Below are 115343 nucleotides of genomic sequence, written 5' to 3'. Positions count from 1 at the left end.
ACTCCCCAGGTGGAATGAAAACGCCATCGCCGGCATTTACCGTGACAACTCGCGTACCGAAGTCGATCTCAATTGTACCGTGAACGACGTATGCGATATGGCCTTTTCGGCACCAGTCCGCCTCAACAAAGTCCTCCGAGAATTCAATGAGTCGAATTTGGTGATTGCCGCGAACTACCTGTTTTACCCTCACACCGACTTCCGAAGATTTCCACGGTATCGCGGTAAAGTCGACAAGATTGCCATCCTCCTCTCTTACTGCATGATCTTCTCTTGTCGTTGGATTTGCCTTAGACGAGTTTTCGAGGTTCCTGGAATTCATTCACACGTCTTCGTTGAGTTGTTGTTGTTGATATGCGTCAACGTCTGGTCCGCCTGGTCGTTTGAGAATCGTATCCAACCAAGCCTGACATTCGAAAGTCGCCATCCTTCATGATAAATGATTGCACCTGGAACGACATTCCGCCGAGAGAAGTGACCCGCTCACCCGACCTCGGTGAAACAATGAGCTGCGTCTCGCTCCCGGAGGAATTCCGATGACACAAACGGCAGGCAGGTCGAAAATGATCAGCCTCGTAAATGGCGACAATGTCAAGTTGCCTCTCACTTCACGGCGTTGAACGCCTCGTGGTAGGACACAGTACCCGCAGCAGATTTGGTTCCAAATGAAACCGCAAGGAAGTACTCCGGTGGCATGTCGGGCAGAACAAGATCCGGATCCACCTTGAAACCGAAACGGCTGTAGAACTGTGGATATCCCAGGACAACGCAGCCACTGGCACCCTGTTTGCGCAACTCGGCCAGCGCCTGCTCCATTAGTCGCGAGCCAATCCCCTGACGCTGTCGTTCCGGCGAAACCGAGACGGGGCCGAGGCCAAACCAATCATCGCTGCCGTCAGAAATCGTAACCGGAGAAACGGCCACATGCCCGACGATTTCGGCGATCTCTTGCGCCACCATCGATACGGTTAGTTTTCCTGCTTCGCGCAATGCGTTTACGATGAAGTGTTCCGTGTGGCTGGTGTGCAGAGCATCGCGGAAGGCAGCCGCAGTCACAGCCTCAATCGCCTGGAGATCGGCAGATGTTTCGCTCCGAATCCTGATCTTCATGACCTTAGACTCCTGGTGTTGGCCGCGGAAAACAAAAGCACCGTGACCATCGATTTCAAAAACACGAATTTCGTTGGCATAACTTCACTCCAAATGGTTTTGTCGATTCCTGACACTCTGTTATTCCGCTCAGTGGGGTAGCGGTGATGAATTTGGGCTGAAGCTGAATCATTGCCCAAACGCCAATTGAGAGGGCGATCGCAAACAAATTGACACCGTAATAAGTCGGCCCAATGGGAATCGAAGATCCAAAGCCCGTGGTTTGGGAAAAAAGAAAACAACTGACAGGCCGGAAGGCAGACTCAGCGCCGCTCTCGGATTGCAGCAGCCAGAACCCGGCAAAATTTGCCAATGAGTAACTCAGCGTTGGTCCCTGAATTCGCAGTACCTGAAACAGCTGCAAAACGAGAGTGAGTCTCAGTCCGACGTGTGGCTTCTTCCACAGCAGCCATGCGGCAGCGACATTGCAGGCATAAAAGACAATCAACGCAGTCGATGCTCCGTTCAGTTGATTGGGCAACGCATGCCGAAGCACCCACAGGCCCTGCAAGCCGCCGATTGCTATGATAATGGCAGGCAGGATGCGAAACCAACTGATCATCTGTGATGGAATGCTGGGCATTTGTAGCCTGTCGTTCAAGGGGCGACATTACGCAAGTCGCGTACCATCAGAAATGTGGCAGCGGAGATTGCGTAGTGGGTGCGTGCGGTTGGTGAGTTGATGGAGTCGAAAGTGGATCGCAATTGATCCATATCGCCGATCTCAATCCAATGACGAGAGAGCGAGATCAATGCGTTCATCGCTTCGTCTGTTTCACCGACCTGGTTGATGTACTGAACGGCGATGTTGCGGTCAGCGTATTTGAAAAGTGCGATTGCGACCATGCCGCGATCGTCGCCGGAACCTTGACCAGTGCCAATTCGATCCGCCGTCTTCAACCCCGCTTCCACTTGTCCGTTCTCGATCTGACTCACCGCGATATCAGCAGCCGCTCGCGATGCGATCAGGGGCGTCCTAATCGTTTCGAAATCCTGTATTGCTGCGTCGATACGTTTTAGCTTTAACAAGACTTGTATTCGAAGGTTCTGCAGTTCCCATTTGACAAGGGCGGAACTTTCGGGCAGCCGATCAATCACGGAATTGGCGAGCGCAAGATGCCGGGCCGCTTCGTCGTTCTTACCTTCGTCAGCCAGCATCGTTGCGATCCGCAAATTTGTAACACGGATTTGGGCGATTGCCGCCGCGTCACCGTAGGTGCCAAACTTCGACGATTGATCGGGAAGCGGATTCTTCTCAATCATTTTGATCGCTTCTTCGATCGCTCGTTCCAGCGTTTCGAACGATTTTTTTTGTAAGGATCGCATCATCAGTGGTTGAAATGCCGCCAGCTTTTCTCCCCGATTCTGCGCATGATCAAACGCCTTTTGCAATTGTTCAATCGGTGGAAGCTCAGGTTGCTTCGTGGTGGCTGGCAACGTCTTTTGTCTTGTCTCCGCGATGCGAAGTATATTTTCCATTGCTGAGTTGTTGAAACTACCTTCGTTGCCTTTGAGTGTCTCTCCGGCTTCGGCCACCATCAAATCGGTGCTCTGGTCTGCATTGACCGCTGCCTGCGTTGTCGCTGCTAACGCATATAATTTCAGTTGCGGATTCGTAACACGTTTCGCTGCATTAAACGCATCGTCAACCTGCCCCAGCCGAGCATGAGCATGAGACAATTTGTCGGCTGCATGGCTGATGGCTGACTCGGTCGTGATCCTTCTGGAAGACTCAACCGCTTTCGCCATCCATCGTTCAGCCTCCACCTGATCCGCGTCGGCCGACACCGAGAATGCTGAAAGGCAGGCCAGCGATAGTATCATCGATACGAGTGATGGTGAGTTCATGATGAGTCGCCTCTGTTTCTCGTATAATAAGCCAGCATCGCGGGCGCCCCGTGCGTCAGTTTCAGTTCACGACATGCATTGTACCCCCGCTCGCTTCACTTTTTCGATTTCAGGCAACGTCAGCTTGAAATTGCCTGGTGTCCGTTGTGTCGAGCCGTGTTGACGTCGGCACCATATTTTAACAGCAAAGCGACTGCGTCAGCTTGGTCACCGCTACAGGCTCGTTGCAACGCGGTATAGTCGGCTTTGAAGTTGACATCCGCGCCAAGCTCGATCAACTTCGCGATGGTTTCAATATGCTCCTGCTCTGCGGCACAAGCCAGCGGAGTTAAGGCTTAGTAATAGTCTCGTTCGATATTGGGTTTGTGCTTCATTAACTCGCCAGCCACGTCCACCCGGTCATGAAACGATGCCAAGTCCAACAATTTCAACTCGGCGATTTGCTCGGCCGGCATCTCCAGCGTCTCCCGCTTAACCTCAGCAAGGTTGCCATGGACAACCGCAAGCTGAGCGGGACTAAGCTTGAGATTCTATCGTGCGCGAAGCAGTTCAATCACTGCGACGTTCGGGCTCTGGAGGATTTCAAGCTCTAGGCTCTTTCGATCCGCTTCACGACGGACTTCACCAGCGACCTGACTGTTTCTATGTTTCTATGTCACCCTTTCCGATGGCCTTGCGCATGGCGCTCAACTTATCTGCATATTTCTCAAATTCAGCGTCTGGAATACTGAGCGTATGCTCGGATTGTTTTTCTGCTTAGATATTCACCGAGATTCGAGGAAGTACTCCGGCCCGTTCGGCAACACCTTCAGCGGAGGCACCTTGGGAAACCGCGCGTCAAGAAGTTCGTTGCCTCTCGAACTCGATCCACGTAAACTTGAGCCATGCTAAGTCAGGGAAAACATCGGGCATTCCTATATAGCGTGCGCACGTCTCTGTTCGTGCTTACCGTGTTGTGCATCTCGCATGGATGGGTTCGCTGGCAAGTCAAACTGGTCCGACGGCAGGGCATTCCAGCACCGTCGTGGCGCCAGGTATGGCCTTCGGTCATGTTGGCTCTGATGGGGCTATTATCCTCATCGGTTCTTTCTGCTGACGATGCGATCAATCGAATTGCAGGTGCCTGGAACAAGCATTACGCCACCTTCGCCCAGAGCGACCAATACCACTACCGGTGCGCACTGACTCAACGACGAAAGAAAGCTGAACTGACCTGGAATCAAGTTCAACTTCCTGAGTCGACCCAGTTTGTCGTGGAAGAGTTTCACCTGGGACCGGCGACACGAATGGACTTGGCTTCTGGCGGCGACTTCGCTGCCATCGAAGAATCGGGATGGATTCAGATTTTTGATGGACGAGCGGGATACGTGATCCAGGACGTTGCCAGAAAGGATGTCACCATCTATTCAGCAAACCGAGACGTCGACGAAGTACTCCGGGCCACGGAACCGACGACCGATCCGCTCGCCGATGTACTGGGTCTGGCAACGTCGCGTGCCGGATCGTCATTTGGTTTGGGTATCGGCCAGCCGAGCGGCGACTTTGATGTTTCCAAGGCCCTGGTCAACGGACGTTTTCGGATCGTGTCCGCAGATGACCAGGAAGTCGAATTGACGGATGCAGATGGCGAGCGGTTCACGCTGAGCGTGCCGCATCGCTACGCACTCGTTCGCCGCGAATGGATTTGGGATTCCGAAACCGCGACCCGGGGTTCGCTCGTGAACCGCCAGTGGCGACAGTTTCCTGACGGAACTTGGTATCCAGAGATTTCAGAGTTCAGCTGTTTCGAGTCGACGGAGGACGGTTCCGCGGATGACTTGTTCACAATCCAATATCGCTTCGAAGCGTTGCCGGCCACGGTCCCGTCCGATTTCCAAATCCAAGCCGACCGCGCCGGCATGGACATTTCTTACTATGGACGCGCGGGCGACTTCCGATGGCGACGGTTGAAGGCGGGCGAGTCGTTTAACCTGACGCAATTAGCTCACGACAAACTTTCGATTCGCTGGGATGTATGGGACCAACCGCCTGTTTCGGTTTTTGAGAAAGCGAATCTTGCACCACTCGCGATCTTAGCGGTCTTCCTTGTTGTTCGATGGCTGTTTAGGCGGTCGGTAAACGCTGGCGGATCTTGGCTAGCGACCATGGTTTGGCTGTCGCTGTTGCAGGTTGCCATCTTTGTTGTCCTGGCACATGGCTCGATGTGGCTTTACCGAGGCAGCACGATCCACGACCGGACACTAGCCTCCTATTCGTGGACACACAACTCGCTGAGCGATCTTGGACGGGAGTATCGATACGACGATGGCGACAACTATCCCGCGAACATCGTTTTCCTTTGGGCACTCACCTTCGCGGGCACAGGAACGATTCTTTATGCCTGCTCGGTGCCGTATCTCTTTCAACGCCGGGCGTCGACAAAACTAGCGATACTGGCATCGCTCTGTGGCATTGTTGCCGGCTGGAGCTACATCCGAATCGGCTGGGCGCCGATCGATGTCGACTACAACGAACACACTTTTTACGTGCATGTCGGCTTCGCTGCGTTTGGGTTCATGAGTTTGCTGTACGCCGCCGCCCTGTTGCTTGAAGCTGACTATGCCAGCCACTACGGCTGGAGCCTGCTGGCATTTTGCTCGTTGCTGGGAGTCTATCTTGCGTTGTGGCAGTTCGATGGCATTGGCCCGCTACCTGACAATCTGTTGCGACAGGCGACCGCGCAAAAGATGGTCGTTTATTCCCAGGTCGTCTGCTTGGCGTTTCAAGCAGCAGGAGGGCTTCACTGGCTGAAACGACGCAAAGTCACGGATTCGAGCGTTGAAATTTTGCGTGGTCGATAGTCGACACGAAACCTGCTCACCGGCGGGTTCGCCGCCTCAATCTGTCCTCGCCGTGGAAAGTCGAGCATGATTTACCAGAAGAAAATTCAGTCAGACGGCACCCAGTGAAAATTGATCTCGGCTTCACACCGATCAACTGACCGCAAGGAACTGGACGCCTCGCCGCCCTTACTCAGCGAGAACTCGCGCCGAAAAGTGTAGAATCTTGAGCCAGACAACTGGGCTCGTTATTGCGTTGGTGATCTGGAGCTGAGTTTTCGAATATGTCGATCGCAGAACAGGTGGAACGATGAAGGTCTTTCAATGGGCGCTATTGGTTTTATTGCTCGGTAGCGGATGCAGTCGCGAGGCGAATCAGGGAAAACCTGGGAATGCCGTCGGAAACGTTGATGGGCAATCGGAGCAGGATACATCGTTTGCGGATGTCCGCAGGGCGTTCAAGACTCGCCTTGTGCTCCAGGAGAAAACGAATGAAGCGGTGCCAATACCGCCTCCGCAATTATTCGATGTTGTGCATTTTGATTCAGCCGTGGGAAAACTCGCCGCATATCTTAGCCGGCCGCGGGAGGGCGGTGCCAAACAGCCTGCGATCATTTGGGTATTCGGTGGCTTCGACAACAGCATCGGAGAGACCGCGTGGGAGGAGTCCACGCCTGAGGACGATCAATCGGCCAGCGCCTTTCGAGAGGCGGGCATCGTGACGATGTATCCCTCGTTTCGAGGAGGCAACGAGAATCCCGGTTTTAGAGAGTGTTGTTATGGGGAGGTCAACGACGTAATCGCCGCCGCGGAATATCTTTCAAAGCAAGACTTTGTCGATCCCAACCGAATCTACTTGGGCGGGCATAGCACGGGCGGGACACTGGTCATTCTGGCCGCGGCCGCCAGTGATCGATTTCGCGCCGTGTTTTCCTTTGGGGCGATCGACGAAATCATTGGCTACTCAAGCGAACCGATCCCCTTCGATTACAAAGATAAACAGGAATTGAAAATGCGATCTCCCATACATTGGTTGAGCTCGATCAAAAATCCGACGTTTGTATTCGAAGGCGCATCCTCGGGCAGTAATCTCTACGCACTTTATCAATTGAAGCGTGCGTCCAAAAATCCGTTGGTTCAGTTTCATCCCGTCAAAGGGAAGGATCACTTCAGCGTGCTGGCTCCCGTGACCAAGTTGATTGCCGAGAAAATCGCTCTCGACACCGGCCCCCAATGCTCAGTCGAGTTCTCCGGCGGCGAGATTGCAAAGCATGCTAAAGAGTAGCCAGCATCGCTATTTCAGCATCTTTGAGTTTTCGCAACGGTAGAAACATTGGATTTACGTTCGTCCTCTCGACGGTTTCTACTCACGTTCTAGGATTGCACGTCGCTCGCCCAATTCATCGTAGTAGTACGCTAGTTTTCCTGGAACGCACGAGAGCAGTGCGCCAAATCCCGCCGCCTCGATGTCGGTCATCGCTTCCAGCAGTGGCAGCGTTTTGCCGTCCACGGAATCCGCCGAGCCGAAAACGTAAACGTCAGCGCGACAGCCTTTGCTGCAGAGCAGCTTTGCGATTTCGAACTTACGCATGGTTGAGCGTGGGTCGCGTGGCAACCAGGTCACGAATCGTTCGTCAAAGTCACGGCAGTGATTCAGCCGATTGCAACACTGTCCGCGTCGCCGCATGTCGCCTGCACTAAGTAGAAATCGATAACGCTCGCGGATATCCTTCAAGACAAACGCGGCGATTAGTCGTTCTTCATGTTCATTCATGGCAGATTGTGGAGTCGGCATGGTGGGATGGTCAGTCATCGTATGCCACTGACTCTCTCAGACGGTGATCGTAACGATTCTGCGTTTGGGTAGTGGTGGCCAAGCCCCGATCGTGAATCCATTTTCGCACACATTACTTTATTTGACCGGAAAGAGTTGGGCATCAGTCTGCTCCACAACAAATAAGATCGCTTTCCCACACGCCCCATTGGCTTTGTGTTTCGTGGGTTCGCCGGATGGAATGCACAAACCGTCACCGGCACGATATCTCACGACTCGGCCGCAATAATCGATTTCGAGTGTTCCTTCGACCACATATCCGACGTGACCAGAGACGCACCAGTCGACCTCTACAAAATTGTCGCTGAACACGATCAGACGAATGCGATGATCGCCTCGACTTAACTGCTTGACGCGGAACACTGGGGCGGCAATTTCCTAACGTGCGTGCGGCTTGCGCGTTGCTCAGGCCGTCAATGACGGTCAGCTCAAAAGCCTTCCAGGTGTCTGGACAGACGTCGGCGCGAACCACCTCAGCCGCCCGCAAATACAACTCGCGTCGATACTCCAGGGCAATCATCAATTCGGTCGCATCTTCACGCTGCGGAAGCTCGGCTAACAATTCGTCGATCGATAGCAAGCCTGCTGCTTGGTCTGGCGGACGGCGTGTGACAGCATTAAGAATCGCGTTACGCGCTATGCGACGCAGCCAATGTCGAAACCGAGTTCCCTCATGTGCCTTTTCCCAACGCTGAACCGCCGAAGCGACCGCCAGCAATACCTCTTGACCTAAATCCTGTGCATCGGCTTCCTGCATTCGGTGTGCGACGGCGATCCGATAAATCACGGGGTGGTAAATTTCTACAAACTGTTCCCACGCCAGCCGAGTGTTCGGATCTCTGACCTGAAAAATCAGACTTTGTCGCGTTTCGGGGAATGAAGTCATCGGACACTCAGCATCAAGAAAAAAATGCATCTCGATTGCGACAAGCAGGTCAGACGCAAACAGGTTCGCACCTGAAAACTTCGCCCGGCTCGAACCAGACTACGTTGCCACTCAGGGGCTATGATCGCTAACAGAATTCGCTCGAGAACAAATGCTCTGAGATGCCATCGTTGCTGCCTGCCGCCAGCGAGTTGGTCCAGCAATTTATCGCAACTATTTCTCAAACTCTCGACAGAATTCAGGATTTGAGGCGGACGGTTTGCATAAGTAACCCAGGAGGGCTTTGCGTTTCTTGTCTTCGCAAACAACTCAAGCGAAGTCGCAAAAATGTGGTCACCGTCGTGACCACTTCTCCTAAGTAACCCTGAGAAGACTGTCGTTAGGCATTTCGCAACATCCTGTCCGACTCGCAGGTCAAATATTCTCGTTGCGTTTTCTTCAAGGAATCCTGGGACGAAATGGCGGTGTAGCAATTTGGTGTGCGCAATGATGTCGCGAAACGGTTTAAGTGACTAATAGGGGCGAGTGTGTTTTTGGAATCGATTTTTGGCCAAATCAATTCGCGACCGCCAAACTTTCCACGAAATCGGAAAGGCAGTTTCGACTTTTGGACGTCAAAGTTGGAAGGTCTAGAGGTAGAGGAACGGTGTTTGCCCGTTCAAGATCGCAGCCTTATCACGCGCGAACTTCTCTCGTAGTCGCTGCCGATTCGTGTCGAATCTGCAGCGGTCAGAAATAGAGCGGCGTTGTCGCGTTGACTGGATTGATTTCAGGCAATGTTCGCAGAACGGCGCGCAGTCGTCTTCAAGAACGGCATAGGTAAAGGGTAGAGGACGAGATTTCGCAGCAAGTTTTCATCGTCGCGTTGCCGTACGAGACCTTCTCGATGATCCCGTCTGATGTCCGGTTTCGAAACTATTTTCATCCAGATTCCGTGATCTCGCTGTTTTTTCCGGTAGGTCTATAGGTAGGGGGCGACCGTTTCTTCATGATTCAAGGCCACATTTTATTTTGCAAAGTTCTGATTTTTCCAACGCCAATTTTCGTAACACCAGAGAATTTCAAATGCAGTAACGAAGCAGCACGATTAGGCCCGTGTTTGCCGCTGTTTTTCGACCGGCGGCTGTCGCACGAGCCCACAAACAATCGGCCAACTCGCGTCGAAGCGTTAACGGGGCCGCGTTCACGCTCGGATCGCTTGAGCGTTTTGCCGCGACCGATTTTAGCGTGTTTTGCCGTGCCAAACCGTCATCGCGATCCACCCAACTGCAATGAAAGTCCAAGCGGAAATTTTTGTTTGACAAGCCTCCTTCAATTCCCATAATCCTGCTCGCTCGACCACCGAGCCACTCAGCCAACCAACCAGCGACCAACTCAGCCAACGAGCTCCTCGCCCGCCCGCGATTCGTCGCGGCGAGCTTCTTTTGAATCTGCCGTTCGTCCCCGCATCGGGTGACTCCGCAGATTTTGGTCCCTCTCTTTCTTGGCTTCGCCGCCTGCCCATCAACCGGCAACCGCTGCGAAGCCGTTCCGCGTGCAAACAGGAAATTCATGTCACAGCCCCCGCTGCTATTGACCGTCGGTGAGATCGCCCGGCGACTCGACACCAAGGTCCACCGCATCGAATACATCATTCGATCAAGACGCATCGAAGCGACCGGCTGGGCCGGCCACGCTCGGGTGTTCTCGCAGGCCAGCTTCGATCACATCGCCAGCGAACTGAGTCGCATGGATGCGGAACGCAATCGTCAATCTTCAACTCGGGTTTAGGGACGAATACGAACATGCAAGTCACTGAACCTCAAACGATTGAATCGGCCGGCACTGCCGAGTATCCGATACAGAATATCCCGCCTTCGCTGCTATCGGTGCCGCAATGGGTGTGCTGGAGATCCGTCATTCGTGACAATCGACCGACCAAGGAACCAATCGATCCGCGAAACGGTCGGTTGGCGAAGACCAATGATCCATCCACATGGTCAGACTTCGAGAAAGCCTGGGATCGCTTTGAGTCGTCGCACGGAACCAACGGCATCGGACTCAACGGCATCGGTTTCGTTTTCACCGCCGATGACCCATTCGCCGGCGTGGACATCGACGACTGTTTAGCCGAATCTGGCGAATACACCTGGGGTGCCGATATCGTTTCAAACTTCGACACCTACGCCGAGGTTTCGCCGTCGGGGACCGGTGTGAAGTTGTTCCTTTGTGGAGCCAAACCATCGTTTGCGCAATGTCGAAAGGAGGGGTTCGGGCCGCTGATGATTGGCAAGGTCGAAGTCTACGATCAAGGCCGGTTCTTCACCGTCACCGGGAAACGATTGAGCGGCTCGCCGGCCGACGTGCAAGACTGCCAGGGAAGCCTTGACGAGCTTTGCGAGCAGCTATGGCCGCCATCACAGAGCGAAACGAATGAACGATCGGGGCCGCAAGACGCCGCGTTCGATGACTGCCTGGCGGCGTTGCTCAAGTTAACGATCAATGATCACAACGACGGCTCGCATCGACTCTATGTTTCGTGCTGCCGGTGCGTCGAACACGACCTTTCGGACGAAGCAGCCATACGGTGCATCCGGCAATACACGGCGGTTCGCCCGTTTCCGAAGGAGTGGAGCGATGCCGAGATCGCAAAACGGCTACGCGATGCGGAGAAGACATGCCGACGGGGTGAGGCGTTGGGCACCCAAGACTCGGCTAAGAGTCGCACGCCCTATTCCCGGTTCACTCCGCAGATCAAGCCAGTAGGCGATTTGCTGAACGAATTTCCGGTTCTCCGCGAGCCGATCATCGACGGTTTGCTACGAGTCGGCGAAACGATGAACGTCATCGCACCGCCCAAGCTTGGCAAATCGTGGTTGGTTATGGATTTGGCGATGGCGGTGGCTACGGGGCGAATATGGTTGGACACCTACCAGACGCATCAGGGAAACGTGCTGCTTCTTGATAACGAACTGCACTCCGAAACCTCCGCCAGCCGGATTCCTCGCGTCGCTTCGGCTCGCGGGATTCAGGTTGAATCGCTGAACGATTCGATGTTCATCGACAACCTGCGTGGCCGGCTTCCCGACATCAATTCGCTTGACCTTTACTTTGACGGATTCACACCTGGCTTCTTCAAGATGGTCATCCTGGATGCGTTCTATCGTTTCATGCCAAAGGACACCGACGAAAATAGCAACGGCAACGTGACGGATCTGTACAACGCACTCGATCGCTATGCCGCCAAACTGCAGTGCTCATTCGTCCTAGTTCATCACGCCAGCAAAGGCAACCAATCTGTAAAGTCCGTCACCGACGTTGGCGCCGGTGCTGGCAGTCAGTCGCGGGCGACCGACACACACTTGGTCCTTCGACATCACAAAGAGGCGGATTGCGTGGTCGTCGATGCGGCGGTCAGGTCTTGGCCACCGATTGAGCCGAGATGCCTGCGTTGGTTGTTTCCGGTTTGGTATCTCGACGACAACCTCGATCCAACCGACCTCAAACCCGAACGCGGCGGACGGAAGCCGAAAGACCCGCCGGAGCCGCGTCGCGTCTGGACAGTTGAGTCGTTCGTGAGAGCGTTTGTAACAGAGGAACCGCAAACGCTTTCACAGGTCGAAAAAAAGGCTGCGGCAGATGGCGAGATGTCAAAACGCGAGGCCCGCGAACTGCGACAGGCTGCTGAGGATGAAGGTTTGATCTATCGCTGGACGTTCGGCGCGGCCCGCAAAGCGAAGGTTGCCACGGTCCCAAAGCCGGCGTCCGAGAGCGACTGGTGACCGAATCGTGTGTGTGCACACGCACCATCAAACGCATGCGCACAAACACAAAATGTCCGTCTGTGCGTGTGCGCGCACCCCCCTACAACCCCCAGGGGCGGTGCAAGCACGCCCGCCCCTGTGTGTGATCGGCCGCGCGTGCGCACACACACAGAACATCGAACGGGTCCTCCGGCGGGGAGGCGCTCAGGTCAGTCCCCACGAACCAGCCGCCTTACTTACCTCAGTTTGTTTTCTGGAACAAGTTGTCCGACTTTTGGAGAAAAGCATGAAGAATGATCATTTTGAATTGGCACGTTGCCTCGTCGCCGAGATTGAAGTATTCGGGGAACTGGCGACCGCTAAGTTTCCAATCCGCACCAGCTGGCTTAACGGAATGGAACACCACGGCATCCCATTCGAGCCGACCTATTGGGCCACTCGCAAAAACTCGCGAAAGAGGATGCGGCTGGGGCGGACAACGAAAAAACTGGTCGAACTACGGCACCTACAACGCCTAACCCTGCACCGTAAGGGGCGCACCAGTCATGTCGTGCCAACGGCCGATTTTCTGGCCGAAACCATCACGCAGCTTGATGTCGAAGCCTCTCGCAACGATTTCTTTGCTGGCTTGTTCAAAACCCGTTGGGGCCGCGACATGATCGAACCGATCCGCGAACAGCTCAAACCCAACTCGCACGGCCAAGTCTGATCCGCTGTAACAACCCAACAACAAACCAACCGAATCAACGCCCCTGCCTTTGGAATCTTCGCACCCACGCCGACGAACGCCGGCCAGTCTCTTTCCCCCGAGTTTGGATGCTCACGAAAGTCGAATCATCATCGCCCTCACCCCAGTCCCGCCAACTCCAAATCGCCACATGTTTGGCCGACGCGATCATCAACCTGCGAGCGTTGTCGGGAACGTCCCGGCCAATCTCTGAGACTTCTTCCGAAAGTTGCCAACGTTCGGTTGACTCTTCTGCGAACTCAGTGCTCAGTGTCACGACGCCAAACGTCTCGGCGTCCGAAACACCCAATCGAGGAGTCACCCATGAAGCTTAATGTCGCGAAGGAAGTCGCGCGGTTACAGAAAATGACCTGCGGCGAACTGCGAGATCAATTCGCCGAAGTTACCGGCGAAACAACCAACGCCAAAAACCGCAAGTGGCTGATACGCCGCATCGTTTGGCGGATGCAGGCGAGCATCGAAGGCGGATTGTCACGCCAGGCGATAGCTCGCCTTCGTGAATTGGCCGAAGGAGCCGATTTGCGAGTGACCGCACCGGCAGCCCGCCGGCTGTCTGCCGAGGCGGCGAAACATACCCGAGTGTTCCCGACCGGAGTGCAAACATCTGCGAAACCGCTGCCCGGCACGCTGATCACACGTGTTTACAAAAACCGAGAGATTCGAGTCCGAGTGACGAACACCGGATTTGAGTTTGAAGGCGAACTGTTTCGATCACTTTCGGCCGTTGCCAAACACGTTACCGGTTCGCACTGGAGCGGCAACAAATTTTTCAATCTCAACTGTAAAGAGGCTGGCCAATGAGGAAGTCCCAACAATCCAAACCTGAAAAGCTCGTCCGCTGTGCGATCTATACCCGCAAGAGTACCGAAGAGGGGCTCGAACAGGATTACAGTTCACTGGACGCCCAGCGTGACGCCGCGGAAGCGTACGTGGCCTCTCAAAAGCACGAAGGCTGGGAAGTCGTCGCCCAGTCCTACAACGATGGCGGCTTCACCGGCAGCAACATGGAACGGCCAGCGCTGAGAGAATTGCTGGCCGACATCGAAGCAGACAATATCGACTGCGTGATCGTCTACAAAGTCGATCGTCTCAGCCGATCACTGCTCGATTTCACCCGCATCATCGAGACGTTCGACTCACATAGTGTTTCGTTTGTCAGCGTGACGCAGCAGTTCAACACATCGACCTCGATGGGCCGGCTCGTCCTGAACGTCCTCCTCTCGTTCGCCCAGTTCGAACGAGAGATGATTAGCGAGCGGATCCGCGACAAAGTGGCCGCCTCGCGCCGGCGTGGCAAATGGTCCGGCGGAATGCCATTATTGGGATACACGGTCGAGAACACGAAGTTGGTGGTCGACGAGGTCGAAGCGGACCGCGTTCGCCAAATCTATGCCTTGTATGTCGAACATCGCTCACTATTGCCGGTCGTTAAAGAACTGAAGCAACGCGGATGGACGTCCAAACAATGGGTCACCAAGAAAGGCGATCAACGTGGCGGTCGAGCGTTCACGAGAAACTCACTCTACAAGATGCTGACCAACGTCACCTACATCGGAAAAACTCGATACAAGGACGAAACGCACGAAGGCGAGCACGACGGCATTGTGCCGCTGGACCTGTTTCGCCGTGTGCAAAATCAACTTAAGGCGAACGGGCAATCCGGCGGCACAGGGGTTCGGAACAAGCACAACGCGTTGCTGAAGGGTTTGATCTGGTGCCAATCTTGCGGTCGCCCGATGACACACTCTTACAGTTGCAAAGGCAGCAAACGATATCGCTACTATGTTTGCGGCACCGCGATGCAAAAAGGCTGGGCAGAATGCCCGGCTCCATCGGTGCCCGCCGGTGAGATTGAACGGTTCGTCGTACAACAGATTCAATCGATCGGCACCGATGAAGAACTGCTCGATCAAACGATCGGTCAAATCGAATCCCGGTCCAAGCAGCAACAGGAAGCTCTCGAGTCCGAACGTAAAGGGTTGGAGCGACAGCTTCGCAATGACCATGAAAAGCTGCGGGCGATTGCCGCCAACGCGACCAATAACAGACGCGTTGCGGGACTGCCCGAACTGCAATCGCGAATCGACGTGGCCAGTGACCGCTTGAATGCGATCGAGTCGGAACGTCAATCGCTGCAGAATCAATCCATCGACAACGCGGACGTGCGGCAGCTGTTGGCCGGCTTTGAAGAGCTCTGGGACACCATCCAACCCCGCGAGCAGGTTCGCCTAACATCGCTGTTGGTTGACCGAGTGGACTTTGACGGCGTCGCTGGCAACGTCGCGATCACATTCCACGACACAGGCATGCAGAGCCTGACGGCCGGCACCGTGGAGGCATTGGCATGAACAAAAAGCTAACCATCAACCGTTCCTTCCATGTCAAGATACGTCGCAACGGCAGCAAGAGTCTTGAAGATGGCAAGGAACCGTCCGTGCCAGAAGGCCGCATCCCACGAATCACTCGATTGTTGGCGCTGGCCCATCGTTGCTATGACTTGGTTCGCGACGGGGTGATCCTCAACCAATCCGAGCTTGCGCACTACGGCCAAATCTCAACCACGCGAATGTCGCAAATTATGTGGCTCGACAATCTAGCCCCAGACATTCAAGAACAGATTCTCGACTTACCACGAACGATCCAGGGCCGCGATGCGATCCTTGAACGCGAAGTGCGGCCGATCGCTAAGACACACGACTGGGGCGACCAGAGAAAGATGTGGGTGGATCTTCTGCATCGGTCACAAGCATCGCCGCCGACCGATTTGATCTGATTCCGAAATCTAACTGTGCCGAACCAATTCCCTCCAACGCCGCCACGTTCGCCACACGCCGCGGCGTTTGCTTGTTCGGACGCCGTGCCGACCAATTCCAACGGACGCGACACACGCCAATTGTCGGCCAGGTCGGGCAGCGAAACAAAAATGCAAAAAGGTTGTATTTGGCAGGAGGAATCGACTTGCTGCGTCCTCCGATTCATGCTCAATATATGTCGTCCCAAACCGTTTTGCACCACCTCAAACGGATCCCCAAACATGACACAACGCAAAGCCCACGAGATCAAACCTGGCGACCGAATCGGCGGCGTCGAAGTGTTCGACAGCCTTCGCCCCACCTTCGGCGGTTATTACATCCCAATGGTCGACGGAACGAGGATTGAGGTCGCGTCACCCGACACGCTCATCACCACCGATTAACAGTAACTCCATTTCCCTTTTTCAAATACGAAGATAAAGTCATGAAGATTGGCGAATTGATCGAACTGCTCGCAGAGTACCAAGACGAACATGGCGAAGACTGTGAAGTGCGTTTGATGACGCAAGAAAACTGGCCTTTTGAAAACCGGATTGCCGGCGTGACCAGCGGTGCGGAAATGAACGAAGCGAGCGAGGACGACCCCAGCGAGTACTTCGACGACCAAGACGTGGCCGACGACGCGATGGTTTACATCGTCGAAGGAGGCCAGATTTGCTACGGCAGCAAACGAGCTTGGGAGACCGCCCGCAGCTGCTAGCCATGCGCTTTCTGAATACCGTTGCGGCGCCGCAACACGCGGCGTCTATCGGCCAAGTTGGAGATGTCGCAAAACATGCAAAAAGTTCAGGAATTGATTCTCGGACTTGGTTGATGCGCCGGCGAATTGATGGCCTCATGTGTTCATCGTATCGCAGCGAACGCAAACAATACCCTTTCCACCGGAGACCCAACCATGGCCATGACCGAGACCCAAAAGACCCGCGCCAGCGAACTTCGCACCGCTATGCTAACACTCGACCCGGAGGCCTACCAAGAGATTCGGCGGTCGTACTACAAGATCGCCGAGGAGCTTCGCCCCTTGGTCGACGCCCTTGAAAAGGCCGACGTCGACCACGGCGGTCCGGCTGGCCCGCTCTTGGAAGAACATTACATCTTTTGCGAGATGCTCGACCAACTAAAAAAAAGTGTCCTTGGCGCGGTGGTGTAAACCCGCCAAGCCCATCCCAATTGCCGGCTTCAGCACGCCCGACGTTGGTAGCGTCCGGGCGTTTTGCCGTCAGTGCGGCTCAATCCTGCCACACCCCACCAAACGCGTCACGCTGCCCGACAACGGGCCACGGCTTTTTTCGAACGGATCAATTTCGTAGTGGAAAACTCAACATGATGACACAGCTCAAACCAGGCGATCGCATCCGTCTGACTTCGATGACTGACGATCCCGATCCAATTCCGACTGGCACCACCGGAACTGTCACGGGCCTGCACCTGCAAAATGGCTGGACGCAAGTCGATGTCGACTGGGAAAACGGTCGGTCGCTGATGCTTTCGATTCCACCGGACGTCGCTGAACGTGTCGGCGCCGTTCAACTGAACGGCAAAAGCTGTTAACCCCGAGCGGCGTTTTTCGCGTCCGGTCCGCAGGAGCCGAAGCAATCGGCGAATGAACTTAGAGGGTGCCAAGATTGCGAGAGCGCGATAGTCTCGACCTGATCTGCCAATTTTTGGCTGTCACGCAGCCCCTTCGGCAACCCATCGATATCACCAGGTGACTCTCTCTGTCACCGAAAGCCTGTAAAAAACGTACGTTTTTTTCGGAAAAAGCGTTGGTGGCCAGTGAAGAACCCTAAACGAACTAGCGTGGCAGCATGAGTTCGCAGATTGAAAAGAGTACAGCGGAAGCAACGGTCTTCGTGAAGCCTCTCTTTGTGCTTCGTATCGTAACACGATGTCTGCGAAACATATGCATCGGTTTCAGGGGCGATGATCAGGAAGAGTCCCGCCAGACGTCGAAATTCGGTAGCTTCCAGGAGTGATTCCAAAGTGCTGTCTGAAACTGCGGCACAGGCTGTGTGCGGTTTGAAACCCGGTTTGCTCAGCGATCTCCGTGACGTTATCCGGTGCAATCGGTTTCCCGCAGCAGTGACATGGCGTGTTGCAAACGCACGCGCCGCAGCTCTGCCATGGGAGTGCGGACAAAGTGCTCGCGAAAGGCTTTTTACGACCCGCTCCGCGAGATGTCAACATGCGCCGTCACATCGACCATCCGTATCGGCTCATGCGCGTGGTCGTGAATACACCGTAGGCCCGCGGCGACTGCGGAGTGCTCAACCGCTAGACCATCAGAACTACAGCGACGGACAATCCCGATGGGAGCTATGTATATGGGACTCAAGGGCGGTCGTTCACCAGACAACAAACGGGATGGCGAGGCAGCGCCAGGGCCACACCGGCGCCTCGTAGAAATGTTCGTCGCTTCAAGGGTAATTGCGTTGTTTGTTCTCGATGGATTTCTGGTTCAAAGGAGCCATGATAACAGCGGCAAGGGTTGGCCGCTGCAAAGCAGAAACGGCCGGTTTTCCCTATCGTAAAGCTCTGCCTGAGGGTCGATGTCCATCTCCTCGTAAACGATGCTTCCTTCCTCTACTTGAGTGGCGAAAAGTCCAGTGGTTTTAAGAAGATGCGATCTGGCGGCTTGGCCAGAAACTTGCCGTCTTTTTGAGACTCCCTGGCCACACTTTGCCATGCGGGATCGCTGAGAAACGACTTCCAGTTGGCGTCCGCTTGTTCGCGGCTTTCATGGTGAATCAGGTAGATCAATGTGTTTTGGCTCTCGGGCAGATCGAACGGCGTCCAATAGCCGATGTTCTTCATCCCGTGTTTGCCAAACAGCGTGGTGGTGTGGTCGCGAAAGCGATCATTGAGCGCGCCCAGTTTGCCTTCGTTGCACGTGTACGTCCGCAATTCATACACACCGCCGGCCTGCTGGATCGCATTGGCAACCTTTGCCGAATAGTCGGTCTCGGTCATGAAAATGCTGGTCGGCTTCTCCGCCAGGAGGCCACTAAACTCGGGCATGTCCAACACTTTTTGCCACTCGCGGTCGTTCGTGAAGTGAATCCAGTTCGCGTAGGCTTCATACCGTGAGGGGTGCTTCAGCACATAAACGATACGCCGTTTCTGTCGGGGCGTGCCGTCCGTGGGCACCCAATAGCCCAGTGCTTTCATGTTGTGTCTGGCAAAGATGCGATCGGTATATTCACGAAAGCGAGTGATGAGATGTGCAAGCCGGCGTTCGTTGGCTTCGTAAATCCGTAGTTCGTAAACCGGACCTTTCGTCAGGCGTTCATCCGGAACGGACTCACGCCGCTTTTCGGTCGCATCGAGTCCCGCGCGCAAACCCAGGGCGACATCCAACGGCGCTTTGCAAATCCAGGCCATGTCGTCGGAAATCCGGTTGCTGGCGTCGTGTCCTCCAACGAACAGTTGATCGTCTCCAAACGGGGAAAGGCAAAACGCTCGCGGGGATACCAGCGCGAGCTTTCCAGGCGCATAGGCGTTGTTGACTTCATGCACCGTGTAGCTCTGGTCGGCTTTGCGGATCGCGTAGAGCGCGCCGCCATATAACCGGCTGCCGGGCCAAAGCAGATGATTTTTGCCGGCGAGATTCCCTTGAAAACCAAGCAGGTGTACCAGTTCTCCCGTCTTCGGGTGGCGAACTGGATACATCATGTTGTGCGCGCCCAACGTGTAGGTCACTTCGGCATCCAGGTGCTTCCTCATCAGGTCCATCATGCTGGCTTCGTCGTGCGTGGTGTACCCGCCCTTGCCGTCGGGATCGAGCCGTTTCACCTGGCTGGTCGAGCGTCCGCCCGGAGCCCAAAGAAACAGAACCGACTCGCCGGGGCCGTTGGGATTCTTGATGGTTGTCAGTCCGCGAATGCCGCCGACATCGGTATCGACGTCGTCAGCCAAACGCAATAGTTCGGTGTAGCTGGGACGCGGACCGTCGTTGCGGCGAAAGATGGCATCGTCTACGGAGAACAACAGCGAGCCATTGGCTTGAACGATGCCAAGCGGACGTGTCTTGACGCTGCCAACTTCCGAAAACGGATACTCCAGAATCGTTTCCCAGCGAATCTTGCCTGGCGCCTCAGGGGCGTAGACCCCAGAAACCACACCCGGATTGCCCAACAATAGAATAAGCCGCTCCACACCTGTCACCTTGTCCCGATAGACTTCCATGTCGCGCGGAACCCAACGGATGCCGCCTGCATTCGCTCCATGACGCACGATGGTGTGATTCCACTCTCCCTTCTCATCATCGCGCACCCAGGCGGAAACCGCACCGCCACGTTCAAAGGTCGCGCCCGCCGCCATGACCAGCAGGTTGACGGGCTCAGGCAACCGCTTGCCGTCTGCGCCATAAGTGAACGTCACCGACTTGAGGATGTTGCCCTTCATGTAGCGCAGGTCGTAACCGTTCGACTTGCCCATCTCCAGATCGACTTGCCAGGTCCCGCCGGACGAATCGAGACGAAGCACCTGGGCCGATTGCTCTTCGGGGTCTGGAGGGATGACCCAATGGGCATCCATCCAATACCCGTTGGCCGCGTACAGTTTCCCACGATGCGACACGATGTGCATGATCTCGCTGCCGCCCGCATAGGCACCGTTTTCATCCCGGTAGCCGGCGTCGTAGCTCAGCGACCAGCGAGCTGGTTCGCCTGCAAGAGAAACCGCAGTGGCCAGGAAGATCGTAAGTACGGCAAGACATTGACCGGAAAATGGGGGCAGGAAGATCGGAGCAGAGTACTTTCCTGCCGCCATCTTCCTGCCATATCGGTGTTGAAACTTCATTGCTCTGCAAATCCTCTCTATTTATCCACCAGTCGCAGTTTGACGTGCGCTGCTGAGTCCCGTTCATCGAAACCATAGGACGGATATTGGGAAGCCGTCGACATTCGGCTACTGTCTGGCTGGGACTCGGAGGCAATGACGCGTTTCGTTTCCGACCAGGGTGCAATCGTAATCCTTAGTGGACAGTCAGTGACGCGAATCGACTTGGCGATGTCGTCTCCACTCTGCGACCGTTCGTACCGAATCGTCGGCCAATGGGTTTTTTCTTCGCCAGGCATCCGAATCGGCAGGCGGACTTCCATCCATTCCCAGTTGATGGGCATCGTGTCATGCACGGTGAGTGTGTTGTTGGGAATTGAGTACTCAAGACCCGCAAGACCTTCCAGGTACAACAGCAGTTTACCGGCGTTAAAGTTTGAATACTGGTCGCCGAACAATTTGCCGCTGCGAGTGTAGGCTTCTGGCGCGACCGGAATGTTCCAGTCGGAATGAAAGTTGTAGTTTTGCAGATGATTCAGCGTCAGCCGCCAGGCCGGATCGCCCAGTCGCTGGCGAAACATGCCGTCGAGCGTGAAGTACGCGGTGTCCGGTGTGTAGCCGAATGCGTGGTCGACATCCGACGCAAAGGTTTTCATGGACTGACGGGACATGGCGAGTGGGAACAAGTCACCGTCGCCATAAAACCCCTTGTCTCTGTTCAGCGCCCAGGACGGGGTCATTTCCAAAGCGTTTTTTCGCGGAAAATGCTTTGAACGCATGTGCCAAAATCCGGTCGTCATCAACATGCCGTCGTTGCTACCGCCGAAGAAATCTTCGTGTCCGTTCGCCTGCCACCGCTGATGGAACCAAGTTCTAATTTGTTCGTCGCTACGTGGAAGCAGTCGCTGCCAGTGGTCGACATCCTCGTCGTGGCCGGTCAGACGGGCCATCTTCGTCAGCGATTCGGCCACGTCAAAGTGATTTGAGAAGAAGGGGGCGATGGCGTGGCGGAAGACCTCGCGGAAGTAGTCCTCGTAACACTCACGAAGAAACTCGACGTCGCCTGTGTGCTGGTAGATCTGCCAAGCACCGAGGACATGCTCTGATAGCTCATTGCCGTACACACCCGAATGCCACGTCGTCCCTTTGTTGTCGGCGAGCGAAATCACGCCTTCGGGTGACTTGCGATAGTGCCCGGCCTTGAAGAGATGCTTCCATGTCAGCACGTTGCCATAAGCATAATGTGCCTTGTTGCCGGTCCACGCTCCTACTCTTATCTGAAATGTTGCGTCGTAACGGTGCATGCCGAGGAAATTATTGACGGCCGTCTGCGTATGCGGCTCCATCTCCCAGCCCCGCTGCACGTCAATGTAATACATCAGGTACAGCGACCACAGGTAGTAGTAGATGTCTTCAAACTTTCGATCCGAACAACGGAACCACGGGATATCTTCGTTGAGCTGTCGATTCATCTCGCGCGTCTTCGCGAGCATCATTCTAGATGCGTGCTTGTAGCGATACTCGTCAAGAGTTTCGGTTGGGGAGTGCCGAAAGTTTTGACGACTTCCGCTACCGGTTTCGGTTTCGGTTTCCGAAGATGGTCGAAAGACTTGACGACTTTCGCTACCCAGCACAGCCATCGCGTTCTGGATTGCCTGTTGCCCGTCATCATGCATTGCCCAGACGAGTACGACGCCCGTCGAATCGCAGGGCACATCGAACTCATAATGCCACTCACGGTACTCGCCCTTGCTGAACCGATGGTTACTGGCGAAATCGCGTGAAGCAGTGAGAACCGTGCTCATTCCCTCATACATGATCGGGCCGGTGTGCTCGGATCGATCGTTTTCTGGTTGGCACTTCGTCGTGCCGCCTTCGACGATGTGGATGGCGTTGTGGTCCGAGTCGTATTGGATCGTCGCTGTGCTCGTGAGACTATTCCGGCCAAAAAAACTCTGACCGTTGAACCGCAGTGTGACGGGTTGCGATGCGGTAATCAACGTGCAGGCAGCATCGTTATCAGCGATGAATTTCTCCTCTCGCACTTGGACGCCGTCAACTTCGTATTCACAGATCATCCGATCAGGCCGCCAGAACATCTTCGTCGGAATGGGATGGCGATGAATCTTTTCGCCGATCAAGACGCTGCCATAGAGCACCCGCGTATCCTTGTAGAACTCCCAGCCCGAGAAGTCGTTGCCGAGACCCGTGTCGTCATGCCCTTTGCCGTGGCTGCGGACCAATCCGACGCCGCGGCTGCGCAAGTCATGATGGAACAGATGAGTCAAGCCAAGCGTTTCGTGTTCTTTCAGCTCCCAACTCGCATGAAACCCGCCGACATAGTACGTAACGTTTCCGGCGAGGAATCCGTGTTTCTTCCCCTGAACCTCCTGCTGCAATCGCAGGCAGTAGTCGGAAAACGGCGGAGCTTCTGCGAGTGTGATATTCGTGCAGACCAGCCAAGCCAATGCTACGGCGATCCGGGAAAACTGAGAAGTAATCATGGAAGTTGGACCGTGGAGCAGAATCGTATCTCAACGTCGCCGTTTGCGTTTGCCGCAATCGGCGTCAAAGGATATTCCGCCACACGGCATTTTCCCTAAGACGGTGACGGCAAGGAGAGGCCGAAGCCGGGTTGACTGGAGGGGTGGAGTTGAGCGTCGATGGCGCTGTTTTCACCGAAGTCGACATCGTAACCTTGAGTGGTGACGCCTTCGACGGTGGGAGGAAGTAGGGTAGGCAGTGTCCACCCTACTGGAACTCCCAGCGTTTGACCGACTTCTTTGTTTTCGCATCAAGGTAGTCGATGGATTGGATGTCCACCGGCCCATTTTCTAATGGAAGATACAGACGAATGATCTGCGTCGTTTTCTCAATCGGCAAATCGATCGACAGATTTTGCCACTCAGAGCCTGCAGGAAGAATGAAATTCACGACCTGTCCCTGTGCAGGAAAATCCTCCTGAGCCGCCAGCTTCCAGTGCACCTTTCCTGCGCCTCCAGTCTTACTCCGAGCCCGTAAGCGCAGAGTCAACGGCAGCCGCGTTTTGATCTGAGCCGTGCCGAGGAAAGGATTTCGTTTTCCCGTCTCCATCGTCACTACCAAGGCTCCGTTCTTCAGCTCGACCGTGCACATCTTCGGTACGAGCCCGGCATCAAGAGCCCGAGCCGCCCTTGCGACCTTCGGTGAATAAGCTGGATTCGGTTTGAGGACCAGCGCACCCGTGTCGGCGATGAATCCGTCGATCAACGCATCGAGTTCCTTCACCTTGTCCGGCATGGCTGCGGCCAAGTTATTCGTCTCACCGATATCTTTGGTCAGGTTGTAAAGCTCTCGCACCTCGGGGTAATCTCGATGCGGCTCGAAGCGCCGGATCAGTTTCCACTCACCTTTCCGCACGGACACCGCTGGGACGATATGAGGAAACCAGGTGAAGTAGGCCTCACGATTGAGACGGCTGGTTTGCTTCAACACCGGTAGAAACGACAGTCCGTCGACGATGTGATGGACTGGTAACTCGATGTCCACCGCGTCGAGCACGGTGGGATAAAGGTCAATGGCTCCGACAACCGTATTATCGGTTGTGCCCGGTTTGATCTTACCCGGCCAACGCACCATCAACGGCACACGTTGGCCGCCCTCGTAAATGCGCGCTTTGCCTTCGCGCAAGGGTGCGTTATTGGTGGGGCCTTCACCTCCGGCCCACTTCCGCCACTCCCGAATCGCCGCCATCCTCGGGTGGTTCTTACTCAGGTTGGCAATCTTACGGTCGTCTTCCCGATTGCTATGCACATTGCCGCCATTGTCCGAATAGAAAATGAACAGCGTGTTCTCGGTCAGTCCCAGTTCATCTAACTTGGCCATCACCCGACCAAGGCTTTCATCCACACTCTTGAGCATCGACGCCATGATCGGATTGTCTTGTTCACCCCGCATATCTTTCTTCTTCGCAAACTCGGCCGTGTATTCCTCTTTGTGCCCCCACGGCCCATGCACACCGTACTGCCAGAGGTTCAGGTAGAAGGGTTCGTTCTGATGTGTCTCGATGAATTTCAACGCCTCATCCGTCAGACGATCCGTGATGTATTCCCCGTCTGGCCCATCGGTGATGTTGCCCACATGATGCTGCCCAGTCGGGCGTCCTTCGGGCGAAACGCCGTAGGGTGAAAAATAGCTCGGCGGCCCTGGATCTGGCGCGCATGCCCAAGTCGTTTCGAAACCGTTCTGGTCGGGTCGATTCTCGGGCATCAAACCAAGGTGCCATTTGCCAAAGTGCCCAGTCCGATAGCCTGCGTCCCGCAATACCTCGGCCAATGTCACGATCGCCGGATCGATGAAGTTCTTGCTGTTTGCAAAGATGAACTGCGAGGCTGGTGATGTCTTCTCGGGATAGGGCGAAGCATCTGGTGCCGCCGGCGGTTGATGGCCACTTGCCGAGGTGACGCGATGACGTGCTGAGTGTTGCCCCGAGAGAATTGAGCACCGCGTTGGGGAGCACAGTGGCACGGCATAGGCATCGGTGAATCGCATCGCCTGTCTCGCCAATCGTTCCATATTCGGCGTCTCGTAGTACTGCGAACCATAAGCAGAGCTATCCATCCAGCCCATGTCATCGACGACAAAGAGCACGACGTTAGGTTGATCCTTAGCCGCAGCAGGAACATTCCCAACCAATAACAACGCAGTCACGGCGATCCAAATCAATTTCATTACAGTACTCATCGTCGTTGAAGTAGGGTGGACACGCCTCAGTTCAGTTCGCGTCGGATGACTTGAGAGAGTCGATGTAGACTTTGGAAGCGGCTTCGAGCTGGTCAAGGTTTGGAGGAGCTTGATGCTCATAGTCTTTGATGGCCTTGCCTGCGTCAACGACAGCTCTGTTGCGAGCCTGAAACTCGGGATCGCTGTTCAGCGATTTGCGTTTTGCATTCCGCTTTTCGACGGCGGCGTCCACGCTTTCGAAGGCTTCGGGGAAGCGGGCTTCGAGGGCGGCCTGAAGTCGGGCCGTTTCGGCGATCAAGGTAGCGAGTTGCTTGTCACCGGCGGCTTCGAGCTTGGCGCGGACCAAACCCAGTTCCGACGGGAACCGGTTTCTGTTGACTCCATCCTCCTTCAGACGCGCAAGTTCGGGCTTTTGGGAGAGGATGTAATCGTCCTCCGCGCGACTCGCTTTGTGGACCCGAGTTTCCATGATCTTGAAGTCGGGGTCGGTCTCCTTGATGTGCTGTTTCTTCTTGGCGATGAGTTTGCCGAGTTGCTTATGGGTGACGAAGGCTTCCGCGTAGTCTGCGTGCAGATCAGCCTGGAGGTTTTCGTGTCTGGCCACGAGGTCCCGGTAGGCCTGATCCTCCAGAGTGAGGCGGGACTTGAGGTTCATGTAGGCAAGCTTGTAACGCTCCGCCGGGTCGCGGCTGACAGGATCGCGGTTGGCCTGTGCCTTCGCGAGCTTTTTTCGCGTCTCGTTCCAGTCTTCGCGCTGGCCGCTGGCCGCCCAGACGCGGACGTTGTCGATCGAGGCACCTGGGAGATCAAACTGGAAGGCGAAGTACTGGCGAGTGCGATCAATGATCGGATGTTTGCCGAGTACGAACTCGCTGTTGCTCAGGTGCGCAACGATTTCGTCGCCCCAGTATTCGACCGTCATGGTCTGCCACTGGTCGGGACGAGGCCCGCGGACGCATTCGCCAAGTTGGGCGGGAACAAGCCCTGCATCACGATCGACGGGCGTGTTAACCTGAAAGTGGTTGGGGTGGATTTGGGTGACGCTGTTGTAGTGTCCGCCGCTGCCAGTCACGAGTCGCAGGTCGGTCGTTTGGCCGGAAAGTTTGAAGTCGAATTGAATGACCGTGTTGTGGAAGGAAGGATTTTTCAGGAAGACTCGTTTGGTTTCCGTCGGATCGACATCCGTCCGCAACAACGCGCCGTCACGAAGCGCGAACTCGGCTTTGAAGAACCAGCGATCGCTGGTGGTCTCGGGGTCGAAGCTTTCAGAGAACAGGAGCTCCCCTGGAATGCACATCAAAGCGTCGGGCAAGGCTGGAGTCTCGGCATCTGCTGCTGTGGACAGCGCCGTGAGGCAGAGTAGAGAGACGCCGAGACTTAAACTCAGTTTGTTGGTTCGCATATTAGCTTCAAGCGTTTTCATTCTTGAGTGTCTATTGGCCTTGAGGTTGACCGGGGACTGGAAGAGCGGCATTCCACGGTTTCTCATCATGTTCCGTTCGGATACCTGAATGTGAGATTTTCTATGCTGCCGGCAAAGTGGTTCGGAGTGCTGTAGTTCCCGACGGGCTGAACCAGGTCTGCACCAATTTGAATGGAGTCGCCGGGCTCGTGGCGGAGGATTCCTGGATCCGCCTTGCCGGCAAGTTTTCCATCTACCTTAAGAAACACGGATCCGCCTGAGCTCCAGTTTGCTTCAAAACTGGCGGCACCAGTGATCGCGGCCGGAGACCTGACCACTGTGCGTTTCTTGCTGACACACGTAGCAAAGCACAAATGGCCCTTATCGAGGTAGACACTATAGCCGGATCGATTGTCACCATGAGCAAGGACAACTCCCGACGGAGCACTTGGCCGAATGGTGCCTTTGATTTGAAGCGAGCGACCGCCTACTACTTTCGGCACTCGAAACGCGGGCAGGTCGAGCCATGACCTCCCGTCCAACTGGAGTGAAACAGTGTTTCCCTGGACGCCGTGATTTACAAAACGAAGGAACTGGTTACTGGCGAGAATCGCAATCGTCGGAACAGGCGCGGTGAGTGGAGCCTCGTGATCGAATGCAAAACCCAGGTCGTTACACCACGCCGAGATTAGGGCGGCCATTGCGGCGGCGCGCTTTGGTTGTATGGAAACAAGGTTGGTGGTCTCGCTCTCATCTGCTTCGAGGTCAAAGAGTTGGGCTTCGCTGCCATCAGGATTGACCAGAAATTTCCAGCGACCATCCCGCATCGCGAACGTGGGGCTCTGGTGTTCCGGTTTGCCGCCTTTGAGGATGGCGTGGGGATGTCCGTACTGCCAGAAAACGGGTTGGGAGCGACGGGATGCGTTACCCAGCAGAACCCCGCTTCGGTCCACACCATCAAGATCCGTCTCGACTGGAACTCCGGCGATTCGACAGATGGTCGGAGAGAGATCAATTGCGGCCACGACGCTGCTGTTATCTTCAATACCGGCTGAAATCGTTCCGGTCCAGCGTGCAATAAAGGGCATGCGGATGCCGCCTTCGAATAACGACCATTTCCTTCCACGGTAAGGACCGGTGAAGCCAGCCGGTGGGCCTGTCAGATATTTCTTTGGCCAGTCAGTGGGGCCGTTGTCGCTTGTGAAGAGAATCAGCGTCTTCTTTCCGAGGTTCAGTTCGTCGATGGTCGCGACGAGTCGACCGATTTGCTTGTCCATCTCTTCGAGCACGGCAAAAAAATCGCGAACATAAGGATCATCGGAAACACTTTTGAATTTATCAGCACTGCCGGGACGCGGCACGTGCGCGTCGTGAACGTCGTTGGGGAACAGTCGAACGTAGAATGGCTCGTCACGGTGCCGCCGAACGAAATCGATCGTGCGATCTGTCTGGATCTGCATCCTTTCCCAGCGGCTGCACGGAATGACCTTTCCATGCCCGAGAGCCCGGGCGCGCTCAACGCCCTTCGGATTGGAAATGATTCGATCGCCCAGGCCCTCGAAGGAAACCAGGGATTCGTCGAAGCCATACGCCTGAGGTAAGGGGGCGTCGTCCACGTCACGACCGCCTCCCATGTGCCACTTGCCGAAATGAGCGGTTGAGTAGCCGGCTGCTTTCAGCTTCTTTGCAGTCGTCGGAGCGGACGGGTCGAGGTAGTCAGCCATGCCGCGATTTGCATTTCCGGCGCGCGTATTGAGGAACGAGTGGATCTTCCAGCGGCCCTGATATTGACCGGTGGTTAGCGCAACGCGCGAGGCAGAACAGATTGGCGAGTTGACGTAGAAGTTGGTCAACTTGATGCCTTCGGCAGCGAGCTTGTCGATGTGCGGCGTTTTGATCAGCGGATTTCCAAAGCAGCCCGGATCCGCGAAGCCCAAATCATCGATGAAAATGACGACGAAGTTCGGTTTCTCACCGTTCGACTCTTCCGCAAAAGCCGATCCGATACCCAGCGACATCGCGACAAGTAAGAATGCCGTAAGGGCTAGACGACGCGAATCGAAATGGTACTCGATGATTTTCATGTGGACGATTGGTCGCACCCAATGGTTGGTTAATTGAGTCGGGATGCCGCTATAGTTCAGCCAGACAGTTTAAGTGTTGAGCGAATGGGCATGAAGCTGATCCGCGACAATTCCCCTCGATCTTCAAGTATGATGCTTGCTCACTATTCCGTGCGTCACTTTCTGCGATGTCAGCTTAAAACAGGTTCTGTGACCGGGCAATTGATTCTGAATCATGAAAACGCATTCCATTGAGATTCGCAAATACAACGTTCTCCTCTCGATGCTAGCGTCGTGTTGTCTCTGTGCGAGTGCGATGTCGGCTGAGAGTCGGCCAAACATTTTGCTCATTCTGGCCGATGATGTCGGCCGGGAGGTGCTCGAGTGCTATGGCGGCTCGTCGTACGAGACTCCAAACCTCAATCAACTTGCTGCCAGTGGCGCGATGCTTGAGCACTGCTACGCCATGCCGGTCTGTCATCCCACTCGCGTCACCCTCATGACCGGTCAGTATCCACGTCACCTCGGCAATCCGAAATGGGGTAGCTTTCCGAAGCATGCTGAGAGCCGCACGTTTGCGAACGTTGCGAAGAACGCCGGCTATGCGACGGCCGTTGCAGGAAAATGGCAGTTGTGCCTGATGAAAGACGACACTGGACAACCGCGAAGAATGGGCTTCGACGAGTGGTCATTGTTTGGATGGCACGAAGGACCGCGATACCACGAACCAATGATCTACGAGAACGGAGTCTTGCGAACCGACACGGCAGGCAAGTACGGTCCGGATCTTTACATTGACTTTTTGGTCGACTTCATGAGGCGAAACCACGAACGGAACAAGCCGTTTCTAGCGTATTACTCGATGGCGCTGTGTCACGATGTTACGAATGACCTCAAGGCACCAGTTCCACACGGACCGCGAGGCCGCTACGACAATCATGCCGAGATGGTAGAGCAAATGGATCTGCAGGTTGGCCGACTGATGAGGTTCCTCAAGTCTTCGGGACTCGACGACAACACACTCATTCTTTTCACTGCAGATAATGGAACCGCCGCCAAATCAAAGCTCTCCGCAAAAGGTAAACGGAACGAGTTTGTCTACGAGAAGGTCGTCTCGCAGTTCAAGGGCCAGTCCGTTCCCGGCGGAAAAGGAAGGCTGACTGACTGGGGCACGCGAGTTCCAACGCTGGCCGTGTGGAAAGGGGTGATCACCCCAGGTCAATCATGGAATGACTTAGTGGATTTCAGCGACCTCCTACCGACACTAGCAGACTTGCTCGGAGGAGCGCTACCTGCGGATGCCAAACTCGACGGCCACAGTTTCGCCGCTCTGTTACGTGGGGAAGGTCACTCGACGCGAGGGTGGGCCTATGCCGAACACAGAGGCAGATTCTTCGTCAAAACCCAAGATCGAAAGCTGTACAGTACAGGCGAGTTCTACAACACGGAGGCCGATCCATTTGAGAAGTCCCCGCTTGAACCAACGGCACTGTCGACCGAAGCGACCTCTGACTGGAATTTATTGAAACAAGCCGTTAAGGACTTGCAAACGACCAATGCCCCGATTGCTCAGTAGCGGAAATCGTCAAGACTTTCGGACGATCAGCTTTACGAAGCTCTTGGCGAGTTCCACTACGGTGATGTGTCTGCTCTATTTCGGCAATCGGATCGACTTTCCCTTCGACGGCGAAAGCTCCAGGCTCTTGAATTGAATCACCCAGGATGACCTGCAAATGGCCCGAAGCGTGTCTAATCATTCTTGTTCCATTTCCATTTGCTGCGATCCATGTTTGGATTGGGCATTGGCATCCTTGCTCCGGTTGACGACCACCATGATTCGAGGTCGGCCATCAGCTCTTCCGCCACTTGGGGCATGTCATTCGCGAGGTTCTGGGTTTCGCCTGGGTCTTGCTTGAGATCGTATAACTCCGTTCTGCTGCCGAGGATGAATCTCCCGTAAAGAGCGCCTGCCCCGCCCGGCACACAGCCAGTGGGATCAAGGTAGTCTCCGAAGTAGTGAATGAGTTTATAGTTTCCTTTGCGAACCATAGAGCAAGGTGTCTTTGCGTAGCCAACCACATACTCTGGATGATGAGAAAAAATGGCATCGCGTGCAAAAGAGCCTGTTTGCTTGAGTAGCGGAACGAGACTTACGCCATCCAGAATTTGATCCTTCCTCGGCTGGGCTCCCGCCAGGTCCATGAATGTAGGGAACAGGTCGACCACGTGCACCGGGGCAGTGCAAGTGCTTCCAGCTTTCACTTTGGTCGGCCAGCGAACAATGAACGGCACCCTGACTCCCCCCTCATAAAGCTGCCCTTTTCCACCGCGAAGCGGATCATTCTTCCAGACCCGGGTGAGGCCCCCATTGTCGGACAGGAAAAGCAAGAGCGTGTTTTCTGCGATGCCCAATTCGTCCAACTTGTCAGTGATCCGTCCGATCGAACTGTCGAGATATTCGATCATGGCAACGTAGTCGGCGGTGACCCGTTCTGAAAACAGACCTCGAGGATTGCTGCTTCGCTTGAACCCGCGGTCAACCGCCCGTTGAACACTGGATGGCGGAACCTCCAGCGGCATGTGTGGCGAACGATGGGCAGCGTACGCGATGAATGGGCCATCACGGTTCTCTTCAATAAACTCGATGATGTCGTCCGTGATAGCGCTGACATTTTTATCATTTCGATTTGGCGTCGCCGTCCCGGCCCATTGCAAGCCATAGTCATGTAAGTACTCCATTCCACGATTTTTATTCTTCAATGCGGAATTCGTATTGAGAGGCCCTCCAAGGTGCAGCTTCCCGCTCATGCCGGTTTTGTAGCCGGCGTCCCGCAGCATCTCAAACAGGGTGTAAACTTCAGGTTCGAGAGCCTTGGGGCGGCCCGGGGAAATCATAGGCGCATAGCCGGGTGAACTAGTCTCAACCGATGTCAGCCCGGTTCGCGCACCATACTGTCCGGAAAATATCGCCGCCCTGGTCGGGAGGCATTGCGACAAGGCATAGGCATCCGTGAACCGCATTCCTTCTGCTGCCAGTTGGTCAAGGCAAGGTGTCTGTGCGAGTTCGGAGCCATAGCATCCAAGGCCATTCCAGCCGAGGTCATCAGCCATGATGATGACAATGTTGGGCGGTCTTTCTTCGGATTGTCCACGAAGCGGAAGCACGCTTAAGAAGGCTATCAGAAAAACGATGGAGGGTTTCATGAGTTACTCTTTTCCGTTCCAATCCTGCCCTTAAGCCTAATTTCTGTCTCTAGCCATGCGTCGGAACTTTCTCCGGGCAACTCGTGCTCGTCAAGAGCGAAGGGAGTTTGCGTGAGACGCTCCAAGACTCTTGGCGAACTCCGCTACTCAAGTCAAATTCGGGCTTTCAGTTTTGACTTCCCGACAGATCAACGTATCGTCGATAAACTGCATCCAGGTCGGACGTTGGTCCGTGTAGCAGTATTCCATACTGCAATCTCAAGCCTGCATCTCCTGAAACTTCGATACGGCTCTTGGGGCCCTTCTTCATCGCCTGGCGGCCGAAAGGATTTGCTGCGATCACGCCGTAGTTTCGCGCGTGCATCCAACTCTCGCGAAAGTTATCCGGGTGACACAGTATTGTCATGCCAATTCTCTCGTCGCCAATCGTTCCGCTATAGTCACACCACTTTGATGGCTGGCTCCAAACTTGCTTGGCTCCGCGGCGACCTTCAGAGTCACTGATCTGACCGCTCTTCAGCTCTGCAATCTCAGTGGCAACGCGAATTCCCAATCCCATTTCTTCCTGATCGCCAAAATAGAAACGATTGCCTTCGGGGGATGAGAACGTCGAATCCCATTGCAGTAGATAGCCTTCTTCCAAAACTCGGATCACGCAACGGAAGTCCTCCACACACACCACCCGTCCATCTGCTCGTTGATACGCTTTACGTTGTGAGAACGATCCAAACCTCGGGCCACCCGTTGGTGATTCGGTGAAGCCTTCATGCACCACGCGACCTTTGTTGCGCCAGAAGTCTTCACCGTCCAGATCACCGAAAGCCAGCCAAATTCCCGGATGCATATCGGCGTGATCCTGGCGGTCACCTTTTCCGGGTGGAAAGTTTCGAGTGACCTGTGTGCCACTGGGCGATTTGACGTGAGCAAAGTAGGGCCTGGGAATCTCTGAGTCTTCGTACACGTAGGTGGCAATCGGTTTGTCATCAATTTGGATCAAGACTTCGCCATCGCCCTGCTGAAAGACGACTCGATCCGCACGATTAGCTGGATCTTGAGCCGGCGCCGGCGACGAAGCGAGAATGGTGATAACGCCAATACAGAAAACTGATGTTCGCATGAATTGTCTACTGAGCTGGGGATGCAATGGAACTCGTCGAAAGAGTCGATCTGTCAGGTTAAAACGAAAGTCTTGACGACTTCGCTACAGGTGCGTGTTACACCCCGCCAGGAATGGCCCAGTGACCGCCATCGCGGTAGTCTCTTGAGAGCAACCGGTTGGCGACTTCGTCATTAGTGATCGTCTCTGATGCCGGATCGATTCGCAGGGAACGTCCGGTGCGAACAGATATATTTGCCAAGTGAATCAGTGAGACGGAGTCATGACCGGTGGCGATGTCCGCTGCGGGCTTTCGGTTCTCGGTGATGGCCTGGAGGAAGTCGACTTGGTGGTTCCTTGGCAGCCCCAGCGACTGATTGCTGAAACGATCCACGGAGAGAGTAGCACGTTTATTTGAATCATCCCACAATTCGAGTTTGCCCCGTTTGCTAACGAACAGCATTCCTTTGGTCCCGTAAAACTCGACGCCCGTGTCACAATTGTGTGGATAGTTCTTCGACCAGATTCGCATCTCAAACATCAGTTGCTTTCGCCCGCCGACGCTACCATCGCCGGGCCATTGGAAAGCACAAGTGGCTGTGTCTGGGAACTGCTGATCGTCGTCGAAGTAGTATTTGCCGCCAATCGCGGAGGCCGATGAAGGGAGTCCGTCCACCCCTAATCCCCAGCGAGCGATGTCGATTTCGTGCGCTCCATCGTTGCCGATATCGCCAGTGCCAAAGTTATGCCACCAGTGCCAGTCGTAGTGGAATCGATTCGCTTGATACGGCATAAACTCGGCCGGCCCCACCCACATGTCATAATCAACACCGGCTGGTGGTGATGTTGGCTCTGCACGACCGATGTTTTCGCGTCGTTGGACGTTCCAAGCCTTTGCCATGAGCACATTGCCAATTACACCTTCGCGGAGCATCTGGATCGCCCCAACCGCGAGCGGATTGTTCCTGCTCTGAGTGCCATGCTGAACGACGACCTGGTTGCGTCGCGCAGCTTCGACCAGCAACCGGCCTTCAAGGAAATTGTGACTACATGGTTTCTCGACGTAGACGTGCTTGCCTGCTTCACACCCCATGATTGCCGCTGGCGCGTGCCAGTGGTCGGGCGTGGCAACAACGATCGCGTCGACAGACTTGTCGTCCAGCACTCTTCGCAGATCACTGGTGGTGTGTTTTGCGCCGGTATCCTTTTGAAGGTCCTTCGCTCGATTCTCGTCTGGATCACAGGCCCAGGAGATTCGCGCTGCGTCATCAAAAGTTCGGCGCAGATTTTTCGATCTTCCACCGCAGCCGATGAATCCCACGATCGGCTGCTGACCACGAGCCGCTGCCTGAGCGACGTTGGTGTAAGCCATGGCCGACAAGCTGATTGCAGTGCTCGCGCGGATGAACCGTCGACGTGATGTTTTAGACATGATTGGAGTCCTCGAGTTTCTTTGATTCTGCACAGCTCATTTATCTCGTAATGAAGACGCAAGCGAAGTCATGGTGATGAGACGATCCAAACAAACGCACCAATGATTCCTCCAACAAACAGCCAGATTGTCATAAACCCGATGGTCGACGTCCGCGACGGCATCGGTATCTCCAACCCGCCCGCCCTGATCAGCATTGGGCGATCAACCGCCTGCGTTGTTGTCGGTAACGTGCAAGGCTGCAGCACCTCCTCGCCAGGTTGGACGGGAGTGCGACTGAGTTGGTAGAAGCGATTCAATTTATCTGGGCTCACGGGGCGCGTAAACAAGCTGACCACGATTCCGACAGCGGAAGCGGCCAGACTGTAAAAGAGGATTTGCCACGGCAGATAGACAACAATCTTGTCGCCCTCGGCCCACAGCAATCGAAGCGATTGGCTGCCTGGTATTCGACCCAACCCATTGATGAACCATGGTTGCGTCGAAACCCACCACGCGAAAAATCCGGTGACGGTTGTGGCCCAGGCACCCGCAACCGTCATCCGCCGCCAAAACAGACCGATCCAAAAGACTAACCCCATCATCGGGGCAATCATGAACCAGATCTCCAACGCCTTGACGACGCTTGGCACCCAGAATGCGAAAGCGACTCCACCCGCGACTACCAGAATCGAAGCGAGTCGACCGACCCAAATACAGTGCTTATCGGATACTTCTGTTCGAAGCGGCTTGTAAATGTTTTCTGTGAACAATGCGGCGCTGCTAATCATGAAGGAATCGCATGAACTCATCACTCCGGCCAACAACGCGGCCAAGAACAAGCCGAGTAGTCCTGGCGCCAAGCCAGGCAGAAAGGTGTATGCCACTTCGCCGTAGATGCCATCAGCCGTGCGTTTGAGCGATTCTGTGTCGAGTTGCGAGGGGGCGTTTCCGTTTTGGATGTACCACGCAACAGCTGCGATTGCCGTGATCGACCAAGCCGCTGTACACAGTCGTTTGATTAGATTTCCGCCCACGATGCCGACTCGACCTTCCCATTCGGTCTTACCAGCCGCGCAAACGCCCATGATGAACGGTTGAGCGACAATGCCCACCAAAGCCTGGAACGACATCATGATGATAAAGAACCATGAGATCTTGCCAGGTGCGACCAGTGAAAGCATTGCATCGTTGCTGATCGTTTCCCGCACGCCACTCATGCCGCCGACTTCCCACAAGATGAACGGCAACAGCATAAAGGAGAATGCAATGGTCAGAATGCCCTGAATGTAGTCCGTCACAATCGCTGCGCCTAAACCACCGGCTGCACCATAGACAACGAACATCAGAGTCACCGCAATGATCGCAACATCAGCATCGATCAGGCCCCCCGTTCCTGCATCCACCAGAGCACCAGCGCCTTTGAGCATCAGGCCGATCTTGATGCACATGCTGGCGATTCCGACGATGGCGAAGAGGACCGCTACGCTCCGGTCGTAGCGCAATTCGTAAACGTCAGCAGTGGTAATTGCACGAAACCGCCTAAAGATTGGTGCAATGAGCCAATAGAATGGCGTGACGAACAGCCAAAGCCATTGATACCAGATTCCACTTAGACCAGTGCGAAACGTGGCCGAAGAAACCGTCACTGCCTGGTCGGAGGCTGTCCCCGTTCCGAAGGCGTGCATCATCATCATGCCTTTGCCAAACTTGCGAGGCATGAAGAAATCATCAAGCCCAGTGATGCGCCGGCCCATCCATATGCCCATGATGGTGATGCCTATCAAATAGAGCACGACCACCAATCCGTCGATCGGATGCAGGCCTGCAGTAGCAGCGACAGGCAATGTCACTCCCGACAGCATCTATGAATCCTCCGCGTCGTTTGGATGTCGAAACGCTTCAATCACCGCGCTGTTGTCCGCGTCACCGAACCCCAGCTCCGCGGCGTGTTCAAGAATCGTTTGATGAATTCGACTCAGTGGTGTATTTGCTCCCGCTCGCTCGGCTTCAGCAAGGATCAGACGCACGTCCTTGAGGTGCTGAGAGAGTCTGGCCTGAATCCCATAGTCTCCTTCCACCATCCGCCTTCCCTTGATTTCCATCACACGTGATGCGGCCGGTGTCTGTTTCAGAATCTCCAGGACTTGATTGGGATCAAATCCGAGCGATTCCGCGAACACCAATCCTTCCGCCAGAACCGCGCGATGCAGGCCCAGGACCAGATTGTGAACCAACTTAAATCGTGAAGCTGTACCAACTGGTCCAAACCAAAAGTGCTTTGATGTGATTGCCGCCAGCAACGGTTTCACGCTTTCCACAACCTCGGCGTCCCCACCTAACAACAAAGCAGCCTCCCCCGCGGTGACCTGAGCACTCGATCCGGCTACCGTCGCCTCAAGATAAGACACTCCAAGCTCCGCAAGCGATTGGCCGACAGCAATCATCTGCTGCGGATCGCCAGTCGTTGTATCAACAACAATCTGGCTCGGCTCGAAGTCGGTGCGAAGCTGCCGGACCAAAGAAAGGACTACGTCACTGGTTGGCAAAGAAAGAATCAGCACATCGCAATTCTGAACCACTTCCGCCGCGCTATCGCAGGCGATGCCACCGCACTGGCTCAAGGCCTGCAGTTGTTCCTCGTTGGTGTCGAACCCGTGGACTCCGCGTCCATCCTTCATCAATCGGTTCGCAAGCGCAGAGCCCAATAAACCGACGCCAATTAGTCCAACAGAGTTTGTGTTCATGGCTCTTTGCAGTAACGACCGGACGAATTCGTTTGTAGCGTGTGAATAGTCCTTCACGATGAGGTTGCATCGCTGTTATTCCGTGTTATAACATAGTCAGTGGTGACCGCAACCGACCGCCGGAAAAGGGATGCAATGGAACCGTCTCTCGCCGAGAAGGCTTACACGCATATTCGAGGTAAACTTGCCGATGGCGAGCTTGCGCCGGGAAAACAGCTCGTGAATCGCGCCCTTGCAGACGAGATTGGCGTTAGCGTCATTCCCGTTCGCGAGGCGATCAATCGGCTGACTTCTGAAGGACTTGTCGAGCATGTTCCCGGTGCCGGCGCATTCGTTCGAAAGGTGGATCGCGAGCAGCTCAATCACCTTTATGTCCTGCGGGATGCGCTGGAAAGTTGCGCGGCGGGTGAAGCGGCACGCAACATTACGCCCTATCAATTGGAGGAGCTGGAATCGCTTCTTGAAGAAGCGTGGGAATTCTCACGTCAGGTCGCTTCAAACGCAAAGAAGTTCGCCACGAAGCGGCAGATGAACTTGTGGCTGGACAATGAACAACGGTTTCACGAGTTACTGGTCGAGTCCGCCCAAAACCCGCTCCTGGCACGAGTTGTTCACGAGCACCGAGCGATTGGCCAGGTGTTCGACGCTCAGCGCGACGATCCTCGGCTGCTCCCGGCTGAAGTCGCGGAGTACACCTGCGCTGGAAGGAGTGATCTGATCGAGGCTCTTCGCGCACGAGACCATGGACGCGCGCGTCAGCTCACGAGCGAGCAAATTCAGCGAGGCCGCAAACAGGTGATGGATCACCTTCGGAGAAAAGGGTGAAACCATGAATCGACTATTTGGGGAACTCGTCAAGAGGTTCGGTGGATGTCAGATGAGTCGGTCGAAAGTCTTGACCATTTGCATGGCTTTCGCCTGCTTCGCAGATGCAACGGTTGCCCAGACTCCAGTTTCTACTGAGCCGGAGCGTCCGAACATTCTGTTCATTGCGATTGATGATCTGCGCCCAGCATTGGGTTGCTACGGGGATCCTCTCGCCAAGTCGCCTAACATCGATCAGTTCGCAAAGTCCGCCAGACGATTCAATCGGGCGTATGTACAGCAGGCGGTCTGCGGGCCTTCGCGAACGTCTCTTTTGACCGGACTGTTGCCGGACCACACTCGGGTCTGGCACAACCGCAATCGGTTCCGGGAAACACATCCGGATCATGTGACGCTGCCGCAGCTATTCAAGCAAGACGGCTATCGTACACTCGGTTTCGGAAAGATCTTCAGCGGCAATGAGAAGGAGCTTGACCCGGTTTCGTGGTCGGAACCTGAAACCCTGAAACGCAAAGGGTGGAAGAACTATGTGCTACCGCACAACCAGGGCAAGGAAAAGAAGCAGGCAGCTTACGAAGTCGCTGACGTTGCAGATGACGCCTATCCCGATGGCAAACTAGCCGATGTGGCCGTCAAGACCCTTGAGAATCTAAAGAAAGACGGCGGGCCGTTCTTCCTGGCGGTTGGATTCTTCAAGCCGCATTTGCCCTTCAACGCGCCAAAAAAGTACTGGGATCTGCATGACCGAGCGGCGTTTGAACTGCCGGAGGGTATACGCGAGCCAGTTCGGCTTTCTCCCAAAATCGCCCTGCATTCTCATCGTGAACTGGGCGGTTACAAGGGCGTGCCGAAGGACGAAGATCTGGACGTCGAACAAAGTCGACAACTGCGGCACGGTTACTACGCGTGCGTGAGCTATGTCGATGCACAAGTTGGCAAAGTACTGGGTGCATTGAAGCGGCTTGGGCTCGAACAAAATACGATTGTTGTCATCTGGGGAGACCACGGGTTCGCTTTGGGTGAAACCAACCGGTGGTGCAAGGCGACGAACTTTGAACTTGATACCCGCGTGCCGTTGTTGATTCGTACACCGAATCTTGCCCAACCAGGTTCTGCCACAGACTCATTAGTGGAGATGGTCGACCTGTATCCGACCCTGGCTGCTGTAGCTGGACTGGGTGCGCCGGCGGATCTCGACGGCCGCAGTTTCTCGCCGATACTCAAAGATCCGCAGGCACCAGGCCGCGACACGGTTTTGAGCCAGTTCAATCGGCCCTGGACGAGTACGACACCCGAGGTGATGGGCTACTCAATCCGAACTGAGAATGCACGCTATACCCGATGGATCGATTGGCAGTCGCGCGAGACGATCGCAGAAGAACTCTACGATTATTCTGGGCCACAAAACGCCACGCTACATGCCGGGCACCTGATCGAACAGCAGAACATTGCAGCGAGTCACCCTGACTTGCTCCAACGCATGAACGATCAGATGGACGGTCTGCTCGCGTCACGACGAAAGGTGGCGAGGGAATGATGAACCATCCGCATCGGTTTGGTATCCGCGAGAATTCTCTCCGGGTTGCCTCCTGCTTCATCGCTTGCTGCGTGTTGGTTGGTGCAGCTCAAGCAACCGAGCCCTTCTTCGAGAAGTCGGTACTTTTCGAGGAGCAGACCGACGGATTCGTGCTCTATCGAATACCAGGCATTGTGGTGACGGCCAAGGGTACGGTCTTGGCATACTGTGAAGCCAGGAAGTTCAGCATCGCGGATCGTGGGGAGATCGAAGTTCATCTTCGGCGAAGCAACGATGGCGGCAAGACATTTGCTCCACCCGTGCAAGTTGCTCACTTGGGACCTCGCCTACCCAGGAATCCAGTGCTTCCTCCGGGAAAGGAAGCGAAGGACATGGGCGGACCGAATGAGCAAACGGTTAACAATCCAGTCGCCATTGCCACACGCTCAGGACGGGTGCATCTGATCTATTGTGTTGAGTACATGCGATGCTTCTCGATTCACAGTGACGACGATGGGCAAACGTGGTCGTCTCCAATCGAAATCACGTCAGCTCTTAACTCGTTCCGTGAACACATCGACTGGCAGGCGATTGCGACCGGGCCTGGGCATGGGATCGAGTTGTCGAATGGTCGACTGATTGTTCCGGTTTGGATATCCGATTATCGATTGTCCGGTAGAACCGGCAAGGCAGCGGCGACCATATATAGTGACGACGGCGGTACGACGTGGCATGCGGGCAACCCAGCCATTCCGACAGGTGGCGAAGCGAACGTTGTGGAACGATCCGATGGCAGTGTGATGCTGACGGCGAGAAACGGGGATTCACGTAATCGTCGCCTGGTCGCCTTCAGTTCGGACGGCTACAGCGACTGGTCCGCGCCTCGGATCGCGGATGAACTCAAAGAACCGGGATGCATGGCGGGCGTGACGAAGCACTCGATTGACCAGGATGCGCCCTACAAGCTCTTGTTCTCGAACGCGCAGACGACGAAACGCAAGCACTCGGCAAGGCGCAACCTGACGATTCATCTGAGTCGCGACGACGGAATCACTTGGCCGATCCAGCGTACGATCGAACCCGGCCCGAGCGCCTACTCCGATCTCGCTGTTTTGCCCAACGGAACAATTCTCTGCTTCTACGAATCGGGCGTTGCTAAGCCCAAGATCGAGCGAACAAGAGACTGGGCCTACGCCAACCTCTCATTGGCTCGCTTCAATCTCGCATGGGTGAAGGGGAAACCATGATAAAGAAGTTGCGTATGTATTTCCTCTTGGCGATTGCGACGGTCGTCTCCGCCGGGATCACGCGTGCCGAGCATCCGAATGTTCTCCTCATCGTGTCCGAGGACAACGGGCCGGAGCTGGGTTGCTACGGCGATCGGTTTGCGAGAACTCCGCATCTCGATCAACTGGCAGAGGATGGCATTCTTTTTCGTCAGGCCTTTGTGCCTCAGGCAGGTTGCAGCCAGTCTCGAGCTAGCTTTCTGACCGGACTCCATCCGCATCAGCATGGCCAGTTCGGTCTGGCGACCTGGGGCTTTCGGATGTACCGAGCGGACACTCCCAACTTGCCACGCTGCCTAAAGGAGGCTGGCTATCGGACCGGCATCATTGGCAAGCTGCATATCCACCCGGAATCCGCGTTTCCGTTCGACATGCATGAAATCACAAGTGCAAACTTTCAACGGACGCAGCTGAGTGACTATGCAAGGTACGCGAAGGAGTTCATTGAAGCGGGCGAGGGACCGTTCTTCCTGAGCGTGAACTATCCTGACGCACACAAACCGTGGATCGCACAGGTTGATGGACTGCCCAAGAATCCGCAGACCAAAGATGACGTGCAGGTGATGGATTACATGGGCATCGACTCCCCTGAGTTTCGCGAGATGGTGGCCGATCATTACAACTGCATGAGTCGACTCGATTCGCTTGTGGGTGATCTGCTGCACGTTCTTGATCAATCAGGAAAAGCCGATAACACCATCGTCATCTACATCGGTGATCACGGGGCAGACATGCTTCGCGGCAAGCGGACGTGCTACGAAGGCGGATTGCGCATTCCGATGTTGATGCGCTGGCCGGGTCACATTGCCCCTCAGGTTCGGGATGAATTGGTTTCGACACTGGACCTGATGCCGACATTGCTTGACGCATCAGGAGCCGACGAAGTTCCGGGGCTACCGGGAGCGAAGCTTCAGCCCTTGTTTCAGTCGGGCTCGGCCAACTGGAGGACCCACTATTTCGCCGAGTATCACACACACGCAGCGGCGCCCAATTACTTTCCGCAGCGAAGCGTTCGCAGCGAGCGCTACAAACTTATCGAAAGCCTGCTGCCCGATACGATTCACCCCGACTACGACATCACGATTGAGAAGCTGCAAGCCAGCAACCGCGGGCAGAATGACGGCGGCAATTTGGACCTCAACGCGGTTATCGCTGCCTCCCGTCCAGAAGTCAAAGCAGCGTATGCGTTGATGCGCCAGCCGCCGCGTTATCAGCTGTATGACTTGCAGGAGGACCCTTACGAGTTCCGCAATCTCGCCGAAGACCCTGGTCACGCGAAGGTACTTGCGGACTTGCAGGAACGACTCGATCGGTGGCGTCGCGAAACCAACGATCCGCTACTTGATCCAAAGAAGCTCCGCAGGCTGACAAAGGAAGTTCGCTCAGTGAAGAAGAAGTCCGCGGGTAAGAAGTACACGTGGAAATACCCGGACTACCTATTGGACTGAGTCCACAGCGAATGCCCCATGAAAAAGTACGTTCTCCTTCTTCGCGCTACGATTGTCGCTGCTTTGCTATACGGCTCCGCCTGTGTGGACGACGTGTCCGCTCAACAAACCAGCACACCAACTGTGAAATGGACCGTCCGCGATGCGCCAGACTTCCGCTACCAGTTTCTAGAAAAGGTGAAAACGACGACGCTACTGCACGCAACGCCCGAGACGGGAACGTTCAACCTTCACGGGTACCTCACACACTTCAAAGGAGTCCTGTTTGCGTGCTGGGATAGCCAGGCACGTGACGAGAACACTTCGGGGCAGCATGGTGTCTACCGGCACTCGACCGACAATGGAAAGACATGGTCCGACCCGAAGACTCTGTTTCCTCCGCTTGCCGACAACGTCCCGGCCTCGGTCGCAAAAGAACCCAGGCCGTTTCAAACCTCTCAGGGCTTCGCCGAGATTGAAGGTCGTCTCTACGCAGTGACCTGTGTCGATCGAGCCGTGAAAAAGAAAGTCTATCGTTTCAATGAAGTCTCACGGATCCGGATCGGATTGCTGGCCCGTGAGGTGCGAGACGACAAGACCTTGGGGCCGGTTTTCTGGCTATCGGACTCAGCCCCCGATCCGGAACCCGGTTATCCCGCTATCCCTGCTGGCGACCGGACGCTCGTCGCCAAAATCAACGCCTGGTTCAAAGAGCCGGCCAAATTGCCACAACTACTCTTCAAACCCAGGCAGTGGCCGGACTCCGATGACGAACACCGGATGACAGAGCCGACGCCTCCGTGGCGTCTGCACGACGGAACCTGGGTGAGACTCTATCGAGATCAAGGGACCATTCATGGAAAGAGCAAGGCCGAGATTGAAGCCTCTCGGCCACGACGCCACTACGCAGCTTTCTCCTTTGATGACGGCAAGACATGGACAGCCCCCACACGGACGAATTTTCCCGATACCGGCGCTCGCGCCAATTCCGGACGACTACCCGGTGGCCAGTACTACGTCATCAACAATCCCCTGCCGATGTCGAGCAGGCAGGGAGGCCGCAGCATGCTGGCCATCTCGTTGTCCGGCGACGGTCTGAGTTTCGATCGCATGGCGGTCATCAAGTTCATCGCTCCAGCGCAGCGTTATGAGGGTAAAGCAAAACGGGCAAATGGATACCAGTATCCGCACTCGGTCGTCGTCGGAAAGTACTTGTGGGTGATCTATTCGGTCAACAAAGAAGATATCGAAGTCGCCCGTATTCCCATTGCCGAACTTGAATCCATCTAGCGCCACAGGAAGAACAATGCATCAGCAAGGGTTACTCTTGAAGGGACTCCTCTCGACTGCAGCGGCAGTCGTGATGCTCGGCGCGCTGTTATCGGGAAGTGCGTTTGCCGCGCAGCCGAATGTTCTGATGATCGTCGTCGACGACATGAACGATTGGGTCGGCTGCCTGGATGGACATCCGGATGTGAAGACTCCCAACATCGATCGGCTGGCAGCACGTGGCATGCTGTTTTCCAACGCCCATTGTGCCGCGCCAGTATGCAATCCGTCGCGAGTCGCCACGCTGACTGGAAGGCGCCCCGGCAGTACCGGCATCTACGACAACAGTGCAAAGTGGCACGAAGCGATCCCGAATATCACGTCGATTCCGCAGCACTTCAAGGCAAATGGATTTCACGTGGTGGGAGGCGGCAAGGTGAATCACCACATGCCCGGCTTCAACCGGGTTGACGACTGGCACAGCTATTTTGATCAGGTCTTCGATGGTCATTACCAGGACCGATTGCATCGCGGCCTGGATGTCAGCAACTTCCGCTTCCCGGATGGTTTTCCGCTCAACAGACTGCCAAGTGTGAAGGCGCAAAACAAGCCGCCGAAGAATCCGCGAGAATTTGATTGGGGACCACTCGACAAGAAAGATCTCGAAACGGGGGACGGCCAGCTCGTGCAGTGGGCAGTTGATTTCCTGAAGCAGACGCCTGACAAGCCGTTCTTTCTGGCCGCGGGCATCTATCGACCTCATTTGCCGTTCTACGCCCCTCGAAAGTACTTTGACCTCTATCCACTCGAGTCCATTCATCTTCCCGAAATCAAGGACGATGACCTCGATGATCTGCCGGCGATGGGGCTGGAGTTCGCAGCTCAGCGACGTGAAGACTACGAACTGGTGATGAAGTCCGGAAAGTACCGCGAACTGCTACAGGCATATCTGGCCAGCATCTCATTTGCGGACGCCATGATCGGACGCGTGCTCGACGCGTTAGACGAAAGCGGACACGCGGACGACACGGTCATCGTGTTGTGGTCCGATCACGGCTGGCATCTCGGCGAAAAACAACATCTGCACAAGTTCACGCTTTGGGAGCGATCAACACGCATCCCATTCGTGGTGGTGGCCCCTGATGTGACGCAACCGGGTTCCGTCTGTGAGCAGCCGGTAGGGATGCTTGATCTGTTTCCCACACTCAATGAGCTGTGTGAACTTCCGCAAGTGGATGGACTGAGCGGACAGAGCATCGCGGCCTTGCTGACGGATCCGAACCGTGCGTGGGAGCGTCCTGCGTTGACATCGCACGGACGAGGAAACCACGCATTGCGGTCTCAGCGATGGCGCTACATTCGCTACGCCGATGGCGGCGAAGAGTTGTACGACCACGCGAATGATCCCAATGAATGGACGAACCTTGCATCCCGACCAGGGTTTGCGGAGATCAAGACTGAACTTGCACGATGGCTGCCCGAGACGGACGCCAAACCAAAGAAGCGAAAGAAGAAATGAGTGTGACTACTAGAGGCCGTCAGAAAACCGATCCGAGTTGCTTCGCAAGCACGGCATCTGCTGCGTCTACGATTCGCAGCATCGGTCTTAGGACTGGTTCTAAGAAAGCAAAGTCACAAGCGAATCTTAGGTTCACTTGCCTGCTCTTGTTATTGATTTCATGGCCCGTCGTATGTTCCGGATCCAATTCGCCCCAGGCATCTGGCGAGACGTTGGCGACCTGGGGTTTGAATCTTCCCGACCGACCGGTTTCGCGCCGCATCAGTCAACGAAGCGAATTCAAGGGTAAGCGAACGTTCGGCAAGTTAATCGGTCCAGGGTGCATTCGTCGCGTTTGGGTCACCGGGAATTTCATCAGTCGAAAGGACATTCTTCGAGTTTACTTCGACGGCGAAACGATCCCGTCCGTCGAGGCCCCGTTGCCCGATTTTTTCGGCCTCATGCACAATTTGACCCAACCGGGCAAGAACTATCAGATCAATACCCCTTTTCTCGCTGTAAAGCCCAAACTAGGGATGACGTGTTCCATTCCGATGCCCTTCGCCAGGAGTGCACGATTTGAGATTGAATCACCGGAGGGCTGTATCGTTTATTTGATGGTCGACTGGCACGAGTACCCCGACCAGCAATTGACCGAGAAGATGCGATTTCGAGCACGCTGGCGTCGTGAGGCTCCGGTAAAGGATTTTGCGGACGACTATATCATCGCTGATGCGGATGGCCCGGGTAGACTGATTGGGTTTGTTTACGCTGTTGATATGCTGGAAAGTCGGCACAAGATGAGATGGAGTCATGGTGGCGCGGACAATATCTATATCGATGGCATGGGGGACCAACCGTCGTTTCTGCGCGGCATAGGCGGTGAAGACGTATTCGGAGCATCTCATGGAGGAGGCGATTACGTGGCGCAATCGTCCCTGTATTCGGATATGCCGTACTACATTCAAAAAGATGCGACCGGTGATCGCCAGAAACTGGTGGGCTATCGCTTTTTTGCCCACGACGCGATCCACTTTTACGAATCATTGCATCTTCGGTTTGGAGCGCGAGCGCACGATGTTTCCTCGACCGTGTATTGGTATTCCGAGAAGCCCGTTAGGCCGTATTTCAAGATGCCGCCGGTCAAACAGCGTTTGCCGCAAACCAAAATCCTCAGAGGTGAATACGACATTCCCTTGCCGGATTGCGGGTCCTGGTGGTTGGCGGGGCCATTCGGGAAAGTAGAGCACTTGCCCAAAAGCGATGGAAGGTTTGACCCCCAAAAACCGTTCATCGACCGCCCCTGGAATAAACGCAGTTCCATCCGAGGGTTCGTTGAGTTTAATCACGTTTTACGTCCCAAAGCATCCAACGCCAATTCTCCTACGTTAGACGGATGGGCGGTTGCAGTAAGCAAACTGCAAGCTCCGAAGGAAATGACCGTTGATGTCCGACTGGCCTGGGATGATCACTTGATCCTCAAAATCAACGACGATCCACCGATTGACCTCGGCTCTCAGCCCTACATCCGCGCCAGAAGTGTGAAAGTCAAGCTTCGTAAAGGCACGAACGAAGTGCAGGTGTGGTTGACCAACCGAGTTGGTGTGACTCGCGGTGCGTGGAATTTTGCGTTTCGTGCGACGACACCAGAGGGCATCATCGTTCACCCGAAAGCCGAATAACCTGAAGACGCTTGCCCGAATCACTCCTGTTCCCATTGGAGAAGCTCTAAAAGAGGAACAGGAACGCGTACGGCGGATGTTGGAAGCACAAGAAAAGAAGCCATTATATCGATTTTCCCCTCTTTCATTCAGAAAAGAGAATAGCCATGTCAAACCAGGTTCAGCTTGTTCGTCGGGCGGTCGCATCCGTGATCGCTTGCAGTCTGCTGCCCGGTTTCACCGCGGCCATCCATGCTCAGACAGTGGACCCTCAATCCGTGTTGGGCGACACCACAATGCCGTCCCCGGAAGATGGTTCGCAAAGGTTCCCTTATGGAATTACGGGGAAGACGCCTCCTTCCCTGATCAAAATCAACTTCGAAGGACAAAAGCCTTACCACAAGCACCGCATCAATCTCAGGCTCTTTCAAGGCTGCCCCCAGGTGGAAATTTCCGAGGGCGGCAGACTCTGGGCAACATGGTTTGGCTCCAACGTTCAGGCCGAACGAGCTCCGTTCCACAATGACCAGTTCTCGGTCATATCGACCTCGGCAGACGATGGCAGGACCTGGAAAGAAGTCTTCGTCTTCGACCCGAGCGAACTCCTCGGCGGGGGCGCTTCCGACCCGATGCTGTGGAAGGATCCCAGGGGTAATATTCGCTTCATCGGCCTCAGAAACATCGATTTCAAAGGCCGGGACGAATTCGCCTCCTCCGCGTGGGAATTCACCATGCTCGATCCGGAGAACGAACACACCGCCTGGACCGCGCCGCGCCTGCTTGGAAACAAGAACATCTCCGTCATGAAGCCGCTCATTTTTCCGGACGGCACGATCATGCGCTCGATGGACGACTTCAAGCTTGTCGGCAAGCCCGACAAGGTGAGAATTCGCTTTCTGAAAGAAGACACTAACGGCAAGCCGATCTTTGTTTCCGCTTTGCCCGTGGATGACGACGCGGTTTTTGCCGAGCAGATGCCGATCATCCGAAAAGACGGCAGCCTCTTCACTTTTTACCGGGCCAAAAAGGGACAGAAATTCGCCGAATCCTTCGACGGCGGCAAGACCTGGAAGCTGGGCGGCTACTACCCGATGCAGTTCTCGATCAACACAAAGTGCATCCTCAAAACACTCCCTTCGGGACGAGTCCTCCTGGTCGCAAACGACGTCCAGATGAAAGAGAAAGACGGCAAGAGAACGTTCTACTATACCGACGAGAATGGAAAAGAACGCGTGCTTGAAAAGTACAAGACAGCGCGCACCCGCATGACGGCCTACTTGAGTGACGACGACGGCAAGACATTCCCACACAAACTGCTTTTGTGCGATGACGGACAAATCAGTTATCCGTCGGCCGCGCTGGGGAAAAACGGGGCAATCTACATCGTCTACGACCAGGGACGCGGCACGATAGGCCAGCACACCATCTTTCTGTCGAAGATGACGGAAGAGGATATCCTTGCGGGCAAACTCGTCAACGGCGTTAGCTTCTTGAACAAAATCGTAAGCCGCCCCAGCGACCAAGGCGGCGGGCGCCGCGAGGGCGACACAATCTAAGGAACGGGGGAGAAGCAGTCGCGGAACTCGTCAAGACTTTCGTCGACGCGCACACCTGCCGAAAGTCTTGACGACTTCCGCTACCGCTTAATCGAGAACCAGAATCTGTCATGTTCAACTATCTACGATCGTTCCTCGTGCCTAACGAAAGTCTTGACGACTTCCGCTACGGATTGCTCATTGCCTTGCTTCTGGCGCCTGGAATTGCGCCCGGCAACGAACCCGATTACACGGGCGACGTGACAGACGTCCGCACAATCCGACGAGTCGAGCAGCATTCACAGGCATGGCGCGTTTGGCAGCCGTTCATCATTCAGGGAGACAAGAAGAATCAGCTCCTCGTCGCATTCGGAGCAATGAGAAATGGCAAGAAGGACATGGGTGATATCTTTGCCACACTTTCCAGAGACGACGGCGATACATGGGAGGAACCCGTCGCTGTTTTTGATCACACGCAACGACAGGGCGCGATTCAGTTCGCCTATGCCAATCCGGTGCTGTATCGCGTGCCGGGACAAGCTGTGATCTGGTGCTTCGCGATGCGGTGCTCGATTGCCCAACGCAACAGCGAGGAATCGCAGCTTGCGGCCGCGTTCACGGCTGATGGCGGGCGATCGTGGACACCGGTTGAACTCGCCATGCATTACACCGGGCCACTGATTCTGAATGCCTCGCCGGTGAAGACAAAGATCGACGGCAAGACACGCTTCCTGCTCCCCGCACACCGAAACACTTTGGCCGCTGATCCACGCGGCTCACGCGACCACTTTGTCCTCAGCAGCACCAGTCTGCTGGAGTGGAAATTGGAAGCCTTCATTCCACAACCGACCGACTCCAGGGTGTTCCTTCACGAGGGCAACATCGCTCCCGGCGACAACAAGGGCGAACTGAAAATCGTGATGCGGACGGCCAACTACGACGAAACGGACCTGACAACAGATCCGCCACGAGCGTATTCCAGCGTCAGCACCGACGGAGGCCAAACATGGTCCGAAGCTCGCCCCGAGCCCGAACTACACAACGCCAAATCGAAGGGGTACTTCGGTCGCTCAGAAGATGGCACACATCTCTACGTCTACAACGACGGCCCGGCACAACGTGACAAGGCACCTGGTTTTCCCAACGGCGGGCGCACGTCACTGCGATACAAGACCAAGCCACCGGGCGACAACTGGAGTGAGGAAAAAACGTTCTATCACGCCGGCATCAAGAATTCCTATCCAACACTGTGCGAAGTCGCACCGGGTGACTTTCGCTGCGTTTGGGACAGCGGAACGGCTGACACGACGCGAACACACATTCATTTTGGCAAGCTGAAGATCACGCCATGACGCCCTCCGAGTTGCGAGAATGTCTGCATGAGGGACGGAAGGTCTTTGGCACGCTGATTGTGTCGCCATCACCACGCTGGCCTGAAGTTGTCGCGAAATGCGGCCTGGACTTCGTGTTTATCGACACCGAGCACATCGCTCTGGATCGAGCTCAATTGAGCTGGATGTGCCAGACCTACAACGCGCTCGGCATTCCGCCGATCGTCCGAATTCCGTCACCGGATCCACATACCGCCACGATGGTGCTTGACGGTGGTGCCGCGGGAATCATCTCGCCATACGTCGAATCCGTTCAGCAAGTCGAGGCACTGCGAGGTGCCGTTAAATTGCGGCCCATCAGAGGCCAAATGCAGCAGGCAATGCTGGCAGGCGAAACCGTCGGTCCAGAGCTGGAACACTACATACGCGAGCGTGCATCGAAGCGACTTCTGATCGTCAATATCGAAAGCACGCCAGCAATCGAAGCTCTCGATGGCATTCTGCAAGTTCCCGATCTCGACGGAGTGTTGATCGGGCCTCACGATCTCTCCTGCAGCCTCGGCATTCCTGAGCAGTACGACCACCCGGACTTTCTTAACGCGTGTGAAACGATCTTCAACAAGGCGCGCAAGGCCAGCGTGGGTGCGGGCATTCACTTCTGGGGTGAAGTGCAGCAGCAGAATCGTCTGCTGAAACTCGGGGCGAACATGCTGATCCACAGTGCGGACATCAGCCTCTTTCAAAAACACTTGCAATTAGAGTTGGCTGCCATCAAAACGGCAGCCGGGCTTACAAGAGAAGACACTGCAATCTCCGCTCCCGTTATCTAATAGATGCTGCAGGAATCATCGCGATGAATCGAATCGTTCTACTATTTGTTTCACTAATGATCGTCATGGCGACTTCGTCCCGGGCGGACGCGGAGCATCACAACATCGTTTTGTTTCTGATCGATGACCTCGGTTGGATGGATCTGGGGTGCCAGGGAAGCACTTACTACAAGACGCCCCACATCGACGAGCTGGCCGCCGAAGGCGTTCGATTCACCGACGCTTATGCCGCGTGCGCTGTTTGTTCCCCAACACGAGCCTCGATTCTCACGGGCAAGTATCCAGCCCGATTGCTGTTGACCGATTGGTTGCCGTCAGGACGTTGGGATCCGAACGCAAGACTGATCGAAGGGCGTAAGATTCGCGGACTGCCCGTCGAAGAATTCACGTTGGCAGAGGCTCTACGCGACGTTGGCTATCAGACGATCCACATCGGCAAATGGCATCTCGGTAGCGAACCTTTCTGTCTTCCCGAGCATCACGGATTCGACATCAACATCGCCGGCAACGCCCACGGCGCACCCGGGCAGTACTTTTTTCCGTATCAAGGCAACTGGTCGATTCCGACAACACCGCACCGAGCTAAATGGAACGTGTTGCCCGATGGCCAGGCCGGTGAGTACCTAACCGACCGGCTCACGGACGAAGCCGTCGGACTGATCGAGCAGTCTGGTGAGAAGCCGTTCTTTCTTTACTTCCCGCACTATGGAGTGCATTCACCACTCCAGGCACCGGAGAAACTCACGAAGAAGTACGAGCGAGTTCCCAAGGCGAAGCGTCAGGGCAAACCAGTGTACGCGGCGATGGTCGAGAGTATCGATGACAGCGTCGGCCGAGTGTTGAATGCACTGCGAGCTTCGGGGAAAGACGACAACACCGTTATTATCTTCACCTCCGACAACGGTGGCTTCTACAAAGCCACAAGCAATGCGCCGCTGCGAGCCAACAAAGGTTCCTATTACGAAGGCGGCATTCGCGTTCCCTTGATCATCAAATGGCCGGGTGTTTCACACGCTGGCAGAGTGATTCACGAAGCGGTCATCAGCAACGACCTCTATCCGACTTGTCTGTCTGCCGCCGGAGTCGAACTGAATCCGAACCAGCACATGGATGGAGTCAACTTGAAGCCGTTGCTCAGTGCAACGGAGGATCTTCCACGCGAATCGCTGTTTTGGCATTTCCCCCACTACAACAAGCATCCCTCCAGCCATCCTTCGAGCGTCATTCGCAAAGGAGACTGGAAGCTGATCGAGTCATTCGATCCTGCCACGGTCGAACTCTACAACTTGGGCCAAGATCTTGGAGAAACGACCAACCTCGCCCAATCAGAGCCAGCTCGACGCAATGAGCTCTTGCAGGAACTTGATGCCTGGCGTGTCGCTGTGGGAGCGGAACGAATGAAACCGAATCCTGATGCTGCCTCCAAGGACAATCGCGAAGACACGACTGCGCGGTGACAATGGCATGTATCAGAATCCATCGCGGTACAAGGAAGAGTCCCTTGTCTATTGTTCTGATCGGGGCTGTGTCGAACGGCTCATGTGCTCGCGGTTTGCGCGTGAAGACATAGCAAAAGGAACTGACAGAGGTACGAAGATACAAAGCAAAGGCCGAACTCATCGTGACTTTGTGGCCTCGTGCGAAGTCCAAAACGCGACACTCATCGAGCCTGACGACCGGAGATCCCTGACGTTGACGAAGTCAAGAAAGAACGTCCTGCCTATCCAGCGGGAGACACCATGATTCGAATCTATCCACTCCTCTGCTGTGTTCTATGCATGCCTGCGATTCACGCCTCTGCGGAAGAGCCGCTGTCGGTTCCCGACGGAGCTGGGCAGTTGGAAACAGCACCAGTGCTTGTCCGAGGTGGTGTCGATGAAGATGGTCGAGAGTACTACGTCAACGGGCAACCCGCGAAGAATGGCAAGCTCATCCTTACGGCGAGCAACGGTTTCTTCACGCCGGGCGTTTGTCGGGCATCCGGGGAGTCTTCACTGCCGAAGACGGGTGACGACGGGCTCATCGCTCCCAATTACGCGATTTTGTCGAACTGGAAGAAGACCGACGGGACGATTCGTTGGCATCTTTGGCTGGCCAGGCCGGGGCAGGTTCGACTCAACGTGCATCTGAGTGTGGTCGAGAAAGCGGCTGGATCTAAACTGAGCGTCTCATTTGGTGGTGTCACTCAAAAAGTGAAGACGGTCGCCTCTCGCCCCAACCAGCCAGAGCCGTGGAATCTGGCGTTTGAAGTTGATGAACCCGGTGAGCACACATTCGAGATGGCGGCCCTGACGATCGCCAACTCACAGACAGGAGTGGGCGAACTCCATCGCGTCGACGTGCATGGACCTGCCGTGGAGGACTCACAGTTGCTGAGGGCACGATGGCGACCCGCGGCAGTACATGGCGGGTATGCCTCAACGAAGATCGACCAAAGCCGCATGTGGGTGATGGCCACGCGGAGCACGTCGAATTCCAGCAGTTACTCACCGATCACAACGCCGTTTGGTTACTACGGGACTTCGTTCGATGCCAGCGGTCGCTCGGTCGGCGGATTCAACTTTTCGATGTGGGCGGCCAGACGGGGAGGTGAAGCACCTCCTCTGAAGCAGATGCCGCACCTGCTAGCAGCGGGCTCGCCCAGCGCGGAATTCAGCGGCTTTGGGCACGAGGGTTCGGGAGTGAAGCTCCGAGGCTGGACGCCGATGCCCGACAGGCCCGTAGTCTGCGTGCAGGCGTTGCGCGTCGAGAACGACGGAGACTATCAAACCTACTATGGCTACTTTTGGGACCATCCCACGAAGCAGTGGAAGCTCTACGCCGTTGGCCGCAAGTGGGGCAGCGGCAAGCCCATCAGGCACCTGCAACCCGGTTCCTTCTGTGAAGTCCCCGGTCCGCCGAACGTTCAGCGTACCGGTGATGTGCCTCGGGAAGTCCGTCGCCTCGGTTGGTTCCGCGATGAGTCGTCCGGACGTTGGGAGCCGATGGATCGTTTTCTTTGCAGAGGAAAGGGTGTGCTGAACAAGTCCTGGTTTTTGAGCGGCGACGGTGAATTCGTGATGCGAACAGGCGGAATGCGGTATTACGCGTTCAATAGTCCGCCGGTCGCACAGACGACCATGCCTTTGCCAGAGTATCTCAGCCCGGAAGCGACCGAGCAGCTCCAGCGATTGCCCGCAGAGTTTGGTGAGGTCGATGCTGTGGAAGTGACGGACACAACCGTTAACCTGGACATCGTCATGAAGCGTGCCGGCACCAGCGCGCGAGCCGACATCTATTATGGGGAGAAGGATTGTCTCACCTTTGCGAAACGCGAGCTACATGCGACCGAACGCGGCTCAGCAGTCAGCAGATCCACGCAGGCTGAAGATCGCAGCTGGTCGAAGCAGGTTTCGATCGCTTCGTTGAAAGACGGCAAAAACCGCATCACGATCACAGGTCTGAAGCCAGGCACGACCTGGTTCTACCGGATCCTCGTGACGAACGACGAGGGCAAGCTGTGGACATTCGAAACTCACAACTGCAGAACCAGCGACACCGCTGTTTCTGGATCATGACTACAGAGAACACAGTGATGTCCGAACGCCCGCGACATTGACCGGCGACACGCAAACTTTCGCCTAGGCCTTGGCGATTTACAATCTGAGACTTCCTGGCGTTAGACTACTTTCATCGTATCACGGCAAGAGCCACGGAATCCAATCCCGGTAGGTATCGAAATATGTTCCGATGCAGCGTAATGCTCATGGCGCTGTCCACCTGTGCCTGGGCGCATTCAGCCACCCTTTCGGGTCTGGTCATGGATGGGAGCAACGGCGTTCCTCTCGAAGGTGCAACCGTCACACTGAAAAACGCCGGACTTTCTGTGACGACTGACGTGGAGGGGCGCTATCGATTCGATGGGGCTTCAGCGGATGAGGTTACATTCAGCAAAGTTGGTTATGACTCCATTTCGCGAAACATCGAGTCGAATGGCGGAACTGCAAATGTTGTACTTACTCTTGCGGGGAAGGTGACCTACGTCTGTACGACAGCGGACGCGAAAGGCAGATGGCAAATCGCCCGGACTGTGTATGATCCTGAGACCAAGACATCGGATATCACCTACCTGACCGACACCACGCAGTGGAACTTCAAGCCCAATTTCAGTCCTGACGGCAGCAAGATCACATTCTTCAGGCGCTATGCGGCCGGCGGGCCGTGTTGCGATACTTGGCTATCTTCCATTTGTGTAATGAATGCCGACGGCAGCGGCCTCCACGAAATCATCGCCGGTGAAGAGAGCTTCAACACTGAACCCTACTGGACACGTGACGGGTCGGAGCGGGTTAGCTTTAACCGAATGAATGTGAAAAATCGCGGGCCTCACTGGAACAGTTTTGATGGGCAGCCTGGTGCGGAGCGCAGGATAGCCCCTTGGGGCTGGGTCAACCCACACTTGGCAGATGGACGCGTCTTTATTCAACGCGGTGGACAGAGCTTTCTTGCCACGCCGACCGATGGTGGCAAAGCTAACTACGTCAAGGTCCAGCGCTCTGACGACAAGTTCATTCACAAGATCGCACTATCCCGAGACGAAACGATGATCGCCTATCAGAAATGGGTCGACTCAAGCCACAACATGTACAAAGGCGGAGTGATGGTCTATGCGAAGTTTGATGCCTCTGTGCCTTCCATTACCGACGAAGTGGTCTTCGATGAATTAGATCCGTCCACCCAGGCTTGGTATGTTTCAATCTCAACCGACAACAGGTTTCTGCTCTTCGCAAAGGACGGAGCGATCATGCAGCATGATGTGGCAGAGGGAACGGTGATGAAGGTGTCGGCGGATTCAGATCCTTACAAGGCGTATCCTACTTACACGACATTTTCAAAGTGAGTAAGGTCCCTTCATTCCGGCGACGTCAATTCCAGGTCACGATTGCAAGCCATGGGCTCGTGAAGTCAGAACGTTCATTGCTCGATGCACCAGTTCAGAGTCGCTCGACGCAATACAGATGTTTTGCACCTCGGAGAAACAATTGCCCATCGGCCAAGGCCGGCGACGCGTCGAAGCGATCGTCAAGTTGATTCGATGCGAGGACTGTGAAATCGGCGGATCGCTCCAGCACCAACGTCGTTCCGTTACGACCAGTGATGTAGACGCGTCCTGAGGCGCCAACCGGCGATGCGTAGATGTTGGAAAGCTGACCGATCCGCTCGGGGCCGAAAACGGTCTCACCCGTTTTGGAGTCCACGCAGGTGAGAATCGACTGGTTCGATTGGTTGTAGAAGAGCAAGCCATCATAAAGAAGTGGCGATGGGATGTAGGGTGTGCCGCGGTCCCGCTTCCAGAGGATCTTTTCGCTACCAGTGATATCTCCTGTTTCAGTGAGGGGAATTGCCATCGCGGCGTATCCCTGGTAACCGCTCATGCAAATCACGTAATCACCATCGATGACTGGACACGGGGTAACGTTGCCGGTCAGTCCGCCGCATTGCCAGATAATCTCGCCTGAATTGAGATCGTAGCTGCGGACAGCACCCGAGGCCGCGGTGATCACTTGTGTCTTCCCGCTATGCTCGATCACTCTCGGTGTTGCCCAGGCGTTGTCTTCATCTCGCTCGCGTTGCCAGAGGGTGTCTCCCGTCTTACCGTCTAGCACTTCGATGGAGCTTTGGCCTGCGTGATCACGCACAATCACAAGTTTGCCATCATGCAAAACTGGGGAACAGCCCTCACCGAGACTGGAACCAACTTTGGCTTCGCCCAGATCTCGCTGCCAGAGCTTGTTGCCGTCGAGGTCATAGCAATAAAGACCGGCCGATCCGAACCAACAGTACAGGTGTTGGCCGTCCGTCGTGGGCGATGCCGACGCAAAATCATTGTCATTATGTGCGCCTTCGTGCGGGATCTTCTTTGTTGCCGTTCGTCGCCACAATTCCTTGCCGCTCTCGCGATCGAGGCACACAACTACGAATGCGTGTTCAGTGTTCGGGCGTTTGATATCGAAGAAGTTGGTCTTCGGTTGATCCTTAGGATCGGGAATCGACGTATCCTTCACGCCCGTATCGATCGCCGTCAATAAGAAGACTTTGTCATTCCAAATGATTGGCGTCGATGTTCCTCGTCCATCGATCGCAACCTTCCACTTGATATTCTTGTCTTCGCTCCATTCGATTGGCGGATTCGCCGTTCGCGAAACGCCCGTTGCTTCGGGGCCTCGCCACTGGTGCCAGTTTTCTTCCGGGGAACCAGCAACGGAGAGTGAATGCGACAGGGATAGCAGGGAAAACGAAAGCGATATGAAGAATGATTTCATGGTTTCATTTCGTTGAAGTGCAACTCGTCAAGAGTCATGGGCTTGTTTGATTTCGAGTGCGGTCGGTGAGTCGCAAGTCTCTGCAACTTTCGTCATGTGATAGCCAACGCACCATTACTCGTTGCAAAGCTGTCCGCCTCAACACCCATGCGTTGCAGTAGAGTCACAAACAAATCGCAGAGCGGAGTGTTACGTTTTTTGTCATGCGCGACGTAACGTCCGTGTTTGTAGCCGCCACCGGCGAGGATGATCGGAAGATTCGTCGGATCGTGAGCGTTCGCATTGCCCAGATTGCTGCCGAAAAGCACGGCCGTTTCATCCAGGAGTCGTTCCCCGTGTTCCGATCGTTGTCCTAGTTGTGTCAGCAAGTCCGAGAATTCTGCGAGGATTCCGGATTCGATGATTTTTAACTGGGCGATTTTGCTGGGATCCTGGCCGTGATGGGACAGCGGGTGATGCTCCCCTTGGACACCGGGGATGTTTGGAACACCGTGATCAGCCTGAATCATCAGGCTGATCACGCGCGTTGAATCGGTTTGCAGCATCAGTGGAATCAGGTTCATCAACGCTCGAATGCGACCGAGCAATTCGGATGATTCGACAATGTCCTTCGGAACTTCGACTTTCACTTCAGGCTTTGGGCGATCCAGCCACGCCTCGGATTCAGCCAGTTCTTTCTCAGCAGTGCGGATGGCGGCGAAGTATTCATCCAATTGCTTCCGATCACCGCCACTCACTCGTTGATTGAGCGTCTTAGTTTGATCGCCAACGGCATCTAGAATGCTGCGACCGTCCGCGAGTCTCTGCCTTTGTCGCCGCTGTTCTTCCGGGCTTCCGGCCAGGAATAACTTCGCAAACACCCGCGATGGGCGATTATCGGCTGGCAGCATCACGCCATTGCTGTTGTATGACTGACTTTCCCGCGTGTTGCTTCCTAGCGTGATCGACGGAAACCTCGTGGTGTGACCCAGGTGCATCGCTGCCACCTGATCAACAGAAACCGTATTCTTGAAACCTCCCAGCCCGGGATTGATCGCCGCCGTCAGGAAAGTCATCTCAGTATCGTGCGGCTCCTTGCCATTCTGGTCCGGATGTGACAGGCCGGAAAACAGGGTGAAGTCACTTCTGTGTTCCTTGAGCAGTTCGAGGTACTCCGTGCTTTCGTAGTCGTTTCCGGGCGTCTTCGGGAACAGCGACGGAGGATACAAACCGAGGGCATTGCAAATCAGTACCATGCGTTTTGGCTGTTCCGCACGTTCAAACCCGAAGACAGGATTCATCACGTCCAGCAGCGGCAACGATAATGCTACGCCGGATGCTCGCAGTACCGTGCGTCGTGAAATTGGCGTGTGCATTGTTCCTCCTACCGGTGCTGAAACATCCGGCTGCTGACAACCTCATAAATCAATCGGCGCAACGGGTAATCTTCCACTTCGTGACGGTGCAGAATTGCTTCCACTTCCTGCCGGTCCGCGAACTGGATTTCAGCTCCGGTGGCGAAGGTGATCAACAGGGACACGAGATTTCGTGCCACCTGCTCCTTCGACTTCATCAGGTGCTGCTTGAAGTCACGAATGCCGGTGAACGTGAATCCGTCGTCCATTTGACCGCCACAGTCAACCCGCCGGCCAGAATCGTAGTCTTTATGCAGGAATCGAAGCCCGTCGTCGGCGGTCCGTTTGACGCCTTTGCTGATGCGGTAACGAGTGCGAAAGGTGCCGACGGGGTCGAAACATTCCAGCGCGAAGCCCGGCGGATCAATCCTGTGGTGGCAAACGGCACACGCTTCGACGGATTGATGTTTCTCCAGGGTTTCTCGAATGGTCGTGGCGCCACGTGTGTCAGGTTCGATGGAACCGGCACCTGCCGGAGGCGGGCTGGTTGGCAAGCCAAGCAGAGTCGTGAGAACGAAATTGCCGCGTTTGACGGGCGTCGTGACGGTGCCGTTGGCCGTTACTTTGGAAATCGATGCGTGAGTCAGGATGCCGCCCCGGACACTGTTCGTATCCAGCATGACTTTTCGCATCTCTTCGCCTTTGACTCCGTCAATGCCGTAGTGTTCGGCGAGTTTCCGGTTGAGGAACGTGAAGTCAGAATCGATGAGATTGGCGATGCTGAGGTCTTCGTCGATGAGATGTCGGAAGAGGAGCCGCGTTTCGGCCAGCATGGCACGACGGAGGACGTCGTCGTATTCCGGGTACATATACTTGTCAGGCGTGGTGGCGTCGATCAGTTCCAGATCCAGCCATTGGTCAAGGAACTCGTTGATGAACCGTTCTCTGCGCCCGTCGGACAGCATGCGGCTGACCTGAGCATCCAGTGTTTTGGTGTCGGCGAGTTTTCCGTCACTGGCAAGTTGAATGAGTTCCCCATCAGGAAGGCTGCGCCAGAGGAAATATGACAATCGACTGGCGAGTGCATGATCAGTCAGTGTTGAATCTTCTGGCCGCGTTTCGTTCGTCAGAAACAGCGTATCGGGCGAAATCAGAATCGCTCGTAGCGAAACGCGAGCGCTGGCGAGGAATCCGCGTTGTGCTGTGAGAGTCGGCACAGAGAGATTGGTGTAGTACTCGATCTCTTTATCTGTCACCGGACGTCGGAAGGCTCTCGGTGCGAGTGCTGCGACGGCATCACGAATATGTTCGTAATGAGACTTTGTCGTCACCGGTTTGTAGTAGCGACCGTTTGCAGCAGTTTCCCACTGGACGCCGGGGAACAGAGCTCGCGTTCGCTGCGGGGGCCATGTGGGTTCGAGCGGACCTTCGACGAGCACCCTGCGGACGCGCACGCCTTCTCCTTTGAACTCGCTCGCGGGCTGAGAGTTGTAAATGACTTTCCCGTCAGGCGCTGGTTCGAGTTCGTCGGCGCTGACGTAGAAGTAGTCGTCGGGGCGAAGGTATTTGATCGTTGAAACCGTGCGGAGTTTCTCGTCGACATCCCAGGCCGCAAACAGTTCGCTGTCGCCCTGGACGTCGTTTTGGCGCCTGAGGCTCATCGTGACCGAGGTCCTCGGCTGATACGCCGAACCGGTGACCGTGATGCGGTATCGGCCGGCGACGGGAATCCGCAGTCCGTTGTGGTCGCTGCGCAGGTTATAGTTCTGACCGCGAAACATGATGAGATCGTCTCCGTCCCGGAAGACCGTACCACCACCTCGGATGACGGGCCGTTCGAACCACATCTGCATGAAACGCGAATTCGGATAATCAAGTTCGCGCGACATCGGCGGCTTTGGCCCTAGCTGAATGGCCTCATCTAAAGCCGCATCGGCCGCGGCGAGAAATCCTCTAACATGGACGCTCGACATGTCCTGCTTTGCCGCATCAACATCGAAGGCTCCGGCCTTGTTCTCCGGCGGAAGGAACTTCGCGATCTGGCCGCCAACCCCAAGCAGATCGTGCAGCGTGTGTTCGTATTCAAGTCGACTGAGTCGTCGTGACGGAACTCGACCGTGCGCTGCTTGCTGGCGGCGATTGACCTCAAAGAGCTCCTTTTCAAGGAAAGTCAGCGCGGCAGCTTGCGTTCTCGCATCGGGGCGAGGTTCCGATGCCGGTGGCATTTCTCCGTCCTGAATACGGTCGAAGACGGCGACCCACGTACGGAACGTGTCGGCGTCTTCGAAGTCCCGGTCGAGCTTCGTGAAGTCGAGGCGGGTGTCCGTATTCTCGTCGTGGCAGGCCATGCAAGACGATTCGATCAGCGGTTGGACTTCATCCGCCTCTGTTGGTTGAACGCAGGCCAACAGCGCTACAATCAGCACAAAACGGCTACCGGCAGGTATCTGAAGGACGCGACGGACGATCATTCGTCGGAGCTGCTTTCTTTGTGGGAACTGACCGACTGAATGTAGGCAAGCAGATCGTAAATCTCGGCTTCAGAGTATGTATCAAGCAGGCCCTCAGGCATCGTTGAGATATCAGCAACCTTTCTGGACTCGATCGCGGACTTCTCGATCAACTCGATCTTATCCGGTTTAAGTAGGTTTGGAATGAAGCGGATAGAATCTTCAGTCTCTTCAATCACCAAGCCAGTGAGTAGACGACCGTCATCCACCAAAATCAACTGAGTTTGGAATTCCTTGTGGATCTCGCTTGAGGGTTTGACGATCTGCTGTAGCAGTTTTGAACCTTGGAATCGTTTGGTGACGTCCGACAGGTCTGGGCCGAGTTTCTTTTCGCCCGGACCGATGTTGTGGCAGCGACTACAGGTGGCCTGTTCGAATATCACGCGCCCTCGTTCCAGGTTTCGGTCGCCCAATCGGTCGGGGGCTTCGCCGAAATAGTGATGCTGCCACTTCTTCACGAAACGACGCTCCGACGGCACGTCATTGTTGATAACGTGGTCGATGATTTTGACGAAGAACCGCCCATCGTTGCGGCGGTCCGGGTAAGCCTGACGAAACTCGTGCCAAAGAGAACCTGCAAGATTGCGTTTGTGTTGCGGAAACGCGGCCATCCGCGTATCGACGTATTCTTGGTGAGGCATTTTCTTATACGCTTCAGGCAGCGGTGACGCGTCGATCTTTGCGAACAGTTCAGACCGCCCCGGACTCACCGACGGTTTGACCTTGGGTGCGTTGGCAAGGTTGCCGATGTCGTGATTGCCGTCATAGTGCTTTGGTGTGAGCTTGATGCCTCCGGTCTCGGGAAGCTTTTTCGGCAAAGAAATGCGAATCACAGCACCAACACCCCGCTCCATATGGCGTGCTGGGCCTGACGTGCTCGTCCAAACATTGCCGTCATCATCAAACTCGATCTCACGAGTGTAGGAAACTCGCGTGGGCAGACGGTATTCGACCAGAATCTCAGTCTTTGGATCGAATCGATTGATCGTGTCGTTACCGGTGCCGCACACCCAAACGACGCCATCTTTGTCGACATTCAACGCGTACGGAATCTGGTTTGCGGCATCGGGCAGCTCGTAGACCGTCCAGTGTTCGGTGTCGGGATTAAACTTCGCAAAGACGCCGGAACCAAAACCTGGCACCCAAACCATACCGTCGGGTGCGATGTGCAAACGACGAGGGCCTCGGAAGGGCGGGTTCCATTCTTTGATGTCGCCGTCAGGGGCGGTCGGATCAATGCGACCGATGCGGTTGCCATTCAGCTTGGAATACCAAATGGTGCCATCCACGGGTGAGTAGTCGATTCCATAGGGCGTGATGCCTCGCGATTCGCCTCGACCTGCACCCATGGCCTGGCCGGCGCTTAGCAGCTTGTATTCTTTCACTTCATGTGTTTGCGGGTGGATCCAGAAGCAAGAATTTGAACCGGCGTCGGTGTACCAGATCAGGCCTTCGGGATCTTTCGGGTTGATGCGCAGGGTGTGTGGATAACCGCCGCGGCGCTTGGGAGCCTCCGCGCTGCTATAGGTTTCAAATTTCCGAGTCGTGACGTCGTAACGCACCATCTGGCCGGTCGCACACATGGTGGTCCACATGCTGCCATCGTTGGCGGTTTCGATCGAATGCGGACCGTAAGTGCCACGTGGGTATTGCTGTGCTCGCTGCTCTCCGGTTCTCGGATCGAGGACAAGCAGTCGATGCTGACTGATGTTGACGGCGTAGACGTTGCCATCCGGGCCGAGCTCCAGGTCGTGGAAGGAACCTTTCAACGGCTCATCCAGTTCCCACATGGTGATGGTAGCAGCTGCAGCCGAACCGGTTGGCGCTGGCGGTGGTTCAAAGGTCGGCCAGTTCTTGACGGCGTCGTCTTTGTACGTCTCCATCAGACGCTGAACGATGGAGTCCTGCGTGTGCGGGTAAAGACCGCCAAAGCCGTCCATGCGCCGAATCATGGTTTCCCAGTCGACCGGCTCTTCGGGCGTGCGAAACCCAAGAGACCCGATCTGGTGACAGTAAGAACACATCATCTTGAAATTCATACGGTCCCGCGGATCGTCGAATTTCAACATGCTGAACGCGCTGCTGGCAGGACGCTGCAGTTCGAGTTCTTCGCCTTCTGCAGGACGGGTTTTGATCGTAAGGTCGTCGGTTCCGGGAGTAACATCGGATCGCCACTCGTCTGCAATTCCCATTAGTCGCGTTCGCACATGGTGATTCACGCTGCGAAGCCCGTTGATGCTGAATGTGCCATCAGCTCCGGTAAAGACCGACGTCCACTTGCGGTGTTCGTCATCAATCGCCGAGACCATCACCCCCGCGACTCCGTTGCCGGATCCATCGAGGATCTTGCCAGCGATGGCGCTGCCGGTCGACTCGACCGCCGAAGCGGCTGTACATGACAGGAGCAGAAAGATAGACGCGATACACGCGGAAGTACGCGGTGGTTCATTGTTAGTTGGTTGACAGTTCATTCAATATCTCCGGTCGTGTCCAACACGGTGGCGTTCAGGATGAGTGGGCGGAATTCAGTATCTGGCACGTCGCTGAGTGTTCGCAAAAACGCGAGCATTCGATCAACGGTTGGTCCATCGATTGAAACTTCTTTGTGGGCTTCCGAGTCCAACGATTTGCTCAAATGCTTTCGAGTGTAAGTGCGGTTTCGCAGCGTCGGTACGGAGAGGTCGCGGTGCACATGCCCTAAAGCAGGAAGGTGATGGCAGGTGAAGCAACTTTCGGAACCTGTCCCGATCCCGGCGGCAAGCTTGAAGCCTTCGTAAGCATCCCGCTTCATGGTCGGAGGCAGTTTGATTTGAACTCGGCCTTCCTGATTGGCGAGTCGACTTTCGATTCTTGACGCAAGTCCTGCTTGATCTTCGAGCGCTTCGACTTGAATCGGAATCCGATTCATGTAGACAAACGCATCGAATGGGGATCGATAGTCGGAGGCAAATCGATGGACAAGAGTCGTCGGTTCACGCGTTGGTGCTGGCCTGACCGATGACCAGTCAAACGCGTCATCCGAAGCACTCTTTGCGAGCTTCAGCAGTTGTGATTTCATCTTTGCGTGGATCACCGGTTCCCGAATCGCGATATTTGTTTTCTGCGATGGATCTGTTTTGAGGTCATACAATTCAAATCGAGTGAACTGCGTTTGCTTCAATCCCGGAATCCACGATTCGTGGAACTGATTCAAGCGAATGAACTGGCCACGAAGGCGCTCGGCGTCGGAATCGCGAAAGCCCTCGAAGAGTTGCTTCTCAAGGGTGGAGCTGCGAGTCTCTTCGTCAAAGATGCCTTTCTCACGGAGCAGCGATTCGATGCGATTTTTGATCTCGGCAAGAGCTGCGTAGTCCTTCGGAAGCCTGCCGTCACGGTATGCGACCATGTTGAAACGCCCGTCTCGAATGGCAACAGTGGGACCGGCAAGTGGGAGGTACCAATAGAGTGGTTGGGAGCGTTTGAAGGTCGCGTTCGAGTTTTCCTTCACCCTCCCTCCGGGCCCTCCGGGAGGGTCGGACGCGGTAGCGGCCGGGGAGGGTTGAGTGTTTCGTTTCTTGCCCTCCCCTCGTCGTCGTTCCTCCTCCTCGACCCTCCCGGAGGGAGGGTGAAATGAATAAAGCAGCGGCGAAATATCAGCTCCATCAAGATGTACGGGTGGTGGGGCGATTCCGGTGACGCCGCAAATTGTTGGAAGCAGGTCCACAAGTCCGGCCGGTTCTTCTTCAACCGTCCCGGCCGCGACCTGACTCGGCCAGTAGAAGATGCCTGGAACTCGAATGCCGCCTTCGTAGTTCGATCCTTTTGTGCCGCGAAGTGTGCCGACTCGATCTGCGCGATAGCTGCCATTATCCGATGAATAGATGATCAGCGTATTTTCCGGCTTGTCGATCTCGTGAAGTTTCTCAACAAGCCTGTTGATCGCTTGGTCGGTATTGGCGATCGTCGCGGAGTAGACCGCAGCCGGGTCACTTCGCTCGCCGTATTCGCCAACCAGATGGTCCGGAGCGGCCAGAGGCGCATGAGGTTCATGGAGCCAGACGTTCAGGAAGAATGGCCGATCATCATCTGGTCGATTCTCAAGCCACGAGATGGCTTCATCAACAACAAGGTCGCACGCATAGCCTTCGAGCGTACCAACTGCTTTACCGTTGCGAATAAAGTTGCGCGGGTTGTGGTGCGACGGCTGCGCGTTATTACCCGTTGCGAACCAGTAGTCGAAGCCGTGCTCAGCGGGTGTAGGCTTTTCCGGAAACTCGTTCGACGGAAGTCCGAGGTGCCACTTTCCGAAGTGCGCAGTTGCGTAGCCACCGCGCTGTAGTACTTCCGCGATCGTCACTTCCGCCTTTGGCAAATGGCTTCGCTGGTCATAGTCGTTGATCCAGCTGTAGATGCTAGCTCGGACGTTTGTTCGGCCAGTTAGTAGCGCTGCTCGCGACGGCGAACAAACAGCCGCCCCCGAATAGAAGTTGGTAAACCGCATCCCACCGCTTGCCAGACGGTCGAGCGTCGGCGTCCTAACAGGGCCGTCATAGCACCCGATGTCTTTCCAGCCCAGATCGTCTGAAAGTAGAACGACGATGTTGGGTGTGCGTTCACCGGCCAGCGTTGTTGTGGAAGGCAACAAGGCAATGCACACGCAGATGAGCTGCAGAGATCGATAACGCGTTTTTGTCTTCATCACTCAAAATCCAGGGTGAAGAAGAAACGCTTGTCCGGCGGCGCCACTTCCCAGGTGTGGGTGGCTACCGTCACGGCATGACCGTCCTTGCATGCTGTTAAGGCCTGAGTTGTTTGCTTGGCGTTTTGTTTGGTCACCCATGTTGCGACGAACTCAACTGCCGGAGTTCCATTCGGAAGCTTGGTTTCACTTTGCCTGAGCATCTTTGCCGTACCATTGCCGGCCCGTTTCAGCGCTTCGACGTAGCGCCGAGCGGCTTGTTCGGGATCTTCAGATTGGCTGACACTGATGGAAAGCGTGTTGAAAGCTTTTTTAGCATGGAACACATTGCCGCCAGTCGCATTCCCTCGGGCAAACTCTCCAGGGATCTGAATGGTGAAAGCTGGCTTTTTGCGATACTCGAAGCGGTAAGGCTGTCTTAATGCCGCGAGTTGAGCTTTGCTTTGCTCAGGCGTCAGGCGAACCGGTCGAGGGGCGTCTTTGCGTAGCGCGTTTTCAATCGAGGTCTTATACACCCAGGCAGTGTTGGGAGATGGTCCGTGGTCAGCGACAAAGCCACCGAAGTAGATCACCTTCCCTTTTTCAGACTCAAACGGGGAGACTTCATAGGTTCGAACCGACTGCAACGGTTTCTTCTCAACGGTGGCCGGGCCGTTCACTTCGTTCAACCAGTATTGAGCGTTCTTGTCGCGGATCGCATACATCGCGCCGGCATAAAAGCCTCCCCGGTCATTGCCTTGCCAACAAGAAAACTGACGACCACCGACCCAGCATTCGAACCCCATCAGATAGGCGGGTTCTTTGGTTGTTGGATGCAATACCGGCAGGATCTGGTTGTATCCTGCCAGCGCGTAGTAGACGGGATTGCCGGAGAGGTACTCGCTCATCAAGTCCGCGACGCACTCTTCCTTAGTGTGCAAGTATTTGCCGGTTTCATCCTGATCGAGTCGGACGACACAACTTCGGGACTTAGAGTCAGGCGCCCACACAAACAACAGAGATTCGCTCAGTCCTTCGGGATTTGGGATGACCGACAGTCCGCGAACGCCTCCCACCGGCGAGGCGACCGGGCCTTTCGATAGCTGACTCGCATCGAAGATCATCGAATGAGTCGGAGAGGGACCGTCATTCCTTCGATAGATCTTTGTTCCGCTGGAATAGACGAGCGAATCATTGGCCTCGACGATTGCGAGCGAGCGTTTGTCTAAACGCCCGGTCTCCGGAGTTTTGTCCCATCGGACTTTTCCCGGCACATCCGCATCGTAGACTCCGGTGAAGATCCCGAGCAGGCCGACGGGCAAGAACAGGCGGTCCACCCCGGTGACCCGGTCTCGATAAACCGTCATGCACCGAGTCGAGTTGTTCTCGCCGCTTTCACCTGTGCCACTGATTAAGACAGTTTTCTCCCATGTCCCTGCGTCGTCATCACGAACAAAGACATAAATGTCGGCGCCTTGAGGGTTCGGAGAGTACGCGGTGGCGATCAGCAGGGTGACGGGCCTCTCAAGACTGTTGCCTGCACCATCCGTTTCAAAGGTGACTGACTTGAGGTTCTCCGCACGGAGATTGTTGGGGCCTAACTCAAGGTCGACCTGCCATTTGCCGTTCGGGCGATCGAGCCTGAGAATCTGGGACCAGGGCGTTTTCGGATCCTTGCCGCCGTACCAGATATTACTTGGCTCCATCCAATAGCTATTGGCAGCGTACAGCTTGCCTTTGTGACCTTCTAGGTGAAGGATCTCGGACCCGCCAGCGTAATGCCCACGAGCATCCACATATCCCGCTTTGAAGGATTGCGTCCAAGCCGAAATGCCGTTCCCAGCCGCGGCCTGTACTTCCTTGTCGGCTGCGTCGAGAGTCGTGGGTACCGCAATCAGTAGAGCGGCAATCCACAAAGAGGTTTTTGTCGAATTTTGATTAATCATGCGGTACGAAAGTCGAAGTCATTCAGTGTGGTGAATGCCAGAAGAATTGCAGCACTGACTGAAAGACATGGTCGAACCACCATCCTTGAGATCATCACGTTCGTCAGCACCGTTTGATTGAGTTTGAATAAACATGGCCGGCCACCGCGAATTAAACCTCGTTTTGGAGAAACCAGGCAACAACAGGCGGCGAGCCGACCACGTTTAGTAACCAGGGCTTCCTTGCGAATGTGGACATCTATTTCCACAAGAATTGGCAGCTTTCCTGGAACAGCGAATGCTCTCTGCTGAGTTTCGCCACTCCCCACGGAAATGGGTTCTAGTCGCGGGAGAGTTCCTTCACGCGAATGTTGCGGAAGGAGACGACCTGTGGTTTGCCGTCGTGCAGCTGTAGTCCGATCTTGCCGCTGCGAAGCCGCCCAGCGACGTCCTGTTTGGTTTCAGTAAAACCGAACGGCACACCGTTGATCCAGGCGTCGATTCGATTGTCGATGCAGCGCACGACGACCTCGTTGAAATCGCCCTGTTTCAGCTCAGCTTGGATCCTTGGTTGCAGTTCCTTCTGGACGTCTCGGTTCAAGACTTGACGTGTCCCGCCCTCTTCATAAAACCAGCCCCAGCGCATGACGCCCATGTCGACTTCGTATCCGGCAATCGGATACGTGTATCGCTGTTTGACGGTGCGGACGACGATCCCGGAATTTCGCTGGCCGATGACTTTGGCTTCGATGCGTAGCTCGAAGTCGTCGAAATCTTTGACCGTGCACAGAAAATCGTGTACCACCATCGGCTTCCAAGACGGGTTAGTGCCGACAATCGCACCATTCTTGACGGACCAATAACGCAGGTTGCCTTCCCAGCCATCGAGTGTCTTGCCGTCAAAGATCATCCGGAAGCCCTTTTCGCCAGCCCATTCGACGCAGCCGATCAGCAACTGGGCGAAACCGTCGCTCTTCATCGATGCCGCATCATGCCCCAGAAGGTTGTGCACAACGCGACCATCGCCGTAACGATTGACCCACACGACCGGCTCATCCTGTTCACGGCCATCGAAGACGGTTGCCAGAACCCGACTGCCATCAGTGATCTGCGGTGAACGCACGAGTTTTTCGCCATGCTGCCGAAACGACCCGATTCCTCGTGTGACCGGATGATCCTGTTGTATGTTGACATCCAGGTCGCGGGGGCCATCCGTTTTCGCACCGCCACGGCGTCCGCCGGCAATCATTCGCCCGTATTCACCGCTTCCACTTGAATCATCATTGAATCCAGCCGACGCCTGGTGCAGCACGACGAGACCGGTTCCTTCCTGGACGGTGGCCGCGACGGCCCGCAGGTTCTCGGGTGTCCATACACTTCCTGCGCCGGTCGAATTGTCTTTCAGCACCAAGACGTCGTACGCGGCCAGCTTCTCCCGGTTAAGGTCGCCAGAAGGTTCATCGGTCACGTCAGCCCGGTGCCCCGCCTCTGTTAGCGTCTCTTGCAGCACAGCCGTCGATTGATCGCGGATACCGGTCACGATCAGGGCGTTGACGGCTGTCGGTTTGTCGGCAAACGCCGTCGCGGATGTAATGGCCGCAAGTATCCATGCTGTTGTGCGCGTCCACATGATATTGATCTCCGGTGATGATGATTCCGATTGAGCGTGTCTGTGCTGGGTTCGTCAAACCTTTGAATCGCAGTTACAGGCTCCAGCCGTCCAACAGCCGTTCCCCCGCGAACATCCTGCCACGGATGTCAATTTACCCCTGGAGATCCGCTGCCCTTTTCCTCATCAGTTTCTTCACCAGCGGCCACGTATTCCATGATCTTCACGAACGACCCGCCGACGTTCTTCATGTTCGGATGGAGACGACGTTTCTCTTTCCAAAGCCTGCCGATGCGTTCGCGCTGCTGCGGTGCGAGTCCGGCCATTCGCTTGTCGACGAAGACCTGGTGAGATGAGCCGTGATACCCACCGGGCAAGTCCGTCGCTTCGATCTGCCTTAACAGCTTGTCGAGTTCGGCATCCTTTGGTGCGGCCGGGGTAGTCTCGGCTACGACGGGTTGGTACGGACCCCAATCCGGCGCATCGGCCATGACGCTCTGGTAGATGGCCTCCGCTTGTTCTTTCAATCGGGCGGCGAGTTCGGGGCGCTGGTTCACAATGTTGTTTTTCTGACCAAGATCCTTGGAGAGGTCGTATAGTTGGACAGGACCAAGTCCGCTCTTTTTGAGCTCCGGGATCCAGGACTCCTGGAAATAGAACAATCTCCGGTGTTGATCCCTCAGTCGATTGGCTTCGGGATTGGCGAATTTTCCGTTGAACATTCGGGAGCGAAGATCCATTCCGCCCAGCTCTTTCTCAAGATCATCGCCAAGGACTTCTTTGACTTGCTCCATGAGTCGATCGGCGGTCTTAAAGTCGATTGGCGACTTTGCCGTGCTGGAGGCGAAAAGTGTGTGGTCGCCCACTCTCATGACCATGTTTGCCTCACTCATCCAAAATAGTGGCTGATGCCGTGTGAATTCGCCGGACTTGGTGAGTAAAGGCGCGAGGTCGGAGCCGTCGAGATGCACGCCCTTGGGTTTGTCGATGCCAATCAGCCCACACAGAGTCGGAAGTAGATCGACGACTCCGGCTGGTTCGTTCTCGACGCGTCCGCCGGGGATCCCACCCTTCCAGTGGAAGATGCCCGGGACGCGATGTCCGCCCTCGAACAGCGAACCCTTTTTGCCGCGCAGTTCACCGTTTCGCTCCTGCAGGTAACTGCCGTTATCGGAAGCATAGATGATGATGGTGTTGTCGAGCTCGCCGAGTTTTTCGAGCTTTGCGACGAGGCGTCCGATGGCCCGATCGGTATTGTCAATCGTGCCACTGTAGATTGCTTCTCGTTCGTTGAGCCCGCCATACTGGGAAACGATCTCGTCGGGCGCCGCGATTGGGTCGTGGGGTTCATTGAACCAGAGATTAAGGAAGAATGGTTCGTCGCCGTCGCGCTTTTGATCGATCCAGGTGAGGGCTTCGTCGACGACGATTTGGCAGGAATAGCCTTTCATTGGCCCCACGCGTTTGCCGTTGCGGATAAAGTTGGTCGGGTTCTTTTGGCTCGGGCCAGGACCGTTAACGACGCCGAACCAGTAGTCAAAGCCTTGGTCGGCCGGAGTGGGATTCTCGCGATTCTGGACGGGCATGCCGAGGTGCCACTTACCAAAGTGGGCGGTGGCGTAACCGTTTTCTTTGAGCACTTCTGCGATCGTCGTTTCGCTCTCCAGGAGGTGCATCCGGTGAAAACGCTCGTCAAGGACGGAGTAGACTCCGGTGCGATGGTGGTTGCGCCCCGTGAGAAAGGTGGCGCGCGAGGGGGAACAGGTAGGAGCTCCCGAGTGAAAGTCGGTGAAGCGCACGCCACCTGCAGCCAATTTGTCGAGGACGGGGGTCTTGACGGGACCGCCGTAGCAGCCGATGTCCCGGTAACCGAGATCGTCGACGAAGAGCGTGACGACATTCGGTCGTTTGTCTTTGGCAAAACCGGGACAAACCAGCAGTAGGAAGAATAACAATGTGAGGATGGGTTTCATGCTATTTCCGTTTGGGTGCGCCAAAGTGCGGCGCGTTTTTCTTAGGGAGCCATTTTTTCAATTCCGCCCTGGTCGGGGCGTGGGCCGGGTCATTGGCGAGGTTATTCCTCTGAAGTGGATCGGCTTCGACGTCGTAAAGTTCCTCGCCACCGTCGCTGTAGCGGATGTAATGAAAGTCGCGTGAGCGCACGGCGTGGTTGTTGCCCAGCCAGTGGGGCGAGTGCGTGATGATTGCCGGATAAGGCCAGTCGGCGTTCGGGTTGTTGACAAGCGGTGCGAGGCTGCGTCCGTCGAGTTGATCATTTTCCGGTAAACCGCATAAGTCGATCAACGTCGGATAGAGATCGAGGAGACTGACCGGGCTCTTGCATATTCTTCCGCTGGCCGGAGTGCCGGACGGCAACTTGCCCGGCGCGTAGATGATCAGCGGTGTGCGCGTCGTCTGCTCCCAGAGCGCCGACTTCGCGATTTTCTTTTCGCCGACGTCGTAGCCGTGATCGCCCCAAAGGACAACGATGGTGTTGTCGCGATAACGGCTCTTTTCCAATGCGTCGAGCACATGACCGACGCAGGCATCAGCGAAGGAGTCAGCTGCGAGGCAGCCCTGGACAGCTTCCTTCCACTTGCCGCTCTCACGGATGTGCTTGATGTGACGTTCGCCCATCCGCCGGCCAACGGCGGGGATGTCGTCGAAATCGCCAGCCTTGTATGGCGGAAGTTCGATGTCTTCGAGCGGATGCATTTCGAAGAACTTCTTCGGGGCATACCAGGGGAGATGAGGCAAGTAGATGCCACAGCCGAGGAAGAAAGGTTTTTCGTGGTCTTGTTCTAGGAACTGAGCAGCACCTTCCGCGGTCTTCCAATCGGGATTGGCTTCGATCGGGGCGTCGGTTGGTCCCCAGTCAATGAGGCGGGCGAGGATGGGGTTGGATTCGAACTTGGGGCGCAATCCGTGCTTGTAGCGTTCGCTTTGAGGCGGCGGGACCGCGCCGGTGCGAGTGGAATAGACATGATCCCACGCCGCGGCATCGGAGAATTTGCCATGCGCCTGGTGATGAAGTTTGCCGCCGCCCCATGCGAGATAGCCATGTTTGCGAAAGTACTGTGGGAGCGTCACCCAGTCCGCGTACTTCGGCATGTCGCGAAACCAGTTCAGATTGCCGTAGATACCGGTTGTTGATGGCCTCAACCCCGTCATGATCGAGGTACGCGACGGGCTGCAGAGTGGAGCGGCGCAATGGGCCTGTTCGAAGAGAACGCCCCTCGACGCCAGTCGGTCGATATTAGGCGTCTTCGCCTGCGGATGGCCCTCCAAGCAACCAACCCAATCATTCAAATCGTCGACGGCGATGAACAGGACGTTGGGCCGATCAATCGTGGCGTCGGCGTAGCTCCGCTCGTTTGACAGAAAGTGAACGACGAAGAATGCGATCACCGCGAGGCACGTAGCGGAACTCGTCAGGAGTTTCGGTCTTCGGCGTAGCCGAAAGACCAGACGCCGGTTGTCACGGGTCGGCCGAAAGTCTTGACGACTTCCGCTACAGAGTGCGGGAGCAATGCTGAGATTCATTTCGACTTGGGGGCATTCTTCTGAGGCGGGATCGATACAACTTTCACGAGGCCTAGCCAGACGCGGGACTCGTGACGCGAAGGTTCATCAGATATTCATCTCATAGACCAAGCCATCGACTTCAACTTTGCGACGGTTCGGTTTGCTGGGCCAAGCCGGTTTTGACATTCCAGATCGCCAGTCTTGATAGGCTTGTTCGAGTTGCTCGACGATCTCGGGTCTTGAATCGGCCAGATTTTTGGATTCGCCAATGTCGGCCGCCAAGTCAAACAACCAAGTGTTGTCATAGGACTTGACGAGTTTCCATTTGCCTTGCCGGACCGCAATGTTGGGCCCGTTACTCCAAAACAGGGTCTCATGCGGCGTCCCCGTGGACTGCCTATTTATGAAGGGCGTCAAATCAACACCGTCAAGGTTGATGCCCGCGGGAACTTTGATTCCCGCTGCTGCACAGATCGTGGGAAATAAATCCAGAGTGCTTGTTGGTTGATCGTAGACGGTGTTCGGTTCAAATCTTCCTGGCAGTTTGATTACCATTGGAACTCGAATTCCACCTTCAAACAAAAACAGTTTTCCAAGTTTGAGTGGGCCATTGCTTTGCACGCCGGTGTAGATCGGCCCGCCATTGTCATTGACGAAAATCACGAGCGTGTTTTCAGAAAGGCCATGTTTGTCGATCGCAGCAACAATCGAGCCCACGGCATCATCGAGGGCACTGGTCATCGCGTAGTAATCGCGTTGAGTCTGATCCGATTCGTCCGGAAACCGATCCTGGTATTTCTTTGTCGCTTCGATCGGTGTATGAACCGCGTTAAACGGGACGTAAGCAAAAAAGGGTTTGTCTTGATTCGCGTCGATGAACCTGACCGTTTCCCTGGCAATTGCGTCGGTCAGGTATTCTGGTTCGATCAGCGGCGATTTGTCTCGCATGATCGTGCTGTGAAACGGCTGTGGAGCCTTGGCGGGGAAAAAGGAATGGGCACCGGCCAGGAAACCGTAAAACTCGTCAAAACCCCGGGCCTGCGGGTGAAACTGAGGCTGTGTGCCCAAATGCCATTTGCCAAACATCCCCGTGACATAGCCGGCCTGTTTCAAAACATCAGTCAATGTGACGACTGATGGATCGAGCCCACGATGCAAGCGATGCGTGATCGCGCCGCCGGCAGTATTGAATTCAAAACCAAATCGTTGTTGGTATCGGCCCGACATCAACCCAGCACGAGACGGGCTGCACGATGCCGCAGTCACATAGGCGTTAGAGAAACGAACGCCCTGTTTACCAAGTGCGTCGATGTTCGGCGTGGGAATCTCTTCTGATCCATACAACGAAATGTCCCCGTACCCAAGATCGTCCGAGAACAGCAACACGATATTTGGCGGACGCTTTGGCCCGGAAGTGACGTCGGCGATGGTTGAAAGCAGTTCTCGTTTCGCAGCCTCGCCGTCAGCGTTGGCTGGAAAGACGGGTATGTTGGATACCTCCTCGCCTGCTGCCACTGCTGCGCCCGCGCGTGTGCCACGCCGTTTGGCGTGCGCCTGGGCCTCCTTTTGAGAGACAAAGCCATCGAAATCGGTGTCCATTCGTTTGAACAGCGTTTGGTTTTTGACTTCATCGGGTCCAAGTTTTCCATCACCGTTCTTGTCGGCCTTCGTAAACGAGGATTGCGCAGTGCTTTGCGGGGGATCCGCCGCCACGACTGGGGTGATCGCAAGCAATGCGACCGCCACGCCGGCGAATGTGCCAACGTTCTTCATCTCATTTCCTCTCTCTTTCCGGGGATAACGGCGCGTCCCACACCCACATTTTGCCCTGCACACTTCTCCCGTTTGGGGAGCCGCCGGCGACGTAGAGCTTCCCGCCGATGATGGCAGCAGCAGGGGACGAAAGAGGCATGGGCAACTTTCCGACCACCTCCCACTCATCGCCAGGAGTGAGTGCCAGGATGTCCGCGTCGATCTGTTTTCTGCCGCCGTCAGGTGTGGTGTGGCCGCCGACCATGTAAATGCGACCACCGCTGACGAACGTTCCTCCTTCGGAATGGGAATGCCCTTTGGGAAGTTGCGGCCCGCGACTCCAGGAGTCGGTCTTCGGATCGTAGATGTCGACACGCGCCTGGTCGATTTGTCTGCTGTCGTGATGAAACTGGCCGCCGATCACATAGATCTTTCCAGCGAATGTGACCGTCGAAAACTGATTGCGGGGCGCGGGAAGTGGAGCAGCGGTTTCCCATTGGGCCGAACCCATGGCCCATTGATCGAGGTCGAGCACCCAATGATCTTCAGCATCGGTGTCTCGGTCAGCTTTGACGCCTCCCATGTAGTGCAGCTTGCGATCCACGCGTGCAAGTCCGCCGCCTCCTCGCGTCTCCGGCAGTAGCGGGGCCGCCGTATAGCGATCCTTGTCGATGTCGTAGCTCCATACTTCGGCAATCGTATGCCCTTTGTAGCCATCCTTGAAACCACCAGCGAACCACACGGTTCGGCCGTCAAGCACCATGTTCATGTGAGTGATCGCGCTAGGTAGATTCTGGATCTGCGTCCAGCTGTTATCGCTCGGATCGTATACGTCGCATCGCTTGCTCGACTTCACTCCCCTGGTATAGCCGCCAAAGAAGTACTGTTTGTCGTCAAGGACGACCGTCCCGGCCTCCCACTTTCCCACCGGCATGTCGTGAAGCTGTCGCCACTGGTCCTGGGCAAGGACGCTTCCCGCGAAACATAAACCAAGCGTTACTTGGACTATCAGGATTGCTGTGATCGATAAGCGGTTTTTACCACGCATCTTGTTCATCGATGCCTCGATGTCAAAAGGAACAGAATCCCAGCCCCGAACGAGTCCCACTCGGCCAAACGTGCCCGGTGGTGGCTCACTGCACTCAATTGGAGCCCTAACAAGGCGGTGAAAAAACCAGCACGCATAACGTACCACGCGATCCGCACGATCGTGGACAACCAATCCGGAAAGAGGCGATTCGCAAACATGACCCGCGACCGCGAAATATTCGCCCGAAACGCTAACTCGCAGGATTGTTCTAAAATCGTGGCAGGTTTTGCATTCGGGGCCGGATAACAGCTTGTATGGACGATCAAGGACCGAAATTCGAACTCAGTGAGCCCGACTTTTTGGCGTTACTGGTAAAGGCAGAGCCCGCTCTCCGGGCGTATGCGCGCAGCCTCGTTCCCGATTGGGATTTGGTAGACGAGTCGATACAGGAAGCCAGCGTCACGATGTGGCAGAAACGAGATCAACTGGAAAGTGCGGATGGATTCGTTCCCTGGGCCCGGGTCATTCTTCGCTTCAAGTGCCTTCGCCAATTGGAGAAGCTCCGAGTGCGGCGCCTGCTGTTGAGTGACGAATTGCTGGAAAAGCTTGCGGAGCGAGGTGAGAGTCGTGGCGTGGACGAGTTGACAGCCCGCGGGCGAGCACTCCATGCATGCCTGGATCAGTTTTCTTCAGAACATCGTGAGTTGCTGCTCGCACCACATAGCTCGACCCACACGGTTGTTGACCTCGCTGAACGCCGAAAGAAGTCGCCAAATGCTCTGTACAAGCTACTTGCTCGACTCCGTGAGCAGCTTACTGATTGTGTTCGCATGAGAATTTCAGCGGAGGCGAAGTAAGCATGCATTCCAACGAATTGATCCGTCGCTACGTGCTTGGAATTGCATCTAACGAAGAGGTGCATGAGCTTGATCGTCGCCTGCTAAATGATGAAGAACTCCAAGACGAATTTCTTCTTCAGGCAGAACTTGATGCTCATCTGCGTCAGGAAGCCCAGTTGGGCTCGGTAGATAGCGGTCAGCTGGCACCTTCAACTACTCATATCGCGACAACCACAAACTCGAAAGTAGACTCAAAGCGACTTCAGACGACGAATCGGGTCTTATTAACGGTTGCCGTTGTCGCACTGATTGCGGTTTTCGGCCAGGTATTTCTGATTCGCGATTCCCGCAATGAGATCATTACGGTTACTTCCGTAAGCGGGCCGATTGCATGGACGGGTGACGGGGGGCGAGTCACCAACGAACTCGCTGTCGGCGAGAATTTCCCCGGCGGGACAATGGAACTGCTGGCCCCTGATTCTTTCGTTGAGTTTGCTTTTGAAGATCAATCGACAGTTTCTCTGGCGGGTCTGTCGGCGGTCACGATCTCGACTGAACAGTCGGATACACCATCGAAACGACAAAAGGAATTGCATCTAAGGCATGGCCGCCTTTCCGCAAGTGTGCGGAAACAGCCTTCCGGCCGCCCTTTGCTGGTGCATACACCGTCTGCTGAACTGACAGTTCTGGGTACGCAGTTCGACGTTGATGCTGTTTCGGATTCGACCCGGCTGACCGTCAATCAGGGGCGTGTTCGACTTAAACGCTTACCAGATGGGAAAGAGGTTGAAGTGCCAGCCCAGCAGTCCGTGTTGGCATCGCTGGAAAATCAAAATGGATTGTCGCCTCGCAAACGAAATTCCCCGGTGACCGATTGGCAGAGTGACCTGCGTGAAGATGTCGTCAAGGGCAAATGGATTTCTCGTCTTTGGGGCCTAGGAGCGAAGCTAAAAATGGCAGTTGCCAACGGTGAAATGACGAAGGATTCCGCGATCAAAGCCTACAAAAACGCAGCGCACTTTGACGACTCGACAGGAAGTGTTTGGACCGTGCCGTTCCCGTTCGGCGCACTCATCGTGCTCTCGCCGTTGCGGTCGATGGAGCAGCCGGTTTTGTTAAACGCAAACACTAAGGTCATTGTCCGTGGACGATCTCACGCGCAGGTTGCCGTTGAGATCGGATTAAGCGTTGGCCATCCGGATGGCGGCTTTGCAGGTAAGTACAGCACGCTCATTCCAGTCAGTCAACTTGCCGGTGGTGAGGACTTCGAGTTGGGACTTCCGATTAGCAAGTTCCGTAATGAAACGAATTCGGACAGTTCGTTAATTGGTAGCGAGCTGACCGGCTTGTGGTTTGTTGCGGAAGCCTCGGCGGCCAAGTTCGAGATCACCGGTGTTGAATTGACAGACACCCCCGAAAAGGACAAGCCATGAAGTCTTATGTAGCGTTCGTTTTCTTGGTCGTACTCGCATCGGACGGTCCTGTGTCCGATGCTAATTGGAACCAATTTCGTGGCCCAAACGGCGATGGTAAATCAGTCGCAAATAGCCTGCCAGTCGAATTCGATGAATCGAAGAACGTTCGGTGGAAGATTGCGATTCCCGACTCAGGCTGGTCATCGCCGGTCGTTTGGGGGAACGAAGTTTGGTTGACGACCGGGAGCGACGAGAAGAAAGAACTCCGGGCGATTTGCATTGACCTGGAAACTGGAAAAGTGAAGCGGGACGATAAAGTGTTCGACATGATCGAGCGCAAAGTTGACCCAGCGTACGCCTTCGACTCTCCACATCTGAACAGTCCCGCAACACCGACGTCGGTTGTGGAGGAGGATCGAGTCTACGTGAGCTTCGGCTCGCAAGGGATCGCATGCCTGGACCGTCAAACGGGCGAGAACATCTGGGAGCGCCGAGACCTGCGAATCTACCAACCGGTTCGGCAAGACTCTTCGCCCATCGTGGATGACAAGAACCTGTATGTGGCGTTCGACGGCACGGACCAACAGTTCTTTGTGGCACTCGACAAAGAAACCGGCGACACGCGTTGGAAGGTCGATCGCAACGTTGACACCGATTATCGCGCAACGCTTTCTGACCGTGGGCTGTCCCCAAAGAAGGGCGGCAAGCCGAACGACAACAAGAAATCGTTTGCGACGGCCACGTTGATTGAAGCCGGAGGTCAACGTCAACTCATTGCACCTGCAGCCGAGGCGATCATTTCCTACGATCCAGTGACAGGCAAAGAGCTCTGGCGAACGGTGCATCCTGGCGGCTTCAATGTGGCTGCACGCCCGATTTATGCAAGCGGCTTGGTTTTCGTATTCACCAGTGGTTTGGATAACTACCTGATGGGGATTCGACCAGACGGAACTGGTGATGTAACGGATTCGCACATTGCTTGGTCCACTTACAGAAGCACGCCGGAAATCCCCTCGCCCATTGTCGTGAACGACTTGTTGTTCATGGTAACTGCCAAGGGTGGCATCGCTCGCTGCCTTGACGCGAAGACGGGTGATGAGATTTGGAAGAAGCGGCTTGGCGGCGATTATTGGGCATCGCCGATTTTCGCGGATGGAAAGCTCTACTTCAGTAGCAAGCAAGGTGAAATCACAGTGCTCACGGCGACCGGGGACGACCCCCAAGTGCTAGCATCGAACAAGCTGACTGCAGAGTTCATTGCTTCGCCTGCCGTTGCCGGCGACTCGCTGATTCTGAGGTCAACAACGCATTTGTACTGCATTGCTGACGGACATGACCGAAGTCTGGAGCAGGTCGCTTCTGACGTCTATCCGGAACGACGCGAAAGGGAACAACGCACGGCGAAGAACACCTCGCCAAACGAAGGCCTTGCGGCGCTCAGTGCTCAGCTAAGGGAAATGGTCAAAGCCGGAAAACTAACGCGTAAGGATGCGATCGAGCTGTATCAAGCTGCCGCTGGCAAGTGACACTATCTACTAAATTATCATTTCAGCTTCCATTTAGTATGGGAAGAATCAAGTATGAAAACGACGAACCTATTTCTCTTTCTGTTGTTTGCAGTCTCTTGCGGATACACCTTTGCTCAGGATAGGGCAAAGGTCGACTGGGATGCCGCTTACAAGCGTCTCTTAGAGGCGGACGAAGTCGTTCGCAAGAAAATTGACAGCGGACAAGCAACCAAAGAAGACGTAATCAACTGGTTGAAGAATCAAAAGGGTGACGCTGCAAAGCAGCTAGGCAAAAAGGAATCCGCTGCAAACGCGGGCAACGCGAAAGACCTCACTGCCTTCAAGAACAGACTTGCTGAACTGGTGAAATCCGGAAAACTCTCAAAAGCAGATGCAGCCAAACTCGCGGCGACGATGGAATCCAAGGGAGCCGTAAAGGGCGAAGCCAAAAAAGAAGACCTAGTGGATTGGGACGCCGAGTACGAAAAACTGATGGCGAATCCGACGGCTCGTGGTTGGATTGAAAAGCAGGGAATTTCCAAAGCGGAGGTCATTGAGTTTCTAAAGGGCAAAGCTGTGTCGAAGGGTAGCAAAGGCAAGACCAAAGGTGGAAAGGGAGTCAAGCCGGGAGGCAGAATGGGCAGATTCCAGTTTTACTCGCTCGTTATTGGCCGTTTGCATTCGAAGGACATTGAACTTGGCGAGTTGGAAATCGATGTCGACTATGTCATCAGTGAATATCCCGAAGTAAATTCCGACCTGATCGGCAAGCGGGTCAAGCTGGTTGGAGTTTCAGGGCAATTCATCGATGCTCTGCTGAAGATCAAACGTGGAGAAACGATCAAAGTTCGCACTGGCAACTTCAATCCGGAAACTAGGGTGCTCGGTTTTGGATATAAGTTTCACGTGCTTGAGCGTACAGCGCCTTTCAAGCCCGGCGACTTTGGTGTCCCGCCAAAGGAGTTCCGAGGCTTCAGCGGCGAACTCATTGGAAAGATCGTCGAGGCGGTCGGCTATGAAGTGCTGCTGGAGGTGAAAGAGAGTAATCCGGCAGACGGCAGCCAAGCCAAAGATGCGGCAAGCATTGTTGGCAAACGCATACGCATCGCCGGCTTCTTTAACCAGCATAGTGATGCTTTCTCAGATCTGAGCGAAGGCGACGAGATTCGAGTGAGCGTCACTCATCGCGACACAAAAAGCGATTCCATCGACGTGACGGATAAGCTGGAAACGGTCGAGTGATTCCATCGGAGGGCAAGGTATACAACATGAAACGCCTTATCATCCTATTGCTGTTGCTCGCCTCTCCTGTCCGAGCAGACCATGTTGTCCCAAAGACCATCCGCCCGGCGTCCGATCGGTTTGCACAGCGTGACGCGCGAGTTGTCCCCGACTTTCAAAGGCACGTGGTGCCTTTACTTGGAAAACTTGGATGCAACTCGGCGAAGTGTCATGGATCGTTTCAAGGACAAGGCGATTTTCGTTTGTCGCTGTTTGGATTCGACTTCCACTCCGATCACGCGGCACTCCATGCGGACGCCTACTCCGAAGAAGGCGGGCGACTGCACGTGGGCGATTCCGAGAACAGCCTGATTCTACGTAAAGCCACCGAGCAAACGGATCACGAGGGCGGTCAGCGATTCGAAATTGGTTCATGGCAGCATCACCTTTTGCTTCGCTGGATTGAAACAGGAGCGAAAGGTGCAATCGTTGATGGATCTCAAGGCGATTCGCATGAGGATGCGGAAAACCCCGGAACTCCGATCACCGAACAATCGGGCGACACACTCTTCAGAGAATCGATCCAGCCAATTCTTGAGGATCACTGCTACGAATGCCATGGCTTCAATTCCCGCAAAGGCAACTTCTCTTTGAACAACCGAGTGTCATTGCTTGCCGGCGGCGATGCGGGACCAGCTGTTGTCCCTGGAAAACCTGGGGAGAGTCTCTTGCTGACGGCTGTTGGGTATTCCGACGATGAACTGCAGATGCCCCCAAGTGGAAAGCTCCCGGAAGAAAAGATTGAGGCACTGAAGAAGTGGATTGAGTTGGGCGCTCCGTGGCCAGATGAGTACGACTTCGCGCCACAAGCAACCGACCAAAAACTCGTCGCCCTCCGCTGTGAACCGAAGGAGATTCTCTTCCGAGAGCCCGGGCAGACACAACAACTTCGAATCATCGCCGAGTGGGATGATGGAACGCGAGAGGATGTGACCTGCCTTTCTCGATTCCATACCAACGATGATGCCATTGTGCGTATTAGCACCAGCGGGCTGGCAACCTCCACGGGCGAAGGCGACACACACGTCATTGCATTCTACGACAATGGGGTCGCTGCAATTCCTATGCTGAGGCCTAACCGTGGCGTAGGTTCCCCTTCTACAGGTGAGCAGGCAGTCATTTCCGATGCGCATCCGATCGATCGCTTTGTGAATGCCAAGCTCGAGAAACTTGGGCTCACTCCATCGGAAGCTTGCACAGACGCCGAGTTTCTTCGTCGCGTGAGCATCGATCTGACGGGAACCCTTCCTACACCTGGCGAGGTGCTCGCATTTCTTGGCGACAATTCTCAGGACAGGCGGACGCGCAAGATCGAGGAACTGCTGGGGCGGCCAAGCTACGCGGCGTGGTGGACGAATAAACTGTGCGACTTCACCGGGTGCAATCCAAAGTCGATTAGCAGCCTGCTGGAGGTGGCACGAGAAGACGGCTATGTCAAAGCATCTCAGTGGTATGAGTGGATCTTGGAGAGGGTAGAGCGAAATGAGCCATACGATCGAATTGTAGCCGGCTTGATGCTCGCCGATCTGTCGGGACGCGGCGACAGCATGCCCTACTTCTGGACGCGACAAAGTCTGGAGGAACCGAAAGACACTGCCATGTCCGTCGCCCACGCATTCCTTGGCATTCAGTTGCAATGTGCTGAATGCCACAAACACCCATTCGATCAATGGACACAAGCTGACTTCAACGACTTTTCCCTGTTCTTCGATTCCGTAACGAAGACAAAACGTCGATCGATAACCGACAGGGAACTGGAACTTGGGCTACTTCGTAGCGGCCAGGTGAGGCTTTCGCCCGGTGATGATCCACGTCGGCCCATCATGGAATGGATGCAAAACCCGGAGAATCCGTGGTTCGCCCGGGCATTCGTGAATCGAGTTTGGGCTGGTTATTTCAATCGAGGCATCGTTGATCCGCCCGATCAATTCACACCAGCGAACCCACCTAGCCATCCGCAGCTGCTTAATTGGCTTGCCGCTGGATTCGTGGAAAATGGATACGACATGAAGTGGCTTCACCGCCAGATTACCAACAGCCAAACTTATCAGAGAAGCTGGAAACCAGGGGAAACGAACCGCAACGATCTTCGCAACTTCAGCCGGACGATCCCACGAAGGATTCCGGCCGAGGTTGTTTACGATGCGATGAAGCAAGTTGCGGCAGCTCCCGCAGAACAGGAGGAGGTGCGTTCGAACTTAAGACGCCGTGCGTCTGGCCATCTTTCTATGAGGATGGCGGGTACTCATGCCATGAAGGTTTTTGGCAAACCCGATCGGTCAATCAACTGCGATTGTGAGCGCGTGAATGAACCCACGTTGTTGCAAGCAATCTTTACTCAGAACGACCCGCTGCTTCGCATGCGTTTGGCCGACAGTGGTTGGATTATTGAGATTGAAGATGCTGAAAAGACCGGAGAAAGTTTGGACACAAGTATTCTCATTGAACAAGTATGGCTTCGGACGGTCGGACGACTGCCGACAGAAGCAGATCGCGCCCGTGCCACAAAACACCTTTCTGAATCACCAACTCTCACTGAGGGAGTTGTTGATTTGCTGTGGGCGATGATGAATTCGAAAGAGTTCTTGCTCAATCATTGAGCCACGAATCACTGAAGGAACAACCGTGAACAGAGATTCCACTAGACGTCAATTCCTCAAAGTTGGAGCGCTCGGTACGGGCCTGACACTTAGCCAGTATCTTCGCCTTCACGCTTCACAAACCGACAACGCAGACAAGCGTTCTGCGATATTCATTTTTATGGAGGGCGCTCCGTCTCACCAAGACACATTCGATCTAAAGCCAAACGCTCCAGTTGAGGTTCGTGGAGAGTTTAGGCCGGTTAAAACCAGCGTTGCCGGTGTGCAAATATGCGAGCATCTGCCGATGTTGGCCGAGCGAGCCAACAAGTACGCTATCATCCGAGGCATTACCCACAATGTGGCCGATCATGGACTCGCGAAAAAATATCTGCTCACCGGTAACAAGGCTTCTCAAACGGTCAGCTATCCCGAGTATGGCAGCGTGGTCAGTCGCGAGTTCCCGTCAGTTCCCAACCTACCGACCTACGTTTCCATCGACGAATCGTTCGTCGGTCCTGGCTACCTTGGTTCGCGTTACAGCCCGTTGACCGCTGAAAAGCCAAGGCATGGTGCTCCGTACACTGTTCGAGGTATTTCGCTTGAAGATGGACTCACCGTTGAAAAGTATCGATCGCAGAAGCAACTACTTGACGACCTCGACGTAGCGTTCAAAGGCTTTGAAGACCTGGATGACCAGGTGCGTGGTATGGATCGGTTCGCGGAGCAAGCCTTTGACATTATCAGTTCGCCAGAGGCCCGAGCCGCCTTCGATCTTTCTCAGGAAAAGCCGTCAGAAAGCGATCGATTCGGCAAGCACGAGTTTGGGCAGTCTCTGTTGCTTGCCGCGCGGCTCATTGAAGCAGGAGTCCACTTCGTCACCGTTCGGCTCCGCCCCGCCGAATTCGATTTCGACACGCATCAGGATAACTTCTCACGACTGCGGACATTATTGCCGCCCTTCGACCGTGGCCTTGCTGCGCTGTTTGATCGATTGGAGCAGCGCGGTTTGTTGTCGTCGACCGCCATTATGGCCGCAGGCGAATTCGGACGAACACCAAAGATCAACAAGACTGGGGGACGAGATCATTGGGCTCGAGCAATGTGTGCCGTGATGGCTGGCGGAGATGTCCGCGGTGGTCAAGTGATTGGAGCAACCGACGCAACCGCCGCCGAACCAGCGTCCGTTGGTTTTTCACCCGACGATCTGGCCGCGTCCTTCTTCAACAACATCGGCATATCCCCGAAGGCTGAGTTTCAATCCAACGTCGGCCGCCCCATCACGCTGGTGCGCGACGGCACTCCGATTCATGGCTTGCTCTGAGGTGTTATCCGGATCAGGATGATCCTCGTGCTACTTGCAGTTTTTTTCCTCAGCCACAGTCACACTGGCAGATGACAACTGGCCGCGGTTCCGTGGGCCTAGTGGAAGTGGTATGGCTCCGGACAATCCGGAACTCCCCAGTTCGTGTAGGAAAACCGAAAACGTAGCGAGCGGGCGGGTAAAGGGCACCAAACCAACCGTTCGATCCGGAATCCGTCAGATTGCCTGGAAGGGCGACATTGACGCAAGATTCGTAGATTCCTGAAAATCATGTCCACGAAATGGGGATACCGCGCGGTAATTCACCAGGCAACGAACTTGGGCCTTCGTCGGCAGCTCGTTGAAACCTTGTGCTCAAGTACTCTGGCAAACGAATCAGAAACATTGGACGCAGCAAGAGAAAGTCATCAGACGTCGGCAGAAGAAGAGCGTCGCGACCGCATATTGAGGTCGGCATTCGAATGTCGGGAAGAACTCGTGACCTACGCGAGGGCGCTGCTGGGCAACTACGCGGCGGCAGAGGATGCCGTTCAGGAAGCCATGCTGGTTGTGGTTGCAAAGCACGATCAATTCGAGGAAGGAACGGCCGTTTTGGCGTGGTGCCGTTCGATCGTTCGCATTGAAGTTCTGAGAGCCAAGCAGCGGCATCAGCGTGAACGCACTTTAGCGCAAAGGGTGCTTGATGACGCGATCGACGCGGCTTTTTCCGAGTTTCAGAGCTCCCGTACGTCGCATGAACGAGAACTCAGGCGGGATGCCCTTGCGCGGTGCATCGGGCAGATCTCCGATCGCGGAAAACGCGTCCTGGAGGCGAGGTTCATTGATGAACTTGGCTATCCTCAGATTGGAAAGCGACTCTCCATGTCAATCGAAGCGGTTCGCAAGGCACTGTTTCGAGTCAAAAAACAAGTCCGTGAATGCGTCGAAACTCGATTGAGAACGGCACAATGAACGAAAACAGCCATCGCAAAGACAGTGATTGGGATGACTTGGTCGATCGCCACTTGTTTGGAGAACTCAGCGAATCCGAGATGGAGCGACTGGCCGAGTTTCTCGATAGCGACCCGAGCTTGCGAAAAGATTTCATCCAGCGGGCATCATGGGAAACGGAATTGGCGGAGGTGCTCCGTACCGGAGGCAACGACGAATCCCGTACTTTCGATGCCTCGATTGCCGGACAGTTGGAAACGCGACAAGGTCGATCCATTCATTTTCTACGTGCGATGCTGGCGATCGCCGCCGTCGCCATTTTGATGCTCTCGGCGCTGCTGTTTACTTCACAGACCAAGTTGAAGGTTGCGAATTCCAAGGATACGTCTGTGGAGCCAGATCCTGTCGCCAAGATTACTGGATTAACCGGATCCATGATTTGGACGGGTGACCGGGGGGATATCTTGCGCGAGATCTCTGTCGGATCAGAACTCACCGGCGGAACAATCGAGGGGCTATCCCCAGACTCTTGGTTCGAGCTGCGATTCAACGACGGCTCTGAGGTAACCATCTCGGGCGCGTCCATGTTGACGTTCAGCGACGATGGGCAGAAACGGCTACGGCTGCGCGAAGGTCGCATGTCTGCCGATGTTTCTCCGCAACCAGACGGCAAGCCAATGGTCATTCAAACGCGCACGGCCACACTGACGGTACTAGGTACTAGTTTCGACGTTGAGGCAGACCTGCCAGCCACTTCCGTCAGTGTTCGAGAAGGCACAGTGCGCGTGGCACGAACGAGTGATGGCAAAGAGATCGATGTACCCGCCAACCACCGGGTAATTGCCGCAGCCGACCAGGAATTAGAACGCAGGCAGATAACGGGCGTCGTCCATCAGTGGAAAAGTCGCATCGATCAAGGGCCCGACGAAACCTTCGGCAAATGGTTGGCTGCAACTGACACGGATCCTCCCTTATTGAGGGCCGTAGCCTACAACCCGAAGCAAGCTCCTCACGTAGTCCTTTACTTGCTAGGTCTAGGAGTCCGCAACGATGACGCAACTCCGGTGCAATTGAATGCCGATTCGCACTTTGAGATTCATGGAAAGACGGAAGTTGAGACCGACATCTATTTCGGGATTGAAGTCGCCTACGGGAAGGGAGACTACGCAGGAAAGTTTCGCGCTAAGTGCATCGTCGAGCGAGACGCTTCAGGAAATTTTGTGGCCAGCGCCGATCTTCCCGACTTCGAGCTCGACCCTTCCGTTGCCGCATTCAAAGACAAACTAGCGCCGTCGCCAGAAGGCCTGTTTGTCAACGGAGTTTGGAGCTTCACGCATTCCGAGACTCCATCAGGACTGCGAATCAGCGCGGTTGAGTTGACTGCAGGAATCCACGAAACGAACCAGTCTCAGAGGTAAGGTGCATGCAGATTCTCTGGGGAACACTCATGTCCGCCATCGGCATATTTATGCTGGTATGCGGAACTTTGAAGACGGAGTTCATTGTCTATCGCCTGCTCGTGGCGAGATCACGAATTGCGTTGGGCGAAGGAGACGCCGTCCATCGCTTCTATCAACTAGTTGGTATCATTCTGATTGTTCTAGGAATACTCTGGGCATTGGGAATGATCTGGAAGCAGTAGCTTCACGCTCAAGCCAAATCGCTCTGCCCAATCTGAGTGATGCACATGACATCGAATAACGCGCTAAGAGTGAATACCAGCACAAGATCGATACTCGCGCTTTTTGTAGTCTTTTTTTCTTTCGCGACTGCATCGGCAGCTGACAACTGGCCGCGATTCCGTGGACCTGACGGGCGTGGCGTCGCAGCGGACAATCCAGCACTTCCAAGTAAGTGGAGCAAGAACGAAAACGTAGCTTGGGTTGCGGATGTTCCCGGATGGGGATGGGCGTCACCAGTTGTTTGGGGCGACAGGGTGTTCGTGACCACGGTCGTATCCGACGGGGAAGCGCGTGAACCCAACAAGGGACTCTATCTTGGTCAAGGCGTACGAGAACCCTCTAAGGGAATTCATCACTGGCTCGTGCTCTGTTTTGATCTAAAAACCGGAGCGGAGCTTTGGCGACGCGAGGCCCATCGAGGCCAACCCACGGTGCCACGGCATCCGAAGAGCACCTATGCAGCTGAAACACCAACCACAGATGGAGAGCGCCTGTACGTCCTATTTGGCGATGTTGGCTTGTTTTGTTTTTCGCTCACGGGGGAGCTGCTTTGGGAGCAAGCGATCGAACCCAAGAAGACCTTCATGGACTACGGTGCTGCAGCGTCACCTGTCGTGCATGAGGGACAGGTCTTTGTTGTCTATGACAATCTTGAAGGATCCTGGATCGCCGCGTTCGATGCCAAGACGGGCGAACAGAATTGGCGAAAGCAGCGGGATGAAACGCGATCTTGGGCAACGCCCTTGGTATGGAAAAACGAACTTCGTACAGAGATCGTTGTTCCCGGACTCAAACGCAATCGCAGCTATTCCCTCAGCGGTGAATTGCTATGGGAATTCGACGGTCAAATGTCGTCCCTGGTGATCCCGTCGCCTTTCTCAGCCCATGGAATGGTCTACCTTGCATCGGGATACGCCGGGGATAGCCATCGACCGACGTTTGCTATCAAGCCCGGCGGAGAAGGCAACATTGCCAAGCAAGGTGAGTTTGCCGATAGCCCGTTCATCGAGTGGTACCAGCCGAAAGTGTCTCCCTATAACACGAGTCAGATTGTCGTCGACGATTTCCTCTACACAGTCTACGACCAAGGCTTCATAACTTGTCATGATGCCAAGACTGGTAAAGAGGTATTTGGCAAACGCCGATTTCCCAAGGGAGCCTCGTTCACCGCATCCCCCTGGTCTTACAACGGAAAACTCTTTTGCTTGAGCGAGGATGGCGACACCTACGTGTTGAGCGTAGGCCCGGAGTATGAATTGGTCGAAACGAACTCGCTCGACGAGTTGTGTATCGCTTGCCCCGCAGTTTCCGGCGACAAACTTCTGATCCGAACTGCTTCCAAAGTCTATTGCCTCACGGAACCGGTGTCCGCGAAAGCGTCTGATGCCGCATTTCACGAAGCGAAGTCGCTTGTCGAGCGTGCAGTGGAATCCGGGAAAGCCGCGGGGGCAAGTCATCTGGTCGTTCGTAGTGGCGAGGTGATTCACTCGCACTCCGCTGGAGTCCGCGACATCGAGACGGGCGAACCACTGCAAGGTGACACCGTGGTGCGTATCTACTCGATGACCAAACCGATCACATCGGTTGCCGCGATGACGCTGTTTGAAAAAGGCAAGTATCAGCTGGATGATCCCGTTGCCAAATTCATTCCCGCTTTCAGTCAAGCAACGGTCTGGGACAGCACAGCGAAAATGGCGATCGCCCCCAAGCGACCGATGACCGTAAGAGATGTGTTTCGTCACACAACGGGCTATGCATACGGCGGCAATGGGAAAGAAGAGCTCGAAAGGCGTTATCGCGAGGCCGGTTTGAAATACCGGCCGCCGGCCGGCATGTTGCCTCCAGACATGTCGATTAAAGAAGCCGCAGATCGCCTAGCCACCATCCCTGCACACCATCATCCCGGTGAACGTTTTACCTATGGGTTCAGTTCCGATCTACTGGGACGTCTCATCGAGGTATGGTCAGGGAAATCATTGGATCAGTATCTCGAAGAGGCAGTTCTTGCGCCACTTGAAATGAATGACACAGCCTTTCAAGTACGGCCTGACGCGAAAGCCCGCTTCGGGAGTTGCCATACAAAGGTGGGCGGTCGATTAGCAATTCTGGACAAATCGACGAATAGCGATTTTGCGACCGGCTTCAAGTTTCTCTCTGGCGGCGGCGGTCTTGTTTCAACATCGAACGACTACGCCAAGTTCTGTGAGATGTTGGTCAGTGGTGGAAAACGAGGCGAAGCCAAGATCCTGAAACCTGATACTTTGCAGTTGATGTACACGGATCAGCTCAACGAAGTCCAAGGTGACTTTCGTTTCGGGCTAGGCTTTGCCATCAACGACATCGAAGTCGGCGAAGGAGAACAACGTCGCCAGGTGCAGGAATATTCCTGGGGCGGATACGCGAGCACCGACTTCCGACTTGTCCCAGAACTAAATCTGTTTCAGGTCTTTATTCGCCAGCACATTCCGTCCAACCACGGGGTTGCTGCATATGCGTTTCGTTCCATCTACACGGAGCTGCATTTGACTGTTGATTAGTCGTAGTCCGATTCGCGGTCCCGGTGCCTTGTGGGTTCGGATTGCCGTGTGTCAGGCAGTAATTTATTCGCCCTGCTTTTCATCATGATTGGAGGAATGGCGCCTTTATTGGTGATTTTCCAACCAAGTTGTCTTTGTTTGGCATTAATACCCACATTCCGCAGGTTGGTCTTGGTCATTGTTGATTTTTCTAGCAGGTGATCGATGAGGCTCGTCAACTCGTACAAGTACAGCGTCCTGCCCCTTCTTGTTGATCTTCACGTAATGGCACTTCCGGCCGAAATGCGCCAGGTTCCTAGATCGAGTTAAACAATTCACAACGAGGATCGAGCAACGTTAACTCGGCTCTCAACATTCAGGTTTTTCCGCGGAAACAGTGGGTGGCTTCACTCGTTTTTAATCAGTTCCTCACTTGCATCAGCGACCATACCGGCGTCCAACATGATGAATCCAGTATGGTGGATTTTTCCAGGCATGGGCTCCTGCGTCCAATGATTTTGCGGTTGCTGGTGATTTGCGATATCATCTCCGACGCCAGGAAAAACGGACCCAAGCAATGCGGACCGCGCAACTTGGGAAGGGATATCTCGGTCGATAGCGCGCCAATGGTGCGGCCAACCCTCGGCGAGATTCAACTCGTCGAGGGTTCCTTTTTTCGCCCATTGGACGCAGGAGAAATGCCTCCAAAATCCACCACACTGAACGAACTCACAAGGCATCTAAACTGGCTGCGACTTTCGTGAAGGGTGTTTTCGTTAGAAACGCAGTATGTCGCAGGCTCGGTCGCTCTTCTACAAAGAATGCTACCCACAGATTCTGCGGACGAGGCAACATTCAATCGGTTCCTTGTCAATCGCTGCTATTGTTGCGGGCGTTTGTCTTCAGGCAAGTGTCCTAGGTGTCCCCGTAGTTTTCTTTCCTGGGTTTTCAATTCTTCGAAATCTCGCCTGTCTGCGAAGACAGCATCGGAACTTTCCCAAGGCCCCAAAACTCCACCCAACGTATTGGTTTGACGATGGCAGTGCGACGATTGCTTTGGAAAATTGATTTCCGAGTTTTTCGGTTCTTCTGCAAGCTGCCAGAAAAATATTGCAGGAAACCTTTCGACCTTGTCTTTTTGTCTCATCGGATCTTCACTTGCAAACAACACGCAAGTTACATGACGATGCGTGGCAAGAAACAAAAGGATCAGCACGATGCAAATACAACCCGGCCTGAAAAGTGATTCGTCACTAAAGAAGTTCGTATTGGGAGCACATCCGATCATCGAGCACTTCATCGATCGATTGCGAATTCATGAAACGATTGGCACCTATATGCGGACTGATCGACGAATGACGCTCGATGATGACAAAGCCTTGGGGCTGTTGATCCACAACATTCTCACCACCCCGCAGGCTCTCTACGAAATGCAGGATTGGTTGAGGCCTTTGGACGCTGAGAAACTGGGGCTCCGCCCTGAAGAGGCAAAGATGATCCAAGACGATCGAGTCGGACGCGCGCTGGCCAGGTTCTATGATTCCAGGCACAAGGACATCTTCTTTCGATTGGCTTTGCGGGCGATCAAACTTTTTGATCTGGATTGCTCCCAGATTCATCATGACACCACCAGCGTAACGTTTGCGGGGAGGTACGGTGGATGGAACGCCAATGAGTTGCTGACACGCGGTCACAACAAAGACCATCGACCTGACTTGAAACAACTCGTACTGGGACTCAACGTTACTGCCGACGGCGCCGTACCGATTTCGCATCGGATCTACGACGGCAATCAGACCGACGATCGCCTTCATCCGGCCAATCACAAAGCCTTGCAAAAACTTTTGCAACAAACAGATTTTATTTATGTAGCCGACTGCAAACTCGCCACCGAAGAGAACCTGCAAAAGCTCTCCGTGTGGGGTGGTCGGTTCGTCACCGTGATGCCCAGGACGTGGAAGGAGGATACAAAATTTCGCGATCAGGTTCGTCGCGGGAAGATTCAGTGGAAGTTCATTTTGTCGCGTCAAAACAATCGCAAGCCAGATTCCAAGCGAGATCGCTACTTTGTCGCACAAGGCAATCAAACGACATCACAGGGATATCAGTTGCATTGGATTCGCAGCACGCAAAAGGCGGAACAAGACGAAGACACACGTCGAGAGCAGATGCAGCGAGCCAAGGCGGATTTACAATCGCTTCAAACCCAAATCAACACTTACAACCTCAAGCAACGACAACAGATTGTTCAGCGAATTGAAAGCATCCTGAAAGCCTGTCACTGCGAAAAGTTAATCTGGTACAAAATCGATGCAACGCGCCAATACAAGCGGAAGCATCAATGCAAGGGACGTCCCAAAAAAGACAGCCCAGGCGAGTTGACTTGGAAGCAAGTTTATACGCTCAGTTTTGGCGTGGATGAGGACTCGGTGAAGGCGGAAGAAAAAGTGGATGGTGTCTTCCCTCTGCTGACCAATCTGGATCGTGAGAGTTATTCTGCCAGGAAGGTTTTGGAGATCTACAAATTTCAGCCGTTCATCGAGAAGCGCTTCAGCCAGCTCAAAACGTATCAGCAGATCGCTCCAGTCTATCTTAAGAAGTCAGAGCGAGTCGTAGCCTTTCTACACATCCACGTGATGGCGCTGATGGTGTCCAGCTTGATCGAGCGAACGGTTCGTCAAGAAATGAAAAAGGAGAAGCTGAAATCTCTTTCGATTTATCCAGAGAAGCGACCCTGCCAATCGCCAACGATCTTTGACATAGTCAGGCTGTTTCGTGAGGTCGAACGATATGAAGTGGAGGCCAACGGTGAATCGATCATCTTTCCGTCGAACCTCACACGGGAACAGAAGCAAGTGTTGAACCTCTTAGGCGTGTCAATTTCCGCGTATCAGTAGCAGTGGCGATAGCATGGACGTACTCCAGCCCAGTAAAATCAAGACTAGCCACGCACGAAGTGCGGAATGTGGGTTAATAGTTTTCAGGAGAAGAGTTTTTTCGTGAATCTTGCGATTTCCGCCTACAGGTCGCGACCATTTCGCGTAGGTCTGTAGATAGATAGAGGAGGCGATTGCTTTTCGATCTTGCCGCTCGCATCGACCAAGCCAAGCACTCGAAACTTTTCGAATTCTGCGAATATTTTTGTACGCTGTTTTGCCAGCGGTCGAGATTCCCAAACGTGATCTTCGAAAAGCCCATGGTTCCCGACGATTCACTGCCGAATTGAATGTTGCCGACTATTGAATTCATTTCAACATTTGACGAGACGGCCAGCTGGATCCAACTTGCTTCGGTCACGGATTTTCCCGTGTTTTGCCGTCTCAAAGGCGGCTCTGGTGCAAGTTGAAGTGGCTTGCCACAACAAATTTGACAAACGGGTATTGAACGGCATAATCCTGCGTCCGCGAAATCTGACACTGTGGCGTTGTCTGATCACCCAGCTAACCATCTAACGACCAACCGCTCCACCTGCTGAGCCAGCGCTCGATCGGCCCGACGCCAACGAGCCTCTTTTGTGACTGTCGCGTGACCCCATTTGGGTATTGATCCGCGGCTGTCTTTGGTCCCCACACCTTCGTGACTTCACGTTTGCGCCGTATCCGCTCATGGCCACGGCTGACGGCGTGAAGTTTTGGCAGAAAGCGAGGAAATCTATGTTGCAGCCACCGTTGCTTCTGACCGTCGGCGAAATCGCCAGGCGGTTGCAGACCAAAGTTCATCGCGTCGAGTACATCATCCGGTCTCGCAATATCCAGCCTATCGGCTGGGCCGGGCACGCCCGCGTCTTCTCGGACGCCGCGTTCCAGCGAATCGAAAGCGAATTGGCCCGCATGGAAGCCGACCGACGCCATCGAAAGCACTCTGACGGATTGGAGGAATCGAAACATGGATGTGTCTGAGTATCCCGTATCCAATATCCCGCCACGACTGAAGGAATTCGATCATTGGGTCGCCTGGAAAACAGTCCCGCAGAACGGTCGATCGACCAAACTCCCTGTCAACGCGCGCGACGGACAGCTTGCAAGCTCAACCGATCCGGCAACGTGGTGCTCGTTCGAGGAAGCGCATCTGTCTTTCGCCAAACACGCCGAATGGTCGGGACTCGGTTTCGTTTTCGGCGAAGACGATCCATTCGCGGGCGTAGATCTGGACGACTGTCTCAATGAGGACGGCGAACTGATCTGGGGGGGCGACATCGTGGAAGGATTGAAGACCTACACGGAGGTTTCTCCGTCGGGTCGCGGTCTGAAGATGTTTCTCGAAGGTGATAAGCCAGCGTACGCGAACTGTCGCAAAGATGGATTCGGCCCCACGGGAAGAGGAAAAGTCGAGGTCTATGATTCCAAACGCTTTTTTACGGTGACAGGAAACCACTTGGCCGGATCTCCGCGAAGCATCGAAGTGCGACAGCGGGACTTGGTCGCCATCTGCCATTGGTTGTGGCCTCAACGGAATGGAACGCAACCTTGGACCGCGCGTGACAAAAACACGAACGACGAACGACGTTTCGCGGATTGCCTCGCGTCGATGCTCGCGATGGATGTTCCTGACCACAGGGACGGCTCGCATCGGTTGTTCGCGGCATGCTGCCGCTGCGTCGAGCACGATCTCAGTGATACCGAAGCGCTCGAGTGCATCGGCCGATACGCGGTTCATGTTCCATTTCCACAGCGATGGAACGATGAGGCAATCGTGCGACGCATTCGTGACGCTGAGAAGCGTTGCCAACGCGGCCTGGCCGTCCGTCCCGGGCATGCGAGTTCGTCGGATCTCGGTGCTGAGGAAAGCGGGCCGCGATGCCTGCCCGTTGGCGATCTTATTGAGCGATACCCAACACTCAGGACTCCCGTGATCGATGGGTTGCTCCGTCAAGGCGAAACGATGAACGTGATCGCGCCGCCGAAACTTGGCAAATCATGGCTCGTCACCGATTTGGCGATCGCGGTTGGCACGGGGCGGAACTGGCTAGACGCGTATCCAACGCATCAGGGTAACGCGTTATTGCTGGATAACGAATTGCACGCCGAAACGTCGGCCAATCGAATCCCGAAAGTTGCCGAAGCTCGCGGTGTCAGCGTATCGGACATCGCACAAACGGTTTTCGTTGACAACTTGCGAGGTCGATTGCTGGATTTTCAAACACTGCGAGGGTACTTCGATGGGATCCAGCCGGGATTCTTCAAGATCATTGTCATGGATGCGTTCTATCGATTCTTGCCCAAGGACACCGATGAGAACAGCAACGGGAACCTGACGGATATCTACAACCTGATTGACCGTTATTCGGCTGATCTGGGTTGTTCGTTTGTGCTGGTCCATCACGCCAGCAAAGGCAACCAATCCGGCAAGTCGGTAACCGACGTGGGTGCCGGAGCCGGAAGTCAGTCACGGGCGACGGACGCACACTTGGTACTACGACACCATCAGGAGCCAGGCTGCGTGGTGGTGGATGCCGCAGTGCGATCGTGGCCGCCGATCGAACCGAAGGTCCTACGTTGGGAGTTCCCTGTCTGGCTTTCCGATGAGCTTCTTGACCCGTCGGAATTGAAAATGGAACGGCCAGCCAGGCGAACCAAGCCAGAAGACAAGGAAAAAGAGAGATGGACGGCCGAGAAGTTTGCTGAAGAATTTGTCACGGAAGAACCCCAGCGGATGACGCAAGTGCGCAATGCGGCTTCGAAAGCCCGCATCCCTATTCGCATCATCAAAGACCTTCAATCCGATGCCGAGGAGCAAGGATTGATCTACCGGTGGACGTTTGGAGCGAACAAGCCTGTCAGCCTCGCTTCCGTTCCTCAGCCCACGGAGGAGGCATGAGAATGGGATACGCCGGCCTTCTGCGTGCTGCGAACACGTTTTATTGTGTGCGCACAGACAGAAGAAGAGCGTTTTCTGTGTGCTGCGAACGCGCGTTTTTCGCGCGCGCACAGACAGAGATCTTGCCAGTTCTGTGTGCCGCGCGCACAGCGTCTTGTGCGCGCTCAGCACACAGAGATCAGGTCTGTGTGTGTTGCGCGCACACCCCCTAGTACCCCCAGGGCGTGTTGCACACACGCCCCTGTGCTGTGTGTGCGCGCGCGCAACACACACAACACACAGATATCGAACGGGTCCTCCCGGCGCGAGGCTTCAAGCAAGGGCACCCGAATCAGCGGCCTACCTAACCTCAGTTTGTTTCCTGGAACACGTTGTCCGACTTTTGGAAAAGTAGATGCATCCGAAACACTTTCAACTGGCTTCGCGGCTGCTTGCCGAGATCGAGGTCTTTGCTGAAATCGATGTCAGCGCGGTCGGGATTAGCAGCTCATGGCTGGATGGCATGCGGAATCGTGGGATCCCGTTCACGCCGGAGTACTGGTCGGCCACGCAGGGCCCAAGCCGAAAAATGCAGCTCGTTCGCGCTGCCCGTGATATGGAGCGACAGGGATTGCTGCGACGACTAACGGAGCCGCATCGCGACCGAACCACCTACGTCATTCCCAGCATCACATTGCTCCGCCAAGCGATTGAGAAACTCAGCGTTCAAGCTGATATCGACGCGATTTGCTTGGGGCTAAGAAAGACGCACTGGGGCGCGGAGCTCGCAGTTCAATTAGAGCAATGGGCTGCAATCGTGCCTCAAGTTGCTATTCGCCCCGAGGAAGTCGTTCCACACAGTCATCCGGAATCGAAAGCATCAATGAACGACCATTGTCCCAATTGACGTCGATTTGCATCCAGCCTCGTTGAGGATAGATGCCGGCCACGGTTCCGGCGGTGCCAACTGGAATTGGGTCTGGATCGTTGGGCATGGAGATTAGGCGAATGCGATCTCCAATCATTAATTCATTGTTCAATTCGTCGACCTCCGATCATGTTCTCGACTTCATTCGTTGTATTTACCTGCTGCCTACAGAACAGCACCGAGCTGACTTCGGCTCATTGCATCGAAGGCAGTGATCGCCAGCAGGTGCTCGTGAATCAGGATTCCACCAGGCTCGTCGCCTGTGTTGAGGTCTTCGATCTCGAGCAAGTCCGCCAAGGGACGCAAATTGTCCATCACCGCGTAGTAGCACTGACGAATCTCTTGGGCCTTCGCCGGGTCCATGTCGCGAAAGATTCGGCGAAGGGTTTCGGTAGCGTTGCGGCTTTCTTCAGTCACGTTTTTCTCCATACAAGTATCGTTTTTTGTGTAACTCGCAGGTCGCTACCAATGAACCATGACATCTGAATCAGATCAAGCAAGAATCACTATGAATCGGCCGCAGTTTGCTGGTCGAAATTTCGCCCGTTGACGCAACAAAGCGGAACTGGGCCAACTTCCCGGCGAAGACAAAAACTTGCGACACAACGCAACGTGGGGGCCGACACCGCCAACCAACCACCGAGCCAACCATCTACCGATCCAACGATCCCTGTGTCTTTCCACCACGAGATACCAGGACATTGGATGCTCACCAAAACAAAACCAGACGATGTGCGTGAATGTGACCGCACACGCCAGGTCGCCGTCTGCTTGGCCGACGCGATCATCGCTTTGCAGAAACAAGGCCGATTCTTGGCGAAGTCCGAGATCTTTTCCGAAGTTGCCAACGATCGGCTTGACTCGTTTGCGAACTCAGGGATCTGTGTGGACTCGGGTTCGATCTCTGAGTCTCACAAACAAAACAAGGGAGAAAGCAAATGACATTGAATGTCACCAAGGAAGTCGCCACGCTGCGAAAGATGACCGTTGGTGAACTTCGCGAACGTTTCGCGGAAGTCACCGGCGAAAACACCAAGGCCGCTAATCGCAATTGGTTGGTCCGCCGAATCATTTGGCGGATGCAGTCGATCGATGAAGGCGGGTTGTCGGACCGAGCGATCGCTCGGTCACGCGAACTGGCCGGCGGAGCCGATTTGCGTGTCACTGCGCCGCGACAACGCAGCCTGCCGGCCGACGCCGACAAACGAACCAAGGTCGTGCCGTGTGCCCACGCGACGTCACCAGGCCGGCCGTTGCCGGGCACCTTGATTACCCGCGTCTACAAGGGGCAAGAACTCCGGGTTCGTGTACTGGCAAACGGTTTTGAGTACGAAGGCGAGTTCTACAAATCGCTCAGTGCCGTCGCCAAGAAGATCACTGGATCGCATTGGAGCGGCAACAAATTCTTCAATCTCAACTGCAAGGAGGCTGGCCAATGAAAACGTCTAAACGAACCGAACCCGCGAAGGTCGTCCGTTGCGCGATCTACACTCGCAAGAGTACCGAAGAAGGACTCGAACAAGAATTCAATTCGCTTGACGCCCAACGAGATTCGGCTGAAGCCTACGTGGCTTCGCAAAAACACGAGGGCTGGGAAGTCATCACTCAAACGTACGACGACGGCGGTTTCACCGGTGGGAACATGGAGCGACCGGCATTGAAACGCCTGCTCACCGACATCGAAGCCGGCAGGATCGACTGCGTGATTGTTTACAAAGTGGATCGACTTAGCCGCTCGCTGCTCGACTTCACCCGCATCATCGAGACGTTCGATTCGCATCAAGTTTCGTTCGTCAGCGTGACGCAGCAATTCAATACATCGACCTCCATGGGCCGACTCGTCTTGAACGTTCTGCTTTCGTTCGCCCAGTTCGAGCGGGAAATGATCAGCGAGCGGATTCGTGACAAAGTGGCCGCATCGCGCCGGCGCGGAAAATGGTCCGGCGGAATGCCACTTCTCGGATACACCGTCGAGCACAAGAAGCTGATCGTTGACGAAATCGAAGCGACCCGTGTTCGTCAGATCTTTGAGCTGTATCTGGAATACCAATCGCTGCTGCCGACGATTCGCGAGATCAACCGAAGAGGCTGGACAACAAAACGTTGGATCACCAAGAAGGGCGACCATCGTGGCGGACGCGAGTTCACGCGAAACGCTCTGTACAAGCTGCTGACCAATGTCACCTACATTGGCAAGATTAAGTACAAGGACGAAGTGCACGAAGGTGAGCATGTCGGCTTTGTGCCCGTCGAGTTGTTCAACCGCGTTCAAAACCGTTTGACCAACAACGGCAAAGCTGGCGGCACGACGGTTCGCAACAAGCACAACGCTTTGCTCAAGGGCTTGCTGCAGTGCAAAGCCTGTGGCCGCCCGATGACGCATTCCTACAGCAGCAAGGGTAACAAGCGGTACCGTTACTACGTCTGCGGGACGGCGATGCAAAAAGGATGGTCGGAATGCCCGTCGCCCTCGGTGCCCGCCGGCGAAATCGAACGCTTCGTCGTCGAGCAAATCAGAACGATCGGCAGCGATCCTGTGATGCTGGCCCACACCGCCGCGGAGGTTCAATCACGAAGCCAAATCGCTAAGGAGCTACTGCGAGACGAACGCAAAGCCCTCGATCGCCAAATCCGCAATGACCATTCCAAGCTGCAGGCGATCGCTGCCAACACGCACATCGCAGGCAACATCTCAGGCTTGTCAGAGATCCAACAACGAATCCAAACGGCTGACCAACGCTTGAAAGCGATCGCAGATGAAGAATCCGCGCTGGCGACTCAGGAAATTGACCAATCCGACATTCAAAGAGTCTTGGCAGACTTCGACGAAGTCTGGGACGCACTCCCGCCAAGAGAACAAGTCCGCGTCGTTTCGCTACTGGTCGACACAGTCAACTTCGACGGCGCCGGCGGCAACGTCGCCATCACCTTCCACCCGACCGGTCTGAAAAGCCTTCTTCAACAACCTCTGGAGACTGCCCAATGAGTGAATCCCTCACCATCAATCGAAAGTTCCACGTCGCCCAAAAACGCGACGGCCGCAAACAAATGCAAAACGGTGTCGCTCCCAGCAAGCCTACCGGCCGAGTCCCACGCATCACGCGACTGCTTGCCTTGGCCCATCGCTGTCACCGATTGATTCAGGACGGCACGATCATCAACCAAAGCGAACTGGCCCATTACGGCCAAATCTCCACGACCCGCATGACGCAAATCATGTGGATGGACAATCTCGCCCCCGACATCCAAGAAGAAATCCTGTTCCTGCCCAATACCGTCAAAGGCCGCGACCCGATTAAAGAAGCCGACATCCGTCCCATCGCCAAAACGCTCGACTGGAAAAAGCAACGCAAAATGTGGCGAACGATCAAGGACTCTCAACCTGTTAACCCAGACCGAACATGAATCGTCTGGTTCGGTGGGTCGGAAGCAAACGGCGTGGTAACAAGCAGCCACTTTGTGAACAGAGAGCGCGATAGTTCGCAGAGAAAATACCGTTGAGACGGACGCAACTCATGCGAAACTGGGACGGCCTAGTTCGAAAGAGAGGTTTCGGGCAAAACACCGAAACTTGAAAAACGCCCCAAACACGGCGTTTATTGACCGGCCAGACTGGCCGAAGAAGGACTCTCGAAGAGCGAACTGGCCGGTAGGGCCAATTCCGCAGATCGTGAAGAGTACACCCGGAGGGATTCGAACCCCCAACCCTCGGTTCCGAAGACCGATGCTCTATCCAGTTGAGCTACGGGTGCTTAGTTGAGACGTAGTGTAGTGGCTGCTTTTTCTCTCGACTAGTGGTTTAATTGAGAAGAATCGATCAAACGTACTGGCTCCAGGCTGCCGCAACGGATTCATCGAATGCCACCAGAATGACGGTGCCAATACCGCTGTTTGATGAGGTTGCTTCGCGAAGGGTTCGGACGGATACTTCGGCGGCTTGGTCGAGCGGAAAACCGTAGATCCCGCAGCTGATGGCAGGAAATGCAATGGAGGAGACGCCGAGGGCATCCGCCAATACGATTGATTGGCGATAACAAGAGGCGAGTAACTCTCGCTCCCGGTAGCTGCCTCCATTCCAAATCGGGCCCACCGTGTGAATGATATACTTCGCCGGCAGCTTGAATCCATTCGTGATACAGGCTTTTCCGGTGAGGCATCGGACGCCCGGTTTTTTTTGAGGGAACGCTTGGCAGGCTTGCAGCAACGCTGGGCCTGCGGCTCGGTGGATCGCTCCATCGACACCTCCCCCACCTAGCATTGTTTCGTTCGCTGCATTGACAATCGCATCGACTGAAAGCTTGGTGATGTCGTTTCGCTGAACTTCGATTTGGGTCTTCAGCATGATCGTGTCTTCAGCGGGGCGTTCCTTTCGGATCTTCACGCACGTATTTCCGGTTAAACAGGTCAGGATCGAATGGGTTGTCGATCGCCGGTAGACGTGTGGGGCGTGATGTGGTTGATCGTTGCCCGGCAGACGGGAGCCCCACGCGAGACGCAGCCGAAGGGGTTTGCGATTGCATCAACGAGTCGCCAGCATCTTGTTCGTTGAAGGCCTCTCCAACCGGAAACTCCAATGATGGGGCAAAAGATCGTCCCGCAAAAGGGGTGTCGGCAGGCTCCTTTTCCTTGGTCAAAGCAGTTCTTTCCATCGCTGTGATCCAGCGACGTAGGGTGTTTGCGGCCAGATCACGGCGTGTATCGAACTTGACGGACTCGTTGCCATGCGGTGTTTCTGCTTTGAGCAGCAGTTCGCTGTCGGCAGGCGATTGGAGGTCCAGGAACGCGAGCGTCGACAGCAGGTTCTGCCTTGTCATACGAGCAGTAGCAGGACTGCCTAGCGCAGGCGTTACCATTCGCCAAGCTTGGTCGGATGTGTACGAATGACATTGCCCGCAGCGGTTGATCAGCAGGGGCTGGACGTATCGAGCGAAGTCTCGAATTTGTTGGGGAGATTCGGCGATTGTCCGTTCTGCGTCGGTAGGTTCACGTTGAAGCGTGTCGGATGCTGCAGGAATCGTCGTTGACTTATGACTTGTTCCTGAGTCAGCGTTGGCATCGGCTGCTGCGTTGGCATCGGCCGCTCGGCGCAACCGCTCCTCCAGACGTTTCGCTTCGGGATGATTCGGTGCAACCGCGTAGATCTCAACCAAATCCGCTGCAGCGAAGTCAAACAAGTCGTGCTGCAAACACCACTTGATGTCTGCGATTCGGGATTCGGGGGTCGAATCGGCTCGTTGGTCGACTCGATACTGATACAAATCTTGAATGGAACTCGCCCAACAGGCAACCTCTTTTCGCGAAAGCTGGATGGTCGCTCCGCCCTCACGCTGAATCACCACGAATTGTCCAAATTGAGATGCCGTACCGCGAAGCACGTTTCCATTGCGAAGTAGCACGCATTCCGTCGTGGCGCTTGGGACGGACTTGGGTTCCGAGACGAGAGCCTCGTTGCCCTTCAGGTCGGCATCTGCGCCGGCTGGGCGAGATTCCGGCGGATTAAGGTGGGAAGGCGCCGCGTCGATTCGCACATCCGCATGAGACTGTCTTTCTTCGCCAAAATCCAGCGAGGAATCAAAATTGGTTTGCGCTGCGACGATCCGAAGCATCGGTGGATCGTCCCCTTTGGCGACGCCGCCGACCGCAATGAGCGCGAGCAACCCCGTTACTCGCAAAAGTCGTTTCGGTATTCCTTGGCACATGTCCGCTGGCATACCAGTTTCGACCGATCTGCGTCAATCCGAGCAAAATGCACCCGCGATTGAACGCTTTATGAAGGCCCCCTCCATCTCATCGACGATCAGCGTGCTTCATATTTGGCAAAGATCATTTTGCCTGCATTGGTCTGAAGCGTGCTGGTCACACGGACATCCAAGTCCTGGCCGATACGATGTCGAGCCCCTTCGATCACGACCATCGTTCCGTCGTCGAGATAGCCAATGCCTTGCTCTGCACCTTCGCCCGCCTTGATCACTTTGATATGGAACGTTTCATCTGGCAAGAAAACCGGACGAAGCGAGTTGCTGATCTCGTTCAAATTGATTACCGGCACGTTATGTAGCTTAGCTACTTTGTTCAGGTTGAAGTCACCCGTCACGACTTTGCCGTCGAGATGTTTTGCTAGCAACACTAGCTTCAGATCGACTGTCTGGCCGGCGAGTTCGGGAAGTTCGCGATCGAAGATAATCAAATCGACGTTCTGATCCGCTCGCATTCGGTTGAGAACATCGAGTCCACGGCGTCCACGAGTCCGGCGGAGCTTGTCACCGCTGTCGGCGATCGCTTGTAGTTCTGTGAGGGCGAATCGCGGCATGATCAATTGATTGTCAAACACGCCGGTCCCGACCAAATCTGCGATTCGCCCATCGATCACAACACTTGTGTCGAGAACAAGCGGCTTGAAACCCTTGACTTCACGGACAAATTCCACATAGGGAATCAGAAAGCGGAAGTCATCCTTGGTCTGTAGCAGCAAGCTGGTGCAGATGTAGCACATCAACATGCCGATGACCAACTGGAGCCCGCGACCGTTGAACGATTGGTCGATCAGCGGGGCGACCGCAATCCACATGATGTACGTCAACAGCACCCCGATCAAGACACCAAAGTAGATCGCGGAAAGGGTGTCGATTCTCTTGCGAGGTAGAAAAATGTCGGTCACGATCACAATCGCCGCGAGTGACATGATACCGATAAAGATCAGGTAAGGCGTTGCAGTGGGTGTTTCGACAGATCCCTGCGAAAGGGTCGAAATCAGGAATGTGGACACGCCTCCCGCACAGAGCAAGAAAACGCATCGAAGGATAATCAGGGCCATTGGCTGGGCACCATGGGTAGTTGGTCGTGACGGATACGGACTGAGGGTTCAGGGCGTTCTTCAAGAAACAGTTTAAGTGAGCAATGCGGTAGGCCCCAAGGGGATATCGAAAAACGCACGATTTCTTCATGGTTCGCGTTCTGACGTTCCCCATGGGTCCGCTACGTTCCCAATTCAGGATCGGTTTGTCGAGGTGACCTGGTTTCTGCTTTGATTGAGGGTGCGCAAGGGAAACGCAGACGCGAGAACCGTTAGAAACGTCAAAATGGGGTCAACCGGGCGATCTCGAAGTGGCAAATTGGTGGAGGAAGTCGACCTTCGCACGACACCTCGACCTAAGCTTCCAGGGACGTTCTCGATCCTGGTGGCGACACCTTCCACTCCCACGCACGCGATTCCATGATGAATAACCTTCGATTCCGGGCAGGCATGTTGGTGCTGTTCGTCGTGTTGAGTTGCGGTTGCTCGGTTGAATCGGAACAGCTCGAACGACTCACGGGCATCGCATCGAAGTCGTCAATGAGCTCCGCACCAGCGATAAATCCAGCGGAACCTGTTGTCGTTCAGGCCAGCTTCAAGCCAAAGTATCCGGAACGGGAGGACCCCTTTCGATTTCCGGGCGACGAGCCATTGGTGACCGCCAAGCCTGAGTTGAGCGTCACCAAGGCGACTCACGTCGCAATCCTCGGCTTCGCGAATCTCGGGCAAGCGAAAGTGATCGTGAGAATGAACGAGACGACATCCGCGTTAGCCGTAGGGGAAAAGAACGACGGAATCGAAGTGGTGGAAATCAACCCTCCGTCGGCTACGCTCAAGTCAGGCAACTTGGTGTGGACGGCAACAATGTTCGGTCCGACGAAGGATTAGACGGTTTTTCGCGAGACCAGAAAGCTCCGGTCTCCTCGCGTCACGTAGATTGCATCTTCCTGCAGACGCTCGCAGAGATCAACGAGGAATTCAATCAGCCGATCGAAATCGGGTTCAAAATTGAAGGAAACCTCGAAGCGTTCCATCACATCGTGGACCATCTCGTTGGCTTCGTTGGTCCAGTAGCCTTTGACGGGTGTTGGCGTCTGCGTGTACGCTCGGTAGCGATTCATCAGAAACCGATGGATCGCGGTTCGCGCAGTCAATCCGTCGAGGTCAAATCGCGGGTCGTCAAGTTTATGCGACGGAATGTAAAACACCGTCATTTTGCCTAACGCATGCAGATGCGGAACGGAGGTCGATTCTTCACGATTCATTTTTTTTCGTTGCCAGTCTTTCCTGCCGTTGACCCAGTCGCCAAGCGCCCACGAACCAGATTGCGGTCACGGGCAACGCGTACCAATTCAATGCCGTCATGCTGACGCCGATCGCTTGAAGCCCACGAAAAACCTGTGCTGCGATTGCATCGCCTCCACGGAGGACGACGGTGTCAATGAAGTTCTTCGATTTGTATTTCTGCTCGCGATTGACCACCGTGAACAGAACCTCTCGTGCCGGGACGGTGATTCCATACCCGCTTGCTCGTGTCGCGATGACGAGCATGACCAATGCATCGAGCGATTGCGTATTCGCCAAAACCATAAAACCGATGCCATAAACAATCGGTAAGATCGCTAGTGCAACGCTGATTCCGAACCGGCGCAGGACGGCGCCGGTCAGAACGGTTTGCACGAGCAAGGTCAACAGCTGAACGCCGAGATCGAGCGACGCGAACAATCGAATTCGATCGGCGGTCGATTCGATTGCTTGGTTCACAATGTTGGCTTGTTGCAGATAGAGTTGCGTGCCGAGCAATTGGACAAAAAAGAGAAACAAGCAAATCGAGGCCAGGTAAGGCGATTGAACGACTTGCACGATCCCGGTCCATAATCCGCCACCGGTAGGGGAGTCGGAGGTCGCCACAGACGCGGATTGGATTGTGGGGGGCGATGGGACCGAACCGGTGTTTGTTTTGGTCGAATGCAATTTGGCTGAATTCAATTCCAGCTTCCACGCACACACCAAACCCACCTCCAATAAAACGGCTGGAACCAACAGCAGAGTGCTTGTCGAGAATTGGCGAGCCAGCAGCGCCGTGAACAAGGATCCCGCGATGGCCCCCGCCGTACCGCCCGCAGCAATCAATCCGAACAATCGTTTGGCCTGTTCGCTGGTGAACAAGTCTGCCAGCACGCTCCAGAAAACGCTTGTCGCGAACAACGCGAACACGTTGACCCAAACAAAAATCACTCGGGCGGTCCATACACTCACCAAGGAAGATTTGACTTGGAGCAGAGCCCAAAAGACCAACAAGCAGATGGCAAAAAAATGGTAAACGACTCGAACAAGCCAACGTCGCGGTAATCGAATCACCAGCAGCGAATAGATCGGAACGGTGACCAGCATGGCGAGGAAAGTGATCAGAAACAGGTGCGGTAGCTGCTGGGTGCCACCCTCGATCCCCATGGTTTCACGAATCGGACGAATCGCGAAATAGCTCAGCAGAACAAAAAAGAACCATGCAAACGCCCAACCGACACACGCGAATTCGCGCGACTCGATTCTCGACATCCAACCAGTGTCGTCAGAAGACGGAGCGTGCGTCGTAGGTTTTTTTTGCGGTGAGCTAATGGATTCGATCCGTTGCGTCAGAGCTTGGCAAATTGCAAATCGTCGAGCATGACGGTACCATGCTGATGACTCGACGGGTACCCAATTCACTTTCTATCGCAATCGATGCCATGGCTGACTTGATGATTGCCACGACGACCATGGCTGCCGCGTCGGTTGGACTGGCAACCGTTTGCGGATGGAAAGGGTACCCACGCAGCGGCCAATCAACCATTCTTGCCCTTACGATCGCCGTCTCGGCGATGTTTGCATTCCTCTTTTATGCAGCAGGTCGATTGTATTGGGCGCGATGGATCCCCGATTCGGCCGTGATTGCTTGGTCGAACTTGACGCCGTTGTTTGCCGCTGCTGCCACAGGATGGGTGTTTCGCTTGCCAAATACCCCGCTATGGCGGCGAGCCACGCTCGCGGGTCTTTTGGGGCTTGCTTGCCTTGCCGCGGTACTTTGGCCGTTTCTCGGCATTTGGCTACGCCCGACTTTGCCCGCCGGGCACAAGGTTGTGCGGGGGATCACTCGCCAGACCTCTTGGGCTACCTGCAGCCCCGCTGCTGCCTCGACCTTTTTCCGTTTTTCGGGTATCGAGGCTACCGAGGCGGCTCTGATCCCACTCTGTTTGACGGATGCGAGTGGGACGCCCACATTGGGGCTTTATCGAGGCGTCAAGCGGATCGCGAATCAACAGGGTCGAGACGCTCAAGCCGTCTTGATGTCCATGGATGAGCTTGAAAAAAACCATGCTTGGCCGCTGTTGATCATGGTCAAACTTCCGGAGGCCGGTTTCCGTGAGTCCACTTATGTGACCGAGTGGGGTTGGGTACCTGGATTGGGACATACGGTGGTGATTTTGGGGCGAAACGAGGAAGGGCACTACGCGATTGGCGATCCAGCGGTGGGGGCGGAGCTATGGAGTGCCGCGGACTTGAACGTCCTATGGCATGGCGATGCCATACGCTTGGTCACCGATTGACGATATTTTTTGTGTGAGGTTGCTGTTGACAGGAGCGGCTGTGATGCCGTTTGCTGGAGGATGCAAGCGGAAGGCCCCTACGGGGCGCCTCGCATCACAATCACCGATTCCAAGGAGAAGGTTTGAACCTCGAAACCACACCCACCACGACAAAAAAATACGAAATCCGCCAGCTTTCGGATGCTGGAGACGTGCTTTCCGCTCAGGCGGTTGACGCTTCCAGCGGCGAGGCGGCCGCAAAACAATTGAAACAGGTCGTTGACGGCGCCGGAAAAATCGAAGTCTGCCTCGACGGGATATCAGTCAGCGAAATGGGCGTCAGCTACTGGCGAAAACGGGTACGTCGTTGAAGTGACGACGTCCCTCCGTTCTTATTGTATAGTGGAGGCATTCCTCGCCATCGCGTGGTGAGAGTTCGTTGAGATTTCCGGGTCTTGCTACGGTCCTGGCTGACGATTGGCCGCAATGGGGGGCTGCCGCCTGCGCCGAGGACGAAAACTGCGCCGGGAACGAAAAAAACGCAGATCCCAATCGGGACCTGCGTCTTTGAGGATAACATTTGCTTCCGAACGAATGAAAAACAGGAGGTGTCAAAGGTCGGGGCCAGTCTTCGCGATTCGAGCAATCGCCCGCGACGAAGGGAATCCTGGCAATAATGCCGACCTGGGAGCGTGACGACTACGATTTTAATTCTTTTTAGTTCGCTAGAAAAGAGTGCTTTTCTTGAATTTTCTTGCCCCGGACAATACGCCACCCCTGCTCAGAATCGGTGATCGGATTTCCGTGTTGCCAGTGATCCATGGCAGCGGCCAATTCGCGTTGACCGTGCGCCGATGGTTTCTTGATCACTCCTTTGACTGCCTCGCCGTGCCGCTTCCCGAATCGTTTCGGGAACCGGTTGAAGCGGCCGTGTTGGAATTGCCCCGGCCGTCGATCGTTTTGCAACCGCCGACGCCGCGATTCGATTCGGGGGCGTTTCGTTCGGATTGGTCTCAACCCGATTGGGGAGAGGAGGTGGACGAAGGGGACGACGACGAGTTGGAGACACCGCCGACCAGTTTCGTTCCGATTGACCCCTGCCAGCCGGTCATCATGGCAATCCGCGCAGCAATGGGCGAGCATCTGCCACGTGTCTACATTGATCTCGAAACGGATCCGTTCTATCCCTATTCGACGGTGATGCCAGACCCTTTCGCCGTGCGGCATGTCTCACCTGAGATGTTTGCGGCTGCTTTGTTGCCCAGCATCACGCGACCTGTGGATGAGCAAACTCAGCAGCGTATCGTTCATATGGCAAGTCAACTTCGCGAACTTGAATCGCAACACCAGCGGATCTTGTGTGTATGCAGCGTGCTCCATTGGCCGTGGATCCGCGAAGCCTATACCCAGCAAACCAAAGCCGAGAACGAGCCCGTTGCAGAGCCATGGGCTAGGGATCGCGTCCTGCCGGAGCACGATCATGTTCAACCGACCGAGCGATTTGCGGTGGAGAATCGCAGCTTGACTTTCTTGTTTGGTGAATTGCCTTACATCACGGGGCTTTACGAGCGGGCAAGGGCCGAGCTGGATGAAGACGATGATTTGCAAATCGACGGCGTCAAAGAGTTATTGATTGCATCGCGAGTTCGCTATCGCTCGGAACTGGGCAATCGTGCTCGCCGTGTGACGCCGCTGCTGCTTTCCAAGTGCTTGACCTACATCCGCAACCTTTCGCTCATCCATCGACGGATGACTCCGGATCTGATCACGATTGTTACGGCAACCAAACAAATTCTTGGTGACCAGTTTGCGCTGCACGTTGCTGAAACCGCGAACGAGTATTTTTTTGCCGATCACAATACGGCCCTACTTGATCCCTTGCCAGAAGTCAAATTGGGGATCGATCAATGTCGATTGCCAGACGGAGAGACGGTGGAGTTGGTGAGCCGGTTACCGGGGCCACCCATCACGTGGCAGACCATTCAGTTGCAACGGCGGCCCAACCAATTCGAAACGGATCGTTGGAAGTACCGTTGGAACCCACACAGCCAGTGCAGTTATCCGCCCGAGGATGAGCGTATTGAGAATTTTCGGACGCGTGTTTTCGATCGCGCTCGCGCAATCATTGGCAACGACCTGGCTCGGACGGAGAAGTTCACGACGAGTGTGAAGGATGGTATCGACATACGCGATACGCTTCGACATTGGTATGAGAAGCAGATCTACGTGAAGGTGGTGCCGCCAAGTCGTGGCGATCTGGATGCTTGTGTGATGATGTTCGATTCCCCCGCAGATCCTCGCGAATATCCTTGGCGAACCACCTGGTTTGCTGAGCACAAGGACGAATCGACGCTCGCTTTCTTTGCCACGAATTTTCAAGAGGAGCTCGTCGGGCCCGGAATCGGGCTTGGCATTTATGGCGGTGCCTTATTTTTGTACCCGCCAACGATGATTCCCGATGTCTGGATCGATCCACAACTCGATTATGCCGAGACGCTTGAAGAACGCTTAATTGCAGCGGCCTGTTTGCACTCGCGAGGACGAGAAATTGCGTTGCTGTCGGCATTGCCGCCCGGAACCGGCTGGCAGCGACTCGCCAAACGCCACCGCAAACGGTTGGTGCATGTACCGCTCAGCTCGTTTAGCGACGAACAAGTGCAACAACTTCGAATGGTGCACGTTCTCAATGGTACCGAAGTGCGCAGCTACGCCGCTGATTTTATTCGCCGTGTTTAGAGGTCCGCCCCACGGGTCAGCGAGGCCTAGATCTTGCGATCCAAACGCTGCATTCGGCGTGGCGCAATACGAACCGCGAAACGCTACCCAGTAGCATCCGGCTAATCGAACCGCGACGTGAATCTCCCACAACCACCAAGTCACAGCCCTGCTTGTCGCATTCGTTGACGATCGATTCTCCCACATGAGGTGATTCGATAATGTCGAGTGAAATGCGATCTCGCAGCATCGGGAATAACTCGCGGCCGGTTTCAAGGTGTCGCATCGCCGCCACACGTTGCTCGGTACGATATTGAACGATGTTCGGCATCAGATCCTGGCTGAAACCCTCAAACAAGGGGACCACACCAAGCAAATGCACCCGAGTGCTTGCGTCCCACTCCAACTTGGCAACCTCCTCACACGCGCGCTGTGACGCAGGCGTCTCGTTGTAGGCAAGGGTCAGGTCAAGGGGATCGGTTGCTTCATGGTGAGAAGAGCCACGCACGACAATCACATTGCACGGTGCGTGGGTTGCGACGTAGTCACTCGTGCTTCCCAGTAGCATTCGGCCGATGCCGGAATGCCCCTTGGCCCCCATCACAATCATGTCACACTTGGATGCCTCCGCCGCCTCGACGATGCTGTGGCCGATGTGACCGTGGACAATCTGCTGGCCAATCGAATCCGCTTTCTCACTTAAAATCGATTCCGCTTTCGCCAAATAGGCCTTTGCTTCGGCCTCTTGATGCTCGCGAAAATCTTTCAAGAGTGGATCGGCTGCATCGGCATCGTGCGACGGAATGAACACATTGGTTAGCAGCGTAAGGTTCAGGGGGCCCACCAAAGGCAGGCGACAAAGGAACTTTGCCGCTTGCTCTGCTTGCTGCGAGCCGTCCGTTGCAAAAATCACGTTCGTCATCAGTAAATCGCCTTGATTGAGTCGTTAATGAAGCTCGCTCGAGCGAATGCCTCGCTCGGCTTGTTTCCCGTCTTCCTGCTGAATCGCCTGAGGCGGCGTACGGCAAACCAATACCGGACAAGGTGAATGACGCAAGACCTCGCTCACCACACTGCCGACAAACCAACGCATGAACGGTCCTCTGGCGTGGGTACCCACGACCAACACGACACTCCCAAGCTCTTTTGCCTTTGCGACGATTTTCTCGCTGGCAATCCCCACCTCCAAGAAACGTTGGACACGATCGGGCGGCAGCGACACGGCAATCCGATCAAGTACCGCACGCAGCTCAACGGGAGTGTCGGTGTTGCAAACCGGCAGTCCAACCGACGAAATGTCCGCCGCGACGGGATCGACGGGATACCAAACGTGAACCAAGTCTAGATTGGCGTCACGACGGAGCGCCTCGTCAACGGCAACGCGGACCGCCTCCTCGCTGGCGGCGGTAAAATCGGTGGCACACAGAACGGAAGGCCTAGTCATTGGATTTTCTTTCTCAATACGAAGATAAGAGCACGACCCGTCCGGGCAAAACACCGTGCATTCCCTATACCAACCGATGGTACTTCAAAATAGCACTGGATGAGCGGAATGGAATCATAACAACTGAGCTAATACGCTCACGCTGTCTTTCCGGTGTGCTTATTAGCACACCTTAGCGTGTTGTCGAAATAAATGAATGTACAAGACTCGGTTCAGGGCCATTGGCAGGGACGCAACCGCCGCGGCATTTGCATTGGGGCCGTCGCGGTGCTACCTCCATGCGGCAGCAAGCGTCGGAGCGTCGAAACCCTTCACAAGCCCCCTCTGCCCAACGGTTGAGATGCAACGAAGTGATGGGGATTGTATTCGATCATCGCGGGTATGAACATCATGAATGCGAGGCGGCCTAATGCGTTCTTGATCGACGAGATTGTTTTCGGAGGTCACGTCAAATCGAAAAAGGCGTTTGGGGGTTACCGTGGCGTGCAAGGCTCTGCGGAAACGCTTGCCTCCCTCAGAATGCGGATGCCGCCTCGGACGACAATTCCGGCGATCAAAATGCCGATGATGAGGTCTGGGATCTGGGATTCAAGTAACAACACCAAGACACCGGATAAGATCACGCCAGTATTGGCAATCACGTCGTTGGCGGAAAAAATCCAAGATGCGCGAAAGTTGACATCGCCATGCCGGTGTTTGGCGAGCAGCAACAGGCAAAAGGCATTGGCCGCCAAAGCGATCGCTCCCATGATCATCATCGCCGAACCGACCGGTTCGGCTCCGAGGACGAACCGCCGAGAGACTTCAAAAAGAACCCCAGCTCCGAGCACGATTTGAAGTGCACCGCTTACCGCTGCGGCGGCACGTCGAATTCGTGCTGCCCGACCAACGGCATACAAGCTGATGGAATAGACACTCGCATCGGCAAACATATCGAGCGAATCCGCGGTCAGCCCCGTCGATTCCGCCAGGATACCAACCGTGATCTCGAGGATGAACATGAGCAGGTTGATCAGTAAGACGAATCTCAACGTCTGCCGCTGCTGTTGATCAGTTGGTTCAAATCGGCATCCGCAATCCGTCATGATCCTTCGGCTCCCTGTTGCTCATTGCGGTTCTTGGTGCGGAAAGCCCGCCTGACATCGCATCAGGCTGCAAAGCGAAGCTCTCGACCCGGTCGTTCGGGGGTGTTGCCTTTCTGTCTTGGCATCGTTTGTTCTGGTTCAAGCTCATTCGAGACAAGAGAAGGGTAGTGCAAGTCGCAAGGCGTGGGCGTATCTTAGTGGGTACGTCAGTCCGAATGAAGGCTGGGCAATTGCAAGGGCAAGCTGCAAACGTCGCGACTCCGCAGAACAACGACGGAACAGGGGCTGACTTGATAGCTGACCGCATTGACGTTCTCACCCACCTCTGAGAAATCTCCAGGGCTTGCCTTTGCGGTATCGATCACTCGCTTCCAATCACCGATTGCGCCTTCATGGATTCCGAAGGTGGTCGTCTGGACGCCCGCATTGATCATCACGTACAGGTCAACATCGTTTTGTGACGCGCCATGCAAGCAGTACGCGAGTTGCTGCGACGATTCTGACAGATCCACCGCATGATTGGCGCCATACCACTTCACATCGTCTCGCCAGAATCGAGAACGACTGATCGACGGATGCGATTTGCGGAACGCAATCATCAGCTTAAAAAAGCGAAAAATATCGCCAGCCTCGGACAGTCGACTCCAATCCAGCCAACTGGTTTCGTTGTCTTGATTGAAAGGGTTGTTGTTGCCGTGCTGTGTCTGCAAAAACTCATCTCCCATTCGAAACATCGGAGTACCGTTGGAGAGGAGGAGCAGGCAGGCAAAATTCTTGACCTGTTGTCTGCGAAGGTGTTCGACTTCCTCGGGCACCAAATGATCCCCCTCCCATCCACAATTCGAACTGAATTCGTTTGCTCCATCTCGGTTTTCTTGCCCGTTCGCTTCATTCCGTTTGTGGCTATAGGAAACCAGATCGTAGAGTGTGAATCCGTCGTGGGAGGCAACGTAGTTCACACTTAGCATCGGCTGGAAGGCGTGCAAACGGTCATCGGGAAACAAATCGTCACTTCCGTAGAGCCGAGTCATCAGATCGCCGACCATCCCCGAATCACCTCGAACGAACCTTTGAAGTGTGTTGCGATAGTGAGCATTCCATTGCATCCAGCGTTGCCCGGGGAATTTGCGTCCCAGTTGGAATTCACCCTCGGCATCCCAAGGTTCTGCGATCAATCGGTTGTTGCTCCGTTCCAGGCCGGATACGATTTCGCTGATGATGGGCGGATCATCAATGTTGATGGAACCGTCTGAATTGCGCGTAAAAATCGACGCGAGGTCAAAACGAAATCCATCGACATGCGCGTCCGTATCCCAGTAACGCAAGCTATCGACAATCATCTTGCGAGTGGAACGGTTTGCGGTATGCAACGTATTGCCTGTACCGCTGTAGTTCGCATACGGTCGGTCTGGGAGCCCCGTCATCATGTAGAAGGAGGTGCTGTCAATGCCTTTGAAACTGTAGATCGGACCGGTGTGATCCCCTTCGCAAGTGTGGTTATAGACGACATCTAAGACCACTTCGATTCCCACCCGGTGGAGTTCCTTGACCATCGTCCGGAATTCGGCTTGCTGGTTGCCGGATTCGGGATCGGTACCATAGCGATGGTGGGGTGAAAAGAAATTGAGCGGCATGTAGCCCCAGTAGTCACCGGCGTCGGGATCGAACTGGAATACCGGCATCAATTCCAATGCGGTGATTCCAAGTTCAAGTAGATACGGGATCTTTTCAACAATACCGAGAAAGGTGCCACGTTTTGCGAGGGGAACACCCGAATTGTCTCGCTGCGTGAACCCACGAACATGCAGCTCGTAGATCACCAGATCATGATCATGTCGAGGCCGAAGATCCTGTTCCCAGTCGAACGGACATTCGCATGCCGAGAGGACACCGAGCGGGGCCCGGCCGGCATTGGATCCTGGCCCGCATGCCGCGTCCCGACGAAAGCCTTTGGGGAAAAAGACGGTCCGCGCATAGGGATCCAGCAGCACCTTGCTGTAGTCGAAATGGTGATAATGGTAGCCGGCGCCGGGTGCTGGGCCATCGATGCGGTAAGCATAGTAGCGAGCATCGGTGATGTTCGACCTCGCCACCCGGCAATGCCACACCGGCCCTGACTTGTTCTTGAGATAGTCGTAGGTGAACTCGAAACAGGGGTGGACGAGATCGTCAGCGGAGTACAGCACCAACTGTACGACCTCGGCATGCTTGGAATAGAGGGAAAAGTTGAATGCGCCCTGTTCCGCATTCCAACTGACTCCAAGCGGCAACGGAGAGCCTTCGATTCGTTCCCAGCGGTTCATGATTCTTGATTATAGTGCAGACAGAACGAAACGTGTGCATCAAGCAAACTCGGTGCCGCCAAGGACTCGTCCGATGGCACCCAAGTTGCTGCTGATCCAATTCATCGACGGTTTTGCGAGGCATCCAGAGTCGCGACGGGTCTGTCGCAGGAGAGGGCCCGCGTTCTTCACCAAAGCGAGGCTTGTCGATGTCAGATTCGACGATCCACCGAAACTCGACGAGGAATCCGTCCGCGGGGGAGTCCTTTCGGTGATGACGCCGGTTAGCCTGTTTTGTACACTTCCTCCGAATTAGTTTGAATCACTTCTTCCATGAGGATCATCGATGTCGGTGACGATTGGCTATTGCACCAATGTGCATGCGGGCGTTGATTTGCCGGCGATCCGCGACAACCTGCAGCGCCATGCGACCGATGTTCATCGGTTGATGACAGGCGACGAACCGCTGGGCGTTGGTCTTTGGCTGCCAGAAAAAGCAGCCCGTGAATTGGCGGGCTCGGGACCAAGCGGAAGCCATTCGCTGAGCGATTTTCGACAGTTTTTGGACCAACGCCACTTGCAGGCGTTCACGATCAACGGTTTTCCGTACGACAATTTTCATGATCCGATCGTCAAACATCGTGTTTACGAACCGGCGTGGTGGGATCCTCGGCGATTGAATTACACCAAGCAACTAGCAACGATCTTGCTAGGACTGATGCCGCCGACTCAGCGGATTGGATCCATTAGTACGTTGCCGATCGGTTGGCTGGATGATCTCGTGACGACCGAGCAAATGAACCGGGCCGGGGAAAACCTGCGGGAATTGGCGGCATTCCTAGCCAGGATCGAGTCGCGGTCGGGACGTCAAATCGTCGTGGCCATCGAACCCGAACCGGGATGCATTCTCGATACAGCCGAGGATGTCCTCGGGTGGTTCGAAAGAGAGTTACCCGATGCGGCCCACCGGCGCCATTTGACCGTTTGCCACGACGTATGCCACAGCGCCGTGATGATGGAATCTCAAGCGGAGGTGCTGCGTAAGTATGCGGCCGCAGGGATCACGATCGGCAAGGTGCAAGTTAGCAGCGCTGTCGTCGCCGATTGGGATTCGATGGCCATCGGGCGACGCCAAGAGACTGCCGAGCAGCTTGCCGGTTTTGCCGAAGACCGCTACTTGCACCAAACCGGCCGCTTGCTTGAAGACGGGTCATTTCGCCTGGCCGAGGATCTTCCCAATTTGCTCGACCAGATCCCACGCAGCGGCGATCCGGCGGGAGGGGACCGGCGCTGGGTGGTCCATTTTCACGTGCCGATCTTTCTGGAACGATTTGGCCGCTTGTCGACGAGCCAAGCAGAGATCCGTCATTGTCTGCTCGCGTTACAGAGGCCGACGAGCGAATTGGAGCCGAGGATCGAGTTCACGGGGCATTACGAGGTCGAAACCTATGCCTGGACCGTGTTGCCGGAGGCGATGCGAAAACGGGAACTCGCCGACGACATTGCCGCAGAACTCCGCTGGCTTCAAAAGGAGCTGATCGATTGCTCGTAAGGTTGGCGAACGCCCTTTGCCA

General features: G+C 55.1%; 91 protein-coding genes and 1 tRNA gene (1 of these 92 cut by a window edge). 48 read left to right on the top strand and 44 right to left on the bottom strand.

Annotation, left to right across the window (positions count from 1 at the left end; all coding sequences use genetic code 11):
• From Poly41_RS14480 to Poly41_RS35700, 5 genes are all read right to left on the bottom strand, one after another.
• Positions 1 to 322 carry the 5' portion of a phosrestin gene (locus Poly41_RS14480; RefSeq protein ID WP_146526989.1) on the bottom strand. 68 nt of this gene lie to the left of the window's left edge, so the window shows 322 of its 390 coding nt (coding positions 1-322); the start codon lies at positions 320 to 322; the stop codon falls past the left edge of the window.
• A 281-nt stretch (positions 323 to 603) separates the two neighbouring features.
• A complete protein-coding gene (locus Poly41_RS14475) occupies positions 604 to 1110 on the bottom strand; it encodes a GNAT family N-acetyltransferase (protein WP_146526987.1) in 507 nt (168 codons plus the stop codon).
• A gap of 55 nt (positions 1111 to 1165) precedes the next feature.
• Positions 1166 to 1732: a type 1 periplasmic-binding domain-containing protein gene (locus Poly41_RS14470; protein ID WP_146526985.1), complete on the bottom strand. Its 567-nt coding sequence runs from the start codon at positions 1730 to 1732 to the stop codon at positions 1166 to 1168.
• A gap of 14 nt (positions 1733 to 1746) precedes the next feature.
• Positions 1747 to 2997, bottom strand: coding sequence for a hypothetical protein (locus Poly41_RS14465; protein ID WP_146526983.1), 1251 nt, complete (start codon positions 2995 to 2997; stop codon positions 1747 to 1749).
• Between the two features lie 119 nt (positions 2998 to 3116).
• On the bottom strand, positions 3117 to 3320 hold the full coding sequence (locus Poly41_RS35700; RefSeq protein WP_146527172.1) for an ankyrin repeat domain-containing protein: 204 nt from the start codon (positions 3318 to 3320) through the stop codon (positions 3117 to 3119).
• A gap of 738 nt (positions 3321 to 4058) precedes the next feature.
• On the opposite strand from Poly41_RS35700, the gene Poly41_RS14455 reads away from it, so the two are divergent.
• On the top strand, positions 4059 to 5837 hold the full coding sequence (locus Poly41_RS14455; RefSeq protein ID WP_231615657.1) for a DUF998 domain-containing protein: 1779 nt from the start codon (positions 4059 to 4061) through the stop codon (positions 5835 to 5837).
• A 289-nt stretch (positions 5838 to 6126) separates the two neighbouring features.
• Positions 6127 to 7101, top strand: coding sequence for an alpha/beta hydrolase family protein (locus tag Poly41_RS14450; protein ID WP_146526979.1), 975 nt, complete (start codon positions 6127 to 6129; stop codon positions 7099 to 7101).
• 78 nt (positions 7102 to 7179) lie between these two features.
• On the opposite strand, the gene Poly41_RS14445 is transcribed toward Poly41_RS14450, so the two are convergent.
• The 4 genes from Poly41_RS14445 to Poly41_RS34085 form a co-directional block, all read right to left on the bottom strand.
• On the bottom strand, positions 7180 to 7629 hold the full coding sequence (locus Poly41_RS14445; protein ID WP_146526977.1) for a hypothetical protein: 450 nt from the start codon (positions 7627 to 7629) through the stop codon (positions 7180 to 7182).
• A gap of 99 nt (positions 7630 to 7728) precedes the next feature.
• On the bottom strand, positions 7729 to 7863 hold the full coding sequence (locus Poly41_RS35695; protein WP_390621425.1) for a hypothetical protein: 135 nt from the start codon (positions 7861 to 7863) through the stop codon (positions 7729 to 7731).
• Positions 7844 to 8536, bottom strand: coding sequence for an RNA polymerase sigma factor (locus Poly41_RS14435; RefSeq protein WP_197231337.1), 693 nt, complete (start codon positions 8534 to 8536; stop codon positions 7844 to 7846). The genes Poly41_RS35695 and Poly41_RS14435 overlap by 20 nt, the downstream gene beginning before the upstream one ends.
• Before the next feature lie 1061 nt (positions 8537 to 9597).
• Entirely contained in the window at positions 9598 to 9840 is a 243-nt protein-coding gene (locus Poly41_RS34085; protein ID WP_197231336.1) for a hypothetical protein, read from the bottom strand.
• A gap of 247 nt (positions 9841 to 10087) precedes the next feature.
• Here Poly41_RS34085 and Poly41_RS14425 point away from each other — a divergent pair, with 247 nt between their 5' ends.
• The 10 genes from Poly41_RS14425 (at position 10088) to Poly41_RS14385 (ending at position 17391) form a co-directional block, all read left to right on the top strand.
• The gene (locus Poly41_RS14425; RefSeq protein ID WP_146526970.1) at positions 10088 to 10306 is read left to right on the top strand and encodes a hypothetical protein; all 219 of its coding nucleotides are present in this window, start codon (positions 10088 to 10090) and stop codon (positions 10304 to 10306) included.
• A gap of 14 nt (positions 10307 to 10320) precedes the next feature.
• Positions 10321 to 12297, top strand: a complete 1977-nt coding sequence (locus tag Poly41_RS14420; RefSeq protein ID WP_146526968.1) for an AAA family ATPase — start codon at positions 10321 to 10323, stop codon at positions 12295 to 12297.
• 268 nt (positions 12298 to 12565) lie between these two features.
• Positions 12566 to 12988, top strand: coding sequence for a hypothetical protein (locus Poly41_RS14415; protein WP_146526966.1), 423 nt, complete (start codon positions 12566 to 12568; stop codon positions 12986 to 12988).
• A gap of 342 nt (positions 12989 to 13330) precedes the next feature.
• Positions 13331 to 13828 (top strand): DUF2924 domain-containing protein, encoded by a 498-nt coding sequence (locus Poly41_RS14410; RefSeq protein ID WP_146526964.1) that lies wholly within the window; start codon positions 13331 to 13333, stop codon positions 13826 to 13828.
• The gene (locus tag Poly41_RS14405) at positions 13825 to 15375 is read left to right on the top strand and encodes a recombinase family protein (protein ID WP_146526962.1); all 1551 of its coding nucleotides are present in this window, start codon (positions 13825 to 13827) and stop codon (positions 15373 to 15375) included. The genes Poly41_RS14410 and Poly41_RS14405 overlap by 4 nt, the downstream gene beginning before the upstream one ends.
• On the top strand, positions 15372 to 15800 hold the full coding sequence (locus tag Poly41_RS14400; protein WP_146526960.1) for a hypothetical protein: 429 nt from the start codon (positions 15372 to 15374) through the stop codon (positions 15798 to 15800). The genes Poly41_RS14405 and Poly41_RS14400 overlap by 4 nt, the downstream gene beginning before the upstream one ends.
• A gap of 261 nt (positions 15801 to 16061) precedes the next feature.
• Positions 16062 to 16223: a hypothetical protein gene (locus tag Poly41_RS34080; protein WP_197231335.1), complete on the top strand. Its 162-nt coding sequence runs from the start codon at positions 16062 to 16064 to the stop codon at positions 16221 to 16223.
• A 41-nt stretch (positions 16224 to 16264) separates the two neighbouring features.
• The gene (locus tag Poly41_RS14395) at positions 16265 to 16540 is read left to right on the top strand and encodes a hypothetical protein (RefSeq protein WP_146526957.1); all 276 of its coding nucleotides are present in this window, start codon (positions 16265 to 16267) and stop codon (positions 16538 to 16540) included.
• A gap of 195 nt (positions 16541 to 16735) precedes the next feature.
• On the top strand, positions 16736 to 16990 hold the full coding sequence (locus Poly41_RS14390; protein WP_146526956.1) for a hypothetical protein: 255 nt from the start codon (positions 16736 to 16738) through the stop codon (positions 16988 to 16990).
• Between the two features lie 173 nt (positions 16991 to 17163).
• On the top strand, positions 17164 to 17391 hold the full coding sequence (locus Poly41_RS14385; protein WP_146526954.1) for a DUF4314 domain-containing protein: 228 nt from the start codon (positions 17164 to 17166) through the stop codon (positions 17389 to 17391).
• 363 nt (positions 17392 to 17754) lie between these two features.
• On the opposite strand, the gene Poly41_RS35690 is transcribed toward Poly41_RS14385, so the two are convergent.
• The 6 genes from Poly41_RS35690 to Poly41_RS14355 form a co-directional block, all read right to left on the bottom strand.
• On the bottom strand, positions 17755 to 18027 hold the full coding sequence (locus tag Poly41_RS35690) for an AraC family transcriptional regulator (RefSeq protein WP_146526953.1): 273 nt from the start codon (positions 18025 to 18027) through the stop codon (positions 17755 to 17757).
• Between the two features lie 396 nt (positions 18028 to 18423).
• Entirely contained in the window at positions 18424 to 20640 is a 2217-nt protein-coding gene (locus Poly41_RS14375) for an NIPSNAP family protein (protein ID WP_146526951.1), read from the bottom strand.
• A 17-nt stretch (positions 20641 to 20657) separates the two neighbouring features.
• Positions 20658 to 23123, bottom strand: a complete 2466-nt coding sequence (locus Poly41_RS14370) for a hypothetical protein (RefSeq protein WP_146526948.1) — start codon at positions 23121 to 23123, stop codon at positions 20658 to 20660.
• 247 nt (positions 23124 to 23370) lie between these two features.
• A complete protein-coding gene (locus Poly41_RS14365) occupies positions 23371 to 25329 on the bottom strand; it encodes a sulfatase (RefSeq protein WP_146526947.1) in 1959 nt (652 codons plus the stop codon).
• 43 nt (positions 25330 to 25372) lie between these two features.
• Entirely contained in the window at positions 25373 to 26764 is a 1392-nt protein-coding gene (locus tag Poly41_RS14360; RefSeq protein WP_146526945.1) for a hypothetical protein, read from the bottom strand.
• A 65-nt stretch (positions 26765 to 26829) separates the two neighbouring features.
• A complete protein-coding gene (locus Poly41_RS14355; RefSeq protein ID WP_146526943.1) occupies positions 26830 to 28827 on the bottom strand; it encodes a sulfatase-like hydrolase/transferase in 1998 nt (665 codons plus the stop codon).
• A gap of 214 nt (positions 28828 to 29041) precedes the next feature.
• Between Poly41_RS14355 and Poly41_RS14350 the strand changes: the two genes are divergently transcribed.
• Positions 29042 to 30382: a sulfatase-like hydrolase/transferase gene (locus tag Poly41_RS14350; RefSeq protein WP_146526941.1), complete on the top strand. Its 1341-nt coding sequence runs from the start codon at positions 29042 to 29044 to the stop codon at positions 30380 to 30382.
• Positions 30383 to 30555: 173 nt separating this feature from the next.
• Here the strand turns inward: Poly41_RS14350 and Poly41_RS14345 are convergent, their stop codons facing one another.
• The 5 genes from Poly41_RS14345 to Poly41_RS14325 form a co-directional block, all read right to left on the bottom strand.
• Complete coding sequence (locus Poly41_RS14345) at positions 30556 to 32010, bottom strand: sulfatase (RefSeq protein WP_146526939.1); 1455 nt, start codon at positions 32008 to 32010, stop codon at positions 30556 to 30558.
• A gap of 166 nt (positions 32011 to 32176) precedes the next feature.
• On the bottom strand, positions 32177 to 33127 hold the full coding sequence (locus tag Poly41_RS14340) for a DUF6807 family protein (RefSeq protein WP_146526937.1): 951 nt from the start codon (positions 33125 to 33127) through the stop codon (positions 32177 to 32179).
• A 97-nt stretch (positions 33128 to 33224) separates the two neighbouring features.
• Positions 33225 to 34538, bottom strand: a complete 1314-nt coding sequence (locus Poly41_RS14335; protein ID WP_146526935.1) for a Gfo/Idh/MocA family protein — start codon at positions 34536 to 34538, stop codon at positions 33225 to 33227.
• A 68-nt stretch (positions 34539 to 34606) separates the two neighbouring features.
• Positions 34607 to 36370 (bottom strand): sodium:solute symporter family protein, encoded by a 1764-nt coding sequence (locus tag Poly41_RS14330; RefSeq protein ID WP_197231333.1) that lies wholly within the window; start codon positions 36368 to 36370, stop codon positions 34607 to 34609.
• 12 nt (positions 36371 to 36382) lie between these two features.
• A complete protein-coding gene (locus Poly41_RS14325; protein WP_261344899.1) occupies positions 36383 to 37321 on the bottom strand; it encodes an NAD(P)-dependent oxidoreductase in 939 nt (312 codons plus the stop codon).
• 78 nt (positions 37322 to 37399) lie between these two features.
• On the opposite strand from Poly41_RS14325, the gene Poly41_RS14320 reads away from it, so the two are divergent.
• The 13 genes from Poly41_RS14320 to Poly41_RS14260 all read left to right on the top strand — a co-directional run bounded on the left by Poly41_RS14320 (position 37400) and on the right by Poly41_RS14260 (position 55321).
• Positions 37400 to 38089: a GntR family transcriptional regulator gene (locus Poly41_RS14320; RefSeq protein ID WP_146526929.1), complete on the top strand. Its 690-nt coding sequence runs from the start codon at positions 37400 to 37402 to the stop codon at positions 38087 to 38089.
• 4 nt (positions 38090 to 38093) lie between these two features.
• Complete coding sequence (locus Poly41_RS14315) at positions 38094 to 39626, top strand: sulfatase (RefSeq protein WP_146526926.1); 1533 nt, start codon at positions 38094 to 38096, stop codon at positions 39624 to 39626.
• Positions 39623 to 40852: a sialidase family protein gene (locus Poly41_RS14310; protein WP_197231332.1), complete on the top strand. Its 1230-nt coding sequence runs from the start codon at positions 39623 to 39625 to the stop codon at positions 40850 to 40852. Before Poly41_RS14315 ends, Poly41_RS14310 begins: the two co-directional genes overlap by 4 nt.
• Positions 40849 to 42339: a sulfatase family protein gene (locus Poly41_RS14305; protein WP_197231331.1), complete on the top strand. Its 1491-nt coding sequence runs from the start codon at positions 40849 to 40851 to the stop codon at positions 42337 to 42339. Before Poly41_RS14310 ends, Poly41_RS14305 begins: the two co-directional genes overlap by 4 nt.
• Before the next feature lie 18 nt (positions 42340 to 42357).
• A complete protein-coding gene (locus Poly41_RS14300) occupies positions 42358 to 43608 on the top strand; it encodes a sialidase family protein (RefSeq protein WP_146526923.1) in 1251 nt (416 codons plus the stop codon).
• Positions 43609 to 43624: 16 nt separating this feature from the next.
• The gene (locus Poly41_RS14295; protein ID WP_231615656.1) at positions 43625 to 45106 is read left to right on the top strand and encodes a sulfatase; all 1482 of its coding nucleotides are present in this window, start codon (positions 43625 to 43627) and stop codon (positions 45104 to 45106) included.
• Between the two features lie 227 nt (positions 45107 to 45333).
• Entirely contained in the window at positions 45334 to 46767 is a 1434-nt protein-coding gene (locus Poly41_RS14290; RefSeq protein ID WP_197231329.1) for a glycoside hydrolase family 172 protein, read from the top strand.
• Between the two features lie 146 nt (positions 46768 to 46913).
• Positions 46914 to 48302 carry a sialidase family protein gene (locus Poly41_RS14285; protein ID WP_146526920.1) on the top strand — a complete coding sequence of 463 codons (1389 nt, stop codon included), beginning with the start codon at positions 46914 to 46916 and terminating at the stop codon, positions 48300 to 48302.
• A 110-nt stretch (positions 48303 to 48412) separates the two neighbouring features.
• The gene (locus Poly41_RS14280) at positions 48413 to 49633 is read left to right on the top strand and encodes an exo-alpha-sialidase (protein WP_146526918.1); all 1221 of its coding nucleotides are present in this window, start codon (positions 48413 to 48415) and stop codon (positions 49631 to 49633) included.
• Entirely contained in the window at positions 49630 to 50442 is an 813-nt protein-coding gene (locus Poly41_RS14275) for an HpcH/HpaI aldolase family protein (RefSeq protein WP_146526916.1), read from the top strand. The genes Poly41_RS14280 and Poly41_RS14275 overlap by 4 nt, the downstream gene beginning before the upstream one ends.
• A 23-nt stretch (positions 50443 to 50465) precedes the next feature.
• Positions 50466 to 51899 carry a sulfatase gene (locus tag Poly41_RS14270; protein WP_197231328.1) on the top strand — a complete coding sequence of 478 codons (1434 nt, stop codon included), beginning with the start codon at positions 50466 to 50468 and terminating at the stop codon, positions 51897 to 51899.
• Between the two features lie 282 nt (positions 51900 to 52181).
• Positions 52182 to 53999, top strand: coding sequence for a DUF3472 domain-containing protein (locus Poly41_RS14265; protein WP_146526914.1), 1818 nt, complete (start codon positions 52182 to 52184; stop codon positions 53997 to 53999).
• Between the two features lie 188 nt (positions 54000 to 54187).
• Positions 54188 to 55321 (top strand): carboxypeptidase regulatory-like domain-containing protein, encoded by a 1134-nt coding sequence (locus Poly41_RS14260; protein ID WP_197231327.1) that lies wholly within the window; start codon positions 54188 to 54190, stop codon positions 55319 to 55321.
• Positions 55322 to 55415: 94 nt separating this feature from the next.
• On the opposite strand, the gene Poly41_RS14255 is transcribed toward Poly41_RS14260, so the two are convergent.
• From Poly41_RS14255 to Poly41_RS14205, 11 genes are all read right to left on the bottom strand, one after another.
• The gene (locus Poly41_RS14255; protein WP_146526910.1) at positions 55416 to 56744 is read right to left on the bottom strand and encodes a PQQ-binding-like beta-propeller repeat protein; all 1329 of its coding nucleotides are present in this window, start codon (positions 56742 to 56744) and stop codon (positions 55416 to 55418) included.
• 92 nt (positions 56745 to 56836) lie between these two features.
• The gene (locus tag Poly41_RS14250) at positions 56837 to 58099 is read right to left on the bottom strand and encodes a DUF1552 domain-containing protein (RefSeq protein ID WP_146526908.1); all 1263 of its coding nucleotides are present in this window, start codon (positions 58097 to 58099) and stop codon (positions 56837 to 56839) included.
• 8 nt (positions 58100 to 58107) lie between these two features.
• Complete coding sequence (locus tag Poly41_RS14245; RefSeq protein ID WP_146526906.1) at positions 58108 to 60549, bottom strand: DUF1592 domain-containing protein; 2442 nt, start codon at positions 60547 to 60549, stop codon at positions 58108 to 58110.
• On the bottom strand, positions 60546 to 63059 hold the full coding sequence (locus Poly41_RS14240; protein WP_146526904.1) for a virginiamycin B lyase family protein: 2514 nt from the start codon (positions 63057 to 63059) through the stop codon (positions 60546 to 60548). Before Poly41_RS14240 ends, Poly41_RS14245 begins: the two co-directional genes overlap by 4 nt.
• Positions 63056 to 65266, bottom strand: coding sequence for a sulfatase-like hydrolase/transferase (locus tag Poly41_RS14235; RefSeq protein ID WP_146526902.1), 2211 nt, complete (start codon positions 65264 to 65266; stop codon positions 63056 to 63058). Before Poly41_RS14235 ends, Poly41_RS14240 begins: the two co-directional genes overlap by 4 nt.
• Positions 65266 to 67191 carry a hypothetical protein gene (locus Poly41_RS14230; protein ID WP_146526900.1) on the bottom strand — a complete coding sequence of 642 codons (1926 nt, stop codon included), beginning with the start codon at positions 67189 to 67191 and terminating at the stop codon, positions 65266 to 65268. Before Poly41_RS14230 ends, Poly41_RS14235 begins: the two co-directional genes overlap by 1 nt.
• Positions 67192 to 67510: 319 nt before the next feature.
• Entirely contained in the window at positions 67511 to 68800 is a 1290-nt protein-coding gene (locus Poly41_RS14225) for a family 16 glycoside hydrolase (RefSeq protein ID WP_146526899.1), read from the bottom strand.
• 128 nt (positions 68801 to 68928) lie between these two features.
• Positions 68929 to 70752 carry a sulfatase-like hydrolase/transferase gene (locus tag Poly41_RS14220; RefSeq protein ID WP_146526897.1) on the bottom strand — a complete coding sequence of 608 codons (1824 nt, stop codon included), beginning with the start codon at positions 70750 to 70752 and terminating at the stop codon, positions 68929 to 68931.
• 1 nt (position 70753) lies between these two features.
• Positions 70754 to 72322, bottom strand: a complete 1569-nt coding sequence (locus tag Poly41_RS14215; RefSeq protein ID WP_146526895.1) for a sulfatase — start codon at positions 72320 to 72322, stop codon at positions 70754 to 70756.
• An 87-nt stretch (positions 72323 to 72409) separates the two neighbouring features.
• Positions 72410 to 74077, bottom strand: coding sequence for a sulfatase-like hydrolase/transferase (locus Poly41_RS14210; RefSeq protein WP_197231326.1), 1668 nt, complete (start codon positions 74075 to 74077; stop codon positions 72410 to 72412).
• Position 74078: 1 nt separating this feature from the next.
• Positions 74079 to 75113 (bottom strand): Kelch repeat-containing protein, encoded by a 1035-nt coding sequence (locus Poly41_RS14205; RefSeq protein WP_146526891.1) that lies wholly within the window; start codon positions 75111 to 75113, stop codon positions 74079 to 74081.
• A 287-nt stretch (positions 75114 to 75400) separates the two neighbouring features.
• Here Poly41_RS14205 and Poly41_RS14200 point away from each other — a divergent pair, with 287 nt between their 5' ends.
• The 9 genes from Poly41_RS14200 to Poly41_RS14160 all read left to right on the top strand — a co-directional run bounded on the left by Poly41_RS14200 (position 75401) and on the right by Poly41_RS14160 (position 89181).
• Positions 75401 to 75943, top strand: a complete 543-nt coding sequence (locus Poly41_RS14200; protein ID WP_146526889.1) for a sigma-70 family RNA polymerase sigma factor — start codon at positions 75401 to 75403, stop codon at positions 75941 to 75943.
• Positions 75944 to 75945: 2 nt separating this feature from the next.
• A complete protein-coding gene (locus Poly41_RS14195) occupies positions 75946 to 77358 on the top strand; it encodes a FecR family protein (protein WP_146526887.1) in 1413 nt (470 codons plus the stop codon).
• Entirely contained in the window at positions 77355 to 78866 is a 1512-nt protein-coding gene (locus tag Poly41_RS14190; RefSeq protein WP_146526885.1) for a PQQ-binding-like beta-propeller repeat protein, read from the top strand. Before Poly41_RS14195 ends, Poly41_RS14190 begins: the two co-directional genes overlap by 4 nt.
• 54 nt (positions 78867 to 78920) lie before the next feature.
• Entirely contained in the window at positions 78921 to 80090 is a 1170-nt protein-coding gene (locus Poly41_RS14185; protein ID WP_146526884.1) for a hypothetical protein, read from the top strand.
• 26 nt (positions 80091 to 80116) lie between these two features.
• Positions 80117 to 82729 carry a PSD1 and planctomycete cytochrome C domain-containing protein gene (locus Poly41_RS14180; protein WP_146526882.1) on the top strand — a complete coding sequence of 871 codons (2613 nt, stop codon included), beginning with the start codon at positions 80117 to 80119 and terminating at the stop codon, positions 82727 to 82729.
• Positions 82730 to 82754: 25 nt separating this feature from the next.
• Complete coding sequence (locus Poly41_RS14175; protein ID WP_146526880.1) at positions 82755 to 84032, top strand: DUF1501 domain-containing protein; 1278 nt, start codon at positions 82755 to 82757, stop codon at positions 84030 to 84032.
• A 270-nt stretch (positions 84033 to 84302) separates the two neighbouring features.
• Entirely contained in the window at positions 84303 to 84983 is a 681-nt protein-coding gene (locus tag Poly41_RS14170) for an RNA polymerase sigma factor (protein WP_146526878.1), read from the top strand.
• The gene (locus Poly41_RS14165; protein ID WP_197231324.1) at positions 84980 to 86380 is read left to right on the top strand and encodes a FecR domain-containing protein; all 1401 of its coding nucleotides are present in this window, start codon (positions 84980 to 84982) and stop codon (positions 86378 to 86380) included. The genes Poly41_RS14170 and Poly41_RS14165 overlap by 4 nt, the downstream gene beginning before the upstream one ends.
• 269 nt (positions 86381 to 86649) lie before the next feature.
• A complete protein-coding gene (locus Poly41_RS14160; RefSeq protein ID WP_146526874.1) occupies positions 86650 to 89181 on the top strand; it encodes a serine hydrolase in 2532 nt (843 codons plus the stop codon).
• 859 nt (positions 89182 to 90040) lie between these two features.
• Here the strand turns inward: Poly41_RS14160 and Poly41_RS14155 are convergent.
• Complete coding sequence (locus Poly41_RS14155; protein WP_146526873.1) at positions 90041 to 90376, bottom strand: hypothetical protein; 336 nt, start codon at positions 90374 to 90376, stop codon at positions 90041 to 90043.
• 1 nt (position 90377) lies between these two features.
• Between Poly41_RS14155 and Poly41_RS14150 the strand changes: the two genes are divergently transcribed.
• From Poly41_RS14150 to Poly41_RS14135, 4 genes are all read left to right on the top strand, one after another.
• The gene (locus Poly41_RS14150; protein WP_146526871.1) at positions 90378 to 92057 is read left to right on the top strand and encodes an IS1634 family transposase; all 1680 of its coding nucleotides are present in this window, start codon (positions 90378 to 90380) and stop codon (positions 92055 to 92057) included.
• Between the two features lie 756 nt (positions 92058 to 92813).
• The gene (locus Poly41_RS14145) at positions 92814 to 93059 is read left to right on the top strand and encodes a hypothetical protein (protein ID WP_146526869.1); all 246 of its coding nucleotides are present in this window, start codon (positions 92814 to 92816) and stop codon (positions 93057 to 93059) included.
• Entirely contained in the window at positions 93046 to 94977 is a 1932-nt protein-coding gene (locus Poly41_RS14140; RefSeq protein WP_146526867.1) for an AAA family ATPase, read from the top strand. Before Poly41_RS14145 ends, Poly41_RS14140 begins: the two co-directional genes overlap by 14 nt.
• 394 nt (positions 94978 to 95371) lie before the next feature.
• On the top strand, positions 95372 to 95863 hold the full coding sequence (locus tag Poly41_RS14135; protein WP_146526865.1) for a hypothetical protein: 492 nt from the start codon (positions 95372 to 95374) through the stop codon (positions 95861 to 95863).
• Here Poly41_RS14135 and Poly41_RS35685 read toward each other — a convergent pair.
• Both Poly41_RS35685 and Poly41_RS14125 read right to left on the bottom strand, forming a co-directional pair.
• Positions 95787 to 95951 carry a DUF4314 domain-containing protein gene (locus Poly41_RS35685; protein WP_390621426.1) on the bottom strand — a complete coding sequence of 55 codons (165 nt, stop codon included), beginning with the start codon at positions 95949 to 95951 and terminating at the stop codon, positions 95787 to 95789. The genes Poly41_RS14135 and Poly41_RS35685 overlap by 77 nt on opposite strands.
• Before the next feature lie 98 nt (positions 95952 to 96049).
• Complete coding sequence (locus Poly41_RS14125) at positions 96050 to 96301, bottom strand: hypothetical protein (RefSeq protein WP_146526863.1); 252 nt, start codon at positions 96299 to 96301, stop codon at positions 96050 to 96052.
• 288 nt (positions 96302 to 96589) lie between these two features.
• Between Poly41_RS14125 and Poly41_RS14120 the strand changes: the two genes are divergently transcribed.
• From Poly41_RS14120 to Poly41_RS14105, 4 genes are read left to right on the top strand one after another with little or no spacing between them, the layout of a single operon-like run.
• A complete protein-coding gene (locus tag Poly41_RS14120; protein WP_146526861.1) occupies positions 96590 to 96826 on the top strand; it encodes a hypothetical protein in 237 nt (78 codons plus the stop codon).
• Complete coding sequence (locus Poly41_RS14115) at positions 96823 to 97323, top strand: DUF2924 domain-containing protein (RefSeq protein ID WP_146526859.1); 501 nt, start codon at positions 96823 to 96825, stop codon at positions 97321 to 97323. Before Poly41_RS14120 ends, Poly41_RS14115 begins: the two co-directional genes overlap by 4 nt.
• Positions 97320 to 98870, top strand: coding sequence for a recombinase family protein (locus Poly41_RS14110; RefSeq protein WP_146526857.1), 1551 nt, complete (start codon positions 97320 to 97322; stop codon positions 98868 to 98870). The genes Poly41_RS14115 and Poly41_RS14110 overlap by 4 nt, the downstream gene beginning before the upstream one ends.
• On the top strand, positions 98867 to 99289 hold the full coding sequence (locus Poly41_RS14105; RefSeq protein WP_146526855.1) for a hypothetical protein: 423 nt from the start codon (positions 98867 to 98869) through the stop codon (positions 99287 to 99289). Before Poly41_RS14110 ends, Poly41_RS14105 begins: the two co-directional genes overlap by 4 nt.
• 273 nt (positions 99290 to 99562) lie before the next feature.
• On the opposite strand, the gene Poly41_RS14100 is transcribed toward Poly41_RS14105, so the two are convergent.
• From Poly41_RS14100 to Poly41_RS14085, 4 genes are all read right to left on the bottom strand, one after another.
• A tRNA-Arg gene (locus Poly41_RS14100) sits at positions 99563 to 99636 on the bottom strand.
• A gap of 65 nt (positions 99637 to 99701) precedes the next feature.
• A complete protein-coding gene (locus Poly41_RS14095) occupies positions 99702 to 100226 on the bottom strand; it encodes an O-acetyl-ADP-ribose deacetylase (protein ID WP_146527155.1) in 525 nt (174 codons plus the stop codon).
• Between the two features lie 10 nt (positions 100227 to 100236).
• A complete protein-coding gene (locus tag Poly41_RS14090) occupies positions 100237 to 101541 on the bottom strand; it encodes a hypothetical protein (protein ID WP_146526853.1) in 1305 nt (434 codons plus the stop codon).
• Positions 101542 to 101681: 140 nt separating this feature from the next.
• The gene (locus Poly41_RS14085) at positions 101682 to 102698 is read right to left on the bottom strand and encodes a PIN/TRAM domain-containing protein (RefSeq protein WP_146526851.1); all 1017 of its coding nucleotides are present in this window, start codon (positions 102696 to 102698) and stop codon (positions 101682 to 101684) included.
• A gap of 399 nt (positions 102699 to 103097) precedes the next feature.
• On the opposite strand from Poly41_RS14085, the gene Poly41_RS14080 reads away from it, so the two are divergent.
• Positions 103098 to 103565, top strand: coding sequence for a hypothetical protein (locus Poly41_RS14080; RefSeq protein ID WP_146526849.1), 468 nt, complete (start codon positions 103098 to 103100; stop codon positions 103563 to 103565).
• Here the strand turns inward: Poly41_RS14080 and Poly41_RS14075 are convergent.
• Both Poly41_RS14075 and Poly41_RS14070 read right to left on the bottom strand, forming a co-directional pair.
• Complete coding sequence (locus tag Poly41_RS14075) at positions 103562 to 103942, bottom strand: hypothetical protein (RefSeq protein WP_146526847.1); 381 nt, start codon at positions 103940 to 103942, stop codon at positions 103562 to 103564. The two genes, Poly41_RS14080 and Poly41_RS14075, sit on opposite strands and share 4 nt — an antisense overlap.
• Positions 103932 to 105236 (bottom strand): NTP/NDP exchange transporter, encoded by a 1305-nt coding sequence (locus Poly41_RS14070; protein WP_146526845.1) that lies wholly within the window; start codon positions 105234 to 105236, stop codon positions 103932 to 103934. The genes Poly41_RS14075 and Poly41_RS14070 overlap by 11 nt, the downstream gene beginning before the upstream one ends.
• Before the next feature lie 125 nt (positions 105237 to 105361).
• Here Poly41_RS14070 and Poly41_RS14065 point away from each other — a divergent pair, with 125 nt between their 5' ends.
• The 3 genes from Poly41_RS14065 (at position 105362) to Poly41_RS14055 (ending at position 108979) form a co-directional block, all read left to right on the top strand.
• Positions 105362 to 106264: a cysteine peptidase family C39 domain-containing protein gene (locus Poly41_RS14065; protein WP_146526844.1), complete on the top strand. Its 903-nt coding sequence runs from the start codon at positions 105362 to 105364 to the stop codon at positions 106262 to 106264.
• Between the two features lie 122 nt (positions 106265 to 106386).
• Positions 106387 to 106614 carry a hypothetical protein gene (locus tag Poly41_RS14060; RefSeq protein ID WP_146526842.1) on the top strand — a complete coding sequence of 76 codons (228 nt, stop codon included), beginning with the start codon at positions 106387 to 106389 and terminating at the stop codon, positions 106612 to 106614.
• A 373-nt stretch (positions 106615 to 106987) separates the two neighbouring features.
• The gene (locus Poly41_RS14055; RefSeq protein WP_146526839.1) at positions 106988 to 108979 is read left to right on the top strand and encodes a hypothetical protein; all 1992 of its coding nucleotides are present in this window, start codon (positions 106988 to 106990) and stop codon (positions 108977 to 108979) included.
• Between the two features lie 16 nt (positions 108980 to 108995).
• Here Poly41_RS14055 and Poly41_RS14050 read toward each other — a convergent pair whose 3' ends face one another.
• The 4 genes from Poly41_RS14050 to Poly41_RS14035 form a co-directional block, all read right to left on the bottom strand.
• Positions 108996 to 109880 carry a universal stress protein gene (locus Poly41_RS14050; RefSeq protein WP_146526838.1) on the bottom strand — a complete coding sequence of 295 codons (885 nt, stop codon included), beginning with the start codon at positions 109878 to 109880 and terminating at the stop codon, positions 108996 to 108998.
• 24 nt (positions 109881 to 109904) lie between these two features.
• Complete coding sequence (locus Poly41_RS14045; protein WP_146526836.1) at positions 109905 to 110402, bottom strand: universal stress protein; 498 nt, start codon at positions 110400 to 110402, stop codon at positions 109905 to 109907.
• Between the two features lie 473 nt (positions 110403 to 110875).
• The gene (locus Poly41_RS14040) at positions 110876 to 111487 is read right to left on the bottom strand and encodes a cation transporter (protein WP_146526834.1); all 612 of its coding nucleotides are present in this window, start codon (positions 111485 to 111487) and stop codon (positions 110876 to 110878) included.
• A 206-nt stretch (positions 111488 to 111693) separates the two neighbouring features.
• Positions 111694 to 113790: a glycogen debranching protein gene (locus tag Poly41_RS14035; protein WP_146526832.1), complete on the bottom strand. Its 2097-nt coding sequence runs from the start codon at positions 113788 to 113790 to the stop codon at positions 111694 to 111696.
• Positions 113791 to 114115: 325 nt separating this feature from the next.
• Between Poly41_RS14035 and eboE the strand changes: the two genes are divergently transcribed.
• Complete coding sequence (eboE, locus tag Poly41_RS14030) at positions 114116 to 115321, top strand: metabolite traffic protein EboE (RefSeq protein ID WP_146526830.1); 1206 nt, start codon at positions 114116 to 114118, stop codon at positions 115319 to 115321.
• The last annotated feature ends 22 nt before the right edge of the window (positions 115322 to 115343 follow it).

The sequence above is a fragment of the Novipirellula artificiosorum genome (assembly GCF_007860135.1).
Taxonomy (GTDB): Bacteria; Planctomycetota; Planctomycetia; order Pirellulales; family Pirellulaceae; genus Novipirellula_A; species Novipirellula_A artificiosorum.
Note: the sequence above shows the minus strand (reverse complement) of the source record. Positions and strands in the feature narration are given on the sequence as shown.

What these genes read in the sequence shown, in the direction of transcription:
- Poly41_RS14475 (WP_146526987.1), bottom strand. Translation starts at nt 1,110, where the DNA reads ATGAAGATCAGGATTCGGAGCGAAACATCTGCCGATCTCCAGGCGATT.
- Poly41_RS14470 (WP_146526985.1), bottom strand. Translation starts at nt 1,732, where the DNA reads ATGCCCAGCATTCCATCACAGATGATCAGTTGGTTTCGCATCCTGCCT.
- Poly41_RS14465 (WP_146526983.1), bottom strand. Translation starts at nt 2,997, where the DNA reads ATGAACTCACCATCACTCGTATCGATGATACTATCGCTGGCCTGCCTT.
- Poly41_RS14455 (WP_231615657.1), top strand. Translation starts at nt 4,059, where the DNA reads ATGGGGCTATTATCCTCATCGGTTCTTTCTGCTGACGATGCGATCAAT.
- Poly41_RS14450 (WP_146526979.1), top strand. Translation starts at nt 6,127, where the DNA reads ATGAAGGTCTTTCAATGGGCGCTATTGGTTTTATTGCTCGGTAGCGGA.
- Poly41_RS14445 (WP_146526977.1), bottom strand. Translation starts at nt 7,629, where the DNA reads ATGACTGACCATCCCACCATGCCGACTCCACAATCTGCCATGAATGAA.
- Poly41_RS14435 (WP_197231337.1), bottom strand. Translation starts at nt 8,536, where the DNA reads ATGACTTCATTCCCCGAAACGCGACAAAGTCTGATTTTTCAGGTCAGA.
- Poly41_RS14425 (WP_146526970.1), top strand. Translation starts at nt 10,088, where the DNA reads ATGTCACAGCCCCCGCTGCTATTGACCGTCGGTGAGATCGCCCGGCGA.
- Poly41_RS14420 (WP_146526968.1), top strand. Translation starts at nt 10,321, where the DNA reads ATGCAAGTCACTGAACCTCAAACGATTGAATCGGCCGGCACTGCCGAG.
- Poly41_RS14415 (WP_146526966.1), top strand. Translation starts at nt 12,566, where the DNA reads ATGAAGAATGATCATTTTGAATTGGCACGTTGCCTCGTCGCCGAGATT.
- Poly41_RS14410 (WP_146526964.1), top strand. Translation starts at nt 13,331, where the DNA reads ATGAAGCTTAATGTCGCGAAGGAAGTCGCGCGGTTACAGAAAATGACC.
- Poly41_RS14405 (WP_146526962.1), top strand. Translation starts at nt 13,825, where the DNA reads ATGAGGAAGTCCCAACAATCCAAACCTGAAAAGCTCGTCCGCTGTGCG.
- Poly41_RS14400 (WP_146526960.1), top strand. Translation starts at nt 15,372, where the DNA reads ATGAACAAAAAGCTAACCATCAACCGTTCCTTCCATGTCAAGATACGT.
- Poly41_RS34080 (WP_197231335.1), top strand. Translation starts at nt 16,062, where the DNA reads ATGACACAACGCAAAGCCCACGAGATCAAACCTGGCGACCGAATCGGC.
- Poly41_RS14395 (WP_146526957.1), top strand. Translation starts at nt 16,265, where the DNA reads ATGAAGATTGGCGAATTGATCGAACTGCTCGCAGAGTACCAAGACGAA.
- Poly41_RS14390 (WP_146526956.1), top strand. Translation starts at nt 16,736, where the DNA reads ATGGCCATGACCGAGACCCAAAAGACCCGCGCCAGCGAACTTCGCACC.
- Poly41_RS14385 (WP_146526954.1), top strand. Translation starts at nt 17,164, where the DNA reads ATGATGACACAGCTCAAACCAGGCGATCGCATCCGTCTGACTTCGATG.
- Poly41_RS35690 (WP_146526953.1), bottom strand. Translation starts at nt 18,027, where the DNA reads ATGTTGACATCTCGCGGAGCGGGTCGTAAAAAGCCTTTCGCGAGCACT.
- Poly41_RS14375 (WP_146526951.1), bottom strand. Translation starts at nt 20,640, where the DNA reads ATGAAGTTTCAACACCGATATGGCAGGAAGATGGCGGCAGGAAAGTAC.
- Poly41_RS14370 (WP_146526948.1), bottom strand. Translation starts at nt 23,123, where the DNA reads ATGATTACTTCTCAGTTTTCCCGGATCGCCGTAGCATTGGCTTGGCTG.
- Poly41_RS14365 (WP_146526947.1), bottom strand. Translation starts at nt 25,329, where the DNA reads ATGAAATTGATTTGGATCGCCGTGACTGCGTTGTTATTGGTTGGGAAT.
- Poly41_RS14360 (WP_146526945.1), bottom strand. Translation starts at nt 26,764, where the DNA reads ATGAAAACGCTTGAAGCTAATATGCGAACCAACAAACTGAGTTTAAGT.
- Poly41_RS14355 (WP_146526943.1), bottom strand. Translation starts at nt 28,827, where the DNA reads ATGAAAATCATCGAGTACCATTTCGATTCGCGTCGTCTAGCCCTTACG.
- Poly41_RS14350 (WP_146526941.1), top strand. Translation starts at nt 29,042, where the DNA reads ATGAAAACGCATTCCATTGAGATTCGCAAATACAACGTTCTCCTCTCG.
- Poly41_RS14345 (WP_146526939.1), bottom strand. Translation starts at nt 32,010, where the DNA reads ATGAAACCCTCCATCGTTTTTCTGATAGCCTTCTTAAGCGTGCTTCCG.
- Poly41_RS14340 (WP_146526937.1), bottom strand. Translation starts at nt 33,127, where the DNA reads ATGCGAACATCAGTTTTCTGTATTGGCGTTATCACCATTCTCGCTTCG.
- Poly41_RS14335 (WP_146526935.1), bottom strand. Translation starts at nt 34,538, where the DNA reads ATGTCTAAAACATCACGTCGACGGTTCATCCGCGCGAGCACTGCAATC.
- Poly41_RS14320 (WP_146526929.1), top strand. Translation starts at nt 37,400, where the DNA reads ATGGAACCGTCTCTCGCCGAGAAGGCTTACACGCATATTCGAGGTAAA.
- Poly41_RS14315 (WP_146526926.1), top strand. Translation starts at nt 38,094, where the DNA reads ATGAATCGACTATTTGGGGAACTCGTCAAGAGGTTCGGTGGATGTCAG.
- Poly41_RS14310 (WP_197231332.1), top strand. Translation starts at nt 39,623, where the DNA reads ATGATGAACCATCCGCATCGGTTTGGTATCCGCGAGAATTCTCTCCGG.
- Poly41_RS14305 (WP_197231331.1), top strand. Translation starts at nt 40,849, where the DNA reads ATGATAAAGAAGTTGCGTATGTATTTCCTCTTGGCGATTGCGACGGTC.
- Poly41_RS14300 (WP_146526923.1), top strand. Translation starts at nt 42,358, where the DNA reads ATGAAAAAGTACGTTCTCCTTCTTCGCGCTACGATTGTCGCTGCTTTG.
- Poly41_RS14295 (WP_231615656.1), top strand. Translation starts at nt 43,625, where the DNA reads ATGCATCAGCAAGGGTTACTCTTGAAGGGACTCCTCTCGACTGCAGCG.
- Poly41_RS14285 (WP_146526920.1), top strand. Translation starts at nt 46,914, where the DNA reads ATGTCAAACCAGGTTCAGCTTGTTCGTCGGGCGGTCGCATCCGTGATC.
- Poly41_RS14280 (WP_146526918.1), top strand. Translation starts at nt 48,413, where the DNA reads ATGTTCAACTATCTACGATCGTTCCTCGTGCCTAACGAAAGTCTTGAC.
- Poly41_RS14275 (WP_146526916.1), top strand. Translation starts at nt 49,630, where the DNA reads ATGACGCCCTCCGAGTTGCGAGAATGTCTGCATGAGGGACGGAAGGTC.
- Poly41_RS14270 (WP_197231328.1), top strand. Translation starts at nt 50,466, where the DNA reads ATGAATCGAATCGTTCTACTATTTGTTTCACTAATGATCGTCATGGCG.
- Poly41_RS14265 (WP_146526914.1), top strand. Translation starts at nt 52,182, where the DNA reads ATGATTCGAATCTATCCACTCCTCTGCTGTGTTCTATGCATGCCTGCG.
- Poly41_RS14260 (WP_197231327.1), top strand. Translation starts at nt 54,188, where the DNA reads ATGGCGCTGTCCACCTGTGCCTGGGCGCATTCAGCCACCCTTTCGGGT.
- Poly41_RS14255 (WP_146526910.1), bottom strand. Translation starts at nt 56,744, where the DNA reads ATGAAATCATTCTTCATATCGCTTTCGTTTTCCCTGCTATCCCTGTCG.
- Poly41_RS14250 (WP_146526908.1), bottom strand. Translation starts at nt 58,099, where the DNA reads ATGCACACGCCAATTTCACGACGCACGGTACTGCGAGCATCCGGCGTA.
- Poly41_RS14245 (WP_146526906.1), bottom strand. Translation starts at nt 60,549, where the DNA reads ATGATCGTCCGTCGCGTCCTTCAGATACCTGCCGGTAGCCGTTTTGTG.
- Poly41_RS14240 (WP_146526904.1), bottom strand. Translation starts at nt 63,059, where the DNA reads ATGAACTGTCAACCAACTAACAATGAACCACCGCGTACTTCCGCGTGT.
- Poly41_RS14235 (WP_146526902.1), bottom strand. Translation starts at nt 65,266, where the DNA reads ATGAAGACAAAAACGCGTTATCGATCTCTGCAGCTCATCTGCGTGTGC.
- Poly41_RS14230 (WP_146526900.1), bottom strand. Translation starts at nt 67,191, where the DNA reads ATGATTAATCAAAATTCGACAAAAACCTCTTTGTGGATTGCCGCTCTA.
- Poly41_RS14225 (WP_146526899.1), bottom strand. Translation starts at nt 68,800, where the DNA reads ATGTGGACGCGCACAACAGCATGGATACTTGCGGCCATTACATCCGCG.
- Poly41_RS14220 (WP_146526897.1), bottom strand. Translation starts at nt 70,752, where the DNA reads ATGAAACCCATCCTCACATTGTTATTCTTCCTACTGCTGGTTTGTCCC.
- Poly41_RS14215 (WP_146526895.1), bottom strand. Translation starts at nt 72,322, where the DNA reads ATGAATCTCAGCATTGCTCCCGCACTCTGTAGCGGAAGTCGTCAAGAC.
- Poly41_RS14210 (WP_197231326.1), bottom strand. Translation starts at nt 74,077, where the DNA reads ATGAAGAACGTTGGCACATTCGCCGGCGTGGCGGTCGCATTGCTTGCG.
- Poly41_RS14205 (WP_146526891.1), bottom strand. Translation starts at nt 75,113, where the DNA reads ATGAACAAGATGCGTGGTAAAAACCGCTTATCGATCACAGCAATCCTG.
- Poly41_RS14200 (WP_146526889.1), top strand. Translation starts at nt 75,401, where the DNA reads ATGGACGATCAAGGACCGAAATTCGAACTCAGTGAGCCCGACTTTTTG.
- Poly41_RS14195 (WP_146526887.1), top strand. Translation starts at nt 75,946, where the DNA reads ATGCATTCCAACGAATTGATCCGTCGCTACGTGCTTGGAATTGCATCT.
- Poly41_RS14190 (WP_146526885.1), top strand. Translation starts at nt 77,355, where the DNA reads ATGAAGTCTTATGTAGCGTTCGTTTTCTTGGTCGTACTCGCATCGGAC.
- Poly41_RS14185 (WP_146526884.1), top strand. Translation starts at nt 78,921, where the DNA reads ATGAAAACGACGAACCTATTTCTCTTTCTGTTGTTTGCAGTCTCTTGC.
- Poly41_RS14180 (WP_146526882.1), top strand. Translation starts at nt 80,117, where the DNA reads ATGAAACGCCTTATCATCCTATTGCTGTTGCTCGCCTCTCCTGTCCGA.
- Poly41_RS14170 (WP_146526878.1), top strand. Translation starts at nt 84,303, where the DNA reads ATGTCCACGAAATGGGGATACCGCGCGGTAATTCACCAGGCAACGAAC.
- Poly41_RS14165 (WP_197231324.1), top strand. Translation starts at nt 84,980, where the DNA reads ATGAACGAAAACAGCCATCGCAAAGACAGTGATTGGGATGACTTGGTC.
- Poly41_RS14160 (WP_146526874.1), top strand. Translation starts at nt 86,650, where the DNA reads ATGACATCGAATAACGCGCTAAGAGTGAATACCAGCACAAGATCGATA.
- Poly41_RS14150 (WP_146526871.1), top strand. Translation starts at nt 90,378, where the DNA reads ATGCAAATACAACCCGGCCTGAAAAGTGATTCGTCACTAAAGAAGTTC.
- Poly41_RS14145 (WP_146526869.1), top strand. Translation starts at nt 92,814, where the DNA reads ATGTTGCAGCCACCGTTGCTTCTGACCGTCGGCGAAATCGCCAGGCGG.
- Poly41_RS14140 (WP_146526867.1), top strand. Translation starts at nt 93,046, where the DNA reads ATGGATGTGTCTGAGTATCCCGTATCCAATATCCCGCCACGACTGAAG.
- Poly41_RS14135 (WP_146526865.1), top strand. Translation starts at nt 95,372, where the DNA reads ATGCATCCGAAACACTTTCAACTGGCTTCGCGGCTGCTTGCCGAGATC.
- Poly41_RS35685 (WP_390621426.1), bottom strand. Translation starts at nt 95,951, where the DNA reads ATGCCCAACGATCCAGACCCAATTCCAGTTGGCACCGCCGGAACCGTG.
- Poly41_RS14120 (WP_146526861.1), top strand. Translation starts at nt 96,590, where the DNA reads ATGCTCACCAAAACAAAACCAGACGATGTGCGTGAATGTGACCGCACA.
- Poly41_RS14115 (WP_146526859.1), top strand. Translation starts at nt 96,823, where the DNA reads ATGACATTGAATGTCACCAAGGAAGTCGCCACGCTGCGAAAGATGACC.
- Poly41_RS14110 (WP_146526857.1), top strand. Translation starts at nt 97,320, where the DNA reads ATGAAAACGTCTAAACGAACCGAACCCGCGAAGGTCGTCCGTTGCGCG.
- Poly41_RS14105 (WP_146526855.1), top strand. Translation starts at nt 98,867, where the DNA reads ATGAGTGAATCCCTCACCATCAATCGAAAGTTCCACGTCGCCCAAAAA.
- Poly41_RS14095 (WP_146527155.1), bottom strand. Translation starts at nt 100,226, where the DNA reads ATGCTGAAGACCCAAATCGAAGTTCAGCGAAACGACATCACCAAGCTT.
- Poly41_RS14085 (WP_146526851.1), bottom strand. Translation starts at nt 102,698, where the DNA reads ATGGCCCTGATTATCCTTCGATGCGTTTTCTTGCTCTGTGCGGGAGGC.
- Poly41_RS14080 (WP_146526849.1), top strand. Translation starts at nt 103,098, where the DNA reads ATGATGAATAACCTTCGATTCCGGGCAGGCATGTTGGTGCTGTTCGTC.
- Poly41_RS14075 (WP_146526847.1), bottom strand. Translation starts at nt 103,942, where the DNA reads ATGAATCGTGAAGAATCGACCTCCGTTCCGCATCTGCATGCGTTAGGC.
- Poly41_RS14070 (WP_146526845.1), bottom strand. Translation starts at nt 105,236, where the DNA reads ATGTCGAGAATCGAGTCGCGCGAATTCGCGTGTGTCGGTTGGGCGTTT.
- Poly41_RS14065 (WP_146526844.1), top strand. Translation starts at nt 105,362, where the DNA reads ATGACTCGACGGGTACCCAATTCACTTTCTATCGCAATCGATGCCATG.
- Poly41_RS14050 (WP_146526838.1), bottom strand. Translation starts at nt 109,880, where the DNA reads ATGACGAACGTGATTTTTGCAACGGACGGCTCGCAGCAAGCAGAGCAA.
- Poly41_RS14045 (WP_146526836.1), bottom strand. Translation starts at nt 110,402, where the DNA reads ATGACTAGGCCTTCCGTTCTGTGTGCCACCGATTTTACCGCCGCCAGC.
- Poly41_RS14040 (WP_146526834.1), bottom strand. Translation starts at nt 111,487, where the DNA reads ATGACGGATTGCGGATGCCGATTTGAACCAACTGATCAACAGCAGCGG.
- Poly41_RS14035 (WP_146526832.1), bottom strand. Translation starts at nt 113,790, where the DNA reads ATGAACCGCTGGGAACGAATCGAAGGCTCTCCGTTGCCGCTTGGAGTC.
- eboE (WP_146526830.1), top strand. Translation starts at nt 114,116, where the DNA reads ATGTCGGTGACGATTGGCTATTGCACCAATGTGCATGCGGGCGTTGAT.